The sequence below is a fragment of the Leifsonia sp. Leaf264 genome (genome assembly GCF_001422325.1).
Classification (GTDB): Bacteria; Actinomycetota; Actinomycetes; order Actinomycetales; family Microbacteriaceae; genus Orlajensenia.
The window spans coordinates 1-115,343 of sequence record NZ_LMMR01000007.1; the positions used below are offsets into that span (position 1 = coordinate 1).

Genomic DNA, 115,343 nt, shown 5'->3' on the forward strand with positions numbered 1-115,343 from the left:
ACCAGCGTCCCCGACCCACCCTCGACTACCGCACACCAGCCCAAGCACTCAACACACTCCTGAACCCGCAAGTTGCAACGACCACTTGACAGCGCCCCACATCACCTGGCGCAGACCCCCGCGAAATGGCGCACGGCGATCACCGCGCCGTAGCGCGGGTGAGTAGCGTGGGGTGATGGCCTTGACGCTCGACGAGCTCTACCGCGACCTGCACGCCCACCCCGAACTCTCGTTCGCGGAGCACCGCACGGCGGCGGTCGTGGCGCAACGGCTGCACGACGCCGGCCTCGAGGTGATCACGGGCATAGCCCAGACCGGCGTCGTCGGGGTGCTCGCCAACGGCGAGGGGCCGGTCGTGATGCTGCGCGCCGACATGGACGCGTTGCCCGTGCTGGAGGACACCGGCCTGCCGTATGCCTCCGTCGCCAGGGGCGTCGACCCCGACGGAGCCGACGTGCCGGTGATGCACGCCTGCGGCCACGACGTGCACACGACATGCCTGGTCGGCGCCGTGGAGGAGCTCGTCGCCACCCGCTCGACGTGGACGGGCACCCTCGTCGCCGTGTTCCAGCCGGCCGAGGAGCGCGAGGGCGGTGCCCAGGCGATGATCGCCGACGGCCTGTTCGACCGCATCCCGCAGCCCGACGTCGTGCTCGGCCAGCACGTGAACCCCATCCCGGCCGGAACCGTCGGCGTGCATCCCGGCACCTTCATGGCTGCCGTCAACACCCTGCACGTCAGGATGTTCGGCCGCGGCGGCCACGGTTCGCGTCCGCAGAAGACGGTCGACCCCGTGGTCATGGCCGCGGCGACGGTCATGAGGCTGCAGACCGTCGTCGCGCGCGAGGTCGCGCCCTTCGAGGCTGCAGTGGTCACTGTCGGCACGCTGCACGCCGGGCTGAAGAACAACATCATCCCCTCCGAGGCGACGATGGGTCTCAGCATCCGGAGCTTCGACACGGCAGTCGGCGACCGCCTCGATGCCTCGGTGCGCCGCGTCATCCGGGCCGAGGCCGAGGCATCGGGCGCTCCTCGCGAGCCCGAGTTCACCAGCGGCGAGGTCTACCCGGTCACGGTGAACGACCCAGAGGCCTCCCAGCGGGTGACGGATGCGCTGAGCCGGCGCTTCGGAGCCGATCGCGTGATCGACCCCGGCGTGCTGATGGGCAGCGAGGACGTCGGCATGCTCGCGACGGCCGCCGGCGTTCCGCTGGTCTACTGGCTGCTCGGCTGCGTGGATCCCGAGGTCTACGCGGCGGCAGCCGCCGCCGACCGTCTCGACGTCGACATCCCGTCGAACCACTCGGCGCAGTTCGCGCCGGTGATCGAGCCCACTCTCACGATGGGCGTCGAGGCGCTGGTGGCCGCGGCGCTGGGGTGGTTTCCCTCGGCTGGGTGAGCAGGCTCAGCGCACGGCGCCAGTCACCATCCACGTCGTCCCGCGTGCCCGCAACCCCAGGGTCACGGCCCGTGCCCCGAGGTATCCGAGGGCGAACGACGCCATGAGAAGGGCCAGTCCCAGAGCATCGTGCGGCGCCCAGGCACCCACGGCCAGCACGAGCGGCACGTAGACGACGAGGTTCAGGATGCCGGTCAGTGCGAGGTACTTTGCGTCGCCGGCGCCGATCAGCACGCCGTCGAGCACGAACACGTAGCCGCCGAGAGGCACCGAGATGCCGAGCACGATGAGAGTGGGCGGCAGGATCGCGATCACCTCGGAGGCGTTGGTGAAGATCGGGGCGACCATGCCCGACACCGCTACGAGCACCAGGCCGAGAAGCGCCCCGCCGCCGACGCCCCACTGCAGGCAGCGCGCGAGCACGGCCTGCACCATCGGCACGTCGCCTCCGCCGAGCGCCTTGCCGATCAGCGCCTGCGCCGCGATGGCCAGGGCGTCGAGGGCGAAGGCGAGGGTCGAGTACAACGTCATCGCGATCTGGAAGCCGGCGAGCTCCGAGGTGCCCAGTCCCGTCGCCACGACCACCGAGAGCAGCATCGCCGCGCGCAGGCTGACGGTGCGCAGGAACAGCCAGCCGCCCGAGGTGATGCCCCCGAGCACGCCGGCGCGGTGCGGCATCCGTCGGGCTCCGACTCGTGACGCGTGCCTGCCGACCACCACCAGGTAGACGCCGACCATCGCCCACTGCGCTATCACCGTGCCGATCGCCGAACCGGCGATGCCGAGCCCGAGGCCGTAGATGAGTACGAAGTTGAGCACGATGTTCGCCGCGAACCCGATGCCGGCGACGACGAGGGGGGTCCGGGTGTCCTGCAGGCCGCGCAGCAGGCCTGTCGCTGCGAAGACCAGGAGCATGGCCGGAAGGCCGAGCATCGAGATCGTGAGGTAGACGGATGCCTCTGCTGTGACATCCGGTGCGGCACCGAAGGCGCCGGCCAGGGTCGGCGCCGCGAACCAGCCGGCCACGGCGAGCACGACGCCGAGGCCGAGGGCTATCCACAGGCCGTCGATCCCGGCTTCCACCGCCCCGCGCTCATCGCCGGCGCCGAGGCGTCGACCGACCGCGGGGGTGGTCGCGTAGGCGAGGAACACCATCAACCCGATGATGGTCTGCAGCACCGTGCTCGCGATGCCCAGGCCGGCGAGAGACACCTCGCCCAGGTGGCCCACCATGGCGGAGTCGGCGAGCAGGAACAGTGGCTCGGCGATGAGCGCACCGAGTGCGGGAACGGCGAGCCGCAGGATCTCCCGGTCGACGGGACGGCTGGTGAAGATGCTCATCGTCATCGAGTCTGGCAGGGCCGCGCTGCCTCGGGTCGGACGCTCGACGGCCGAGGCCGTGAGCAATCCGTTAGGAAGATTCACAAAATTGTGAAATGAGCGTAGCGTGACGCACATGAACACAGTTGTCGACATCTCCGGCCTCCGCAAGACCTTCGGCCGTGTCACCGCCCTCGACGGCCTCGACCTCAGCGTCGCCGCCGGCGAGGTGCATGGCTTCCTGGGCCCCAACGGCGCCGGCAAGTCCACCACTATCCGCATCCTGCTCGGGCTCATGCGCTCCACGGCGGGCACGGTCACGGTCTTCGGCCTCGATCCCTGGACGGATGCCGTGGCCCTGCATCGCCGGATCGCCTACGTTCCGGGTGACGTCAGCCTGTGGCCCGGGCTCAGCGGCGGCGAGGCCATCGACCTCATCACCCGGCTGCGCGGGGGCGAGAACGACAGGAAGCTCTATGCGGAGCGCCGCGCCCACCTCTGCGAGGTCTTCCAGTTCGACCCGACCAAGAAGGGCCGCACCTACTCCAAGGGCAACCGGCAGAAGGTCGCGCTCATCGCGGCGCTCGCCACCCCGGCCGATCTCTACATCTTCGACGAGCCGACATCGGGGCTGGATCCGCTGATGGAGGCTGTGTTCCGCGACGAGGTCGCTGCGGCTCTCGGCGAGGGAGCGACAGTGCTGCTCTCGAGCCATATCCTGAGCGAGGTCGAGCACCTGTGCGATCGGGTGAGCATCATCCGCGCCGGCCGCACCGTCGAGACGGGCACCCTCGCCGAACTCCGCCACCTCACCCGCACCGAGGTGTCGTTCGCGAGCGTCAACCCCGACGGCACGGCGCTGGATGCCGCCGAACTCGACGGCATCCCCGGCGCCCACGACCTGGTCGTCGACGGCGCCAGGGTGAAGTTCACCGCGGACTCCGATGCCATCGCCCCGGTCCTCGAGGCGTTGGCGGCTCGTCGGGTCGGCGGCCTCACCATCAATCCGCCGAGCCTCGAAGAGCTGTTCCTGCGGCACTATCACGACGACATCGCGACGGATGCCCAGACTCCGGCATCCGGAGCGGATGCCGGAGCACGACGATGAGCGGGCTCGGCGCGCTCCTGCGCCAGCGCTTCCGCCGCGATCGCATCCAGCTGCTCGTCTGGGTGCTGGGCTTCGCTGCTCTCGCCTCAGTCGGACACTCGGCGGTCGAGCAGAGCTACGGCACGGCCACGGACCGCGCCGGCGTGATCGCCCTGCTCGAGCAGACGCCGAGCGTGCTGATCCTGCGCGGCACCCCGCAGGGCACGCAGACCGACGCCTTCCAGTTCATGCTGCTGTTCGCGTTCCTCGGCGTGATGATCGGCCTCATGGCGACCTTCCTGGCGGTGCGGCACACCCGCGGCGATGAGGAACAGGGCCGCGCCGAACTTGTCGAGTCGACTCCGGCCGGACGCATCACCCCTCTCGTCGCCACGGTGATCGAGGGCGTGATCGCCGTCGCGGTGATCGCAGTGGTGAACACCGGCGGCTTCCTGCTCTACGGAGCCGATGCCGGCGGGGCCGTGCCCGCAGGACTCGCCCTCGCCTCCGTCGGACTCTGCTTCCTCGGCATCGGGTTGCTGGCAGCCCAGGTGATGCGCACCTCGCGAGGTGCCAACGGCGTGGCCGCGGCCCTGGTCGCCGCCGCCTACATGGTCCGCGGCATCGGCGACGCGACGGGGACCGTCGATGCCGATGACCCCCTGAGCATGACCGCCGGCTGGATCAGCTGGCTCTCGCCCATCGGCTGGGGCCAGCGCACCAGTCCGTTCTCCGATCCGGCGTGGTGGCCCGTCCTCCTCGGCGTCCTCCTCGGCGCCGTGGCCGTCGTCGGGGCTATCGCCCTGCGGTCCAGTCGCGACATCGACTCGAGCATCATCCCCGAGCGCGCCGGTCGGGCGCATGCCCGTGCCTCGCTGTCGGGTCCGATCGCGCTGGTGTGGCGGGAGCTGCGCAATCCCACGATCGGCTGGCTGGTGGCTGGGGCGCTGTTCGGCCTGCTCGTCGGCAGCCTCAGCGAGACCCTCACCGCCAGTGCCCCCGCCGACGTCAAGCAGAACCTGGGTGACACCGTCGGCAGCATCGCCGGGCCGAACGCTCACGGCGACCTCGTCGACCTGTTCATCGTCGCGATGTTCTCGATGATCGGCGCCATCGCGGCGGTCTGCGCCGTCCAGTCGGTGGCGCGAGCCCGGCAGGACGAGGCCAACGGCACGGCCGAGATCGTGCTGTCCACGGCGGTGTCCCGCATCCGCTGGTTCCTCGGTTACCTGGTGATCGCCGTCGTCTCGACCCTGCTCGTGATGGCCGTCGCCGTGCTCGGGGCCATCGCCGGGGCTGCAGGTGCCGGTGCGCCGTCGGGAACCATCGACACGATCACCTCGGCCGCCGTCGCGCAGTTGCCCGCCGTGTTCCTGCTGCTCGCCGTCGTCGCGCTGGTGTTCGCGCTCGTGCCCAGGCTCACGATCGGCCTCGGCTGGACCGTGCTGCTGCTGGCGATCTTCGTCGGACAGTTCGGCGGTCTCTTCGGCCTGCCCGACTGGGCTCGCGACATCTCGCCCTTCAGCCACACGCCGATCGTGACGGAGGCGGATGTCGACTGGGCCCCGGCCTGGCTGATGCTCGGCATCGCCGTCGTCGTGGCCGCTGCATCCGTTCTGCTCGTCCGTCGCCGCGATGTCGCGCTCGGCGGCTGAAAACCGAGCGCGGGACGGACTCGCGGACGGCGCGACCGCTGGCCCCCTGAAAGGATGACTGCATGGCACGTGACGACAAGGGAGTGAACGACTTCGTCGAGCAGACGGCCGCCGCGATGACGGCGGCCGGGTTCCCGCGCATGCCGGCGCGCGTGCTGATGGCCCTCATGGTCGCCGAGGGCCCCGGGCTCACGGCGCAGGAACTCGGCGAACGGCTCGGTGCCAGCGCTGCCGCCATTTCGGGCGCCGTCCGCTACCTGCAGACGGTGCGGATGATCCGTCGGGTGTCGCAGCCGGGTTCGCGTCGCGACCTCTACGAGCTGCCGGAGGACTCCTGGTACACGGCCTCCATCGGCAAGAACGTGCTCTACGACCTCATCGAGCAACTGGCGGCCAAGGCCGTCGTCTCCATCGACGATCCGGCATCCGCCGCCTCCCAGCGGGTGCAGGAGATGAGCGACTTCTTCGTCTTCATCCAGCGACGCCTGCCCGAGGTGCTCGAGGAGTGGGAGGAGCAGCGGGGGCGCTGACGACAGGCGCCGGTCGCCGGTCGCCGAGTACGCAGGTTGTGCGGGTGGCTTGCGCCCACACCGCAGTTCTCGTGGGTGCGGGTGGGATCGCACCCGCAGACACGTCGTTCTCGGCGCTCGATTCAGGTCTACGAGAGCTGCTTGACCATCTCCAGCTCGAGCTTCGCCGGGTCGAGGTTGTACGGCGCTGTGACGTCGGTGCGCTCGAAGCCCCGGCTCTCGTAGGCCGCGATGGCGCGGGCGTTGTCCTCGTGCACGTGCAGGGCCAGGGTGTCGCCGTGGCTGCGCGCCCAGTCCTCGATGCCGGCGAGCAGGGCGTCGGTGACGCCGGCTTCCCTCCCGCGCACATCGGGCGCGACGTAGACGCCGACCAGTAGAGGCCCCGTGGCGGGGCGACCGCCGTTGGCGGTGCCAGCGGCAGCGTCGGGACCTTCCTCCTCGGCATCCGGCAGGTAACCGGCCATCGCGCCGATCCAGCGCCCGCTCTCGTCGATCGCGACCAGCGAGGTGCCGCGGTCGGTGAGTCCGCGGGCGCCGCGCATCCGCCACTCCGACTCCGGCTGGTCGAGCGCGTGCTGCCGTGTCTCGGCGTACGCGATCGGGGTGTCGGCGAGCATCTCCAGGCGGAGGGCACGCACCTGCTCCCAGTCGTCTTCGACGGTCGGACGGATGCTGAAGGCCACGCTCATTCCGCCGACACTACCGGCGCGGGCGCGCCGCCGTCGCCAGCGGCCAGGGGCCAGCGACCAGCGGCCAGCGGGACTACGGCAGGTCGACGATCCGCTTGCCGAGCGGGGCGATCGAGATCGGCACCATCTTGATCTCGGCGAGGGCGAGGGGGATGCCGATGATCGTGATCGCCAGGGCGACAGCCGACACGACGTGAGCGATCGCGAGCCACAGTCCGGCGACGATGAACCAGATGACATTGCCGATGAAGGAGAACACGCCCGACGTCGGTGTCGACACGACGGTGCGGCCGAAGGGCCAGAGCGCATAGACAGCGATGCGGAACGAGGCGATGCCGAACGGGATCGTGACGATCAGGATGCAGCAGATGATGCCGGCGGCGACGTAGCCGAGGAACAGCCAGAACCCCGAGAGCACGAGCCAGATGATGTTCAGCAGCAGTCGCATGGGGCCATTCAAGCAGCCGGATGCTGGGTGTTGGCCCGGGCGCGGCCAATAGGCTGAGCGGCATGACCGATGCTCTCAGCTCTGGAATCGACCGCGACGAACTCGATGCACTCATCCGCCCGCAGGACGACCTGTTCCGGCACGTCAACGGCAAGTGGATCGACCGCACCGAGATCCCCGCGGACAAGGCCCGCTACGGTTCCTTCTACCTCCTGCACGAGGAGGCCGAGAAGGCCGTGCGCGACATCATCGTGGAGTCGGCGGATGCCGGCGCCGACGCCTCCGTCGAGGAGCGCAAGGTCGGCGACCTCTACGCCAGCTTCATGGACGAGGCGCGCATCGAGGAGTTGGGCGCAGCGCCCATCGCCGAGCAGCTCGCGCTCGCCGCGTCGGTGCACTCCATCCCCGACCTGCTGAGCGCGCTCGGCTCGCTCGAGCGCGCCGGCACCAGCGGCTTCGCCCAGCTCTTCGTCGACAACGACCCGGGCAACCCCGAGCGGTACCTCGTCTTCCTCGAGCAGGGCGGCATCGGCCTGCCCGACGAGAGCTACTTCCGCGAGGAGAAGTTCGCCGAGATCCGCGAGAAGTACCGCGCACACCTCGCCCGCATGTTCGGCCTCGCCGGCCTCGACGACGTCGACGGTCGTGCCGCCAGGGTGTTCGAGCTCGAGACTGCGATCGCCGCCCAGCACTGGGACAACGTCGCCTCCCGTGACAGCGAGAAGACCTACAACCTGACGACGTGGTCGGATGCCGCAGCGGCCGTGGCCGCGGCATCCGGTGCCGATGCCGACATCTGGCTCGACGCCCTCGGCGCCCCTGAAGGAGCCTTCGCGGAACTCGTCGTGCGGCAGCCCACCTTCCTGGCCGGGCTGGGAGAGCTGCTCGACGAGAACCACATCGATGCCTGGCGCGACTGGCTGGCATGGCAGGTCATCCGCTCGAACTCCGCCTACCTGTCGAACGCCTTCGTCGAGGCGAACTTCGACTTCTACGGCCGCACGCTCACGGGCACCCCGTCGATGCGCGACAGGTGGAAGCGTGGAGTCTCGCTCGTAGAGGGTGCCATGGGCGAGGCCGTCGGACGCATCTACGTCGAGCGCCACTTCCCGGCGGAGTCGAAGACCGCGATGGACGTGCTGGTCGCCAACCTCGTCGAGGCCTACCGCCAGTCGATCACGGGCCTCGAGTGGATGAGCGCCGAGACCCGCGAACGCGCCCTCGACAAGCTCGACAAGTTCACCCCGAAGATCGGGTTCCCGGTGAAGTGGCGCGACTACTCGGCCCTCGACATCCGCCCCGGCGACCTGGTGGCCAATGTGCGCGCCACCAGCGAGTTCGAGTTCAACCGCGAGCTCGGCAAGATCGGCAAGCCGCTCGACCGTGACGAGTGGTTCATGACGCCGCAGACCATCAACGCGTACTACAACCCCGGCTTCAACGAGATCGTCTTCCCCGCCGCCATCCTGCAGTTCCCGTTCTTCGCACCCGATCGGGATGCCGCAGCCAACTACGGCGCGATCGGCGCCGTCATCGGCCACGAGATCGGACACGGCTTCGACGACCAGGGCTCGAAGTACGACGGCGACGGTCGCCTCACCGACTGGTGGACCGAGGCCGACCGCGCCGCCTTCGAGGAGCGCACCTCGTCGCTCATCGCCCAGTACGACGCCCTCGCCCCGGCGCAGGTTCCCGACCACCACGTGAGCGGTGCCCTCACCATCGGTGAGAACATCGGCGACCTCGGCGGCCTCGCCATCGCCTGGAAGGCCTACCTGATCTCGCTGGCCGGCGAGGAGTCTCCGGTGATCGACGGCCTCACGGGGGCGCAGCGCTTCTTCCTCTCCTGGGCTCAGGCCTGGCAGCTCAAGGCGCGCGACGAGGAGGTCATCCGTCTCATCGCGATCGATCCGCACTCGCCGAACGAGTTCCGTTGCAACCAGATCGTGCGCAACATCGACGAGTTCTACACGGCCTTCGGTGTGCAGCCGACGGATGCCCTGTGGCTGGACGAGGAGGACCGCGTCACCATCTGGTGATCCTCGCGCCTCGGCCGCTTCGAGAACAGGCCGGATCGTGGCAGCGGATCCGGCCTGTTCTCCGGGCGGTGAACCTCAGGTATCAGGCGCGTTCCACGACACGCAACCTCCGATTAACCTTCGAATGTGGATAACCCTGTGGAGACTGTGCATAGAACATGACTTCGTCCGGCGCGTGCTGCGATGCGCACCCCGGTCGAGCGAGCTATGCTGCCGTGAGCCCCTTTCGCGTCACACCGGGAGCGCCCTGCGCCCGCACTCCCGACCGACGTCAGAGCCCCACCGGAGGAACCCCCGTTGACGATCCCCGCCATGGAGTCCGAGCGTCGCGCCCGGCACACCTCGCAGCGGGCTGGTCGACACATCGGCGGTGACGCCGACGACAACTTCTCGCGCGGATTCAGCGCCCTGGGCTCCCTCGCGGTGAGCGGTGTGCAGGTCTCGGCGAGGGCGACCGACCTGGCCAGCGGCCGGGTGCTGTTCTCGGTCGACGACCACGTCGTCATGCCGACGGCGAGCATCGGCAAGGTGCTTCTCCTGGTGGAGGTCGCAGCGCGCCTGGCCGACCCCGCCTTCAACGGCTACGCCATCCTCGATCGCGAGACCGCGGACTTCGTCGGCGACTCCGGCATCTGGCAGCACCTGCAGGCGCCGGCTCTTCCGATCGCCGACCTTGCAGCCCTCGTCGGCGCCACCAGCGACAATCTCGCCACCAACGTGCTCATCCGCACGGTCGGACTCGAGGCCGTGCGGGCACGCACCGAGGCCCTCGGACTCAAGCGCACGGCCCTGCTCGACCTCGTGCGCGACCACCGCGGACCCGATGACGCACCGCAGCTGAGCATCGGCGCTGCGAGCGAGCTCACCTGGCTGTTCGCATCGCTCGCCCGCGGGGAGATCGTGTCGAAGGAGGTGTCGCAGCGCGTCATCGGCTGGCTCTCGCTCAACGCCGACCTCTCCCTCGTCGCGAGCGCCTTCGGCCTCGACCCGTTGGCCCACCGCGGCGCCGATCACGGCATCCTGCTGGTCAACAAGACCGGTGCCGATGGCGGGGTGCGCGCCGAGGTCGGAGTGCTGCGCGGCCCGCGCACCGCCGTCACCTACGCGGTGTCGATGTACTTCGCCGACACCAATCTGCAGACGCGCCTCGCCGTGCTCGACGGCATGCGCCAGGTCGGGCTCGACCTGCTGGAGTACGTGCACTGATCGCGACAGTCTCCGAGGTCGCCGACTGGATCGACGCCGCCCTGCAACTCGAGGCGTCGCCGTATCGGGCAGCGGCCGAGCGCGAACGCGTCGGCGGAGCTCTCGACTTCTACGGGGCATCCGTCGGCATCGTGCGTGGCACCGTGCGCGACGCCGGACGCCGCTACCCGGGGCTGGGCCACGACGACGTCACGGCGCTGGCCTCAGTGCTGTGGCGGCCGCCGGTCTTCGAGCGGCGGCTCGCGGCGGTGGTGCTGCTGCAGTCGCACGCACCCGAGCTCATCGGCACAGACCTCACCCGCATCGAAGGATTCGTGCGGGAGGGACGGATGCCGCAGCTCGTCGACCTGCTCGCCGTCGACGTGGTCGGCCCCATGCTGCGCGCCCTCGACCGGCGGGGTCGGGCGCGCGCCGAACTCGTGCTCGACCGCTGGGCGCGCGATCCGGACGAGTGGCTGCGACGAGCCGCGGTGCTGGCGCCGCTGCGCGAGCTGAAGGATCGCGATCGGGGCGCTGCAGACCTCGACCTCGACCGGATAGCGGACCGCATCAGCTCGGCCATCCGCCCCTCCGCCGAGGCTGTCGACGCCGTCGTGCTGGAGGCTGTCGACCGCGTGCGGGCGGCGCTGGGCTAGCCGTCGGCGGTCTCGGCGGCCCTGCAGGAGCCGGGAGGACGCGGCTCGATGGGCATCCGACCCCGCCCCAGGCGGAGGTCTAGCGTTGACTCGGAGCGGGGCATGTCCCTGCGCCGATCGGACGGAGGGTGACGATGGCGTCAGCAGGCGAGGGTTTCGGCAGGCGAGTGCAGTCCGCCATCTATCGGTCGGGCATCAGCGGTACGAGACCGGCGGTACCGACCACCCCCGAGGCACTCGAGCTCGCCGCCGAGAAGACCCTGGGCCGGGAGGCGTTCGCGTACCTGGCCGGCGGGGCCGGATCCGAGACGACGGTGGCGGCGAACCGCGCGGCCTTCGGGAACTGGCGGATCTACCCGCGGGTTCTGCGCGACGTGGGCGAACGGGACCTCTCGATCGAGCTGCTCGGGAAGCGCAGGGCGACACCGTTCCTGCTGGCACCGCTCGGTGTCATGGAGTTGGCGCATCCCGATGCCGACGTCGCCGTGGGCAGGGCTGCAGCCGCGCTCGACGTGCCCTACCTGCTCTCGAACCAGGCCTCACGGCCCATGGAGGAGGTGGCGGTGGCCATGGACGCGGTGGCACCTGGGCGTTCGCGCTGGTTCCAGCTGTACTGGAGCGCCTCCGACGAGCTGAACGCCTCCCTCGTGCGGCGGGCCGAGGAGAGCGGATGCGAGGCGATCGTCGTGACGCTCGACACTCACCTGCTCGGCTGGCGCACGCGCGACCTCGACCTCGCCTACCTCCCGTTCACGCGTGGGCAGGGCATCGCGCAGTACACCAGCGATCCGGTGTTCGCCGGCCTGGTACGCGACCGGGTGAAGAAGGCCAGCCGGGGAACCTGGGCGGAGCAGAGCATCCGGGTCACGCCGAAGGCCGTCGCCACGGCGATCCGCATGGCCCGCAACGGATCGAACACCCAGGTGTTCGCCGGCGGCGTGGCCGGCGCCATCCGTTCCCCGCTGCCGCGGGCCGCCGTCGAGACGTTCCTCGACGTGTTCGCAGACCCGACCCTGGAATGGGACGCTCTGGCGAAGCTGCGCGAGTGGACGAGCCTTCCCATCGTGCTCAAGGGAATCCTGCATCCGGATGACGCAGCCCGAGCCCTCGATCACGGCGTCGACGGGATCATGGTCTCGAACCACGGCGGTCGCCAGCTCGACGGGGCCGTCGCGTCGCTCGACGCGCTCCCCGCCGTGGTCGATCGCGTGGCGGGCCGGGTGCCGGTCATCCTCGACGGCGGCATCCGCGGCGGGGCCGATGCCTTCATCGCCCTGGCCCTCGGCGCCACCGCCGTCGGGATCGGTCGGCCGTACGCCTACGGCCTCGCCGTGGCGGGCGCCCGAGGGGTGAGCGAGGTGCTCCGCAACCACATCGCCGAGTTCGACATCACGATGGGACTGGCTGGTCACACCGCCGTGGCGCAGATCGGACGGGATTCGCTTGTCCCGTCGGCGTGACGGCCGTCTCGCGCATCACCCCGCGAGGGTGCGCACCAGCGCCACGGCCTCCTGCGGCGAGACGTTGGGCACGTAGGCCCGGCCGATGGCGAGGCCGATCGCCGGAAGCGCCAGCGGGTCGGGATAGGTCATCGAGATGGTCTCGTAGCGCGGGTTGAACTTCGACTTGAACCGGAACAGCGTCGAGAAGCCGTAGGCCGGCTCGAGGGTGCGGGCGAGCAGTTCGAGCAGGCGGGTCATCGCCGTCGGTTCCGGCGGCAGTTCGCCGGCCGCCACGGGCTTGGTCGCCAACGGGGCTCCCGACAGGCTCAGCAGCGTGGCCCCGTCCTCCTTCATGTGCAGCGCGGCCGAGGCGATCAGGAACTCCATCGTGCCGTTCATGCTGCCGTCGGCCCGGCGCATGAAGTCGAGGGTCCAACCGATCGGCACGCCGTCCCTGTAGCTCGGCATCCAGCTCGTCACGGCCTGCACGCGTTCCTCGGTGTCGACGGCGAGCATGAGCTTCACGTCGCGGTCGCGCAACTCCTCGACTCCGCCGAGGGTGAAGCCCATCTCGGGCAGGCTCTTCTCCGAGACCCAGGCCTCCGAGATGGCGTTGATCTGGCTGCTGAAGGCGAACGGCAGCTCGTCCCACGAGGTCCAGACGGCGGTCATGCCCTCCTTCACGCCGCGGTTGAGTGCCTGTCGTACCTTCTGCCACGGCTTGCCCGCGAGCTCGAACCGTGATGGATCGAGGATGGTCTCCTCGCCGACGGGCATGCTCTGCCACCCGCGCGCCTCGAAGATCGGCATGACCCGCGGATGCACCGAGTAGAAGACCGGCGTCCATCCGTTCTCGTCGCAGAAGGCCGTGAAGCCGTCGATCGTCTTCTCGTCGTGCTCCGGCAGGCTGATCGGGTCGGCCAGGGTGATGGCGACATCGTTGATCACGCGATAGGCGACAGCCCCGTCGCCCTCCGGTGTGAACCAGTACGTGTTCCCGGGCCACGTCGCCATGAAGCTCAGGCTGCCACCGCTCCCGCTGTGCAGCAGGCCGCGCAGCTTCGCATGGTCCGTGGCCGCGTTCCGCTTCTCGGTATCCCGCATCAGCAGGATGCATCCGCCGATGAAGACGATCCAGAACAGCACCCCCACCCACTGGTAGGGGATGTATGCGATGTCGTCGCGCGGAACGACGACGGGGTCCACGCTCGCCACGAACTGCGTCGGCAGGAACCGCTTGACAGTGTCGACCATGAGATCTGGAACGGATGCCGCCGGCTGATAGCTCGCCAGCCCCACCAGCCCGAGCACGAAGTACACGGTGCCGAGCACGACGAGGGCGAGCAGGGTCCAGAGCGTGAACTTCACGTAGGCCGCATCCGTCGCCCGCACTGTGAACAGGTGCCGTGAACGCCACAGCACCACGAGGATCCCGACCGGCAGCAGCAGCGCCGCGGCGGCCCACACCACGAGCTCGCCGAAGTCCCAGCCGGCGAATCCGGCGGCCTCGGCCTCCTGCAGGCTCGTGACGATGTCGAAGGAGAAGTAGGCCATGAGCACCAGCACGACGTTCACGGCTATGGCCAGCCAGAGGGCGAAGCGGCGACCGCGACGCAGGCCCCATGCGGCGACCAGGAGCAGGGCGAGCGGGATGAAGGTGAGCAGGAACGGACCGGGCCCGCTGGCGCTCGCATCGATGAAGGCGTTCCTGCAGGCCTCGGTGATGTCGGTCGTCGTGGCTGCCTTCGAAGCGCAGTCGGCGAGCTTCGCGCTGTCGACCGGAGCGCGCTGGTCGAACAGCAGCGCGAGCAGGGTGAACGGCGTGAGGCCATTCGGGTTCACCAGGCCGACGACGGGGCCGATGGCCGTGACGGCCACCACGGTGGCGATGAGGGTGCGCGCCTCGGCCTTGGAACTGCGGCGCGCGCGCAGGGTGGAGGCGTCCCGCGTGAACAGCGCGCCGAGGAACAGTCCGAGCACCGCGGCGTTCAGGCGGTAGACGTTCGAGGAGTCGCCGTCGTAGAGCACGAACACGAGGATGAAGGCGAAGCTGACGACACGGATGCGGCGACGCCAGAACACCCCGGCGTACGCGCTCGCCGTGAGCAGGGCGCCCGTGATGCCGGTGAGCGGATCGAGCGTGAGGTCGAGCGAGGTTCCGAGCGCCCACCATTCACCCGCCAGGCTCCCGGCCCACTGCAGCAGCACCCCGATGCTCACGCCGAGGGCACCGGTGACCAGGAACGCGACCACGACGCGACGGCTGCCCATCAATCGTTCCGAGACGCCGAGCAGCGTCAGTGACGCGATCACGCCGGCGACGAGCTGGAACGGGTCCCACGGGATGAACAGCGCTGTCACGGGCGTCCACCAGTGGCCCTGGTCGATGGTGGTCGAGACTCCGGCCGCCCACGCGTCGAGCGTGGCCTTCGACGGATGCCCCGAGATGGTGCCTGCGACTATCGCCGTGATGAGCAACAGCACTGCGAAGGCGATGCTCACGGGGACGCGCGTGAAGTAGCGTCGCGCCAGCCTGCCGGCAGCGGGGAGGCGCCCGAACGCCGTGGAGGTGCCGTCGGGTGCGGCATCCGCGGGTCTCGTGTCATGCATGGGAGGTCATCCTTTCGCGGCGGCCAAGCCGAGTCTGGGGGCCAGGAGGGCGAAGCCGGCGGTCAGTCCGCCCGCGAGTCCGCTACGCCCGTGGTCGGCGTTCGGGATGCTGATGAAGGTGGTGTCCATTCCGGCGGCGGATGCTGCGCGCGCGAGCTTCTTCGCATCCGGCACGTATCCGGGGTCGTCGGCTCCCACGGCGAAGATCGCCGTCGTGTCGGGGTAGTCGCCCTCGCCCATGACCGTCGTGACCTTGACGGCGTCGTACGCGGCCTGGTCGCCGTCGAACACCTCGTCGAGGACGGCGCGCCTGTCGCTCTCGCCGGCGAACTCCTCCGGGGAGACGGCGAGGATGCTGCCGAAGGTCTCGGGGTACTTCGAGCCCAGGTAGGTCGCGCACTGGCCGCCGTTGGAGTAGCCGGCGACGACCCAGTCGGTGCGGTCGCGCAGCACCCCGAGGGTGTCGCGCACCCAGGGCACCACGTCGTCCATGATGTAGCTCTCGGCCTGCCCGCGGCTGGTGTCGAGGCAGAGCGGGTCGGCGAGCGGCGCCCCCAACTGGTCGATGACGACGGCGATCGGTGCGAGCCCGTCGTGCCGCGCGGCGAAGTCGTCGAGCACCGAGGCGATGATGGCGGCATCGGGGCTCCCGGGCTGGCCCATCATCATGATGACGACGGGCAGGCGCGGCGCGTTCTCGACGAGCGCGGCCGGCGGGTAGTACACCTCGGCCCCGCGGGCGTCGAACCCCGAGGCCGAGTTCGGGATGGGCGGGTCGATGACGCCGTAGCGACCGTGCGTCGGCAGATCGGCTGGCGGCGTCCAGGTCGCGACGACGGGCTCGACGGGGTCGGGGGCTGCGGCATCCGTCGGCGGGATGACGGCGATCGGCGGCGTCGTGTTCACGTAGAGGAAGGCGCCGACGGTCGTCGTGATGCCGTAGGCGGCGTTGATGACGAGGCCCGTCGTCAGGATGAACAGCGGGATGGCGACGATGCCCACGACGCGGCGCCACAGGGGTGGGCGCGCGATGGTCACCACCGCCAGGGCGATGCCTCCGAAGCATGCGGGCACCCACACCCTGGTGGCGGCGTTCACGGGTCCGCCGAAGGCGTCCAGCACGTCGACGGCGAGCCAGACCACGAGCAGCCCGAGGAGCACTCCGATCAGCACGGCGGATGCCGCGACGACGACCCACCGGCCCGTCGGCCGACGCATCAGCATCACCACGAACGCCGCAGCCGACAGCAGGCACGGCACCCAGAACGCCGCGCCGTTCACGATGTCGACGTCGAGCAGCCAGTCCACGCGACCCACCTTCGCGAGAGGAGACACGGCCGGGGCGGCCGCGCTCTCTCACTGTATGGGCGTCGTTCCGGGGCGGACAACCTCCAGCAGGCGAGGCGACGGGCACGCCGACCCGAGGCATCCGTCGTGACGAAACTACGCTGGGACGAGTCGCTCACGAGTCACGGACCAGCCGCCGACGAGTTGCAGGGGGGAGGCACCGGATGCCGCAACGACGAACACCGTCGCTCCTGTGGGCTATCGCGGGGTGCGTGCTCAGCCTGCTGCTGGGCTGCGTTGTCGTGCGCCTCGGCCTCGATGCCGTCGACACCCGCCCCTACTCCGCGTCGTCGGAGGTCCTGTACCTCGTGGTCGCCGTGGCAGCACTCGTCGTCTGGCTGGGTGGTTCGGCGGCGACGATCCTGCTGTGGCGTCGACGTCGCCTCCGCCCGTAGAGCGCACGCGCGAGTACGGCTCAGGATGACTCCCTAAACTGGAGGAACCGCACTGGCGGGCCTTCGCCCCGTGATCGCGCGGTTCCCGCTCGCCCCCTCGCCCCATTGGAGCCACCATGGCCGCACCCAGCCGTCTCGACGCCGTCATCGCCCTCGCCCGCCACCGCGGGTTCGTCTTCCAGGCCGGCGAGATCTACGGAGGGTCACGATCCGCGTGGGACTACGGGCCCCTCGGCACCGAGCTCAAGGAGAACATCAAGAAGCAGTGGTGGCGCTACATGGTGCAGAGCCGCGACGACGTCGTCGGCCTCGATTCCAGCGTCATCCTGCCGAAGCAGGTGTGGGAGGCCTCCGGCCACGTCGAGGTCTTCAGCGACCCGCTCGTCGAGTGCCAGCACTGCCACAAGCGCTTCCGGGCCGATCACCTCGAGGAGGAGTACGAGGAGAAGAAGGGCCGCGCCCCCGAGAACGGCCTCGACGACATCGCCTGCCCGAACTGCGGCAACCGCCACACCTGGACCGAGCCGCGCGCCTTCTCCGGGCTCCTCAAGACCTACCTCGGCCCGGTCGACGACGAGTCCGGCCTGCACTACCTGCGCCCCGAGACGGCACAGGGCATCTTCGTGAACTTCGCCAACGTGCTGCAGGCGTCGCGTCAGAAGCCGCCGTTCGGCATCGGCCAGATCGGCAAGAGCTTCCGCAACGAGATCACGCCCGGAAACTTCATCTTCCGCACCCGCGAGTTCGAGCAGATGGAGATGGAGTTCTTCGTCGAGCCCGGCACCGACGAGCAGTGGCAGGAGTACTGGATGGAGCAGCGCATGAGCTGGTACACCGGTCTCGGAATCGACCCCGCGAACCTGCGCTTCTACGAGCACCCCAAGGAGAAGCTGAGCCACTACTCCAAGCGCACGGTCGACATCGAGTACCGCTTCGGCTTCACCGGCAGCGAGTTCGGCGAGCTCGAGGGCATCGCGAATCGCACCGACTTCGACCTGCGCACCCACTCGGAGGCCTCCGGCAAGGACCTCTCGTTCTTCGACCAGACCAAGAACGAGCGCTGGATCCCCTACGTGATCGAGCCTGCGGCCGGCCTCACCCGTTCGCTGATGGCCTTCCTCGTCGACGCGTACCACGAGGAGGAGGTGCCGAACGCGAAGGGCGGCGTCGACAAGCGCACCGTGCTGAAGCTCGACCCGCGCCTCGCCCCGGTGAAGGCCGCCATCCTGCCGCTGTCCCGTAACGAGGCGCTGTCGCCGATGGCCCGCTCGCTCGCGGCCGAGCTGCGCCAGAGCTGGAACGTCGACTTCGACGACGCCGGCGCCATCGGACGCCGCTACCGCCGCCAGGACGAGATCGGCACCCCGTTCTGCGTCACGGTCGACTTCGACTCGCTCGAGGACCAGGCCGTCACTGTGCGCGACCGCGACACCATGCAGCAGGAGCGAGTGCCGCTCGCCGGGCTGCACGCCTTCCTCGCCGAGCGACTCAAGGGCGCGTAGCGCGTCACGCGTCGCGGGCGTCGCTCGCCGGGTTCCGGCCCGGCGGGCAGTCGCGCCGGCGGGGTGGCAGCATCCGGCGCGCGCCAGTTCGCCAGTAGTGGTCGCTGCCCGTTCGTTCGCTCGCCACCTGTGGCCACGTCGGGCCCGCGGATGCGGCCACAACCGGCGAGCAGGTCAGCAGGAGGCGGCCACAACCGGCGAGCCACCGCCGCCGCAGTCGCCGCCCGGTCAGCGCGCGTCGAACTCCGACCGCAGGATGCCGTAGAACGCCGAGTCCGACCAAGCGCCCTTGTCGTAGAAGGTCTCGCGCGTCGTGCCCTCGTGGCGCATGCCGAGGCGCGTGCACAGCGCAGCCGACGCCGTGTTCACGGGATCGAGCTGGGCGTGCACCCTGTGGGCGTCGAGCTGCTCGAAGGCGAGGGCGAGCACGGCCGCCGACGCCTCGGTGGCGTACCCGCGGCCCGCGAAGTCGGGGTGGAACACCCAGCCGATCTCGACGTCGGCGTTGTCGGCATCCGAGAGCCTCAGCATGACGTCGCCGATCACCCTGTCTCCGCCGTCGCCGAACAGCGACGGCTCCCCGGGCAGCACGCAGGCGAAGAACACGGCGTCGGAGTCGGCCGCGAGCGTGCGCATGCCGGCGCGCTTGCGGGTGTGCTCCGCGCCCTCCTGGGCCGTGCGACGCGGCCACGGGATGAAGCGCAGCACCTCGTCGAGGCGCTGGTACTCGTAGACGTCGGCGACGTCGTTCTCCGAGAGCGGGCGCAGCACCAGGCGCTCTGTGACGATCGGAGCCGCGTCATATGCGTCGACGCTGAATGGCAGCCGCAGCGTCGGAGCTGGGGAGGGCTCGCCCATCAAGAAGCCGAGAGGCCGAGCTCGTCGTCGTCGGCTGCGGCGACGGATGCCGCGCCAGTCGCAGGAACGACCCCGAAGATCGCCTCGACGCCGTCGATCCAGGTGCGCTGGTCGCCCCGTGCCACGTACTCGCGCGAGCGCACCATCGGGGTGTGCAGCAGTACGCCGGCGAGGTGGCGGAGGGCCTGCTCCGTCGCCGCGGAGTCGTCGCCCCTGGCGTGCGCTCGGGCGATCTCGTCGTCGACGATTCCGAGAACGTGGGCGCGCAGCGCGACGACGGCCGGGGCGAGGTTGATCTCCTCGCTCACAGCTCCGAACTTGCGCGCCGCCTTGCCCACGATGGCGCGAGCCTCGTCGGTGGCCGTCAACTCGTCGAGCGGCGCGTGCAGGCGGATCGTCTCGAGGTCGAGCAGGGAGACGCCGTCGATGTCGGCGACGTCGGGATCGATGTTGCGCGGCAGCCCGAGGTCGATCACGAGCTGGCGGACGGATGCCTCCACCGGGCGGCCGAGCAGCTCGACGGCAGCGCGGCCGGTCCGCAGCTCGGTCGCCGTCAGCACGTGCGCCTCGACCGCCGAGCAGGCGACGATGATGTCGGCGGATGCTGCCGCTGCGGCGTAGTCGGCCACGGAGACGGCCTCGATGTCGTGATTGACCGCGAACTTGTGGCCGCGGCCCGACGGGGAGTACACGCGCACGTTCGTGACGCCGCGCTCGCGCAGGTTGGCCAGTGATGCCCCGGCGTAGCGCCCGGTGCCGATGAGGAGCACCTCCTGGGTCGACCAGTCGGCGATGCGGCTCTCGGCGAGATCGAGGGCGAGACGCACGAGCGATCGCCCGGCCGAGCCGATGCCGGTGCGGTTCTTGATGCCGCGCGAGGTCTGCGATGCGCGCTGGAACAGGCGCTCGAGCTCGGGCGTCGTCGTTCCCACAGTGCGTGCGCGCTCCAGGGAGCGGCGAACCTGGCCGGCGATCTCGCCCTCTCCGACGACGACGGACTCGAGTCCGGCCGAGACGGCGAACAGGTGCTCGGCGACGCCGTTGCCGTGCACGAGGTCGAGGGTCTCGCGGAGGGTCTCGGAGCTCACGCCGCTCTCATCCGCCACGGCGTCGAGGGTGGCGCTCACGGCGGCGAGCGGAGAGGAGCCCTCAGGCTCGTCGAGGTCGAGGTAGGCCTCGAAGCGGTTGCAGGTCGCGACGACGACGGCACCGCCGAGGGAGTCGTGGGAGCCGACGATGCGGCGTCCGAGTTGTTCTGCGTCGACGCTCAATCGCTCGAGCAGGTCGAAGCTCGAGTTCTTGTGACTCGCGGAGAGACAGATGAGCACGGGTTCGATTGTAATCGCTCGCAGAGGCGCTTCCTGCGAGGGCTCCCACTGAGCGCCGAAGGCCGATCGGGCAGAGTTCCACGTCACGCGGAAGGGGACATGCGTGCGCATGCATCGCGTGCCTAGGATGACCCCAAGCAGCTCGGCTTGTACGGGTCTGCCCACCGACGGAACGACGCGCCTCCGGTGCACATCGCTCGGATCGGTGCATCGCTACCGTCTCCGTTGCAACCCGCGTAGGGGCGGCGCGCACGACGGGGTCGCGCACACAGCGCGGCCCCGTTCGGCGCGCGCGTCTCTCAGAGCAGCCGCAGGACGGCATCCGCGAAGGCGTCCGGTGCCTCCTGCGGCACGTTGTGGCCGATCCCCGGCAGCAGGATGCGGTCGAAGGCGCCGCTGAAGTGTGCGGCGTCGACCCTGGAGTCGTCACCGCCCGCGATGCCGTCGGCGCCGCTGTCGAGCGCGAGCGTCGGCACGGTGACCTGCGGCATCCGTGCGATCCGGCCCTCGATGTCGTCGTAGCGCGGATCGCCGACGGCCAGGCCGGAGCGGTGCCTGTACGAATGCACCACGACATCGACGAAGTCCGGATTCGCGAAGCTCGCCGCGCTCGCTGGGAAGGCGTCGGATGCCGCCGCCCAGGTCGGCGACCACAGCTCCCAGAGCCGCAGGCAGAACTCCTCCCGGTGGTGCTCGAGGCCGCTGCGGCCCCAGTCGGAGTGCAGGAAGAACTTGTACCAGTAGCTCGGCTCGAACTCGTGCGGACCGGCCTCGGCCCCCATCTCCAGGTTCTGCACGTTGTATCCGCCGACGGTGACCAGGCCGGCGACCCGCTCCGGGTGGAGGGCCGCCACGATGCACGCGGCCCGCCCGCCCCAGTCGTAGCCGGCCACCACGGCCCGCTCGATCCCGAGGGCATCGAGGAGCTCGAGCAGGTCTGACGCCAGAGCTCCCTGCTGCCCGGAGCGCGGCGTCTCGGCGAAGCGGAAACGGGTCGCGCCGTAGCCCCGCAGGAACGGCACGATGACCCGTGCGCCGGCTGCGGCGAGCCGTGGGACGACGCCGTCATAGGCGCGCACGTCGTAGGGGAAGCCGTGCAGCAGCACGACGGCCACGCCGTGCGGATCGCCCGACTCCTCGTACGCGATCTCGAGCACCGGGGTGGACGCCGTCGCTGTGTTCATGGTCCCAGCTTCGTCGCCGCTGCCATGGGAGACAATGGGGCACGTGAGTCTTCCGTCGCAGCACCCCCTGTCCAGTGGCCGCACGTCCGAGTCCCGACTGGTGCGTGCCTATCAGGGCGTACGACAGGACGTGCCTCCGGTCTGGTTCATGCGCCAGGCCGGTCGTTCCCTGCCCGAATACCGCGAGCTGCGCGTGGGAACGAAGATGCTCGACGCCTGCCTCGATCCGGCCCTCGCGAGCGAGATCACGCTCCAGCCCGTTCGCCGCCACAAGGTCGACGCCGGAATCTTCTTCAGTGACATCGTCGTGCCGCTGAAGCTGGTGGGCGTCGACGTCGAGATCGTGCCGGGCCGCGGACCCGTCATGGGTGATGCCGTGCGCACCTCGGCGCAGGTCGCAGCGCTCACGTCGATCGATCCCGCTTCCCTCGATGCCGTCATCGCGCCTATCTCCAAGGCAGTGCGCCTGACCGTCGCGGGCCTCTCCACCCTCGGCGACGGCAACAGCTCCATCCCGTTGATCGGCTTCGCCGGTGCCCCGTTCACCCTCGCCGCCTACCTCGTCGAGGGTGGTCCGTCGAAGGACCACCTCGCAGCACGCACCCTCATGCACGCCGACCCTGCCGCCTGGGCCGCGCTGATGGACTGGACGGCGGATGTCACCGGCCGGTTCCTGCGCGCCCAGGTGCTCGCCGGTGCCAGCGCCGCCCAGCTGTTCGACTCCTGGGCCGGGGCGCTGTCGCTCGCCGACTACGAGAAGCACGTGGCTCCGGCATCCGCTCGGGCACTGCAGCACGTGCACGGGCTGAGCTACACGGTTCGTCCGCACGATGAGGGCGCCGACCCGTCGGTCGAGCGCCGCACCGTGCCCATCGTGCACTTCGGTGTCGGCACCGGCGAACTCCTGGCCGCTATGCGCGATGTCGGGGCCGACGTCGTGGGGGTCGACTACAGGGTGCCGCTCGACGAGGCCAACCGACGGCTGGGCGGGTCGGTTCCGCTCCAGGGCAACATCGACCCCGCGCTGCTCTACGCGCCATGGCCGGTGCTCGAGGCTCACGTGCGCGACGTCGTGCGTCGCGGAGCCGACGCACCCGCCCACGTGGTGAACCTCGGACACGGAGTCTCGCCGGACACCGACCCCGCCGTGCTCACCCGCGTCGTCGAGCTCGTGCACTCGCTGGGCTCATGACCGACGAGACCACGGATGCAGCGGCGACGGATGCAGCGCCCTACGACGTGATCGTCATCGGCGGCGGCGTCGCCGGCCTCGTCGCCGCCCGCGAGGCCGTGCACGTCGGCCTGCGCACCCTCGTGCTCGAGGCTGAGTCCGCCCCGGGCGGTTGCGTGCGAGCGCTGGACGTCGGCGGCCTCACCGTCGACGTCGGCGCCGAGAGCTTCGCGACGCGTGGAGGAGCTGTGACGGCACTCCTGGCCGAGCTCGGCGTCGACGACAGGATCGTCGGTGCGAACCCGGCCGGGTCGTGGCTGCACCTGCCGGCGCTGAAGGGCGAGGGCTCCGTCACCGTGCGGTCACCGAAGACCTCCCTGCTCGGCATCCCGGCGTCGCCGCTCGCCGAGGACGTGCGCGCGGTCATCGGCACCGCCGGAGCCTGGCGCGCCTACCTCGACCGCATCCGTCCCATCCTCACCATCGGCCAGGCCCAGAGGCTCGGCCCCCTCGTGCGCCAGCGCATGGGACGCAAGGTGCTTGAACGCCTGGTCTCCCCGCTGTCGACCGGCGTGTACTCCGTCGACGCCGACGACCTCGACGTCGCCCTCGTCGCCCCGGGCCTGAACGCCGCCATGACGCGGGCGGGCTCGCTCTCCGGCGGCGTCGCCGAGCTGCGGCTCTCCGCACCGGCCGGCGCGGCCGTGCAGGGGATCCGCGGTGGGATGTCGCAGCTCGTCTCGGCTCTGGTCGCCGACATCACCCACTTCGACGGCGGGATCCGCTCGGGAACACGCGTCACCGGTCTGCGGCCGATCGACGGCGACGGGGCCTCGGGCTGGTCCGTGACGGCGGCCGGCCCCGAGGGAAGCGAGCAGACGGTGCGCGCCCGCCGCGTGGTCGTCGCCGCTCCGGCCGGCGTGGCCGTTGGGCTCTTGGCCGGCGCCCGCGACGAATGGACGGCGCTCGCCGATCTCGACTGGCCGCCGGCGGCTGCGGTCGAGATCGTGACCCTCGTGCTCGACGCGCCTCTCCTCGACGAGGCGCCGCGGGGCACCGGCGTGCTCGTTGCCTCCGGTACTCCCGGTGTCACGGCGAAGGCGCTCACCCACGCCTCGGCGAAGTGGGCGTGGCTGGCCGAGCGGGCCCGCGCCGCCGCTGCCGGGCGCAACGTCGTGCGGTTGTCCTACGGCCGGGTCGGGGAGCAGCTTCCGACGGCTGGACTGGACGACGAAGCCGTCGAGACGCTGGCGCTCGCGGATGCATCCGCCATCCTCGGGATTCCGCTCACCGCCCAGCACCTCGTCGCATCGGCACGCGTGGTCTGGACCGACGCCGTCTCCCACGCCGCGATCGGGCAGCGCGCCCGGGTGCAGAAGGTGCGGGAGGCACTCGAGGCGGACCCCACCATCGCCGTCGTCGGCTCGTGGGTGGCCGGCACCGGTCTGGCTTCGGTGATCCCGGATGCCCGGGAGGCCGCGCAGCGCCTCAGGCGCGGCGCGCTGCATACCGAACGCGGAATATGAGCCGAGAGCGAACGGGCATCGCCCGTCGCCCAATGTTGTCAATCCCCTCGTCAGTGCCGCGAGACGCCGATACGCTGGATCAATCGCCATCGATCGGGATTGAGGTACGGCATGCGGGGCAAACTCCTCTTCGTGACGGGAATCGCCGTCGGCTACGTGCTCGGCGCACGTGCGGGCCGTCAGCGCTACGAACAGATCAAGTCCGCCGCGGAGAGCGTGTGGAACACGCCGGTCGTGCAGAGCGGTGTCGACACGGCGAAGGACTTCGCCCTCGCCCGCGTCGGTGACGTCTCCGACTCGGTGCTCGACGGCATCAAGAAGCTGATCGCAGCGGCCACCAACTCCAAGCCGGCGCCGACGCGCTCCTACGCGGCACCGACCCGGCCGGGTGCAGGCAGCACCGCGGGGTCAGCCTCGTCTGTTCCCAGCACCGAGTCGTACACGGTGGCCGAACCCGTCGACGTTCCGTCGACGAAGCCCGCCGCCAAGCCCGCCGCAGGTACCTCCGGTGCGGCGTCGAGTGCGGCGTCCCGGAAGAAGAAGCCCAGCTCGTCCGAATCCGAATAGAGGTGATGCGCCGTGCCTGAGACCAAACTCAGAAAGCAGTCGTTGTTCCAGCTCGTCGGTGAGCTCCCCACGCTCATCCGCGACCTGCTCCAGGCCGAGATCGCATCGTTCAAGGCCGAACTCGTGGCCAGGGGTAAGAGCGTCGGTGTTGCGGCCGGGCTGTTCATCGTCGCCCTCTTCTTCCTGTTCTGGCTGTTCGCCGTGCTCATCGAGGCCGCTGTCTTCGCGTTCGCGTTGATCGTCCCGGCGTGGGCGGCGGCGTTGATCGTCGGCGGCATCCTGCTGGTGATCATCGCCATCCTGGTGTTCGCCGGCATCGCGAGCTACAAGCGCGCGACGAAGGAGCCCGAGGCGTCGATCAAGGAGCACATCCAGACCGACGTCGATGTTGTGAAGGGGGTTGGACCGTATGACAACCACTGATGTGAGCAGGAGCCTGCTGGAGCCTCGACCGCTCTCGGAGCTGTCGCGCCCCGAGCTCAGGGTCGAGGTGACCCGGGCCCGCAACGAACTCGCCTCGACGCTGAACGCGATCGAGGATCGACTGAACGTCCCCCGGAAGGTGCGTGAGCGCACCGACCGCTGGGGCCGCGAGCTACGACGCCTGCGCGCCGAGAACCCGGTGGCGCTCGCTGGAGTGGCTGTCGGAGTCGCCGTCGTCATCGGGGGAGCCGTCTGGGGGATCGTCACACTCGTGACCCGTGACTGACCCCGTTCGCGCAGCGGGCCGTCTCGCTTTGGAAAGAACCGCAAAGCGAGAGAGACTGGGGGCATGACTTCCCTCGCTGCCGGTGAGGCAGCTGACGCCGTGCCCGAAACGACTTCCTCGGAGGTGTCCGGCATCCCTGAGGCCACACCCTCGGGATACACGCTCTTCGCCGTGTTCCGGCGCGACCCCGCCAATCCCGACGACTTCGACGGACACGACGTTCCCAAGGTCGTCGCCGAGCTCGACGACGTGGTGCGCCTCCTCGAGACCGAGGGGGTGACGATCCGCGGCTTCTACGACGTCTCCGGCCTGCGTGCTGATGCCGACCTCATGATCTGGACCCACGCCGACGACGCCGAGACCCTCCAGTGGGCCCACCGCGAACTGCGTCGCGTGCGACTGCTCAAGTCGTTGCTGCCGACCTGGAACGCCATGGGCGTGCACCGTGACGCCGAGTTCAACAAGTCGCACGTTCCCGGATTCCTGCGCGGAGTCGAGCCGAAGGGCTGGATGACCGTGTACCCCTTCGTGCGCAGCTTCGAGTGGTACCTGCTGCCCGACGCCGAGCGTGGACTCATGCTGGCCGAGCACGGCCGCAAGGGGGCCGGCTTCCGCGGCGTCGTCGCGAACACCGTCTCCTCGTTCGCGTTGGGCGACTACGAGTGGCTCCTGCCCATGGAGGCCGACGAGCTCACCGACCTCGTCGACATGATGCGCGATCTGCGGGCGACGGATGCGCGTCGCCACGTGCGCGAGGAGGTCCCGTTCTACACGGGCCGCCGCATCAGCACCGCCGAGCTCGTGGAGGTGCTGCAGTAATGGCCGCCCGCAACCTCGGCAACACCACGGCCCACAAGCCGGCGCCGGCGACCAGCGCGCCCTGCGCTGCCGGTGCCCGCGTACCCGGCGCCACCCCGGCGGCGCAGCAGGGTGCCGAACACGTCGAGACGCCCGTCGCCTACGACGGCATCCTGCTCAGCGGCTTCGGCGGACCCGAGGGCCAGGACGAGGTCATCCCGTTCCTCCGCAACGTGACCAGCGGTCGCGGCATCCCCGATGAGCGGCTCGAGGAGGTGGCCCACCACTACCGTCACTACGACGGCGTGAGCCCCATCAACGAGCAGAACCGACAGCTCAAGGCCGCCCTCGAGGCCGAGATCGCCCGCCGCGGCCTCGACCTGCCGGTCTACTGGGGCAACCGCAACTGGGAGCCCTACATGAACGACGCCCTCACGGAGGCGTCGGAGGCCGGGGCGAGCAAGCTCATCGCGATCGCCACGAGCGCCTACAGCTCGTACTCCAGCTGCCGGCAGTACCGCGAGGACTACGCTGACGCGCTCGAGGACACCGGCCTCGGCGACAGCCTCCAGATCGACAAGGTGCGCCAGTTCTTCGACCACCCCGGCTTCGTCACGCCGTTCATCGAGGGCGTCCGTGATGCCGTCGCCGAGCTGACGGCATCCGGGATCGCCGAATCCGAGATCGAGGTGCTGTTCGCCACGCACTCGATCCCGACGACGGATGCGCTCCGCTCGGGCCCGGCCGTGCTCGACGCCTCATCGGCCACGGGTACCGACCCCGAGGCCGACCGCGGCTTCGGCGGCGGGGGAGCCTACGCCGCGCAGCACGAGGCCGTCGCCGAGGTCGTCATGCGCGAGGCGACCACCTCGCCCATCAGCTGGCAGCTCGTCTACCAGTCGAGGAGCGGCCCGCCCACCCAGCCGTGGCTGGAGCCCGACATCAACGACGCCATCGCGCTGCTGCCGGAACGCGGCGTCAAGGCCGTGGTGATAGTGCCGCTCGGTTTCATGAGCGATCACATGGAGGTGCTCTGGGACCTCGACAACGAGGCACTCGAGTCAGCCGACGCGCACGGCCTGCAGGCTGTGCGCGTCGCGACGCCGGGAACGCATCCGTCGTTCGTCGCCGGTCTCGTCGACCTGGTGCTCGAGCGCATCGAGGGAACCCCGACCGCCGACCGCCCCGCCCTTACCGAGCTCGGCCCCTGGTACGACGTCTGCCGACCCGGTTGCTGCGAGAACGTGAGGCTCGGCTTCAGGCCGGCCCTCGGCGGGATCGCACCGTGAGCGCCGGCTCAGCCGCCGGCGCGGCGTCGGGTGCCGCATCCGTGATCCGGGTGGGAACCCGTGGCAGCGCACTGGCGCTGGCGCAGACCAAGGCCGTCGCCGCGAAGATCGCTGCGGCATCGGGCTCGACCGTCGAGATCGTCACCATCACGACCCACGGCGACACGTCGACGGACTCACTCGCCGCGCTCGGTGGCACCGGCGTCTTCGCCTCGGCCCTGCGCGAGGCCCTGCTGGCCGACGAGTGCGACCTCATCGTGCACTCCCTGAAGGACCTCCCGACAGCTCCGCACCCCGGCCTGCGCATCGGCGCGGTGCCCAAGCGCGCCGATGCCCGCGATGCCCTGTGCGCGCGCGACGGCCTCACCCTCGAGACCCTGCCCGAGGGTGCCCGCGTCGGCACCGGCTCGCCCCGACGCGTCGCTCAGCTGCGTGCAGCGCGTCCCGACCTCGTGGTCGTCGACATCCGCGGCAACGTCGACACCCGTCTCGGCCGGGTGGCGGATGGCGACCTCGATGCCGTGATCCTGGCGGCGGCCGGACTCGGCCGCCTCGGCCGACTCGACGCCGTGACCGAGCTGCTCGACATCAACGACTGGCCGACGGCTCCAGGCCAGGGCGCTCTCGCCGTCGAGGTACGAGACGGCCGGCTGGAACGCCACCTCGAGTCCGGCCTCCGATCGGTCGAGCACACGACCACCCGGGCGTCGGTCTCGGCGGAGCGTCTCGTGCTCGCCGGACTCGAGGCCGGGTGCTCCGCTCCGATCGCGGCATCAGCCATCGTCGACAGCGACATGCTGTTCCTCACGGCCACGGTGTACAGCCCCGATGGCACCGCGAAGATCACAAGTTCGCATGCAGCCACCCCCGACAGCCACTCTTCTGCACATCTGGCCGAGTCAGCGGATGATGTGGCAGGTAGAGTCGTCGCAGAACTTCTCGGCAACGGTGCCGCCGAACTCGCTCCGCTCCAGGGCACGAAGGGCACCTAAGTGATCGATCGACAGGCCAAGGCTCCGCGCCCGCTCGACGGCTGGCGCGTCCTCGTTCCTCGTGGTGGGCCGTGGGGTGACAGCGTCGCCGCCAATCTGAGGGCGAAGGGCGCCGCCCCGGTCATCGCCCCGCTCATCAACTTCGCACCGACCGACGACGCCGAGACGCTGGCGACGGCACTGGCCGACCTCGCGGCCGGCGCGTTCGACTGGGTCACCGTCACGAGCGCCACGACGGTGGACGTGCTGTCGTCGCATCGCGCCGTGATCCCCGCCGAGACCCGCGTCGCCGCTGTCGGCGAGACCACGGCCGCGGCCCTCACGGCAGCCGGCTACCGCGTCGACATCGTTCCTCACGAGGACAATTCCGCCCGGGGCCTGCTCGAGGAGTGGACCCAGGCCACGGCCGGAGCCTTCCCCCTCACCGTGCTGACTCTCCGGTCCGAGATCGCCAAGCCCCTGCTCAGCGAGGGCCTGCGCCGCATCGGGCACGACGTGCGCTCGGTCGTCGCCTACCGCACCATCGGCGTTCCGGTCTCCGAGCAGGTGACCGCCGACGTGGCATCGGGTCGGATCAACGCCGTGCTCATCACCAGTGGAAGCGTCGCCGAGCAGGTCCAGCTGCAGCTCGGCCCGCTCCCGCAGGGCACCCTCGTGGTCGCCATCGGCCCGCAGACGGCTCGGGATGCTCGCGCCTACGGCCTCGACGTCGACGCAGTCGCCGACGAGCGCACGGCGGAATCGCTCATCGAGGCTCTCGTACGCCAGGCGGCTTCGCTGGTCTGAGGCATCCCGCTCGCTGAGGCCCGGACGCAGTCCGCGGGCGAAGTGGATGCCGGGCCGGCGCTTCGGGCGGTCGCCTCGCTCGGCCCTCAGCGAGCGTACGGTTCGACGTAGGCTTGACCGGTGAGCGAATCCTTCCTTCCGCGCGTGCGCCCGCGCCGGCTGCGGGCGACCCCCGCGCTGCGCCGCGCCGTCTCCGAGACCCGTCTGCATCCGTCGGAGCTCGTGCTTCCGATCTTCGTGCGTGAAGGCGATGACCCCGTCGCCATCGCCTCGATGCCGGGCGTCGTGCAGCACACCCTCGACAGCGTGCGCGCCGCCGTGAACGAGGCCGCGGCCGCCGGTGTCGGCGGCGTCATGCTCTTCGGTGTTCCCGAGGTGCGCGACGCCATGGGCTCGGGCGCCACCGATCCCGACGGCATCCTGAACCTCGCCACCCGCGTCGTGGCCGACGAGGTGGGCGACGCCCTCGTGGTGCAGACCGACCTCTGCCTCGACGAGTTCACCGACCACGGACACTGCGGCGTGCTGGATGCCCTCGGGCGCGTCGACAACGACGCCACGCTCGAGCGCTACAGCGAGATGGCTCTCGTGCAGGCTGCATCCGGATCCGCGCTCCTCGGCCTCTCGGGCATGATGGACGGCCAGGTCGCCGCGGTGCGAGCCGCCCTCGACGAGTCGGGCTTCATCGACACGGCGATCCTCGCCTACTCGGCCAAGTACGCCTCCGCCTACTACGGCCCGTTCCGCGAGGCCGTCGCTTCGACCCTGCAGGGTGACCGCCGCAGCTACCAGCTCGACCCCGGCAACCGCCGCGAGGGCCTGCGCGAGGCGATGATCGACATCGACGAGGGCGCCGACATCGTCATGGTGAAGCCGGCGGGCAGCTACCTCGACGTGCTCTCCGACGTGGCCGCGGCATCCGATGTTCCCGTCTGGGCCTACCAGGTGTCGGGCGAGTACGCCATGATCGAGGCCGCGGCGGCGAACGGGTGGATCGACCGGCAGCGGGCCGTGCACGAGAGCGTGATCGGCATCCGTCGTGCCGGGGCCGACACCGTACTGACCTACTGGGCGACGGAACTCGCCGGCTGGCTGAACGACGGAGTGGTGGCATGACGCGCAACGACGACCTCTTCGCGCGCGCCCAGGCCGCCATCCCCGGCGGCGTGAACTCTCCCGTGCGCGCCTTCCGGTCCGTGGGCGGTTCGCCGCTGTTCCTCACCTCGGCTCGCGGTGCGTACGTGACGGATGCCGATGGCCGGGAGTACGTGGACCTGGTGGCCAGCTGGGGCCCGGCCATCCTCGGGCACGCGCAACCGCAGGTGGTCGCCGCCGTGCAGGAGGCCGCTGCCCGCGGCCTCGGCTTCGGCGCCGCGACGCCGTCGGAGACCGAACTCGCCGAGCTCATCGAGGAGCGCGTCGCGCCGGTGGAGAAGGTGCGCCTGCTCTCGACGGGCACCGAGGCGACGATGACAGCCATCCGCCTGGCCCGCGGTTTCACCGGCCGGGACCTGCTGGTGAAGTTCGCCGGGCTCTACCACGGCCATTCCGACGGGCTGCTCGCCGAGGCCGGTTCCGGCGTCGCCACCCTCGCCCTGCCCGGCTCGGCCGGCGTGACGGCCGCCACGGCAGCGCAGACCCTCGTACTGCCGTACAACGACCTCGACGCCGTGCGGGCGGTCTTCGCGGAGCACGGCGATCGCATCGCCGCGATCATCACCGAGGCCGCGGCAGCCAACATGGGCGTCGTCGCTCCGGATGCCGGCTTCAACGCGGCTCTCGTCGACATAGCCCACGCCCACGGCGCCCTCGTCATCCTCGACGAGGTGCTGACGGGCTTCAGGGTCGGCCGCGCCGGCTACTGGGGGCTCGAGAACGCCGGAGTCGCCGGTCACCCGGCGTACGCCCCCGACCTGTTCACCTTCGGAAAGGTGGTCGGCGGCGGGCTCCCCGTGGCGGCCCTCGGCGGCCGCGCCGACGTGATGGACCACCTCGCACCGCTCGGCCCGGTCTACCAGGCCGGCACGCTCTCCGGGAACCCTGTCGCCGTCGCCGCCGGCCTGACCACGCTCCGTCTCGCTGATGACGCCGTCTACGCTCACCTCGATGCCACGGCGCTGACCGTCTCCACCGCGGTGTCTGACGCGCTGACGGATGCCGGAGTCGCCCATGCCGTGCAGCGGGCCGGCAACCTGTTCAGCTTCGTCTTCGGCGAGAACGTCGTCGGCGGGGTGCGGAATTACGACGAGGTGCGCGCCCAGGAGGCCTGGCGCTACCCCGCCTTCTTCCACGCGATGCAGGACGGCGGCGTCTCGCTTCCGCCGTCGGTGTTCGAGGCCTGGTTCGTGACGGCCGCCCACGACGATGCCGCCATCGCGCGCATCGTCGAGGCGCTGCCGGCGGCGGCGCGGGCAGCAGCGGAGGCGACCCCGTAGCTTTCGATGCGGTATCGGATCATTCGTTTGTGAAGTGTCCACAGCACCAATCGCGCACACTTTTGCCAGACTGGAAGCATGGCGTCATTGCGAGTGCATCAGGACCGGCTGGAGATCCATCTCACGTCGGCCGAGAAGGTGCTCTCCCTGCGCCGGGACGACATCATCGTCCCCCGCGAGGACATCCGCTCCGTCACCATCACCGATGACCCGTGGATCTGGATCCGCGGCATCCGTGCCCCCGGCGCCTTCGTGCCGTTGACCCTCGCCGTCGGCACCTGGAAGTTCCACGGGGGCAAGGACTTCATCGTGGTGAAGAACAAGCGGCCCTCCGTGATCATCGACATCGACGGCGGCGAGTTCTCGCGTGTCGTCGTCAGCACCAACCACGCCGTGGAATTGATCGGCTCGCTGAAGATCAGCGAATCGGACGCTGTGTCGGACTGAGTCAGTATCGTTGGGTATCGGCTCAGTCGATCCCGTGCACACGATGATGCGCGGGCAGTCACGGATGCGAGGAAATCATGACCGGTTTCAGCGAGATGCCCGGACAGGATCCCCTGTCGGCCGGGTACAACCCTGAACACCTGGAGGGCTTCGAGGCCGACCCGCTCCCGCCTCTTCATGGCGCGGACGATCCCGGCCGCACTCTCGGCATCATCGGACTCGTGCTCGCGATCTTCTTCAACATCATCGGCCTGATCGTGAGCATCGTCGCCTACAACAAGTCGAGGAAGGCCGGGTACAGCAACGGATTCGCCGTCGCCGGCATCATCGTCGGTGCCGTGCTGCTGATCCTCGCCGGTGTGCTCACCCTGCTGCTGTTGGGCACGGGGCTGGCGCTGTTCGGCACCGTCTCGAACTGAGCGCCGCCTGAGCAGCAGGCCGCGACTCAGCCGGCGATGCTCGTCGGCACGCCGAGGTAGCGACCGTACTCCTCGACGGCCCGATCGATCCCTGGACGAACGGATGCCGGCAGCGGCGTGACCGGTCGCAGCTCCACCTCCGCCGATCGGCGGGCGATGCTGTGCTTCCACGTGGCGGCGATACGGCCATCGAGCAGCGCGGAGTGCAGCAGGGGGTCGGGTGTGCCGGGGGCGCTGAAGTCGGGGTGCTGGATGATCCCGCGCGTCTCCGAGTACGACATCACGTACTCGTCGTAGCCGTGCAGCAGGTCGATGCGCGGTGACGCCGGCACGTCGGATGTCGCGGCATCCGTCGGCGGCATCCAGCACTCGACCCCGTCGACCTCGACCTGTACGAGGGAGTCAGGAGCGCGCTCCAGCGTGATCTCGAGGCCCCGTCGGCAGTCTGCCTGGGTCAGTCCGCTCCAGGCGCCCATGTCCTTCACCGACGCCGGTCCCCGGGTGCTGAAGTACCGGGCGGCGAGGGTGGCGAGGGCGTTCTCATGGTCGTAGGAGGACGCCCCGTCGACGAAGGTGGGAGGCACGCGCTCGTCGAAGGCCGCATAGCTGCGCTGCTTGCCGATCGTGACCCCGCTGATGATGACGCGTTGCAGCTCGGCGAACATCAGCGCGTAGACGAAGCCGTTGTTGTCGAGCTCGATCCCGCTGGCGCCGAGTGACGCGCGCAGTTCGGCCCTGGTGCTGTGCCGGCCGTCGGCGACCGTCGCCGCGAAGGCGTCGGTCACGCGCACCAGGGTCGCAGCGTCGAGTCCGGCACGCTCGAAGTAGATGCGACTGATCGCCAGCACCCGAGGCGCCGTGAGGGTCAGCATCCAGCGGGCATCGCCGGGCGCCAGGAAGTGCCAGGTGGGCCTCATCACGTGGGTGCGCAGGATGCCGCCGAGGTCGTAGGCGACGCCCATGTCGGCGGCGTTCGGCCGATCGGCGGGGGTGATGCGCTGCGCGATCGACCACAGCGCGTAGGGGAACTCCTGGGCCTGCATCGCCACGAGACCGCTGACGACCTGTTCGGGCGTGACGGGCCGCGGATCCCAGAGGCCGAGCCGACGCATCCGCAGGCGGATCGCCTCATCGGCCGTGATGGTGTCGGCCATGGCTCAGGCCGTCGGTCCGCCGCCGATGGCGACAACCGTGCGACCGCGCGTGCGGCCGGCGAGGATGTCGTCGGCCGCGGCGAACACCTCGGCGAGCCCGATCTCGTCCGTCATCGCGTCGAGCCTGGCGAGGTCGAGGTCGGAGGCCAGGCGCGACCAGGCCTGCTCGCGCAGGGCGAGCGGTGCGTCGACGGAGTTGATTCCCACGAGGCTGACGGCACGCAGGATGAAGGGCATCACCGTCGTGGGCAGCTCCGCGGATGCCGCCAGTCCACACGAGGCGACGACACCGCCGTACTCCACCTGGGCCAGCACGTTCGCCAGCGGGATGCCGCCGACGGAGTCGATCGCGGCCGCCCAGCGCTGCGACTGGAGGGGCTTGCCGGCCTCGGCGAGCTCAGTGCGGTCGATCAGCTCGGCGGCGCCGAGGGAGCGCAGGTAGTCGCCGTTGTCGGCCGAACGCCCCGTGACTGCCGCCACGGTGTACCCGGCCCGCGCCAGCAGTGTGATGGCGACGGATCCGACACCGCCGGATGCCCCTGTCACCAGGACAGTGCCGCGGTCGGGCCCGATTCCGTGACGCTCGAGTGCGAGCACCGAGAGCATGGCCGTGAAGCCGGCCGTGCCGATCGCAGCGGCCTGCCGGTCGGTCAACGCCTCGGGCACGCGCACGAGCGAGCCTCCGGGGACCAGCGCCTTCTCCGCGTAACCGCCATGCCTGGTCTCGCTGAGGCCGCCGCCGTTGAGGAGCACCCTGTCGCCGGGCTTCCAGCGCGCATCGGCGCTCTCGGCGACGGTTCCGACGACGTCGATGCCGGCGACGATGGGGTAGCTGCGTGTCACGCCGGGGCGGCCGGAGACGGCGAGTCCGTCCTTGAAGTTCAGGCTCGAGTAGCTGACGTCCAGCAGCACGGCGTCGGCCGGATCGGGTGCTGACGGCCCTGTGCGCAGCTCGTCGACGTCGAGCTCGCGGAGGGTCGATACGAGGCGCGGGCGGTCGGCGGCATCCGTCTCCCGATCGACGACGATGGCTCGGACAGGATCAACGCTGCTCATGTTCGCAGCCTACCGAGCGGCACCGGCAGATGAGATGTCACGCGAGCCCATGGGTGGCCGGTGGTCGCGTCAGGTGACGTCGCGCCGCCAGCTCGTGAAGTAGCCGCCGAAGGTGAGGATGGCCGCATAGCCGAGCAGCACGATGGCACCCTGCCACCACTCCAGCGGATCCGTGGCTGCGCCACCGCTGAGCGAGTAGAAGCTCACGCCGACGACGGCGTCGCTGGCGGCGCCAGGCAGGAAGCGGGCGATGCTCGCGGTGACGTCGATGAAGCTCGCGGCGAGGCGCAGCAGCGGCTCCACGAACTGGGTGAAGGCGAGCACGATGACGATGGCGGCGACCTGGCTCGTCACGAGGGTGCCGAGGCCGACGCCGATGGCCGCCCACAGCGCCATCGCCAGGATGCCGCGGCCGGCAAGCGCCCAGGTGTCGCTGTCGCCGAGGTTCGTGGCGATGTCGAAACCGGTGAACACGCCTGCTCCGGCGGCGAGCGTGGTGATCCAGGCGATGAGGCCGAAGACGGCGCCGACGATCACCGCGACCTTCACCTTGGCGAGCAGCACCAGGCCGCGTCGCGGGGTGGCGAGGAACGTGGGGGTCAGCGTCTCGTGACGGAACTCGCCCGTGGTTGCGAGGGCGCCGAGAAGCACCGGGAAGACGTAGCCGACGGTAGTGGCGAAGCCGTAGACGAGGGGCTGCAGCTGGTCACCCGTCGGTAGGCCGCGCGCACCGGATCCGCCGGCCTGGTCGGGGTTCTGGCTGATCCAGCCGAACAGGGCCGCGAGTCCGCCGGCGGTCGCCCCGACGTACACGACCATGACGATGGCGAGGATCCACCAGATGCGGGTGGTGAGGATCTTGAGGAACTCCGAGCCGATGGAGCGGAACAGGGCGGTCATCGCTCGTCCTCCCCGCTCTCCCCGGCATGGCGGGGTTCCGTCTCGGGCGGGGTCTCCGGCAGGCCGTCGGAGACCGGGCCGTCCGTCGCCTCCGGAGCCTCGTGACGACCGCCGCCGCCGTTCTCGTCGGCAGGGTCGTCGAGGGCGACGGATGCCGCGGGCTCGGGTTCTGCAGCAGGGGCGGCCTGCGGGTCGCCGGCGTTCTCCGACGTCGCGTCGGGGGCGGCATCCGGGGTTGCATCAGTCGTCTCGGTGGAACCGCCGACGACCTCTCCGCCGTCGACGAGGGTGAGGAACGACTCCTCCAGGCCGGCCTTCTGGCGCTGCAGCATCGAGATCTCGACGCCGTTGGCGAAGGCGAGGTGGCCGATGCGGCCGGGGTCGCCCTCGGCCACGAGGAGCCCGGTGCGTCCGGTGCTGAACTCGAAGCCCGCGTCGCGGAGAACCTCGGCCAGGCGGGCGCGGTCGGGGGAGTCGACGACGACATGCGGGGCCACCTCGGTGTCGAGGGTGGCGAGGGTGCCGCGGTGCACGAGGCGGCCCTTGGCGATGATGACGACCTCGTCGACGCTCTGCTGCACCTCGCTGAGGAGGTGGGAGCTGACGAGCACGGTGCGTCCCTCGGCGGCGAGTTCCCTCAGGAACAGGCGGATCCACTTGATGCCCTCGGGGTCCAGGCCGTTGATCGGCTCGTCGAGCACGAGCACGCCAGGGTCGCCGAGCAGCGTGTAGGCGAGTCCGAGGCGCTGGCGCATGCCCAACGAGTAGCCGCCGACCCGACGACCGGCGTACTCGGCCAGTCCGACCCGGCGCAGCACCTCGTCGACCCGGCTGGTGGGGAGTCCGGCGGCGGCCGCGTAGACGCGGAGGTGGTTGTGGGCGGTGCGTCCGGGGTGGAAGCTCGCTGCCTCGAGAGCCGCACCGACGGTGGTGAGCGGATTGGCGAGCTCGCGGTACGGGGTGCCGCCGAAGGTCGCCGTGCCGGAGGTGGGGCGCACGAGGCCGAGCAGCATCCGGAGGCTCGTGGTCTTCCCGGCGCCGTTCGGGCCGAGGAATCCGGTGACACGACCGGGCTCGACGGTGAAGGAGAGATCGGCGACAGCCGTGACCGCGCCGAAGCGCTTGGTCACGCCGGAGAACTCGATGGGCACACCCGTGGGCATTGCGGGCCTTTCGTCGACTGCAGGTTCAGCGTATCGGCGTGGGCGCGTATTTTCCCCGCCCACGCCGCGAAAGGCCCGCAAACAGCCGGATGAACCCGAGCGTTCCTCAGTTGAGTTGGCGCAGGTCCGTCGGAAGGACCCCGCCGGCGTAGAGCGACCTCGCGAGGTCCTGCAGGTCGCCGAGCACGGCGCGCTGCGTGTACGGGCCGTAGGAGATGCGGGCGACACCGAGCTCCGCCAGGCGTGCCGGCAGCGGCAGCTTCGGCAGGCCGATGACGCTCAGCCGGCGCTCGCCGAGGCCGGCGACGAGCTGCTGCACGACGTCCTCGTCGAAGTTCCCCGGCACGAAGACGCAGGTGGCGCCCTCGGCGAGGTACGCCCGACCGCGCTCGATGGCGTCGGCGATGTTCTCCTCGAGCGGGCGGTGACCGCCACGCAGGAAGGCGTCGGTGCGCGCGTTCAGCGCGAACTGCACGCCGGCGTTCTCGCCGGCCTTCACCGCGGCGGCGACGGCGGCAGCGGCATCCGCCAGTGGCTTCAGCTCGTCTTCGAGGTTCGCCCCGACCACGCCTAGGTCGATGGCACGGCGGATGGTCTCGCCAGCGTCGCCGTAGCCGGCCTCGAGATCGGCCGTGACGGGCACGTCGACGGATGCCGCGATGCGGCCGACCATGTCGAGCATGAGGTCGCGCGGGATGACCTCGCCGTCGGGGTACCCGAAGGTCGCGGCGATCGAGTGGCTGGCCGTCGCGATGGCTCGGGTCTCGGGGAGGGCGGCGACGGCGCGGGCGCTCACGACGTCCCAGACGTTGACGACCGAGAGCAGCTCGGGGGCGTCGTGCAGGCGGCGGAGTTCAGTGGCTTTCGAGGCTGTGTTCGAGGTCATGGCTCCAGCGTATGGCGGGCCACCGGAACACTCCGGCGGGGATCGGACACGACCGGCTCCGCTCGCTGAGGACAGAGCGCAGCGACCGTCCGAAGCGCCTCCTGGCGCGCTTCGACCGCCGACTTCGTCGGGGCCTCAGCGAGCTGGAGAGGCGGCCGGCTCCTTCAGCCCGACAGCGGGAAGGATGACGCCGTCGATGAGCGCGATGAGGAAGTCGCGGTCGACGGGCTTGCGCTCGATGAGCACGCGGTACGACGCCATCGACGGGCTGAGCAGGGCGAGGGTCTCGACGTCGCAGTCGGCCGAGATCTCCCCGCGCTCGATCGCCCGCTGCAGGAAGAGCCTGTTGACGGCGACCCGCGGCTCGACGATCGCCGCGCTCACGGCATCCGCGAGGCCGGGATCACGGGAGAGCATGGAGACCAGCCCCGCCATGATCTGCAGCTTCTTCTCGGCGTCCTCGATGGACCGCGGCTTGATCAGTGCGACCAGGTCGCCGCGCAGGGTTCCGGTGTCGGGCAGGTGGGCCTCGTCGAGGTCGTTGCGCTTCATGCACGCCACGGCGTCGACGACGAGTTCGGCCTTCGACGACCATCGGCGGTACACGGTGGCCTTGCCGGCCTTCGCCCGGGCCGCCACCATGTCGATCGTCATGCCGTCGTAGCCGGTCTCGGCGAGAACGTCGAGGGCGGCGTCGAGGATCTCGGGGTCGCGGGTGTGGTCGCGCTTGCGGCCGAGTTTCGTCGGGGCTGCGGGCAGGTCGAGCTGCGTCATTGCGGCTGGTCTCCCTCTCGTCGTGGTCGGTTCCCGCCGGTCGGCGTCGGCTCGCCGAGGCCGCGGATGGCTGCCATGTTACCCGCTTGTAAATTCAGGAACCGTTAAGATCCGAAACTCCACAGTACCGCATATAGTGGCTCCCATGTCTTCGAATTCCCCCGCTCCCTCGACCGCCTCGGCGGCCGCTCCAGGTGTCGCATCCGGCGCTCCTGATGCATCGTCCCGCCGCTGGTGGACCCTCTCGGTCGTCGCACTGGCCCAGCTCATGGTCGTGCTCGACTCGACCGTCGTGAACATCGCCCTCCCGGCCGCCCAGGCCGACCTCGGCTTCTCCGACGCCGACCGCCAGTGGGTCATCACCGCGTACTCGCTCGCCTTCGGCAGCCTGCTGCTGCTCGGCGGCCGACTCTCCGACCTGATGGGCCGCAAGCGCACCTTCATCATCGGCCTCATCGGTTTCGCCGTCGCCTCCGCGCTCGGTGGCGCTGCAGACACCTTCGGCCTGCTCGTCGGCGCCCGGGCCCTGCAAGGTGCCTTCGGCGCACTGCTTGCTCCCACGGCACTCGCCGTGCTCACCACGACCTTCACCATCCCGAAGGAGCGCGCCAGGGCCTTCGGCGTGTTCGGGGCCATCGCCGGTGCCGGTGGCGCTGTCGGCCTCCTGCTCGGCGGCTTCCTCACCGAGAACTTCAACTGGCGCTGGAACCTCTACATCAACGTCTTCATCGCGATCATCGCGATCGTCGGCGCCCTGTTCTTCGTCGTCAACGCGAAGCGCGTCGGCCCTCGTCCGAAGCTCGACGTTCCCGGCACGATCCTGGTGTCGGCCGCCCTGTTCTCTCTCGTCTACGGCTTCTCCAACGCCGAGTCCGACGGCTGGGACTCGCCGCTCACCTGGGGCTATCTGGCGGCATCCGCGATCCTGCTGGTCGTCTTCGTGCTCTGGCAGATGCGGGCGAAGCACCCGCTGCTCCCGCTGTCGATCGTGCTCGACCGCAACCGTGGCGCGGCGTACAGCTCGGTGCTCATCGCCGGCGCCGGGATGTTCGGCATCTTCCTGTTCGTGACGTACTACCTGCAGGCCTCGTTGGGGTACTCGCCCATCCAGACGGGCCTGGCCTTCCTGCCGATGATCGCGATGCTCGTGCTGGCGGCGCAGCTGTCGACCAACATCTTCGTGCCCCGCTTCGGTCCGAAGATCATGGTGCCGTTCGGCATGACCCTCGGCGCCGTCGGCATGGTCTACCTCACGCATCTCGGCCTCGACAGCACGTACGCCGCCGACGTGCTGCCGCCGCTGCTCATCCTCGGCTTCGCGATGGGCTCGATCATGCCCGCCTCGATGCAGACGGCGACGCTCGGCGTCGACCGCGAGTTCGCCGGCGTCGCCTCGGCGATGGTGAACACCAGCCAGCAGGTCGGCGGGTCGATCGGCACAGCTCTGCTCAACACCCTGGCCGCGACGGCTGCAGCCGACTACATCGCGAACCACCTGCCGACGACGGCCGCCGTCGCCGCCGAGGCGGCCGTGCAGAGCTACGCCGTGGCGTACTGGTGGGGCGCAGGCTTCTTCGCCTTCGGTGCCGTGCTCTCCGCCCTGCTGTTCAAGCGCCGCGCGCACTCCGCGCTGTCGTCGAACCACGTTCCGGCGGCCACGTCGGATGCGGAGCCCGTGCTCGCGCACTAGGTGCGTCCCGCTCGCTCGAGTCCTGCGCCAGTTGGCCGCGCGATCACCCCACGCCCGCCTCCTCTCGCCACGTGTGGCCGCACCGCCCAGCGGTATGCGGCCACAGGTGGCGAGCCGGCGTTCGTCAGGCGGCCACACGTGGCGAGCGGAGTGCGCACAAGTGGCGAGCAGGCGCCTCGGGCCTGGAAGGTCGTCGGGCCGCCAGCGGAGGTGGGGGTGTGCGCTCGCGTCAGGCCAGGTGTGCGCTCACGTCGGGCCTGCGGTGGTGCGCCGTACGTCAGGCCAGCAGCTCGCCCAGGGCCTCGAGCAGGCGGTCGATCTCGTCCTCGGTCGTGTACGGGGCCAGGCCGATCCGCAGCCCGCCCGCATCCTCCAGGCCCAGCAGCCGGCTGGCCTCGAGCGCGTAGAAGTTGCTGGCCGGCGCGAGGATGCCGCGTTCGTCCAGTGCCCGGTAGAGGGCGGATGCCGCCCGCTCGCCCGTCGGGTCGTCGGCCGTGACCAGCACCGTCGGCGTGCGGTGCCGTGCTCGCGACCACACCGTGACAGGCAGGGTGGCCAGACCGGCCTCGAGACGCTCGAGCAGCGCAGACTCGTGTTCCTCGAGTGCGACGAAGGACGTGGCCAGTCGCTCGCGCCGGGTGCCGGACGCGTCGGAGTCGAGGGCGGCGAGCACGTCGATCGCCTCCGTGACCCCGGCCATGATCTCGTAGGGCAGCGTTCCGAACTCGAATCGCTCGGGCACGGCATCCGTCGACGGCAGCAGCTTGTCGGGGTGCAGGGTCTCCAGCAGCTCGGGGCTCGCCGCCAGGACGCCGCAGTGCGGGCCGAGGAACTTGTACGGCGAGCACATGACGAGATCGGCACCCATGGCCTCGAGGTCGACGAGCCCATGCGCTGCGAAGTGCACGGCGTCGACGTAGAGCAGGGCGCCCACCTCGTGCACCCGCTCGGCGATCGCCGGGATGTCGGGCATCGTGCCGATGAGGTTCGAGGCCGCGGTCACGGCGACCAGGCGTGTGCGCGGGGTGAGCTGGGCGGCGACGGCATCCGTCGACAACTCGCCGGTCCGCACGTCGAAGTCGACCCAGCGCACTGTAGCCCCGGCACGCTCGGCGGCCTGCACCCACGGGCGCACGTTCGAGTCGTGGTCGAGGCGGGTCACCACGACCTCGTCGCCCGGCCCCCAGGCTCGGGCGAGGGTGCGGGTGAAGTCGTAGCAGAGGGCTGTCGCGCTGCGTCCGTAGACGATGCCACGCGGATCGGCCCCGAGCAGGTCGGCGCAGGCCTGCCTGAAGGCGAGCACCACGGCGTCGGCGGTGCGCTCCGAGGCGCCGACGGAGCCGCGGTTCGACAGCGGGCCGGTGAGGGTTCTCGCGATGGCATCGCCGACGGATGCCGGAGTCTGCGTTCCGCCGGGTCCCTCGAAGTGCGCCACCCCGTCGGCGAGGGCGGGGAAGAGCGAACGGATGCGGTCGACGTCGTAGGCCATGCGATTCAGCCTAGGGTTCGCCAGGCCATGAGCGCCGGATGAGGGTCGGACGTGCGCCGGACGACAGCGCCGGCCGGAGCGCAGGGAATAGCATGACGCCATGTCGAGCGAGATCGTGGTCGAGCCGCGGAACGCCGGGCGCCGTCGATTCTCGGTGAGCTCACTCCTCGACGGCTTCTTCTTCGTCTTCGCAGCGCTCGCGGCCGTCTGGCTGGCGACCATAGTCTTCGGCGAGGGCTTCCAGTGGCGCTGGTCGTCGTTGCTGTACTTCATCGTGTTCTGGGCGCTGCTGGCCTACCTCGTGCTCCCGCGGCTGCACCGCATCCTCACCACCATCTACGTACCCGACTACTTCATCGGCCGGGCGCGCACGAGCGACGGACTCCTCGGCGACCCGGTCAACCTCGCGCTCCTCGGCACCGACGAGGAGGTGCACGCTGCGATGGCGGCGGCGGGCTGGATCCGCGCCGACGACGTGACCGCCGGCTCGAGCCTGCGCATAGTGGCGTCGACGGTCACCCGTCGCTCGTACGACGAGGCCCCGGTGAGTCCGCTCTTCCTGTTCGGTCGCCAGCAGGACTTCGCCTACCAGCAGGAGGTGGCCGGCAATCCGGCCAAGCGCCATCACGTGAGGTTCTGGCGGTGCCCCGACGACTGGCTGCTGCCGGGCGGCCGCCGGGTCGAGTGGCTCGCCGCCGGCACCTTCGACCGCGCCGTGGGGCTCTCGCTGTTCACCCTGCAGGTCACCCACAAGATCGACGCCGACACCGACATCGAGCGCGACCACATCATCGCCACCATCCGCGGGGCGGTGCCCGACGCCGGCCTCGACGTCATCAGGGACTTCTCGACGGGCTACCACTCGCGGAACGGCGGCGGCGACTCCATCACGACCGACGGTGACATGCCGATCGTCGACCTGCGCTCGGACGCCGAGAGAACGGATGCAGCGAGTCCTCGTGCCGTGACCCGGGATGCCGCGACGCCCGACGCCTCGGCATCAGGGGCACCAGCATCGTCTGCCTCGGCCTCGGCCTCCGCGTCCGGGTCCGCCTCCGTCTCGGCTTCCTCCGCCGCAGCGCTCGCCCGGCCCGGCGACAAGCGCTCGGCATTCGAGAGCTCGTTCGACCTCGCCCGGCCCGTGACCACCTCGGCCGGTGCCAGACGTCCGTCGACCATCACCATGGGCGTGGTGCTCATCGTGCTGCGGGTCATCGGCGGCTCGGCCTGGCTGCTGCAGCTGGCCACGGAGTGGGACAGCATCGTGAACGACGTGCGCGTCGACGTGGAAGGCGTCGATCCGAGCGACGTTCCCGGCCTGGAGCAGGTCGCGCTCTGGGTCATCGTCGGGATCGGCATCCTGGTGTTCATCGTCGAGCTCAGCGTCGTGATCCTGATCTACCGCGGGGTGAACTGGGCGCGCATGCTCGTGCTCGTCATCGCCACCTTCGGCATCATCGTGGCCGCCGTCGACGTCGCGGCCGGGGGAGAGGGGATCACGCTCCGCACGACGCTCATCACCCTGTCGCTCGACATCCTCATCCTCCTGGCGCTGTCGAGTCGTTCGGCGCGGGCCTACTCGCGGCGGGCCGGCGGGCGCTGAGCCCGGCGCTGGTCGACCAACTGGTCGACCAACTGGTCGCTGAGCTGTCGTCAGCGCGTCGGTCAGTGGGAAGCAGCGGCAGCCGCGTGCGCCTCGCAGTACACCGGTGCTGCCGCCGCGCACTCATCGCAGACGACGAGCTGCTCGCGGCACGACAGGTCGGTGCAGTTCTGCATCCGTTTCGTCGCTGTTCCATCGACGACGCAGTGACCGATCACGGCGGCGTGGTCGCTGAAGTCGACGGATCCGCGCTTGTCGAAGACGTAGAGCGACCCCTCCCAGAGGCCGTCGTCGCCGCGGGCCTCGCCGTACCGCACGATGCCGCCGTCGAGTTGGTAGACCTCGCCGAAGCCGCGGCTCACCATGAGGCTCGAGAGCACCTCGCAGCGGATGCCGCCGGTGCAGTACGTGACGACGGGGCGCCCCTTGAGGTCGTCGTACTTGCCGCTGTCGAGTTCGGCGACGAAGTCGTGGGTGGTCGAGACATCCGGAACCACCGCATTCGCGAAGTGGCCGATCGCTGCCTCGAAGGCGTTGCGCCCGTCGAAGAAGACGACATCGTCGCCGCGCTCGGCGACCAGCGCGTCGAGCGCATCGGGATCGAGGTGGGTGCCTCCGCCCACGACCCCGTGCTCGTCGACCCGGAGCTCGCCGGGGGCTCCGAACGACACCAGTTCGTCGCGCACCTTCACGCTGAGCTTCGGGAAGTCGATGCTCAGGCCGTCGTCGTCGAGCCCGCGGCCCTCGCTCCACTTCACGTCGAGGTGCTTGAAGGCGAGATAGTCGCGGGTCTTGCGCAGGTAGCGCTTGACGGCCGTGATCTCCCCGCCGATCGTGCCGTTGATGCCGTCCTTCGAGAGGATGATGCGGCCGCGGAGGCCCAGCAGTTCGGCCAGGTCACGCTGCCAGAGGCGCACGGCGTCGGGGTCGGCCAAGGGCGTGAACGCGTAGAAGAGCAGGATCTTGGCGGTGGCCATCAGTCCATTCTGCCGCGTCGCGCGCGCCGGGCCTGTGCGTTCGGTGCACGACGGGTGTGCGTTCGGCGCACTGGCGGTGCAAGGCCTTGCGCGGGTGACCGACGCGGTGGTTGCGTAGCGAGTGCGGCATCCGGTCGTGCATGGGTTCGGCCGGAGTCACTCACGCCGCGTCGAAGGAGACCGATGTTGGACTACGACCCGTACGCCGAACTCGCGAAGCTGCGCGACTTCCCGCCCCTCACCCTGACGAGCGACGATCTCGAGCCGGGGGCCGCGCTCGCCACGGCCCAGTGGGACGAGGGGATGGGCGGTTCCGACATCTCTCCGCAGCTCTCGTGGACTGGAGCGCCGCCCGAGACCCAGAGCTACGCCGTGTCGATCTTCGATCCGGATGCTCCCACGGGGTCCGGCTTCTGGCACTGGGCGGTCTACGACGTGCCGGCCTCGGTCACCTCGCTCGCGACCGGAGCGGGAACCCCCGGCAGCGGCTCACTGCCTGCCGGCGCAGTCACCCTGCCGAACGAGAAGCGGCTGACCTCCTACAGCGGCGCCGCGCCGCCTCCGGGAACGGGAACCCACCGCTACTTCATCGTCGTGACGGCCCTCGACGTGCCGCACCTCGACATCCCCGAGGGAGCGACGCCCGCCATCCTCGGCTTCAACGCGCACTTCCACGGCATCGCCCGCGGCATCCTGGTGGGAACGGCGTCCAGCGACTGAGGTCGGCTGGCCGCTGAGTCCGCGCTTGCCAGCTCTGGCGCGGACCGCGCCCGACTAGTGCTTGTTCCCGCTCAGGGCCAGCACTCCGCCGAGGCCGATCATCATGACGCCGCCGGTGGCCGAGAGAGTCGAGATGCGCTTCGGCGAGCGTGCGAACCAGTCCCGTGCCGTGCCGGCAGCCAGCGCCCACACGCTGTCGCAGCACAGGGCGAGCACCACGAAGACGGCACCGAGCTCGGCCATCTGCAGCGGGACCATGCCGATCGAGTAGTCGACGAACTGCGGGAGCACGGCGACGAAGAAGGCGATCGTCTTGGGGTTGGTCACGCCGACGACGAAGCCCTCGCCGAGCAGTCGCCAGGGCGAACGCGGCGCGACGTCGCCGGTGGCCGCCGCCGCGGCATCGTGCCGGTGCCGGATCGCCTGAATGCCGAGGTAGACCAGGTAGGCGGCGCCGAGCAGCTTCACGGCAGTGAAGACGGCGACCGACTGTGCGACGAGTGCCCCGACACCGAGCGCGACGGCAGCGACGAGGGGCAGCATCCCGAGCGCGTTACCGACGACGCTGAGCAGGCCACCGAGCCGGCCGAGGGCCAGCGACCGGCCGATCACGAACAGCACGCTCGGCCCCGGGATCACGATGAGCACCACTGATGCCAGCACGAAGGCGAGCAGATGCGGGGCTGGGACCATCCGTCGATCGTATCCCCGCGCGGCTCGCCCGTCCGCCGGCGCTGCCGTCCGTCCGTCCGCCGGTCCGCCGACGCTGCCGCCGTGTGAAGGCACACCTGCCGCCGTGTGAAGGCCTACCCTCCGCCGTATGAAGGCGAACCTGCCACCGTGTGAAGGCGAACCTGCCGCCGTGTGAAGGCACGCGCCGGCCGACTCCCGCTTTCCCGCGGAACGGAGCGCGACTGTGCCTTCACATGGAGGCACAGTGCCTTCACATGGAGGGACGACGCCTTCACACGCCGGGACGACTCCTTCACATGGAGGGATGCCGCCCGCCCGGCGGGACGATGCCGTCACACGGATGGGTGCTCTAGCGTGGCATCCGTGACCGACACGACGAGCCCTGCGACGGATGCAGCACCCACAGCCGAGCCCGAGGTCCTCGCCTCGGTCACCGACGGGGTCGGCCGCATCACGCTCAACCGGCCGCGCGCGCTCAACGCCCTGAGCTACGCGATGATCGGGCTGATCACCCACCACCTCGAGGCCTGGCGCGACGACTCCGAGGTCGCCCTCGTCGTGCTCGACGGCGCAGGCGACCGTGGTTTCTGCGCCGGCGGCGACATCAGGGCGCTCTGGGAGAACGCGAGCGCTGGCAGCAATGCCGATTCCCGTACCTTCTTCCGCGAGGAGTACAGGCTGAACGCCATCATCGCCCGCTATCCGAAGCCCGTGGTCGCCATCATGGACGGCATCACGATGGGCGGCGGCATCGGCCTCGGCGGCCACGCCTCCATCCGCATCGTCACCGAACGCTCCAGGCTCGCGATGCCCGAGACCCGCATCGGCTTCAGCCCCGACGTCGGCGGCACCTGGCTGCTCGGTCGCGCCCCCGGCGAGCTCGGCACCCACCTCGGCCTGAACGCGGCCACCATGACCCCGGCCGACGCCATCGCCGCCGGATTCGCCGACTACCTGGTGCCGAGTGCCGCCCTGCCGCACCTGGTGCAGGCGCTGCAGGAGCGCGCCGACCCCGGCTCGCCGCCCGAGATCGTGCTGCTCTTCGACGAGACGCCGGGGCCCAGCGAGCTCGAGGCTCGGCGGGAGTGGATCGACGCCTGCTACTCGGCATCGACCGTCGCCGAGATCATCGACCGCCTGCGCGCACGACCGGAGTCCGAAGCGGCCCGGGCTGCGGACGAGCTCGAGGCGCTCTCGCCGACAGGGCTGACCGCCACTCTCGCCGGCATCCGTTCGGCGCGTGCCGCGTCGAGCCTCGAGCAGGCTCTCGAGGGTGAATACCGCACAGTGGCCTGGCTCATCGATCAGCCAGATCTGCGCGAGGGCATCCGCGCCCAGGTGGTCGACAAGGACCGCACTCCGCGCTGGAGTCCGGCCACGCTTGCCGAGATCGACACGGATGCAGTCCTCGCGGCCATCGCTCAGGAGCCGCCCGAGCCGCTCTGGGCGTGAGCGGAGCCGGCCCCAAGACGCACTGATCCTGCGTCGCGCGGGGTGCCGCATCCTCCTGTGCTGAGATATCCTCAGTTCTGACGACGCGACCTGAACCCGTCGTCTGACCGGGAGTCGACCATGCCCCTCCGTCCCGTCTCCGCCCTGCTGGCCGCGATCGCCAGCATCGCACTCGCGCTTGGCGCTGTCGCACCGGCTCAGGCCGTCGACGACGCCTCCATCGCCGGCCACGTCTCCGACGCCGCGACAGCGGGGCCGCTCGCCGGTGCCATCGTCGAGCTCTACCCCTTCGCCCGGCCGCCGTACGATGCCGCAGCCGAGACCCTCGTCGCGACGACCACCACCGACGCGACAGGTGCCTACGCCTTCGCGGGACTCACCCGCAGTGCGATGTACCAGCTGAAGTTCACCAGGGCGAGCGACCCGTCCGACGTCGAGTGGTACCGAAACGCCGGAGACAGGCCGTCGGCCGGATTCGCCTACGCGAACGACGGCACCGACTTCGACGCGACCCTCGGCGATGCCGTGACGTTCCAGTGGGTGGCGACGGGGCGTCCGTCGATCCTCGGTGACCCGACGGTGGGATCCACCCTCACGGTCGACCCCGGCACGTGGGTGCCGACGCCCGACAGGCTGAGCTACCAGTGGACGAGGGACGGCGGGCCCATCTCCGGGGCGACGGACCCGAGCTACACGCCCTCGGAAGACGACTTCGGTGCGGTCTTCGCGGTGGAGGTCACCGGCCACAAGGCCGCCTACCCGGACACGAAGACACGGAGCGCCCGGGTGCAGATCGTCAGTTTCGACGGCTTCCTGCAGGCGATCGACGCGGATGCCGACTCCACGATCACCGGCCGGTTCGACAGCCGTGCCGCCCTCGTCGGCGATCGCCCACTGCACGGCTTCCCCACGGAGGGCGACAGCTACCTGGTGCTCTCGAGCGGAGCCGCGCGCGACGTCTACATCGAGCTGCCGCCGGGGAGCTCGACCGCCGTCTCCACCTGGCTCGACAACGGCCCCATCCGCTACGGCGGCGACCTGACGACCCTCACCATCGGCGTGCAGCCGCCGACCGGGGCGTCCTGCCTCGCCATCGACTTCGCGTTCGGCACCAAGGAGGCCCCGAACACGTACACCCGCGACATCATGTTGGTCGAGTCACCGGTCTCCGACGTGACCTTCGCCGAGGATGACACCTCCTTCGCGACGGCGCCGAACAACACGGCCGTCGACAGCCACGGGCAGCTGCTGAGCCCGGACAGCCTCGATCTCGTCGCCACGCAGGGCGAGGGCATCGACCGCTGGACTCCCGTGCTCACGGCGAAGGTGCCGCTCACGGCCGGGGTGACGGATGTGATCCTCAGCGTTCAGGACGTCGCCGACCAGGCAGCCGACTCCGTCGCCCTCTTCGACAACCTGCGCTACATCGACGATCCGGTCTGCGAGAGCGGTGAGCAGCCGCCCATCGAGTTCGTGACCTACGCCGGCCGTCCGCACGTGGGCGGCGAGCGAGTGGCCGGTGCAACCCTGATCGTCAGTACCGGCGGCTGGGAGCCGGCTCCGGTCGACCTCGACATCCAGTGGCTCCGGAACGGCGTGCCGATCCCCGGTGAGACCACCGATCGATTCACGCTCACCCCTGCCGACGTCGGTACCCGTCTCGCCGCGCGCGTCACGGGCTCGAAGGCCGGCTACGGACCGAGAACCGTGACCAGCGAATCGACCGGTCCCATCGGCGACGGCAAGCCGTACGGATCCGTGCCGACGATCGCCGGTCGGCCGAACGTCGACGCCGTGCTGAAGGGCTACACGCACACCTGGTACCCGGAGGTAGCGACCTTCAGCTACGCCTGGCTGCGTGACGGCAAGCCGATCCCGGGCGCGACGGCCATCACCTACTCGCCGAAGCCGGCGGACCTCGGACACCGCATCGCCTTCCGGGTCACGGCCTCGAACGCGGGCTTCGCCGTGAGCCAGACCAGCAAGCCGAGCGCGAAGATCGGCCTCGCGACGTTCACGGACAGCGGCGCCAAGCCACGCGTCGTCAGTTCGTCGTCCTCGTTCGCAGTCGGCTCGGTGCTCACTCTCGCGTCGCCACCGTGGACACCGACGCCGAGCGCCTACCTCTATCAATGGCGTCGAGACGGCAGCGCGATCGCAGGAGCCAACGGGCGCAGCTATCGACTGACGGATGCCGACGTCGGCGCCCGGGTCACCTGCGAGTTGGTCGGCTTGAGCGCCGGGTACCTCCCCGCGCGCACAGTGAGTGCGCCGACCGGCCCTGTCATGAGGCGATGACGGGAGAGGATGCTTCAGGTGCGGCATCCGTCAACCCCCCGACTGAAACCGCTCCCGGATGTCGCCGCCGCGGCATGTCGGATACCGTGGGACCGTGAAGACCCATGAACTACGAGTGCACCGCAGTGACGAGAACCTGACCAAAGACGGTCAGCTCGCCTGGCAGCTGGCTGGAGTCGCCGTCGACTCCGTCGCCGTGTCGGACGAGGTCACCGAGATGGTGATCAACCGCGTGATCGACAACGCCGCCGTCGCGGCAGCCTCCCTCACCCGCGCCCCGGTGACGAGTGCGCGCAGTCAGGCCCTGACGCATCCGGTGTCCGTCGGAGGTCAGGGATCCACCGTGTTCGGCGTCGACGCCGGACGCCGCACGTCGCCGGAATGGGCCGCCTGGGCCAACGGCGTCGCCGTGCGCGAGCTCGACTACCACGACACCTTCCTCGCCGCCGAGTACTCGCACCCCGGCGACAACATCCCGCCGATCGTCGCCGTCGCCCAGCACCTCGCGACGGCGCGCGGCCTGACCGGAGCCGATGTCGTGCGCGGCATCGCCACGGGCTACGAGCTGCAGATCGACCTGGCCAAGGCCATCAGCCTGCACCAGTTCAAGATCGACCACGTCGCCCACCTCGGGCCATCCGCCGCCGCCGGCATCGGCACCCTGCTCGGGCTCGACCAGGAGACGATCTACCAGGCCATCGGGCAGGCGCTGCACACGACGACGGCCACGCGCCAGTCGCGCAAGGGCGAGATCTCCACGTGGAAGGCGCACGCCCCGGCCTTCGCCGGCAAGATGGCGGTCGAGGCCGTCGACCGTGCCATGCGCGGCGAGACCAGCCCCTCGCCCATCTACGAGGGCGAGGACGGCGTGATCGCCTGGCTGCTCGGGGGAACTGACGCCCGCTACTCGGTCGAGATCCCGGAGGCGGGCGAGGCCAAGCGTGCCATCCTCGACAGCTACACCAAGGAGCACTCGGCCGAGTACCAGGCCCAGGCCTGGATCGACTTGGCGCGCAGGCTCCACAACGAGTACCCCCTGCTGCTCGACGACGTCGATGGCATCGAGCGCATCGTCATCCACACCTCGCACCACACGCACTACGTGATCGGCTCGGGTGCGAACGACCCGCAGAAATACGACCCGTCGGCGTCGCGCGAGACCCTCGACCACTCGATCCCGTACATCTTCGCCGTCGCCCTCCAGGACGGCTCGTGGCATCACGTCGACTCCTACGCTCCGGCGCGGGCGAACAGGCCGGACACCGTCGCGCTCTGGAACAAGATCACCACGGTCGAGGACGAGGAGTGGACGCGTCGCTACCACTCGCTCGACATGGACGAGAAGGCGTTCGGCGGCCGCGTCGAGATCGTTCTCGCCGACGGCAACACGATCACCGACGAGATCGCCGTGGCGGATGCGCATCCGCTGGGTGCTCGTCCCTTCGGCCGTGCGGAGTACGTGAACAAGTTCCGCACCCTCGCCGACTTCGTGCTCGAGGAGGCCGAGATCGAGCGGTTCCTCGCGCTCGTCGAGCGCTTGCCCGAGCTCACCTCGGAGGAGCTGGTCGGCCTCACGATCACGGCAGCTCCGGGCGTGCTCGCGTCGGTGGAGAGCCCGCAGGGGCTGTTCTAGAGCCCAACCGTGCGGTCCAACCCGTCGAGTTGCCCACTTCCGCCGGTCGAGGGCGTCCTCCACTAGCGGAAGTGGGCACCTCGGCGCTCGGATGAGGGGGCACCCTCGGCGCCGGATGGCTCGCGACGAGTTCCGGCGCACCCCGATTAGGCTGAATCCATGCTCTACGCCCAGAAGACTCCGGCCCAGAAGCGCGCCGATTTCCGTGCCGCCCTCGCCTCCGGCGAACTGCTCCGCCTCCCGGGTGCGTTCAACCCGCTCTCGGCCCGGCTCATCGAGCAGAAGGGCTTCGAGGGCGTCTACATCTCCGGCGCGGTGCTGTCGGCCGACCTGGGGCTGCCCGACATCGGTCTCACCACCCTCACCGAGGTCGCCGGGCGCTCCAAGCAGATCGCCCGCATGACGGAGCTCCCGGCCATCGTCGACGCCGACACCGGCTTCGGCGAGCCCATGAACGTGGCCCGCACCGTGCAGGAGATGGAGGATGCCGGCGTCGCCGGACTCCACATCGAGGACCAGGTGAACCCCAAGCGCTGCGGCCACCTCGATGGCAAGCAGGTCGTCGACGAGCACACGGCCCTGCAGCGCATCCGTGCAGCAGTCGATGCGCGCCGTGACCCGAACTTCCTGATCATGGCTCGCACCGACATCCGTGCCGTCGACGGACTGCAGGCGGCGATCGATCGCGCGAAGGCTCTCGTGGATGCCGGGGCCGACGCGATCTTCCCCGAGGCGATGGCGAACCTCGCCGAGTTCGAGGCCATCCGCGCCGCCGTCGACGTGTCCCTGCTCGCGAACATGACCGAGTTCGGCAAGAGCGAGCTGTTCACGACGCAGCAGCTCGCCGACGTGGGCATGAACATCGTCATCTGGCCGGTCTCGCTGCTGCGCCTCGCCATGGGTGCCGCGATGGCCGGACTCGATGAGCTGACGGATGCCGGCAACCTCACCGGCAAGCTCGCCGACATGCAGCACCGCTCGGAGCTGTACGAGCTCATCGACTACGAGGGCTACAACCACTTCGACAGCAGCATCTTCAACTTCCGCGTCGCCCGCTGACCGGCTGCGCACCACGCTCCTACCGCTGGCGAGTTGCCAGTTCTACGGGGTCGCGGCATCCGTCGACCCCTTCAAGTTGGCAACTCGACTCTCATCCGGTCCAGCCGCGTCGGCGGAGAATTGTGCGCAGGCGCTCCAGCATGGCATCGGGCGGATTGAGATCGTCGTCGGTGACCTCGGTCACGTGAAGCCCGACAGCCTCCAACTCGGCTTCTCGGGTGCGGTCGCGGCGCCACTGCTTCCTGTCGGTACGGTGATGGTCGCCGTGGTACTCGAGTACCTCACCGAACTCGCGGATGAGCAGGTCCACCCGCGCGATGAACCTGCCGTTCTCGTCGAAGATCTCTACGTTGGCCTCCGGCGCGGGCAGGCCGCCGATGATGACCACCACCCGGAGCTCGGATTCCTTCGGCGACTCGGAGCGTTCATCGAGGAGAGCGACCGCCCGCCGAAGGAGCCCGTGACCGCGACCGCTCGGATACGCGGCGACAGCAGCTTCGAGCTGCGCGCGAGTGACCACCATATGTCGACGGCGGATGAGGAAGTCGCCAGCGGCCACGAGTTCGGGCAGGCTCAGGTCGTTTGCGAGGTCGCACCACGTTCTGGCAGGGCTCGTCACGCGCACTCCATACGCCATCACGATTTCCGTGTCCTCGATCTTCAGCCGGCGTCCGCGGACACCCGCTCGCCGGATCGCGCGCTCAGGGGCCGGAACGGCCACGTTGAGCGTGGCGCGGGGATGCATCAGGCGCGGCGGGAGCGGAATTCCGTGAAGCTCTGCCGCCGTGGGGCCGCAGATGAAGCCGTGTCGTGGTGCGACGAGCAGCACAGCGAGGCAGGTCGCCTGCAGCGTCTTCGGGTGGTCGGCCGGTACACGGACGCCGCGGTGCGGGGCAGCCAAGTCCTTGCCAGCCAGCCTGCCTGACGACACTCCGCCCGCCACGGCCAGTCTGCTGGTGAACGCCTTGCCCGTCAGATACTCGGGAAGGGGTTGTCGTGCCGTCATCCCGCGATTCTGACGCGATGGAGCGGCCGTAAGCCCCGGCGCGTGAGATCGGTGGGCTCCGGATGCCAACTTCACGGGGTGGAGGACGCGGCCGACCCCCGGAACTTGGCAACTCGCGTGCGGGAAGTAGTCTGAGAGGCCACGCGAGCGACGAAGGGGACGCCATGAGCGAAGCGCCGGAGATCTACAAGGGACTGGCGGGCGTACCCGTCGACTACACCGCGATCTCGCGGGTGAACCCCGACACCAACACGCTGCTCTATCGCGGCTACCCGGTGCAGGATCTCGCGGCGCAGCGCTCCTTCGAAGAGGTCGCCTGGCTGCTCTGGTACGGGGAGCTGCCGACGCACGAGCAGCTCGATGCCTTCGTCGAGACCGAGCGCAGCGAGCGCGCGCTGGCGCCCAATGTGCGGCGCTCGATCGACGACCTGCCGGTGACGGCGCATCCGATGGACGTCGTGCGAACCGCCGTCAGCGTGATCGGGGCGAATGATCCGGATGCCGAGGACAACAGCGTCGAGCAGAACCTGCGCAAGTCGAAGCTGCTTTTCGCGCAGCTGCCGGCCATCGTCGCGTACGACCAGCGCCGCCGCCAGGGGCTGCCGCTCGTGGAGCCGCGGGACGACCTCGACTACTCGCGCAACTTCCTCTGGATGACGTTCGGGGAGGAAGCGCCCGAAGACGTCGTCACGGCGTTCCGCGTGAGCATGGTGCTCTACGCCGAGCACTCCTTCAACGCCTCCACGTTCACCGCCCGCGTCGTCGCCTCCACGCTGTCCGACCTGTACTCCGCGGTCGTCGCGGCGATCGGCGCCCTGAAGGGCCCGCTCCACGGCGGCGCCAATGAGGCCGTCATGCGCACCTTCGGCGAGATCGGCACGCCGGACAACGTCGACGCGTGGCTCGATGACGCCCTCGCCCGCAAGGCGAAGATCATGGGCTTCGGTCACCGGGTGTACAAGAACGACGACTCGCGGGTGCCCACCATGCGCGCCTCGATGGTGAGGATGCTGGAGCACTTCGATCGCCCCGACCTGCTCGAGATGTACGAGAAGCTCGAGGCCGGCATGGGCGAGAAGAAGAACATCAAGCCGAACCTCGATTACCCGGCCGGCCCGACCTATCACGTGATGGGCTTCGAGACCGAGACCTTCACGCCCCTGTTCGTGGCCAGTCGCATCACGGGGTGGACTGCCCACGTGATGGAGCAGCTGGCCTCGAACGCGCTGATCCGGCCGCTCGCCGTCTACAACGGCGTCGATCAGCGGGAGTTGCCGCAGGCCTGATCTCCTCCGCCTTGTACCCTCTCGTGTGCCGCGTCCCCCTAAGTGGGGACATGGGGGATGAGGAAACTTCGACACTGCACTATCCCCCTGCCTGAGGGCGGGAGTACTGTGGCGGCCAACCGGCCCGCGACTACCCGATAGCGGACCGAATCGCAGGTCCGGGACACCCGAGATCGCAGTCCTCGTCTGTGCGCAGCCAGCACCAATGGAGGTGCCTTGTGTCGATACGCGCTCTACTTCGCCATGCCCGGATTCGCCTGGAGCGTTCTGAGACGGATGCCCCCTCTCCGCGTTCAGGCGGGGTGGGTCGCGCACATCGCACGCTCGCCGCTGTCGCCATCGCCGCGGTCGCAGTCGTCGTCGGTGTCACCTTGGTGCCGACTGCAGCCTGGGCGGCCGAGGACGACTCGATCGAGGGCACGGTTCGGTATCTGGGTGATTCGCAGCCGATCGCGGGGGCGTTGGTGGAGTTCTTCGATGCGGCTGGTGATGGTCTGACGCCGGTGGCTGATGGCACGTATGTGGTGTCGGGGTTGCCGTTCGGTTCGTACAAGATCCGGTATTCGGCTGAGCCGACGTTGTACATGCCGCAGTGGTACTACCAGCGGGCGTCGTTCGCGGAGGCGCAGGGGATCGATCTGGTCGATGGCAGTCATCCGACGGGTATCGATGTGTATCTGACGGATGCGACGGACTCGATCGAGGGCACGGTTCGGTATCTGGGTGATTCGCAGCCGATCGCGGGGGCGTTGGTGGAGTTCTTCGATGCGGCTGGTGATGGTCTGACGCCGGTCTGGGTGATTCGCAGCCGATCGCGGGGGCGTTGGTGGAGTTCTTCGATGCGGCTGGTGATGGTCTGACGCCGGTGACGTCGGTGGTGTCSGCKGCTGATGGCACGTACCGCGTCGAGGCGTTGCCCTACGGCGACTACAAGATCCGTGTCAGCACCGGGTCGACGCACGAACCGCAGTGGTACTACCAGCGCGCGACATTCGCGACCGCCGACGCGATCTTCATCGCCGATGGCTCGCATCCCAGCGGCATCGACGTCTACCTCACAGACCCCATCGACCACGTCGACCCCGAACTGCGAGGCACCATCACGGACGGCGAAGTCTGGGCTCCCTTGGCAGGCGCGACCATCCGGGTCTACGCAGCGGACGGCGACGGGACGACGGCCCTGGCCACGACGACGACGGATGCCGCAGGCCAGTACACAGTCGAGGGGCTCGACCCCGCTGTCTACAAGGTCTCGGCGTCGGCGCCGGGCAAGCTGACGCAGTGGTACTACGGAGCGACGACGTTCGCCGACGCCTATGAGATCGATGCCTCCGGCGGGGGCGTCTTCGACTACCTCGACGTCACCCTGTACGGCACTACGACCAGCGTGAGCGGCACAGTCCGCGATGCCGCATCCGGCGACGGGATGCCCGGGGTCACGGTCGACCTCTACTACGCGGATCCGGCAAGCGATGATCCGGTCTTCACGACGACGACGGGAGCCGATGGCGGCTACGTGTTCGCCGACCTACCCGAGGCCGACTACCAGGTGCACTTCAGTGCCGGACCCGATGCCGAGGACTCCGAGTGGTGGGCGGGGCAGGAGCAGCGAGCGAACGCCTACTGGCTGACCATCTACTCGACCAGCCATTACACGGATATCGACGCCTACCTGGGCGACTCCGTCGGCCCGCAGTGGATCTACGGCCCCATCCCCGAGATCACGGGAACCCCGGCGCCGGGTTCGCTCCTCTCCGCGGTCGTCGGCCCCTGGGATCCGACGCCCACCTCCTTCAGCTACCAGTGGTCGCGCAACGGCGTCGAGATCATCGGTGCCACCACCGCGAGCTACGTGGTGCTGGCCACGGATCGCGGTGCCGAGATCACCGTGGCTGTCACGGCGCACAAGGCGGGCTACCCGGCGGAGACGCGTTGGAGCGCGCCGAGCGCCATCCCGGCGTTCAGCACGAGCGACCTGGCCGCCGCGATGGACGCCGACGGCACCATGGCGCTCGGCATCGAGGCCGACGGCCGCGGTTACACGGTGGGAACCACGCCCATCGCGGGCTTCCCGCGTCACGGCGGCAGCTACGGCGTGATCTCCACCGGTGACGCGGCCGACGCCATGGCCGCTCACGACCCCGAGTACGGACTCTCGAGCACGCTCACGGATGGCCCCCGTGGCGCATCCGGCAACGACCTGACGCGTCTCACCCTCACCCTGTCGCCGCCGGCCGGTGCCTCCTGCCTCGCCGTCGACTTCGCGTTCGCGTCGGAGGAGTACCCGCAGTTCGTCGGCACCTCCTTCAATGACGTCTTCACGGTAGAGGCGCCGACGACCGACATCACCGTGGCCGGCGATGTCGTCACAGCCCCCAACAACTACGCCGTCGACACCGGGGGCCGAATCATCTCCGTCAACTCCGTCGTCGGCTTCGCACCGATCGCCGGCAACGGCATCAACGGCTGGACCGCCGGCCTCACCGCCAAGACGCCGCTCATCACGGTGGGCGGCGTGACGAAGGCGATCATTTCGCTGCAGGACCTGGGTGACAACGCCCTCGACTCCATCGTGCTGCTCGACAACCTGCGCTACCTCGGTGCATCGGACTGCGCAGGCGGCGGCGCGACGCCCATCGACCCGATCGTCGGCCCGACGCCCACGATCACGGGAACCGCATCCACCTGCACAGTATTGACGGCGGATGCCGGCAGCTGGTCGCCCGCCCCCGTCACCCTGGGCTACCAGTGGAAGGTCGGCGGCGTCGCCGTCGTCGGTGCCACCGGCTCGACCTTCGCAGTGCCGACGGATGCCGCGGGCTCGACAGTCACGGTCGCGGTGACCGGTACCAAACCGGGATACCTCCCGGTCACGAAGACGAGTGCGCCCACGGCGTCCGTTACGCAGTGCCAGCTCACCGGGCCGGTTCCGACAGTCACCGGCACCCCGACCGTGGGCAGCACGTTGACCGCGACGCCGGGATCGTGGGCTCCGGCCCCTGTCGGTCTCGCCTACCAATGGTTCAGGAACAGCGTCGCGATCACGGGAGCGACCTCGTCGAGCTACGTCCTCGTGGCAGCGGATGCCGGAACCTCGGTGAGCGTCACGGTCACCGGCTCCAAGACCGGCTACACCGATCTCGTGCGCACCTCGGCGGCCGTCGCCGTGACGTCGCCGTTGACGCTCGCCCCGACCCCGACCCCGACGATCAGCGGCACGGCCGTCGTCGACGGCGTGCTGACCGCAACGCCCGGCACCTGGGGGCCGGCTCCGGTCGCCCTCGCGTACCAGTGGCTCCGCGGCGGCTCTCCGATCGCCGGCGCCACCACGGTCAGCTACACGGCGACACCCGCTGATGCCGGCACAGTCCTGACCGTCGCCGTCACCGGATCGAAGACCGGCTATCCGAGCGCCACGCGCACCAGCGCAGGGACGGCGGTGGTCGCACTCGGTGCGCTCACCACGGGAGCTCCGACACTGACGGGTGCCGCCACAGCATGCGGCGTGCTCACGGTGACGCCCGGCACCTGGACGCCGGCTCCGGTGGCTCTGAGCTATCGATGGTTCGTCGGCGCGGTGGAGCAGGTAGGTGCGACGTCCGCGACGTTCGCCGTGCCGGTGAGCGCGGTGGGGTCGAGTGTCACCGCATCCGTCACCGGAACCAAGAACGGCTACGCGGTCGCCTCAGTTGCGACAGCACCGTCGCCTGCGGTGGCCCTCTGCGCGTTGACGGCTCAGACCCCGACCATCACGGGCACCCCGGCCATCGGATCGACGTTGGCGTTCTCGATGACGGCGTGGGCGCCGGCACCCATCACTCAGACCGTGCAGTGGAAGCGTGACGGCATCGCCATCGCCGGAGCCACGGGCGCGACCTACGCCGTGGTCGTGGCTGACGCAGGCACAGCCATCACGGTGACCGTCAACGGAAGCAAGCTGGGTTACGCCGATGCCGCCCGCACCTCGGCGGCAGTCACCGTTCCCGTGCAGGTTCTGTCACCGACACCGAACCCGACGATCAGCGGCACGGCCGTCGTCGATGGCGTGCTGACGGCAACGCCCGGCACCTGGGGGCCGGCTCCGGTCGCCCTCGCGTACCAGTGGCTCCGCGGCGGCTCTCCGATCGCCGGCGCGACCGCGGTCAGCTACACGGTGACGCCCGCTGATGTCGGCACTGTGCTGGCAGTCTCGGTCACCGGTTCGAAAGCCGGTTACCCCGATGTCACGCGCCCCAGCGCTGGGACGGCCGTCGTTGTCATGGCGTCGCTCGTCGGCGTGACGCCCGTGCTGTCGGGCGCCGCCACGGCGTGTGGCGTCCTCACGGTCCTCCCCGGTGCGTGGACTCCGGCTCCCGTCGCCCTGAGCTACCGCTGGTACGTCGGCGGCAACGAGCAACCGGGAGCCACGGGTCCCACCTTCGCCGTGCCGGTGAGCGCGGTGGGGTCGACCATCACGGCATCCGTCACCGGAACGAAGCCCGGCTACGTCGTCGCCTCTCTGACGACCACAGCCTCCGCAACGGTCACCCTGTGCGCCCTCGCGCCGCAGACCCCGACCATCACCGGTACTCCCGCTGTCGGATCGACCCTCGGCTACTCCATGGCGGACTGGGGTCCGGCACCGGTCACGAAGACCGTGCAGTGGAAGCGTGACGGAGCCGCGATCGCCGGAGCCACGGGCGCGACCTACACCGTCGTGGCGGCGGATGCCGGCCACACCCTCACGGTGACCGTCAGTGGTAGCAAGGTCGGCTACGCCACGGAGCCACGCACGTCGACCCCCGTCACCGTTCCCGCTCAGCTGCTGCTCGCTCCCACACCGACGCCGACCATCACCGGCACGGCGCAGGTGGGCAGGACTCTCACCGCGGTGGCCGGCACCTGGGGTCCGGCACCCGTCACGCTCACGTACCAGTGGCTGCGGAACGGCGTCGCGATCGTGGGTGCGACGGGAGCGACGCTGACCCTGCTCCCGGCGCACCTCGGCGGAACGATCACCGTGGCCGTCACCGGCAGTAAGGCGGGCTACCCGAGCGTGACGCGCACCAGTCCGGCGACGGCATCCGTCATCGCAGGTGCGCTCACCGCGCCGACCCCGACGATCACCGGCACACCGCAGGTGGGCAAGGTACTCACCGCGGTGGCGGGAACCTGGGGTCCCCCACCCGTCGCGCTCAGCTACCAATGGCTGCGGAACGGCGTTGCCATCACCGGCGCCACGGCGGTCAGCTACACGCCCACAGTCGCCGACATCGGCGCGAAGATCAGCGTGCGGGTGACCGGCACGAAGTCGGGCTACGGCACGGTGAGCCGCACCAGCGCACAGACCGTGGCCGTCGTGGCCGGAGTGCTCACGGCTCCGACCCCGACGATCTCGGGCAGCGTCTTCGTGGGATCGACCCTCACCGCCAACCCCGGAACCTGGGCTCCTGCTCCCGTGGCGTTGACGTACCAGTGGCGGGCGAACGGCGTGGCGATCAGTGGCGCGACAGGCAAGACCTTCGTCATCACGACCGCGCAGGTGGGAAAGACCATCACGGTCACCGTCACCGGTAAGAAGTCGGGCTACACGACAGCCAGTCGCACCAGTGCCGCCACGGCCAAGGTTCCGACGCCCCTGCTGTCGCCGGCTCCGACACCCACCATCTCGGGAACCGCGAGGTACGGAAGCACCCTCACGGCGATACCCGGCACCTGGGGGCCCACGCCGGTGACGCTCAAGTATCAGTGGCTGCGCAACAACGCCGTCATCAGCGGAGCGACATCAGTCACCTACGTCATCCCGAGCGGTGACATCGGCGCCAAGCTGTCAGTCCGCGTCGTCGGCAGCAAGACCGGCTACCCCTCGCTCACCCGCACGAGTGCCCCGACCGCGGCGGTCGTGCCGAAGCCGTTCACCACGGCACCCGTGCCCACGATCTCGGGAACCCTGCGGGTGGCCAACACCCTCACCGCGAACCCGGGTACGTGGTCTCCGGCTGCGACCGACTTCGACTACCAGTGGTATCGCAGCGGCACGGCCATTCCCGGGGCCACAGGCAAGACCTGGCTGCTGAACGGCGCGGATGCAGGCGACAAGATCACCGTGAAGGTCACGGCGAAGCGCAGCCTCTACGCCACGACGTCACGCACGAGTGCCGCGACCGCTGCCATCCTGCCGGGCCTCATGACGGCGACCCCGACCCCGTGGATCACGGGAACCGCCAAGGTCGGCCAGACGCTGAGCGTCCACACCGGTCAGTGGGAACCGACTCCGGTGCCGGTGGTGTTCACCTGGCGGAGGAATGGTGTGGCGATCGCCGGCGCGAGCGGCGGCTCCGATCACTGGACCTACAAGCTGGTCAAGGCCGACGTCGGTGCGACGATCACCTGCACTGTCGTCAGCACGAAGACGGGCTACGTCTCGGTGACGAAGACGACGGCGAAGACGGCGGTGGTGAAGCCCTGACGCGTCGGTAGCGCACGGACGGCAGGGCTGGATGCTCGTGGCGCGGCCCTGCGCATCCCCGCGCATCCGACCGCTCTGCATCCCGACGAGAAGAGCGGTAATCGCCCCCGAACGAGGGTGTTTCATCCGGATGCCGCGGGAGTACCGTGATGGCCAACCGGGCCGCGACATCCGATAGCGATCCGAATGCAGCCGCTGGCGACCCGAGAGTCTCGAGCACTCCGTCGGCGGCTGCACACAGCGCCGATGGAGGTGCCCTGTGTCCGTGACCCCCTCGCGCGCCCAGCGTGGAGCCAAAGGACCTCGGCGGTCTGGCTTCAAGATCATCGTCTTCGCAGTCATTGCGGCTGTGCTTGGAGTGGGAGCTGTCCCGCTCGCCGCGCAGGCTGCCGACGACACATCGATTTCGGGTGAAGTCGTGATGGCATACGCCGACGTCGGGGAGTTTCTCGTTGCCGCCCGTGTCTCGATCTTCGACGCGTCCGGCGACGGCCAGACACCGGTGGCGACAGTCGTCACGGCCCAGGACGGGACGTACCTCTTCGCCGGGATGGCGCCGGGGGCGTATCGGGTACGGGTCTCACCGGAACCCGAGTTCCTAACGCAGTGGTACCCGGAGAAGGACAGCTTCGCCGCAGCTGGAAACGTGGTCGTCGATGCGGGCGGTCAGGTGACGAATATCTCGTTCCACGTGGGCGAATCGGGTGTAACACACAGATCCATTTACGGTCATGTCTACGACGGAATGATGGTCTACGACCATGAGGACGGCCCAGCCGTGAGTGCTCTCGCAGGGGCGACCGTCGAGGTGTTCGACGCTGCCGGAGACGGCACCACCCCGTTCGCGGTCGTGAAGACGGATGCCTACGGCCAGTACTACGTCAATAACCTCGGAACGCGCACGATCCGAGTGAAGGCCAGTGCGCCGGGCCGCGTGTCGCTCTGGAACTCGAATCGACTCAGCTTCGACACAGTGTCGGACACCGATCGGTGGTCAGGCGACTTCCATCTTTACGACAGTGCGAACGGCATCGCCGGGGTGGTGTACGGCGCCCCGGCCAGGGTGGAGCTCTTCGACGCGGCATCCGCGACATCCCCTCCCGTGGCCACGACCAATACAGTCAACGCCGCCTTCGAGTTCCGGGACATCGCGCCTGGCAGATACACGATGCACATCGTCAACGGCACGAACCCGACGGACGACGAGTGGTACACAGGCAAGCGCACACGGGAGACTGCGAACGTTCTGGTGATCGAGGCCACCACGCACTACCGCGAGATGGAATTCATGATCAACCGGCCGATCGCGGGCCCGAAGCCCACGATCAGCGGAACCGTTTCGGCCTGCACCACTCTCACCGCAGAGTCCCCTTCCTGGTTCCCCGCGCCCGTGACGCTGTCGTACCAATGGATCGTCGGTGGCGCAGCCGTCACCGGCGCGACGGAGAGGACCTTCGCCGTCCCGGCCGACTCCGTCGGCAAGACCGTTGCCGTCAGAGTGACGGGATCCAAGTCGGGCTTCGACTCACTGTCGCAGACGAGCAACGCGACGGCGCCAGTCATCGCGTGCATGCTGGGCAGCTCGAAGCCGGTCATCACCGGTCCAGCCCACATCGGCAGCACAGTGACGGCGGACGCCGGCGCCTGGTCGCCGTATCCCCTCACCCTCGCCTACAGGTGGCTGCGCAACGGCACCGTCGTCCCGGGTGCAACCGAGGAGACATACGTGCTCGCCGCCGAAGACGCCGGCAACTCCGTCACCGTCGAGGTGACCGGATCCCGCCCGGGCTACGCCGATGTTCTGCGCACCTCGGACCCGTTCGCCGTCGACCGCCGACTCGATGCGACGCCGACACCGACGATCGCCGGTATCGCGCGCTACGGCAGCACGCTCACGGCATCGCCGGGGGTCTGGGGACCTATTCCCGTCACGGTGGCGTACCAATGGCTGCGGAACGGCACGGCGATACCCGGCGCGACGTCGGCCGGCTACGTCATCGCTGCGGGTGACATCGGGGCGAGGATCTCCGTTCGTGTGAAGGGATCGAAGTCGGGCTATACGCCGGAGACGCGGTTGAGTGTGCAGACCTCCGCCGTCGGCCCGAGGCTGTTCACGACCGCGCCGACTCCGCGGATCACGGGAACTGTGCGTGTCGCCGCCACCCTCGCGGCAACGGTGGGAGCATGGGCGCCCGCCCCGACCACTCTCACCTACCAGTGGTACCGCAACGGCACGGCGATTTCCGGTGCTACCGGCGCTGTCCTGAAGCTCGGCGCGGCCGACGTCGGCAAGCGGATGACGGTGAGAGTCACCGCAGCGCGGACGGGTTTCGCCACGACCGCTCGCATGAGCACCCAGACGACTCCTGTGGCGCAGGGACGCCTGACGGCTACACCGACTCCGACGATCACAGGCACTACGCGGGTCGGCCGGGTCCTGACGGTGCACGCGGGCACGTGGAAGCCAGCGCCCGTCGGCTTGTCGTACACGTGGCGTCGCAACGGCGTCGCCATCGCCGGAGCCACGGGGACCGCCACGACCACCTACACGCTCGTGAAGGCCGACGTCGGCGCGACGATCACCTGCACTGTCGTCAGCACGAAGACGGGCTACGTCTCGGTGACGAAGACGACGGCGAAGACGGCGGTGGTGAGGCCCTGACCGCCGAGCGGATGCTGTGGGATGCGTGCAACGCAGCCTGCGGCATCCGTTCCCCGTACTGTCGGCACTGCACAGCCGGTGTGACCCCGGTTGAAGACGGCGCTAGCGTCGCTGCATGCACATGTTCTTCCGCACGCTCCTGCACTTCTGGCTGTCGCGCTTCGGCAAGCGCCTCGGGCACTACGACGTGGCGCGTACGAACTTCATCACGCTGCCGACGGACCTCGACATCCTCAAGCACATGAACAACGGCGTGTACCTGTCGATCATGGACGTGGCGCGCTTCGACATGCTCAAGCGCACGGGTGCGTGGAAGATCCTGCAGGACAAGGGCTGGTATCCGGTCGTCGTCTCCGAGACGATCAGCTTCCGCAAGTCGCTCACGCTCTGGCAGCGCTTCACCATCGAGTCCCGCGTGCTCGGCTTCGACGACAAGGCCGTCTTCGTCGAACAGCGCTTCGTGCGACCGGATGCCGCCGGCAAGCCCGAGGTCTACGCCAAGGGCTACATCCGCGGGCGCTTCCTCCGCCGCACGGGTGGCGTCGTGCCCGTGGAGGAGCTCATCGAGGCCCTCGGCCACGTTCCGGATGCCGTGGTGGTGCCGGAGCGCCTGATCGAGTGGGGTGCCGGCGTCGCCCTGCCCCCGACCCGCGCCGAGGCGCCCTCGGAGTGGATCGACGCCTGACGGTAACTCGCGGGCCGCGAGGCGCGAGGCCGGCGCTGGCTGCGCTCAGGCTCGCGGGCGCAGCCCGTCGACGACGAGATCGAGGAGGCGATCCGCCCGATCAGGAGTCGTGTCCGCTGCTGTCGAGAGGAAGACGCCGAGCAGGAGCGCCGTGACATCGTCGGGCTCGATGCCGGGGCGCAGGGCGCCGACCCGCTCACCGGCGGCGATGAAGGTGGCCAGCACCGCCGTGATCCGCTCGCGTGTCGTCGGGGTCACGAGACGACCCGACGACCACCCTGCGCGCAGGGTGTCGATGATGCCGCGTTTGCGTGCGGCGAACTCCGCGTATCGCGACATCCAGACGCGGAGGGCGACGTCTGGTTCGAACTGGTCGAGCAACCCCGAGGCACTGCCCACCAGGTCGTCGAGCTCCGCCGCGTAGACGGCCTCGACCAGGGCCTCGCGCGTGGGGAAATGGCGATAGAGCGTTCCGATTCCCACGCCGGCCTCCCGAGCGATGCTCTCGAGTGGCACTGAGTCGTCAGTCGTGGTGAACGCACGTCGAGCGACGGCCACCAGCCGTTCCCGGTTCCGGAGTGCGTCAGCCCGCGCTGGACGTTCGGTGCCGTGGCCCCGTTCCGCCCGCGCGTCGCTGGATGTCTGTTCGCTGGGAATCAAAGCGGAGGTTCCTCCGTTACTGCTATCGTGAAGTAGCGGAGGTTCCTCCGCTTGGTCATCATCTCATGGAGGCAGGACGACATGGCAGCGGATCCCACCGTCGGCAGGCACGTGAACGGTACCCGGAGGCCGGGCGGATCCGCCACCCTGGCCGGCAGGTCGGTCGCGCGCATCGGCTACGGCGCGATGCAGCTGGAGCGCCTTCGCGGAGACAGGGAGGCCGCCGTCGCCGTCGTACGACGCGCGATCGATGCAGGCGTCGACCACATCGACACGGCGCAGTTCTACGGCGACGGATTCGTCAACGGCGTCATCCGCGATGCCATCCGCCCGGGCGACGACGTGCTGATCGCGAGCAAGGTGGGCGCCGAGCCGAGCGCCGGGCGCATCCCGTTGCGCGCGGCCCAGCGCCCGGAACAGCTGCGAGATGGAGTCGAGCAGAATCTGCGCAGCCTCCACCTCGACCAGATCCCGTTGGTGAACCTGCGACGGCTGGATTCCGGGCCGGGCCTGCGTGCATCCGGAGACCAGGTCGTCGACATCGATGACCAGCTCGAGGTCATGACCGCCATGCGCGACGAGGGACTGATCGGCGCCATCGGCGTCAGCAGCGTCGAGATGGACGGGCTGCGCCGGGCCATCCCCGCCGGAATCGCCTGCGTGCAGAACGCCTACAGTCTCGTGGCCCGCGGCGATGAGGACATGCTGGAGCTGTGCGTCGCCGAGGGCATCTCCTGGGTGCCGTACTTCCCGTTGGGCAGCGCCTTTCCGGGCCTGCCGAAGGTCACCGATGAGGAGGCCGTCCTCGCGGCGGCGGATGCGCTCGGACGCACCCCGTCGCAGATCGGCCTGGCCTGGCTCCTCCAGCACGCACCCAACGTGCTGCTGATCCCCGGGACGGCAGACATCGCGCACCTCGAGGCCAACCTCGCCGTCGGGGAGATCGTGCTCGATGCAGCGACTGTCGCCGCCCTCGACTCCGTGCCCACTCGGGCCCCGCAGACACCATTGGGCTGAACACCGACCCCCGCCCGCACCGGGTAGAGCGCAGACGCAGACACGAGGAGAATCCGATGAGCCTGAACAGAGAAGAACAACGCCGCACGAGCTCGGAGCTGGCGGCCAACCTCGAGTTGTCCGGCCTCACCACCGAGCAGGTCGCCACAGACCTCGGCTTCACGCTCGAGCGCCTCGGGGAGACCCTCGACGTCGATGGCCCAGGCGACCCCGTCGACGTCTGGCAGCTACGGGACTACTTGGTGCAGGCTGTGACGGATGCGGGCCGTGAGCCCGTCGCGTTCACGGTGTTGACCGAATCGTCGCGCGCCCTGGCCCGCACCTGGTTCCGGCTGCGCACAGCGCCCCGGCATGCCTTCAGCTAGAGGAGCTGGGACCGAGAGCTAGGAGCGGGCCTTCCGAGGCACCACGACCTCCTTGATGATCAGCAGGATGCCGGCTGCCACCGGGATGGCCACGAGGGCGCCCGGGAGTCCGGCGAGGGTGCCGCCGGCGAGGGCTGCGATCAACACGATGGATCCCGGCACCTGCACGGCCTTGCTCATCACCTTCGGGGTGAGGATGTAGGCCTCGACCTGCATGTAGATCAGCATGGCGACCAGCACGACCACGGCCGACAGCGGCGAGACGAACAGGGCGAGCACCGACATGACGGCCGTCGTGAGCACTGTTCCGATGAGCGGGATGAGGGTGATGAAGAACGCCGCCGTCGCTATGACGAGGGCGAACGGCACCTGGGCGATCAGCAGGATGATGAAGCTGAATACGGCGTTGCAGAAGGCGAGCACCACCATGCCGCTGAGGTAGCGGCCGACGTTCTGCATGATGCGCTCGGCGTAGTCGACGACGCTGTCCCGATGCGACGCGGCCACCAGCGAGTAGACCGCGCGCTTCGAGAAGTCGAGGGTCGCCGTGAAGTAGATGGTGAGGATGAAGATGAAGATGCCGCTCGAGATTCCGCTCGCCAGCGCGATGCCGAATGAGAGCGCTCCGCCGCCGACGGTGGTCCAGAACTTCGGGTCGGCGATGAGGCCCGTGATCCACGAGTAGACGGTGCTGAGCACTCCGCCGGAACCGTTCGAGGCGTCGATGAACCACTGCTGCGACTGCAGATCGGCCAGCATCTGCGGTGCATCCTTGGCGAACTGAACGGCCTGTCCGATCACCAGCGGCAGCACCAGCCAGAGCAGGCCGACGATCACGACCACGAACAGGATGATCACGGTGACGATGGCGGCACCGCGGGGCATGCCGTGCTTCTGGAACCACCGCACGAGGGGATCCAGGCCGAGGGTGACGAAGACGGCAGCGAACACGGAGAAGATCACGCTCGAGATGCTCGACGCCGCCCAAGCGAGCGCGAGCGCCACCAGTACGCCCAGCGTGGCGACGAACGCCCATTGGAAGGGCTTGTTCGCGATGAGGCTCGTCGACGGCCTGTCGGCCTTCTCGCGCCGGATTCTCTGAAGATTGCTCACGGCGCAAGCATAGTGAGCGCGTCGCCTGCGGCGGCTCAGGTCGTCGGCACGGCCAGGTCGCGGTAGTACTCGGAATGCGCCGGGTAGTAGTGCTCCCACTGGGGCAGCGGAGTGCCGTTGCGCGCAGCGATCAGCCGGTCGAGGTAGTAGTCCCAGCCGGGCCCCATCGTCGCCGCATCGCTGGAGGAATGCATCCGTTGTCCGAGGGTGAGCGTCGTCATGCCGCCGGCCTCGTGCAGGTGGCAGAAGACGTGCCACTTGTCGTCGCCGGTGCCGACCTCGGCGAGGAAGCGATGTGGAGGGTCGCACTCGCGGATGGTCGCGTACTCCCACTCCGCGTCAGGCTCCGCCGACATCAGGAACCGGACGGCCCCGGTGGACGGCGTGCCCGTGTAGGTGCCGATCCACTTCTGCATGAACGTGGGGTTGGTGAGGCTGTACCAGACGTCTTCGATGGGCGCCGTGAAGAGCCTGTCGACCAGCAGGTAGAGGCCGTCGGGACGGTGGGCATAGCGCCCTGTTGGTCGCACTGACATCTGAACCTCCGTGGCGTCGTCGCCGGCGTTTTCAGCGTACGCCGGATGCCGCCGGGCGGGTAGGGGGAGCGGCGCGTCAGCGCCGAGAATGCCCTCGATGACGTGCTCCGGGCGGCGGATGCGGCGGTGCCATAGAGTGTGCGCATGAGCAGCAAGTCAAAGACCCCAGCGGCCACCGGCAACCACCAGTCAGGAAGCGGCGTCTTCCTCGAGGACGACCGTTCCTCGGCCTGGGCATGGTTGGCCGGCCTGATCACTCTCGTCTTCGTGGCCGTGCCGATCTCGGCGACTCTCGCCTTCGCGACGAACCCCCGCTCGCAGCAGCTCTTCGCCGGGCGCCTCTCCGACGCCACCACGTTCGGCTACCAGTCGTTCTGGTGGATCATCACGTTGCTGCTGGTGTCGCTGCCGTTCCTGGTGGGATTCGGCATCTCGAAGCTCTCCAGCCGCACCCTCGCCGTCGTCGCGTCAGTCGTCGCCGTCCTGGTGATCCTCGCGATCGTGCTCGGTCAGCTCTTCATCTTCTAGCGCACGGCCGGGAGCCCGACGCGCGATCGATGCGCCTCGGGCCCAGCGAGCGGTTGTGTCAGCCGGCGTCGCCCAGGAACGCGTCGACCTGCGCCGTGATCTCGTCGCGCACCTCGTCCGACGTCGCCGTGGCCTCGCCGTCGCCCGGCTGCACGCCGTAGTCGCCGAAGCTCGCGTGGTTCGCACCGGCGATCTCGACGAACGTCGCGTCGGCGGGGAGCATGGGGGCCGCATCCGCGATTTTCGCGGGAGTGGAGAGGCCGTCGTTCTGGCCGCCGAGGCTGAGTACGGCCAGCGAGGTCTGCGACAGGTCGTTCGCGCAGTAGCTGCCGAACAGGATGATGCCGGACACATCGGGGTCGTCGGCGAGCATGCAGGCGCGCACGCCGCCCAGGGAGTGGCCGCCGACGTACCAGGTCGACACATCGGGGGCGTCGGCCGTGAACGTGGAGAGCGGGCGGGTGTCGAAGAACGCCAAGTTGAGCGTCGGCTTGGTGATGACGACGGTGGTGCCATCGGCCACGATGCCCGAGAGCTTGTTCATGTAGGCGTACGGATCCACCTTGGCCCCGGGGATGAAGACGAGACCGTCTCCCGTCGCGTCGCCCGTCGGCGTCATCACGATGGAGTGGTCGGTCGACGTGATGCTCACGCCCTCGTCCGTCCACGCGTCGATGGCAGCGGGTCGCACTCCCTGCATGACGATCTGCGTGTAGACGAGGAAGACCACGACGAGAAGAAGCAGCACTCCGACGATCCAGCCGATGACGACACGGATGCGGTGCCCGCGACCGCGCTCGCCGCGCACGGCCGGGGTCCCGGGGGCAGGAGCGGTGGTTTCAGTCGCGGTCATCGTAGGCCTCCCGGCTCGCGAGGATGTCGTCGTGGTGGTCGGCTGCCCAGGTCACCAGACCGAGTACCGGTTCGATGAGCGTACGGCCGAGATCCGTGGCCTCGTACTCGACGCGCGGCGGGATCTCGGGGTAGCTGGTGCGCGAGACCAGGCCGTCGCGTTCGAGGGCGCGCAGAGTGTGGGTCAGCATCCGGTGCGAGATGCCGGCGATGTTGCGCTGCAGCACGGTGAAGCGCTGCGGCCCGTCCTGCAGGCTCCCGACGATGAGCAGGCTCCACTTGTCGCCCACGCGGGAGAGCACGTCGCGGATCATGTCGCTGCCGTCGTGGCCGGCGCTGCACGGACCCCTGTCTTCGAGAACGGCGGATGCGGCCGATGATGCGGCCATGGCGAGCTCCATTTCTTACAGCGCTGTACGTGACGCACGATGAAGTGCGGGACGGGCGTGGGGTATAAAAGTCATCGCCAGTGCGTTACTTACCGATTGTAACCATTGCTTGCAGCAGGCGCTGCCCCACCGACTGAAAGTTGAAACACCCATGATCGTCGCCCTCTGGATCGTCACCGGTCTGCTCGCCATCCTGTTCGTCGCCGCCGGCGCCATGAAGACGGTGCGTTCCCGCGCCGCGCTGCAGCCGCAGATGGCCTACGTCGAGGACTTCAGCGACGGCCAGGTGAAGACCATCGGCATCCTCGAGGTGCTCGGCGGAATCGGCCTCGTGCTCCCCATGGCCCTCGGCATCCTGCCCTGGCTCACACCGCTGGCTGCGTTCGCGTTGTTCATCACCATGGTCGCCGCGTTCTTCGTGCACCTGCGCCGCGGCGAAGGCCGCCAGACGGCACCCGTGTGGGTGCTCGGCGGGCTGTCGCTGATCGTGGGCATCGGCTGGGTCGTGGTGCTCGCGAGCTGACGCCCGGCCGCTGGGCCCGCGGGCTGAGGCCGGCCGCTCGCCGGCGGGCTATTCGACCAGCTCCTCCTCCAGCACGGCCATCGACGCGTTGTGGCCACCGATGCCGCTGACGGCCCCGCCCCGCCGGGCGCCTGATCCGCAGATCAGGATCCTCGGGTGGGCGGTCGCCACGCCCCAGCGCTCGGCGGCGGTGTCGCGCGGCTCGTCGTCCTCGAGGAACGGCCACGACAACGGCCCGTGGAAGATGTTGCCGCCCGGCATGTTCACGGCGCGCTCGATGTCGAGCGTCGTCTTGGTCTCGATGCACGGCAGGCCCGCCGCATCCGTCATGATCACGTTCTCGATGGGCTCGGCGAGCACCGAGTTCAGCGAGGCGAGCACGGCGTCCTGCAGGCGCGCGCGCAGCTCGTCGTTGTTCTCGGGGGTCGCGAGCCTGTGCGGAACATGCAGCCCGAACACCGTGAGGGTCTGGGCTCCGGATGCGGCGAGCTCGGGCGACAGGATCGACGGGTCGCTCAGCGAGTGGCAGTAGATCTCGCACGGCAGCGGTTGCGGGATGCCGCCGCCTGCGGCGGCCTCGTACGCGTCAGTCAGCTGCGTGCGCAGCTCGTTGATGTGGAAGGTGCCGCCGAAGGCCGCCTCGGGGGAGACGCCAGCATCCCGCAGCCGCGGCAGTCGGGTGAGCAGCAGGTTGACCTTCACCTGCGCACCCTCGGGGACGGGCAGGTCGCCGGCCGACTCCCCGAGCAGGCGCTGCAGCACCACCGGAGCCACGTTCGCGAGCACGCGCCCGCCGCGCACCTCATGGTCTGCGCCACCGCGCGAGTAGCCGACGCGGCCATCGGGCGTGACGGCAGTCACCTCGGCGCCGGTCACGATGCGCGCACCGGCCGCCCGTGCCGCACGCTCGAGCTCGCCGCTGACGGCGCCCATGCCGCCGACGGGCACGTCCCAGTCACCGGTGCCGTTGCCGATCACGTGGTAGAGGAAGCAGCGGTTGGCATCGAGCGATGGGTCGTCGAGCGCCGTGAAGGTGCCGATCAGGCCGTCCGTCGCGACGACTCCGCGCACCAGGTCGTCGTCGAACCTGGCGGTGATCGCCTCGTCCAGCGGGCGCTCGAAGACCTGCTCCCACACGGTGTCGTCGATGAGGCGCCGCGCCTCGGAGCGCGTCGGCAGCGGCTCGAGCACTGTCGGGAACAGCGCACGCGCCACCGCGGCAGTGTCGCCGTAGAACTCGTCCCACGCCTCGGCGTCGGCCTCCGCTCCGATGGCCGCGAACGACGCGCGGGTGGCCGCGGCATCGGCGTTGTCGACGAGGAGTCCGCGGTCCGGATGCCGCGGGTCCGGCGTGTACGAGGAGAAGCGGCGGCGCACCAGGCTGATGTCGAGGCCGAGCTCCTCGATGATGCGTGCCGGCAGCAGGCTCACGAGGTAGGAGTAGCGCGACAGGCGTGCGTCGACACCGGAGAAGGCCTGCGCCGAGATGGCTGCTCCGCCCACGTGGTCGTCGCGCTCGAGCACGAGCACGCTCCGCCCCGCCTGGGCGAGGTACGCGGCGGCCACCAGGCCGTTGTGGCCGCCCCCGACGATGACGATGTCCTGGGCGGCGGCAGGGGCAGCGCTGGCTGCGGCGTCGGAGCTCATGGGTCGACCCTACGACGATCGGCGAGATGCTCGGTATGACGAACAATTACTTACGGGTCAGTAAGTGCCTCTGCTACATTGACGACGTCGTCCCCCATTCGGGTGGGGACGACGTTCCACGAGATCCGGCACAGCGCAGTCGCCAGAGTCGTTCGGCGCATGGGCCCTGTTCGAAGGAGAACGTCCCCGTGAGAGTCCCATCCACCCCGGCCGCGATGTCGGCTGCGATGCCGGCCGCGCCACCGCAGCAGCCATCGGCGACGCGTCGAGCGCGTCCCCTGCGCGCGCTCGGCATCGGCGTGAGCGTCTTCGCCCTCGTCGCCGGCGGTGCCGTCGTCGCGGCACCGGCCTACGCCGACCCGGCGCACCCCGACTTCGGGCCCAACGTCACGATCTTCGACCCCAGCACCCCGGTGGACGAGATCAATGCCACGCTCGCATCCTTCGCGAACGAGGCCGAGTTCAGCACCAACCGGCACGCGGCCTTCTTCAAACCGGGCACCTACGGCAGCGCTGCCGGCGAGAACGACCCGTCAACGGCCACGGGCATCGTGAATGCCGAGGTCGGCTACTACACGTCCATCGCCGGACTCGGAGCGTCGCCGGAGGACGTCACGATCAACGGCGCCCTGCACGTCGAGCCTGTGCGCGCCTGCGAGCCGAACCCCTGGGACTGCCAGTCGCCCGGATCCCTCACGCGCTTCTGGCGCTCGCTCTCGAACATGAGCATCAACCCCATCCAGCGTCCGCTCGGCGTCGATGCCGAGCGTCCCTTCCCGAGCGGCGTGACCGATCCGCACCAGATGCGCTGGGCGGTCTCGCAGGCCGCACCGCTGCGCCGCATGAACATCGAAGGGTCCCTCACCCTGTTCGGCCGCGTCGGCGAGTACGCGAGCGGCGGCTACATGGCCAACTCCGCCGTGTCGGGAACAGTGGTCAACGGATCGCAGCAGCAGTGGTTCACGCGTGACAGCAGCGTCGGCACCTGGGATGGCGGCGTCTGGAACGTCACCTCGGTCGGCGTCGAGGGTGCCCACGCCGGAACCCCGGCCGGCTCGGGCGACGCCGCCACTCCGCTCTTCACGACTGTCGCCGAGACGCCGGTCACCCGCGAGTCGCCGTTCCTCTACCTCGACGGCGACGAGTACAAGGTCTTCGTGCCGAAGGCGAAGACGAACAGCTCCGGTGTGGACTGGTCGACGGATGCGGCATCCGGCGACGCGATCTCCATCGACGACTTCTACATCGTCAAGGTCGGCGACACCGCGGCTCAGATCAATGCCGCGCTCGCAGCGGGCAAGAACCTCCTGGTGACCCCCGGCGTGTACGAACTCGACGAGGCGATCTCGGTGACCCGACCGGACACCGTGGTGCTCGGCCTGGGCCTCGCCACCCTCGTGCCGACGAACGGCAACGCGGCGATCGACATCGGCGACGTGACCGGCGTGAAGGTCGCCGGCCTCACCATCGACGCGGGTGCCGTCAACTCGCCGGTTCTCGTCAAGGTCGGACCGACCGGAGCGAGCGCGAGCGATCCCGCTGATCCCACGACGCTCAGCGACGTGTTCGTGCGCGTGGGCGGAGCCCATGTCGGACGTGCGACGACCAGCATCGAGGTGAACAGCGACGACGTGCTGCTCGATCACATCTGGGCGTGGCGCGCCGATCACGGCGACGGCGTCGCCTGGGACTCGAACACCGGCGACCACGGAGTGGTCGTCAACGGCGACGACGTCACGGCCCTCGGCCTGTTCGTCGAGCACTATCAGAAGGCCCAGACCGTGTGGAACGGCAATGGCGGAACCACGCTCTTCTACCAGAGCGAGCTTCCGTACGACCCGCCGAGCCAGTCCGCCTGGTCCGACGGTGACCGCCTCGGCTACGCCTCGTACCAGGTGGCGCCGGGCGTGACCTCGCACTCGGCATCCGGACTCGGCATCTACTCGTTCTTCAACCAGAACGTCGACATCCGTGCCGAGAGCGGAATCCAGGCGCCGAAGTCTGCGGGGGTGCAGTTCACCAACATGGTGAGCGTCTTCCTCAACGGCTCCGGTGGCATCAACCACATCATCAACGACGCCGGCCTGCCCGCCGTCGGCAGCTTCGCCTCACCCGGCCTGCTGAGCTACCCGCCAGCAGACACGCAGGCGCCGACGGTGGCGCTGACTGCGGCCCCGGCCACGCCCGACGGCTCGAACGGCTGGTACCGCAGCGCGGTCTCGCTGACTGTCACGGGAAGCGACGACTTCACGCCGCTCACCCTCGAGGCCAACGTCGACGGCGCCGGCTGGACCGCCGTCAGCGGCCCGATCGCGCTTGCCGACGGCACGCACTCGGTGCAGGCGCGGGCGACTGACGGCTCGGGCAACGTGTCGGATGTCGCCACCTGGAGCGGCAAGGTCGACACGACGGCTCCGACCGCGACCGTGGCGTTCGACGCCACGTCGCGGAAGGCATCCGTCACCGCCGCCGACGGCTCCGGATCGGGCGTCACGGGCATCGAGTACAGGCTCGGGAGCGGTGCGTGGCAGGCCTACACCGCTCCGGTGGCCGTGGGCGATGCCGCCACGACCTTCGGGTATCGGGCGACGGATGCCGCAGGCAACAGGTCGGCCGATGGCTCGCTGTCGGTGCCGGCCAAGGTCGCCGGCAAGGTGCCGCTCGCCGTCGCGGCGGCGTCGCTGTGCATCAACGGGAAGGTGTCTGTCGCCGTCTACGCCCTCAACGTGGGCAAGGCCAAGGCCGACATCAGGCTCACCACCCAGTGGGGCGATGCGAAGTACACCGGCATCGGGTTCGGCAAGGCCGTGTACAAGCTGTTCCCGACCGGCGCGAAGTCGGTGGCCAAGGGCACCGCGACCGTCGCCGGCTACACCTACGTGAACGGAGCGGGCTCGCACTCCACGTATACGCCCGGCTACGCCGCGTTGAACTGCGGACGCCGCTAGGCGGCATCCGTTAGCACGCAGTGCCGCCCACCGGCGTTCGGGTCCGGTGGGCGGTGCTGTGTGCGGCGACCTGAACGTGGTCTCGATACGCGTGCTCGCTGCGCTCGCTCGCTACTCGACCAGCGGTACTCACGCTGATCGAGTAGCGCCCGACGACGTCGGACGCGTATCGAGATCACGCTCATCGTGAGGGAGTCGCCACCAGCGCCACAGCCTGCGCCAGCGCCTCGCGGCACACCGCGACGGCCTGGCGATCGGCGCTCGAACGCCTCGCGGCGGTGAAGATCGTACGGTGCGGGTCGCCGGGCAGGTCCAGCATCCGTACCGTCGGCGCCTCACCCGCCCACACCAGGTCGGGCAGCAGCCCCACGGCGTTGCCGGAGCGGATCAACCTGATGTGGGCCATCAGGTCCGCCGTCTCGAAGCGCACGTCGGGCTCGAACCCGGCCGCCCGGCAGAGCTGCATCGCCCACTCCCGCGACGCCGTGCCGGCCGGCTCCATCACCCACGGACGCCCCTCGGTGAGACGGCGCAGTCCGGTGGCATCCGTGCTCCCGTCGACGACGGCATCCACGCCGCCCAGTCCCAGCCTGATCGCGTCGCCGCCGAGAACGACCCTGTCGAGGTCGGGGCGATGAGCGCGGGTGTGGCCCGGGTACTGCTCGGCGATCACCAGGTCGAAGTCACGCGCCGAGACCTCGAACAGCCCGGCCTCCGGCTCGCGTTCGGTCACCTCGACCCTGAGCTCCGGGTAGCCATCGCGGAGGATCGTGAGCGCCGCCGGCAGGATGGCGTGAGCCGCCGACTGGAACACCGCCAAGCGCACGGTGCCTCGCACCTCGGTGAGCGAGGCCGCCACCTCGTCCTCGGCGCGCTCGAGGATGTCGAGCACCTCCCCGGCCCGCGCCACCAGCAGCTCGGCCTGCGGTGTGAGGATGACCCGGCGACCGGCCTTCTCGAGCAGCGGTACGCCGGCCTCGGCCTCCAGCAGCGAGAGCTGCTGCGACACCGACGAGGGGGAGTAGGCGAGTGCCTCGGCCACGGCGGCAAGCGTTCCGCGCAGCTTCACCTCGCGCAGCAGGCGCAGGCGTCTGACGTCCAGCATCCGTCACCTCCTCATTCATCAGTCAAGCTAACCGATATTGATGGGAAACAGTCGCTTTACCCGAACGAACGGATGCCTGACACTGTGCTGAGAGAACCCCGTCCGGTGGGGGCCCGCGCGAGAAAGAACTAGTGTCATGACCATGTCGAGCACGCCCGTCGAGTCCCAGGCCGACCTCGCGAACGAGACCATCGCGCTGGTGCGCCGCTGGCTCGCGCAGAGCGCCGAGATCCCCGCCGACCCATCGGGCGAGCGCCTCGCCGGCGTGCTGAAAGACCCGAACGGGCTCGACTTCACCGTCGGCTTCGTCGACGGCGTCATGCGCCCCGAAGACCTCATGGTCGCCGGCCACAACCTGGCGAAGGTCGCCCCGAAGGCTCCGGGCTTCCTGCCGTCGTACATGCGCGGTGCCATCGGCCTGGGCGGCGCTCTCGGCCCCGTCGTGCCCTGGGTGGTCATTCCCGCTGCACGTCGGGTGCTGCGCCAGATGGTCGGCCACCTCGTCGTCGACGCCACTCCCGACAAGCTCGGCCCCGCCATCGAGCACCTGCGTTCCACGGGCAACAGGCTCAACCTCAACCTGCTCGGCGAGGCCGTGCTGGGCGAGAGGGAGGCCGACCGACGCCTGGCCGGAACCCGGGAGCTCCTCGCCCGTGACGACGTCGACTACGTGTCGATCAAGGTGTCGAGCGTCGTGAGTCAGCTCTCCATGTGGTCGTTCGACGAGGCCGTCGAGCGCGTGGTCGAGCGGCTGACCCCGCTCTACGAGCTCGCCGCGTCGGCGAAGACCACCAAGTTCATCAACCTCGACATGGAGGAGTACCGCGACCTCGATCTCACGATCGCCGTGTTCGAGCGCATCCTCGACCAGCCCCAGTTGAAGAATCTCGAGGCCGGGATCGTGCTGCAGGCCTACCTGCCCGACGCCCTGGGCGCCCTGCAGGGCCTGACCGCCTGGGCGCAGGGTCGCCGTGCCGAGGGTGGAGCGCCCATCAAGGTGCGCATAGTCAAGGGCGCCAACCTCGCCATGGAGCACGTCGACGCCGCCATCCACGACTGGCCCCTCGCCACCTACGACTCCAAGCAGCACAGCGACACCAACTACAAGCGGGTGCTCAACTGGGCGTTCACCCCCGAGAACACTGACGCCGTGAAGATCGGCGTGGCCGGGCACAACCTCTTCGACGTCGCCTACGCCCACCTGCTCGCGAAGCAGCGTGGCGTGAGTGCCGCCGTCGACTTCGAGATGCTGTTGGGCATGGCCACGAACCAGGCCGAGGCCGTGCGTCGCGACGTCGGGCAGCTGCTGCTCTACACGCCCGTGGTGAACCCCGCCGAGTTCGACGTGGCCATCGCGTACCTCATCCGTCGCCTCGAGGAGAACGCCAGCACCGAGAACTTCATGTCGGCGGTGTTCGAGCTCACGACCTCCGACGCGCTGCTGAAGCGCGAGACCGACCGCTTCCTCGCGTCGCTGGCCGACCTCGACGACATCGTGCCCGGCCCGAACCGCACGCAGGACCGCTCGCGGGCCACCGAGCTCGCGCCGCTGCCCGTGACGCCGACGGCGACGCCCCCCGCCGAGCAGACCGACCCGACCCTCACCGGCGCGCTCCTCGGCATCACGCGTGGATCGAGTGGCGCCGATTCGACCCCCGGCCACTCCGCGGCATCGGGACGCTTCCACAACGAGCCCGACACCGACCCGGCCCTGCCCGCGAACCGCGCCTGGGGTCGTCGCATCCTCGCCAAGGTCGCCGCCTCGACGCTCGGGTCCGACACCATCGCGGCTTCGCAGGTGACGGATGCCGCCACCCTCGACGCCCTCATCGCCTCGGTTTCCGCGGCCGGTCGGGCCTGGGGACAGCGCACCGGAGCCGAGCGCGCGGCCATCCTGCATCGCGCAGGACTGGCGCTCGCCGCCAACCGCGACCGGCTCATCGAGGTCGCCGCATCCGAGACCGGCAAGACCATCGCCGAGGCCGATCCCGAGATCAGCGAGGCGATCGACTTCGCCCACTACTACGCCGAGCGGGCCATCGAGCTCGACCGGGTGCAGGGCGCCCTGTTCGTGCCGGCGCAGCTCACCGTGGTGACGCCGCCGTGGAACTTCCCCGTGGCCATCCCGGCCGGCGGCGTCCTCGCCGCTCTCGCGGCAGGCTCCGGAGTCATCATCAAGCCCGCGAAGCAGGCGCAGCGTACCGGCGCGGTCATGGTGGAGGCACTGTGGGAGGCCGGCGTTCCCCGCGACGTGCTCGCGCTCGTCGACCTCGCCGAGCAGGACTTCGGGCAGCAGTTGGTGGCGCATCCGTCGGTCGACAGGGTCATCCTCACCGGCGCCTACGAGACGGCCAAGCTGTTCAGGTCGTTCCGCCCCGACCTGCCGCTGCTGGCCGAGACCAGCGGCAAGAACGCCGTGATCGTCACGCCGTCCGCCGACCTCGACCTGGCGGCATCCGACGTGATCAAGAGCGCCTTCGGGCACGCCGGCCAGAAATGCTCGGCTGCCTCGCTCGTCATCCTCGTCGGCTCGGTGGCCAAGTCGGAGCGGTTCCGCAACCAGCTCGTCGACGCCGCGACCTCGATGCGCGTCGGCTACCCTGAGGACCCCACCACGCAGATGGGCCCGATCATCGAGCCCGCGAGCGGCAAGCTGCTGAACGCCCTCACCGAGCTGGGCATCGGCGAGGAGTGGCTGGTCGAGCCGAAGCAGCTCGACGACACCGGGCGGCTGTGGTCTCCCGGCATCCGTACCGGCGTCGCCCCGGGCTCTTACTTCCACCTCACCGAGTTCTTCGGGCCCGTGCTCGGCGTCATGCACGCACGCAACCTCGAGGAGGCCATCCGCTTCCAGAACGCGGTGGACTACGGCCTCACCGCTGGCCTGCACTCCCTCGACTCCGACGAGCTCGCCCTCTGGGTCGACACGGTCGAAGCCGGCAACCTCTACATCAACCGCGGCACGACGGGGGCGATCGTTCAGCGCCAGCCGTTCGGCGGCTGGAAGCGGTCATCGGTGGGCGCCGGAACCAAGGCCGGCGGACCCAACTACCTGTTCGGACTCGGCACCTGGAAGACGGATGCCGGCAACAGGTCGAAGACGCTGCACCTGCGCGGACTCGAGGACCGCATCACCGACATCATCGAGGCGTCGCAGGCATCGCTCGGCTACGAGGAGTTCGACCAGCTGCGCCGGGCCGCCCTGTCCGACGCCATCGCCTGGCGTGAGGAGTTCGGCGTCGTGCGCGACGTGTCGCAGCTCAAGCTGGAGCGGAACGTGTTCCGCTACCTCCCGGTGCCCGTCGCCGTGCGCGTGGCCGACGACGCCCCGCTCGTCGACGCGCTGCGGGTCATCATCGCGGCGACGCTGTCGAAGTCGGAGTACACGGTGTCGCTGCCGACGGCACTGCCGGCATCGGTCCAGCAACTGCTCGATCTCCGCGACATCCCGGTGACTGTCGAGACTGATGCCGCCTGGCTGGCCGGACTCGCCTCGCCGACCGCGCCGCTGCGCGACGAGCAGGGGCCGAAGCGCCTGCGGCTGGTCGCGACGGACGGCTCGCGGGAGGCGCTCGCGACGGCCGTCGCCGGTGCTCTCGACGGCACACCGGATGTCGCCGTGTATGCCCACGAGGTGACGCAGTCCGGCCGTGTCGAGGTGCTGCCGTTCCTGCACGAGCAGGCGATCTCGATCACGGCGCATCGCTTCGGCAACCCGAGCACGCTGAGCGACGGGGTGATCTAGAGCTTCGCTCGCGCATCTCTCGCTCGCTGAGGGCCGAGCGAAGCGACCACCCGAAGCGCTCCTTTATGCGCGTCGGCCGCGGACTTCGTCCGGGCCTCGGCGAGCGGGAGCTAGCTCCGCCCGCGGTTCTGCCGCCGCACAGTGCGTGGAGCGCGCCCGCCGATGAACGACTGGGCGGCGTCGACGGCGAATCCCTGTTCGAGCGCTTCGCGACCGATCAGCATCCGGAATCCCATGGAGTCCCGATTGGTGAGGGTGACCTCGGCCGTCAGGGTCTTGCCGAGCAGCACGATCTCGAGCAGCACCACGATGCGCTCCTCGCTGTGGCCCGATGAGCTGCGCACGGAGCGCCGGTCGAGCACCGGGCACTCGACCGTGACGGCGTCCTCGTCGCTGCCCTGCCACGGCTGCACGCCGAAGCGCACGAAGGATTCACCGTCGCGCTCGAACTCCTCCATGTCGAAGGCGTGCAACGAGCTCGTGCGGGCGCCGGTGTCGAGCTTCGCCTTGATCCATGGCACCTCGATCGCCGGCAGTGCAACCCACTCGCGCCACCCGGCGATGGTGCTTGAATGGACAGGTTCGCTCACCCGTCCATCTTGTCAGGGGCACCCGTTGAAACTCGCGATCCTCTCGCGCGCCCCGCAGGCGTATTCCACCCAGAGACTCCGCGCAGCAGCGCTGCAGCGCGGTCATCAGGTGAAGGTACTCAACACCCTGCGCTTCGCGATCGACCTCTCGGGCTCCGAGCCCGACCTGCAGTACCGCGGCCGCCGGCTGTCGGACTACGACGCCATCCTGCCGCGCATCGGCAGCTCGATCACGTACTTCGGCACCGCCGTGGTGCGCCAGTTCGAGCAGATGGACGTCTACACCCCCAATACGGCCAACGGCATCACCAACGCCCGCGACAAGCTGCGGGCGAGCCAGATCCTGTCGCGCCACAACATCGGCATGCCGGCGACGGCATTCGTGCGCAACCGCGCCGATGTGCGACCGGCCATCGAACAGGTGGGCGGTGCGCCGGTCGTGATCAAGCTGCTCGAGGGGACCCAAGGCATCGGCGTGATCCTGGCACCGCAGGTCAAGGTGGCCGAGGCCATCATCGAGACGCTGCACTCCACGAAGCAGAACGTGCTGATCCAGCGCTTCGTCGCCGAGAGCCGCGGCAAGGACGTGCGGGCGCTCGTGGTGGGAGACCGGGTCGTGGCGGCGATGCGTCGCACGGCCAACGGAGACGAGTTCCGCTCCAACGTGCACCGCGGCGGCAGCGTCGAGGCCATCGAGCTCTCCCCGGAGTACGAGCAGGTCGCCGTGCGCTCGGCCCAGATCATGGGACTCAAGGTGGCCGGCGTCGACATGCTCGAGGGCAACGACGGCCCCCTGGTCATGGAGGTCAACTCCTCGCCCGGCCTGCAGGGCATCGAGACGGCCACCAACCTCGATGTGGCCGGCGCGATCATCGACTACATGGCCAACCAGGTCGCCTTCCCCGAGATCGACGTGCGGCAACGGCTCACGGTCTCGCGCGGCTACGGGGTCGCCGAGCTCCTCGTGCACGCCGGCGCCGACCTCGTCGGCACGACCATCGCCGAGTCGGGCCTGGCCGAGCGCGACATCAGCGTGCTCACGTTGCACCGCGGCACCACCGTCGTGCCGAACCCCCGCGGCAAGGTCGAGCTGGAGGCCGGCGACCGCCTGCTCTGCTTCGGCAAGCTCGAGGAGATGCGCTCGATGATCCCGGAGCGCCGCAAGCGCCGTGCGCGGGTGCGCAAGCTGCCGAAGGAACCGCTGCCCACGCCGCCGGTCGAGTAGCGGAGATCAGGTGGTGCGCAGCGCCGCCGTCACCAGTGCCAGCGCCTCGTCGGCGTCGACGCCCAGTTCCCGCACCCGTGCCGCGTACGCCGCAGCAGCGGTCTGCGCGTGCTGTCGGGTCACGTCTCCGGATGCCGACACCAGCGTTCCCGCTCGCCCGTGCGTCTCGATCACGGCGTCGGCCTCGAGCGCCTTATAGGCCTTCGCGACGGTGTTGACCGCCAGCCCCAGCTGCTCGGCGAGGGCGCGGACCGTCGGCATCCGTTCTCCGGCGACCAGGTCTCCCGAACGCACGGCCGCGATCACCTGCGTGCGGATCTGCTCGTACGGCGGCGTCGCCGACGCGGCGTCGATGGCGAGCGCGATCATCGGCATCCCGCCGTGTGAAGGCATCCGGCGCCCCGAGTGAAGGCGTCGCGGCGGAGAGGCCCGGAATCCCGCGCCATCGCCGTCGCGGATGCCTTCACACGGTGGAGGGGCACTGCTCAGTCCTCGTGGGCGCGCTGCACCAGACGGGTGAGCACGATGGCGCTGCGGGTGTGATCGACGTTGGCGGCCAGCCGCACCTTCTCGAGGGCGGCCTCGAGGCTGGCGATGTCGCGGGAGCGCATCTGCACGATGGCGTCTGCGCTGCCGGTCACGGTGCCGGCGTACACGACCTCGGGCACCGCCGAGAGGATGCGCTGCAGTTCGTCGGGCGAGACCGTGCCGCGGCAGAACACCTCGACCCAGGCCTCGGTGGTGGTGCCGTCGACGGCCGGGTCGACGTTGATGGTGAAGCCGCGGATGACGCCGTCGGCCACGAGGCGGTCGACGCGACGCTTGACGGCGGATGCCGAGAGCCCGACCACCGATCCGATGTCGCCGTAGCCCGCTCGGGCGTTCTGGCGCAGCTCGTCGAGAATTCGGCGGTCGATGTTGTCCATCCGAGAAGTCTAAGCGCGATCCTTGCGTCGTGTCGCGTGCGTACGCATGCATGCTGCGCTCAAAGCCGAGAACTTCGAGATAGCTGCGTGTGACACTGGAGGTGGCGTCTGGTGTCCACCGCGGTGGATGCCGGCTCTTCCGAGCGACCTGGTCCGCCACTCCTGCAGACGTTCTACCCAGAGGAGATGGCCATGACAGACATCGTCGACGACACGATCACCCAGCCCGCCGGCATCCGCCCCATCCGCACGGCCACCACGCGTTCGGTGCTGATGTGCCGTCCCGACTTCTTCACGGTGGTCTACCGCATCAATCCGTGGATGGATCCGGCGCTGCCCACCGACACGAGCCTCGCGGTGCAGCAGTGGTCCGTGCTGCACCAGACCTACCTCGACCTCGGCTTCGACGTGCACCTCATCGATCCGATCCCGGGGCTGCCCGACATGGTCTACGCGGCCAATGGCGGCATGGTCATCGACGGCATCGCCTACGGTGCGAGCTTCACGCATCCGGAGCGCCAGCCCGAGGGGCCGGCCTACATGGACTGGTTCGGCGAGAACGGACTCGACGTGCGCGTGCCCGAGCAGATCAACGAGGGCGAGGGCGACTTCCTGCTGGTCGGCGACACCATCCTCGCCGGCACCGGATTTCGCAGCGACTCGCTCAGCCACGGAGAGCTCGCCGCCGTCTACGGCCGCGAGGTCGTGACCCTGAGGCTCGTCAACCCGAGCTTCTACCACCTCGACACGGCGCTCGCGGTGCTCGACTCCACGGCGGGTCAGGAGCACATCGCCTACCTGCCGAGCGCCTTCGACGAGCCGAGCCTCGCCATCCTGCGATCGCGGTATCCGGATGCCGTCATCGTGACGGAGACGGATGCCGCCGTGCTCGGCCTCAACTCCTTCAGCGACGGCCGCAACGTCGTGATCGCGTCGCGTGCCGTCGACTTCGAGCGACAGCTGCGCGAACACGGCTACAACCCCATCGGCGTCGACCTCTCCGAGCTTCTCCTGGGCGGAGGCGGCGTCAAGTGCTGCACCCTGGAGCTACGACGATGACCACGACCGAGAACCGCCACTCATCCAACGACGCAGCTGCCGGTGTCCTCCCCAATGACGCAGTCGAGGGTTCTTCGTCCGATTCCGCAGGCACGGGGTTCTCCTCCGAGGCCTCGGGCTTCGGTGGGCATCCTTGGGCGGAGACTTCGGAGGAGAACCCCGTGCCGACATCTACGAGCGCTAGAACCTCGACTCTCATCGCCGAGGAGGAGGCCCACGCCGCCCACAACTACCACCCGCTCCCCGTCGTGGTGGCGTCGGGCGAGGGAGCTTGGGTGACCGATGTCGACGGCAAGCGCTACCTCGACTGCCTCGCCGCCTACTCGGCCGTGAACTTCGGGCACTCCAACCCGGTGCTGCTCGACGCCGCCCGCGCCCAGCTCGGCCGCATCACCCTCACCAGCCGCGCCTTCCACAACGACCAGCTCGGCCCGTTCGTCACCGAACTCGCTGCGCTCGCCGGCAAGGACATGGTGCTGCCGATGAACACCGGCGCCGAGGCCGTCGAGTCCGGCATCAAGGTCGCTCGGGCCTGGGGCTACAGGGTCAAGGGAGTCGCTCCGGAGCTGGCCAACATCATCGTGATGGCGGGAAACTTCCACGGCCGCACGACCACGATCATCTCGTTCAGCGACGACGCCGATGCCCGCGACGACTTCGGTCCGTACACGCCCGGATTCCGCATCGTCCCCTACGGAGACGCAGCGGCGATCGAGGCCGCGATCGACGAGAACACCGTGGCCGTGCTGATCGAGCCCATCCAGGGCGAGGCCGGCATCGTGGTTCCGCCGGCCGGCTTCCTGCCCGCTGTGCGTGAGCTCACGACCCGGCGGAACGTGCTGTTCATCGCCGACGAGATCCAGTCCGGCCTCGGCCGCACCGGCGCCACTTTCGCCTGCGACCTCGTGGGTGTCGTGCCCGACCTGTACCTGCTCGGCAAGGCCCTCGGCGGCGGTATCGTGCCGGTCTCCGCCGTCGTGGGCGACGCCGACGTGCTGGGCGTGCTCGCGCCGGGGCAGCACGGTTCGACCTTCGGGGGGAACCCTCTCGCGGCCGCCGTCGGCCTGGCCGTCGTGCGGATGCTGGCCACAGGGGAGATGCAGGAGCGCGCCAGGCTCCTCGGCGCCCACCTGCACGCGGGGGTGTCCTCGCTGATCGGCTCGGGCGTCGTCGCAGTGCGCGGTGCCGGGCTCTGGGCCGGGATCGACATCGACCCCGAGCTCGCGACGGGTCGCGCCGTCTGCGAAGCGCTCATGGAACGGGGCGTGCTCGCGAAGGACACCCACGGCTCCACCATCCGGCTCGCCCCGCCCATCGTCGTCACGGAGGATGACCTCGACTGGGCGGTCGAGCAGTTGGCGGCGGTACTGACGGAGTTCGCCGCCGCACCGGTCGGATAGGCCGCGAGCGGGGCGGCGAGTCGGCCGCCCCTGTTCGGGTGGCATCCGCAGTGCCAGACTGGACCGATGAGCAGCGACATCGACTCACCGGCCGTCGACGAGGAACCCGTCGATCCGAAGCGCGACACGGGCTTCTTCGGGCAGCCCCGGCCTCTCGCCACAGTCTTCGGCGTCGAGATGTGGGAGCGCTTCAGCTTCTACGGCATGCAGGGCATCCTGCTCATCTACCTCTACTACTCGGCGGCCGAGGGTGGCCTGGGGCTTCCGCAGGCCACGGCTGCCGGCATCGTCGGTGCCTACGGTGGTGCCGTCTACCTGTCGACCATCCTCGGCGCCTGGATCGCCGACAGGCTGCTCGGTTCGGAGCGGGTGCTGTTCATCAGTGCCGTCGTCATCATGCTGGGCCACATCGGGTTGGCCCTGCTCCCCGGGTTCGCCGGCGTCATCGTCGGCCTCATCCTGGTCGCCGTCGGGTCGGGCGGTCTCAAGGCCAACGCCACCAGCGTCGTCGGAACGCTCTACAAGCCGGAGGACCCGCGTCGGGACGCCGGCTTCTCGTTGTTCTACCTCGGCATCAACCTGGGCGCCTTCTTCGGGCCCATCCTCACCGGCCTCCTGCAGTCGACGCTCGGCTTCCACTGGGGCTTCGCCCTGGCCGCCGTCGGCATGGCGATAGGCCTCACGCAGTACGCGTTCGGGCGCAAGAACCTGCCGGCGGCCTCCCACCGCATCGCCAACCCGCTGCCGGCGAATCGCCGCCCGTTGGTGATTGTCATCGGCGTCGCCGCGGTTCTGCTGATCCTGGTGTGCGTCTTCACCGGCCTCATCACCGCGACGAACCTCGTGACGATCGTGATCGCCCTCACCGTCGTGGCGGCCGTCGCCTACTTCATCGTCATCCTGACGAGCAGCCGCATCGATCCGACCGAGCGTTCACGCGTCTTCGCCTTCATCCCCCTGTTCATCGCCAGCGTGGCCTTCTGGTCGCTGTACCAGCAGCAGTTCACGGTGCTCACCATCTACTCCGACGAGAAGCTGAACCGCAGCCTGTTCGGCTGGGAGATGCCGGTGTCGTGGGTGCAGTCGATCAACCCGATCTTCATCATCATCCTCTCGGGCGTGTTCGCGGCCATCTGGACGAAGCTCGGTACCCGTCAGCCGTCGACGCCGGTGAAGTTCGCCCTCGGCACGATGATCATGGGGGCCGCGTTCCTGCTGTTCCTGCCGTTCGCCGGCGGCGGCCCGAACTCGACGCCGCTGCTGGCGATCGTGCTGATCCTGCTGGTCTTCACCGTGGCGGAGCTCTTCATCTCGCCGGTCGGACTGTCCGTCGCGACGAAGCTGGCTCCCCGCGCCTTCACCACCCAGATGGTGGCGTTGTTCTTCCTGTCCGTCGCGCTCGGTTCCGCCATCTCCGGGCAGCTCGCCTCGCTGTACGACATCCACAACGAGGTGCCGTACTTCGGCGTGCTCGGCGGTATCGCGATCGTGCTCGGCGCGATCCTGCTCCTCTTCGCCAAGCCCGTGCTCGCGCTCATGAAGGGCATTCGCTGAGCTGGGGACGGGCGCATCGCCGGAACTCGTCCGATGGTGCGCCCGTCCCGTCCGGCGGCTCAGGCGGGTAGGAGGGCTTTCACCGAGTCGAAGGCATGCTCGTCATCTCTCGTGCCGGCGTCGAAGACCCGCGCCACCTCTGTGCCCGCGACGAACCGCGGCCACCCGGGGTCACCGTCACGGATGAAGGCGACGGCTCCGCCGTGCACGGCATCCGCGAGCGACTGCGGAGGGTTCTCCCCGGCGATCGCACCCACGCGGTCGGCCGCGAGGCAGTCGAAGAAGAACGGCACGTCGACGCAGTGCACCGACGAGCCGAAGGTCGGCGACTTCCAGGAGAAGCGGTACGTCCAGGTGGGCGCTGCACCGCGGGCGGCGATCACGCGCAGGATGGCCGTGCGGAACATCCTGTCGGTGATGTAGCGGCCCAGTTTGTTGGCAGTGCCCTTCACGGACCTGTTGGCGGCGAGGTACTCGCGGCGTGCAGCACCCTTCAGACCCATCTTTCCGAGCAGGAGGGACGGCGGGATGAAGCGCAGCTTCCCCTCGGCCTCCTTGAGGATCATCGTGAACTCGTCGTCGGTGGCGCCCAGGACCAGCGGCTTGTCGGAGCCGACGCCGAGGGCCAGCGCGTCGAGGACGCCGTGCGGGACGAGCTGGCCGTCGATGACCGGCGCCCACGGGAGGCCCTCCTCGATGAACACCGTCATCATGTCCATGGGGTTGCCGCCCTGGGGAGGCTCGGCGAGCTTCTTCTGCAGATCGAGGATGCCCTCCTCGGACACGCTCGACCATCCTGCCCGCGTCGGCTCGACGCCGGCGAGTTCGGCCAGGTGGCGCCCGGTCTTCTCCGAGCGCTCGAGCGACACATCGGCGATCGGACCGGAGATGGAGTAGACGCCGCTGAACAGGCCCTGGGCGGCAGGCAGGCCGAGCAGGGCCAGCACGGCGGCACCGCCGGCCGACTGCCCGGAGATGGTCACCCGCGATGCGTCGCCTCCGAAGGCGGCGATGTTCTGCTGCACCCACTCGAGCGCCAGCAGCCAGTCCAGCACGGCGCGGTTGTTCGGCGCGTCGGAGATCCATCCGAAACCGTCGAAGCCCAGACGATATGAGATCGACACCGTGACGACGCCGTCGCGATTGAACGCGGCTCCGTCGTACCAGGGGCTCGCGGGGGAGCCGGCCGTGTAACCGCCGCCGTGGATGTAGACCAGCACCGGAAGCGCCTCGCCCGAGCCTGGAGCCGGCGTGAAGACGTTGACGTTCAGCGTCGACGCCCCCGGAACCGACGGCTCGGGGATGAGGGTGATCTCGGCGAGAGTCTCGCGCTGCGGCGTCGGGCCGTGCTCGAGGGCGTCGCGCACGCCCGTCCAGGCTCGATGGGGGACCGGCGCGGCGAACCGCAGCTCTCCGACGGGCGGCTCGGCGAAGGGGATGCCGAGGAAGGCCGCGGAGCTGCCCGCCGCGCCGGCGACACCCCTCCAGCGGCCGCGCACGCGGCCCGCAGTCGTCTCGACCTCGACGAGGTCTGCTCGGGGCTGGGCGGTGGTGTCTGTCACAGCGGTGTCTGTCACGGTGGTGCTCTCCTTGCAGCTAGCGGACGCTCTTGATGGGGATGAGGGCGACGGCGGCGAGGATGACGCTCACCATGCCGAAGATGAACAGGGCCGGGTATCCGCCGAGCGACCCGATGAGCAGGCCTGCGATGGCCGGGCTCATCGCCTGCGGGATGTTGGTGGCGACGTTCAGGATGCCGAGATCCTTGCCGGCAGCGACGCCGCCCCCGGGCAGCACCTCGGTCATGAGGGCCGTGTCGCTGGCCATGTAGAGGCCGAAGCCGAAGCCGTTGATGGCTGCCATGACGAGCATGCCCGTGACGCTCGGCATCAGCAGCGGCATGAGCAGGCCGATGACCATGAAGACCGTCGCTGCATAGATGAAGACCTTGCGACGACCGATGCGGTCGCTCCAGGCGCCGGCGATCACGACGGCGACGACTGTGGTGACCATCCCGGCGAGGCTGAGCGGCACCATGGTGCCGTTGGCCTCGCCCACGGGCAGGCCGATGTAGTCCGTGAGGATGTAGAGCTGGAAGGCGAACACCACGAAGTACCCGAGGATGAACAGGAAGCGCGCCGCGAAGGCCCAGGCGAAGTCGGGGTTCGTGCGCGGGTCGATCCAGAACCCGGAGAGGAATGCCCGCCAGCTGAACGGCGGGTGAACGGCGTCCTTGCTCGAGTAGTCCCGGTTGACCAGAACGTAGACAAGGGTGACGACCAGCACCGCGACGCCGAACACCGTGTAGCCGAGACCGACATTGCTCGCCAGGGTGGCCGCCACGATGACGCCGGCAGTGCCGCCGACCATGGTGCCGATGCCGACCATGGCGGATGCCACTCCTCGTCGCTCGCGCGGGAAGCGGTCGGGCACTATCGCCGTCATCGGCCCCTGCAGGGCGTTGAGGGACACCTGGATGACGACCCAGAAGACCGCGATCCACAGGATGGAGGTGAGGCTGCCGAGTCCGACCAGGAAGATCGCTCCGACGGCGGCGCCGATGATCATCCACGGAGCACGCCGCCCGAGCTTCGACCGGGTGCGGTCACTGAACGCACCGACGATCGGCTGCGCGAACAGCGTGAAGATGAACGACGTCGTCGTCACGATCGCGAGGTTCGAGACCTTGTTGTCGGGGTCGATGGCCAGCACCTGGTTGGGAAGCAGCATGGCGACGAGGCCGGAGTAGGTCGCGAACAGCACCAGCGACGTGATGGCCAGCGACGGCAGCAGGGCGCGGTTCGGGGGAGGGCTGGTGGGGACGGCGCCGGTTCGCGGTGCTGTGGCCGAGATCGATCCGGTGACGGATGCCGCGGCGCTGCCGTCCGTGGTGGCGGGCGCGCTCGCCGTCGCTGCTGCTGCGAGTCCGTCCGGCACGGATCCCGACTCTGGAATGTGGGTTGACACGATTCTCCTCATTGAGCTCGATGCATCCGCCATCGAAAACCGAATGGCGCTTGGCATCGAGTATGAGGCACGAGTGCTGTTAATTCAAACGTTGAATTAAACGCAGGACCGAAGCGGGTCGGCCAGCACCCTGTCGCGAGCGGCCCAGAGGGCTCCGAGCAGCGCGACATCGTTTCCGAGGCGCCCCGCGAGCACCGGAGTATCGGGGTAGAACGGGCTGCCGACGACGAAGGGGCGATTCGCGTGCAGGGCGCGGTCGATGGAGGGGGTCAGCGCGGCCCAGTATCCGCCGATGATGACGACATCGGGGTCGAGGGTCATCGTGAGCACCTGCAGTGCTCGTCCGATCCAGTCGACGGCGCCGTCCCACGCGCTGCAAGCCGCTGCATCGCCGGCGGAGATCCGCGCCACGAACTCGTCGAGGGCGGCGGTCAGCCCGTCGGTGCCGAGGCGCTCCCCGAGTCCCGCCGCAGCCAGGACGACGTCGGGCCCGGCCACGGTGACGAGGCAGCCGGTCTGGCCGCACTCGCAGAGCGCCCCGCCGGGCACGAGCGGCAGATGGCCGAGTGCTCCGCCCACTCCCGCCCGGCCAGCGGCGACCCGGCCGTCGACGATCACGGCACCACCGATGCCCGAATTGCTCTTGATGTACACGGCATCGCGGATGCCGGAGAGGAGCGACAGTTCGGCCAGGGCCGCGACGTTCACGTCAGCCTCCAACCGGATGTCGGCCGGCAGGTGGGCGATGCGGGTGCGGAGCGCAGCCACGACGTCGACCTCGCCCCAGCCGAGGTCGGTGTCGGCGATGACCCGTGCCGGATCGCCGCCGACGGGGGCGAAGACGACGACGCTGAGGTCGGCGACCCGTCGCCCGGCGGCCTCAGCCGCGGCGAGGCCGCGCGCGAGCACGTCGGCCCCGACGTCGAGCACGGCATCGGCATCACCCATGGGACGGCCGTGGTGGACGACGTGGCGGAACAGCTCGTCGCCGGCGACGCTCGAGACGAGCACGGTCGCCGTGTCGGCGTCGATCTGCAGCACGGCCAGGGCCACGCCGTCAGCGGCGAGCTCGAGCCTGGTCAGGGGGCGGCCGCGGCCACCGACCAGCGGCTCGGACTCGCGCAGCACCCCGGCATCGGTCAGCGCCGCAGTCAGAGCTGTGACGGATCCCCGGGTCAGCCCCGTGGAATCGGCGATCTCGCTGCGGGCGCTCGGCCCGCCGCGCACGATCGTCTCGAGCACGAGCGCGAGGTTGTGCCGGCGTACGTCACCGCTGACGAGGCTCGGCGTGCTCTCGCCGCCCACGGCTGTCACGGCCGGCGGACGATCAGCTGCCAGAGGTGCTCGATGTTCGCGGCCATGTCGATGGTCGGATCGAGCATCCACTGCGTCTGCAGGCCGTCGGCGACGGCGAGGATGATGTTGGACAACAGCTCGGCGTCCACATCCGGGGCGATCTCTCCTGCAGCCTGCTGAGCGCGGATCGCTGCAGAGAACAGTTCACGGAAGCTCTCGTAGCGCTGCACGAAGAAGTCGTGGGCCGGATGCGCCGGGTCACCCGCCTCCGTCGAGATCTGGGCGTAGAGCTGCACCAGCCCCGGCACCTCCGTGTTGTGCCGCACGACCTTGATCAATCCGTCGATCGGGTCGATGGCGTCGAGCTGATCCCCCAGCTCGATCTCGAAGTGGGCGGCGTCGACCTCGTCGCGCTTGCGGAGGATCTCTTGGAACAGCTCCTCCTTGGAGCTGAAGTAGTGCAGGAGCCCGGCCTGGCTGAGGCCGACCTCGTCGGCCAGCTCCCGCACCGAGGTGCGCCTGTAGCCGTTGCGGGCGATCACGTCGAGCGCGCTCGCCAGGATCTCGTCGCGTTTCGCAACGCCTTTCGCGTACTGCCCCCGTGCTGCCATGCCTCGATGCTAAACCGAGTGCCGCTTGTAATTGAAAACCGAGCGTTGTAAGGTTTTGCCGTCGCGTCACAGCAGAGGCGACCTCGAAAGGACTCGAACATGACAATGGCGTCAGATACAGCACTGACCGTCGCACCCGACGGCACCGATGACCCCCGCCCACTCGTGAGGGGGTCTCTCACGCGCCTCCTCACCTGGATCGTCCCGGCGAACGTGTCGATCTTCCTGCTCTGGGGCGCGATCCCCGGTGTCCTCCTGCCCCTGCAGATCGCCGGCATCGACGAGTCGAACAAGATCGCCAACCTCACCGTGATCGCCACGCTCGGCGCCTTCTGCGCCATGCTCGCCCAGCCCATCGCCGGCACCATCTCCGACCGCACGCGCTCGCGCTTCGGCCGCCGTGCCCCGTGGATGATCGCCGGGGTGCTCATCGGCGGCCTCGCCCTGATCGGCATGGCACTGGCGAACTCTCTCGTGCAGATCGCCATCGGCTGGATCATCGTGCAGATCGCCTACAACTTCGCGCAGGGCCCGCTCTCCGCCATCCTCCCCGACAGGGTTCCCCGCGCCGCGCGCGGAACCTTCTCGGCGTTGTCGGGCCTCGGCCTCATGCTCGGCGCCATCGGCGGCCAGGTCGTCGGTGCCATGTTCGCCGAGAACATCGGCGCGGGCTATGTGCTGTTCGCCGGTATCGCACTCGTGGTGATCACGTTGTTCGTCGTGTTCAACCCCGACCACTCGAGCGCCGGTGTCACGAAGCAGCCGTTCAGCCTCGGCGACTTCCTCCGCACCTTCTGGGTCAACCCCATCGCGCATCCCGACTTCTTCTGGGCATTCACCGGACGCCTGCTGCTCTACACGGGCTACTTCGCCGTCACCGGATTCCAGCTCTACATCCTGCAGGACTTCATCGGCCTGGGGGACGGCGCGGTTCCGATGATCCCGCTGTTCGGGCTGGTGAGCCTCGGCGCCATCCTGCTCTCGACGCTGGTGTCGGGTCCGCTGTCCGACCGCATCGGCCGCCGCAAGGTCTTCGTCTTCGCCTCGTCGATCCTCGTGGGCGCAGCGCTCATCGTTCCGATGGTCTCGCCCACTGTCGGCGGTTGGTTCCTCTTCACGATCCTCTCCGGCCTCGGCTTCGGCGCCTTCCAGGCCGTCGACACAGCACTGATGAGCGAGGTGCTGCCGTCGAAGGACTCGTTCGCCAAGGACCTCGGCGTCGTCAACATCGCCGCGACCCTGCCGCAGACCCTCGCGCCAGCCGTCGCCGGAGCCATCGTCCTGGCCTTCGGCGGTTACATCGCCCTGTTCCCTGTCGGGATCGCCCTGTCGATCCTCGGCGCCTTCGCCGTCTGGTTCATCAAGGCCGTGCGCTGATGGCCGGGACGACGGATGCCCTCCGCAGCGCGCCCCCGGCCGCGACGACGGGACGCCAGAACGGCGGGCGCCCGCGGGGCATGCTCATCGCCGGTGTCGCGACCCTGGCCGTGTTCGCCCTGTTCGCCATCCACGTCGCGGTCGACCCGGAGCATCCGTTCACCCAGGGCCTCGATGACGCCTGGCGACGACTCGTCGGCAGTGACTACGGGCCGGAGACCGGCGCCTTCCCGATGTTCTTCCAGTTCCTCGGAGAAGGACCGGGCGCACTCCTGCTGCTCATAGTGATCCCGGCGCTGCTGTTCATCGTGCGCCGCTGGCGATCGGCCCTGTTCTTCATCAGCGCCAACGCCGCCACCATCCTGGTCTCGCAGCTCACCAAGAACCTCGTGCACCGGCCGCGCCCGGCCATCGACGTGGAGAACGGGCTGTTCGGCCCGCTGTTCTCGGTCGACCACGGATCGTTCCCGTCCGGGCACTCCGTCACGGCCGGTTTCGTCATCGTCGGCGTCGCCGCCCTGTTCCCGGCCGGCAAGCGCCTGGCCTGGTGGATCATCGCAGCCGTCATCGGCGGCGGCATGATCTGGCAGCGCACCATGATCAACGCCCACTGGCTCTCCGACACCGCCTTCGGTCTCGCAGCCGGTGCCGCGACCACGCTCATCGTCTGGTGGGCGTTCTACCTTCTTCTGAAGAAGGACTACGGAAAGCCGCTGTTCGGGCGGAAGATCGAAACGGATGCCGCACAGGCATCCGCACTGGGAGGAAACGCATGACCGACACGACCATCACCGCCGACGCCCCGACGGGCGGCGCGGACTCAGCGGCATCCGTCGACGAGACCCTCGCGGCCCTCACCCTCGAGGAGAAGGCGTCGCTCACCAGCGGCGAGGACTTCTGGACGACGAAGTCGGCACCCGGCGTGCCGTCGATCATGCTGACCGACGGTCCGCACGGCGTGCGCAAGCAGCGGGCCAACGGCGATCACCTCGGCATCACCGACAGCGTTCCGGCCACCTGCTTCCCACCGGCAGTCGCACTCGGCTCCAGCTGGGACGTCACCCTGCTCGAGCGCGTCGGCATCGCCCTCGGCGAGGAGTCGCTCGCCGAGAACGTGGGAGTGCTGCTCGGCCCGGGTATCAACATCAAGCGCTCCCCGCTCGGCGGCCGCAACTTCGAGTACCTCTCCGAGGACCCGATCGCCTCGGGCGTGCTCGGCTCCGCCCTCGTCCGCGGCCTGCAGAGCCAGGGCGTCGGCGCATCGCTCAAGCACTTCGCCGCCAACAACCAAGAGGCCGACCGCATGCGCGTTTCGGCCGACATCGACGAGCGCCCGCTCCGCGAGATCTACCTGCGCGGCTTCCAGCGCGTGGTCGAGGACGAGCAGCCGTGGACCGTCATGTGCTCGTACAACAGGCTCAACGGCGTCTACACCTCGGAGAACCCCTGGCTGCTGAACACGGTGCTGCGCGACGAGTGGGGCTTCACCGGCCTCGTCGTCTCCGACTGGGGTGCTGTCAACGACCGCGTCGCCGGCGTCGAGGCCGGCCTCGACCTCGAGATGCCGTCGAGCAGCGGACGCACCGACGCCCAGCTCGTCGCCGCCGTGCGCTCGGGTGCTCTCGCCGAGTCCGTGCTCGACACTGCTGCACGCCGTGCCATCGAACTGGCGTTCAAGGCCGTCGCCGGCGCTCGTGACGACGCCTCCTACGACGTCGACGCCCACCACGCCCTCGCCCGAGAGGCCGCCGGCGCGTCGATCGTGCTGCTGAAGAACGACGGCGACCTGCTGCCGCTGGCGACGGATGCCTCCATCGCCGTGATCGGCGAGCTCGCCCGCGCTCCCCGGTACCAGGGCGCCGGATCGTCCCTCATCAATCCGACGAAGCTCGACAACGCTCTCGACGAGATCCGCGTGCTCGCGGCGTCGGATGCCGTCACCTTCGCGGCCGGATACGCCGCCGACGGAGTCGACGACGGAGCCCTGCTGGCCGAGGCCGTCGCCGTCGCGTCTGCGGCATCCGTCGCCGTCGTGTTCCTCGGTGTGCCGGCCGAGCAGGAGTCGGAGGGCTTCGACCGCGAGCACATCGAGCTTCCGGCCGAGCAGCTCGCGCTGCTCGACGCTGTGATCGAGGCCAACGCGAACACCGTCGTCGTGCTCTCGAACGGTGGCGTCGTGCGTCTCTCGGGCTTCGCGGACCGCGTGTCGGCGATCGTCGAGGGCTGGCTCCTGGGCCAGGCCGGCGGTGGAGCCGTCGCCGACGTGCTCTACGGCGAGGTCAACCCCTCGGGTCGACTGCAGGAGACCATTCCGGTGCGCCTGCAGGACACCGCCGCCTTCCTCGACTTCCCGGGCGAGCACGGACACGTGCGCTACGGCGAGGGCCTCTACGTCGGCTACCGCTGGTTCGACGCCCGCGAGATCGCGGTGTCGTTCCCGTTCGGCCACGGCCTCTCGTACACGACGTTCGACTACTCCGACGCCTCGGTGTCGGCGGATGCCGACGGCCTGGTGGTGCGCCTGACCGTCACGAACAGCGGCCCGCGTGACGGCGCCGACATCGTGCAGGTCTACACCTCGCTTCCGGGGTCGGCCGTGGTGCGGGCTCCGCGCGAGCTCAAGGGATTCGCGAAGGTGTCGTTGGCCGCCGGCGAGAGCCGCGTCGTCGAGGTGCCTGTGCGCCGTGCCGACCTCGCCTACTTCGACACCCGCGTCGACCAGTGGGTCGTCGAGGGCGGGACGTACACCGTTGAGATCGGGGCGTCGAGCCGCGACATCCGTGCCACCTCGACCGTCGAGGTCGAGGGCGACGCCGTGCGGGTCACGCTCGACCTGAACTCGTCGATCGGCGAGCTGATGGCGCACCCCGTCGCGTCGCAGTTCATCATGCAGGCGATGGCGTCGCAGGGCGACGGCTTCACCTCGGCGCTCATGGACGACCCCGGGATGTTCAAGATGATGGAGTCGTTCCCGATCGGCCGCCTGGCCGGCTTCCCGGGCATGGGCATCGATCGCGAGCAGATCGAGCAGCTGATCGCGGCGGCGAACGCGGCCTAGCCGTTGACACGGACGCGTATCGAGATCACCTCCGGGCGGTTTCGATACGCGTCCTCGCTGCGCTCGGGTGCTACTCGACCAGCGGTGGGTTGGAGTAGAAAAGTCCCATGACCTCCGACGCCGACCTGGACTTCTACCGGGCCCACAGCGCGTTCTCCGATCCGGGGCGAGCGGATGCCGCCCTGACCGGAGCGCCGACCACGATCGCCGGCATCCGTGCGCTCGTCTCACGTCTGGTGTTCCACTATCGGGCGTCGGGGGATCCGACGCGGCTCGGATTCGCCCCGGAACGCCTGCACGAGATCGACCTGCGCTACGCCGACGACATGCTCGCGCGGCTCGCCGAGCTCGATACGGCGCTGCTCGACCCCGGGCGTGCGTCGACGGATCGCATCCTCGGCTGCTGCCGCGACTACACCGTGCTGTTCGTCTCCCTCGCCCGCCGCCTCGGCATCCCGGCCCGCGCGAGGGTGGGCTTCTCGAACTACTTCATCGAGGGCTGGAACCTCGACCACGTGGTCGCCGAGGTGTGGGACTCGGAGCAGCAGCGCTGGCGCCTCGTCGACTCGCAGTTCAGCGACGGCGACATCGAGGTGCCGTTCTCCTTCGACGACGTGCCGCGCGATCGCTTCATCACCGGCACCGACGCCTGGCGGGGCTGCCGCTCGGGCGAGCTCGACCCCGAGAGGTTCGTCGTGTTCCCCGACCTGATGGTCCCTGACCTGCGCTCGTGGCCGTACCTGCTGCACAACCTGGTCTTCGACCTCGCCGGCCTCAACAAGCAGGAGATGATCCTGTGGGAGATCTGGGGCGTGCTCGAGAGCCTCGAGGCTGCGGATGCCGCCCTCGCCGCCGAGCTCGACGTGATCGCCGCGCGCCTGGCCGATCCGGCCGTGACGCAGGCCGAGCTCGCAGCGCTCTACGACGACGACCGGTTCCGGGTGCCCGCCGAGGTCACCAACTTCTCGCCCCTGGATGGCGGCAAGCGGCCGGTTCGGCTGCGTACTTCCGTCCCTTCCGCTGATTGAGTGGTGCCCGACGCAGTCGGACACGTATCGAAATCACGTCAACCCTCGCGCGATCTCGGTGGGTCTCGATATGCCTGCTCGCTCCGCTCGCGGGCTACTCGACCAGCGGAAGGGGGCCGAGCCGCTACTTCTTGACCGGCGCCTTCCGGACGGCCGCCGACTTCGGAGCCGTGCTCGCCCGCGGCGTGCGCACCACTGTGGGCTTCGCAGATGCCGCAGCCTCCGCGGCATCCGTCACTCCGCGGGCAATCGGCGTGAGCCTGGCGAGCTGCGTGACGTGTTGCGGACCGAGTTCATCGAGCGACGCCACCTCGAGCAGCTTCATGGTGCGCACGATCTCGGTGCGCAGGATCTCGATGGTCTTGTCGACGCCGCGGCGTCCACCGGCCATGAGGCCGTAGAGGTAGGCGCGCCCGACGAGCGTGAACCTGGCGCCGAGGGCGATCGACGCGACGATGTCGGCGCCGGACATGATCCCGGTGTCGAGGTGCACCTCGAGATCGGAGCCGACCTCGCGGGCGACATCCGGCAGCAGGTGGAACGGGATGGGGGCGCGGTCGAGCTGGCGTCCGCCGTGGTTCGAGAGCACGATGCCGTCGACTCCGCGGTCGGCGAGCAGCTTCGCATCGGCGACGGTCTGCACGCCCTTGACCACGATCTTCCCGGGCCAGATGCCACGGATGATGTCGAGGTCGTCGAAGGAGATCGTGGGGTCCATGGCCGAGTCGAGCAGCTCGCCGACGGTGCCGCCGGTCGACGACAGCGAGGCGAACTCGAGCTTCGGCGTCGTCAGGAAGTTGATCCACCAGGCGGGCCTGGGCAGAGCGTTGATCACCGTGCCCGGAGTGAGCTGCGGCGGGATCGAGAAGCCGTTGCGCTTGTCGCGGTGGCGGGCACCCGCGACAGGGGTATCGACGGTGAAGAACAAGGTGTCGAAGCCTGCGGATGCTGCACGACGGGCGAGCTCATAGGAGATCTCGCGGTCGCGCATCACGTAGAGCTGGAACCAGTTGCGACCGACGGGGTTGGCCTTCTTCACATCCTCGATCGAGGTCGTGCCGAGGGTCGAGAGGGTGAACGGGATGCCGGCCGCCCCGGCGGCCCCGGCTCCGGCCACCTCGCCCTCGGTCTGCATCATGCGCGTGAATCCCGTGGGCGCGATGCCGAAGGGCAGCGCGCTCGGCCCGCCCAGCACCTCGCGGGTGGTGTCGACGACGGGGACGTTGCGCAGGATCGACGGGTGGAACTCGATGTCCTGGAATGCCTGCCGCGCGCGCTTCAGCGAGATCTCCCCCTCGGCCGAACCCTCGGTGTAGTCGAACGGAGCCTTCGGCGTGCGCCGCTGGGCGATGGCCCGCAGGTCGGCGATGGTGAGCGCCTTCTCCAGTCGGCGGTCGGTGGCGTTGAACGTCGGCTTCTTGAACTTCATCAGCTCGGCGAGCTCGGCCGGTTTCGGGATCTGGCGCTGGACCATGGGGTTCCTCACTGTTCCGGGGTGCGACGGGACAGGGCGATGTGCCCGGTTCCGCTGGGGGCTGCGACGACGGCGGTCGTCTCGGGGGTTGAACGGTCCTCGGTGACGAGGGCGGTCTGGGCGTAGTAGCCGGTGATGTGGGCGTGTACCCGCGACCTGGCGACGAGGGCGTCGCCGGTGTCGATGGCCGCGATGATGCCGCGGTGCTCCTCGCGCAGGCGAACCGCCGTCGCCTCCCAGTCGTCGATGGCGGCGAGTCCGGCCTGCACGTAGCCCTCGATCGACGAACGCAGGCCGGTCATCATCGCCGTCACGACATCGTTGCCGGATGCGGCGGCCAGCGACACGTGGAAGGCGGCGTCGAGCGCCAGGAACTCCTGCGGGGTGAGGTCGGGGGAGTCCATCGCGTCGAGGAGACGCCGGGGCTCGTCGAGCGCCGGGCTCGCGGCATCCGCGACCTCGGCCACGACTGCGGCCTCGAGCACGAGTCGGGTCTTCACGACGTCGGTCACTCGGAACCCCTGGGCCGCGACCTGCAGCCGGAGCAGGGCGCTCATCGCACCGTGCGGCGTGGCGACGATGATGGCGCCGGCGCTCGGTCCCGATCCGGTCTGGGTTCGGATGAGGCCCATGGCCTCGAGCACGCGTACGGCCTCGCGCACGCTCGATCGACCGACGCCCAGCTCGGCAGCGAGGGTGCGCTCGGGCGGAAGATGATCGCCGGGGGAGAGGGTGCCGTCGAGAAGCTGCGCCTCGACGTGCGCGAGCACGCTCTGCCAGGCACGGAGGTCGTCGGGCGCGGCGGGGCCGACCAGTACATCCGTCGTGCTCATCGCGACACCGCCTCCCTGTGGTCAGACCACAGTAGCGTTGTGGTCTGACCACATGCAAGCCCGTGCCAGGGCCATGCTCGAGGCCTGCTCGTCGGATCCCACGCGTCGAGGCCAGTCGAATCGCGTGGCCGACAGCCCGTTCCCGTCGGGCCCGAACTGCGACAGAGTGGACGTATGACGGACTACGCGGATCCCCGACGTTCCTCGGAACGACTCAGCGATGCGGAACGCGACCTCGCCGTTCGGCAGCTCGCGTCTGCACGAGACGAGGGACGCCTGCGCACCGACGAGTTCGACCAACGCGCATCCAGTGCCCGCCTGGCTGTGACCCGCGGCGATCTGGCGCCGCTCTTCTCCGACCTGCCGGTGCCGACGGGATCCGTCGGCGCGGAGTACGCGGCGTCGGCGTCAGCGTCGGCACTGCCACCGGATTCCTTCGATCGGGCGCGCTCCGCCCCGTCAGTGCGTGCCCTGGGCGGCCGTGTCGGCGCCACGATCATGGCGTGCATCCCGTTCGTCGCGCTCGCGCTGTTCTTCATCACGGGGTTCTCCGGCGGCTGGGCCTGGGCCTGGCTCTGGTTCCTCCTCGTGCCGCTCGGCGGGATCATCATCTACGGTCCCGGGGCGGATCACCGCCGTCGCGACCAGCGCTGAGTCGGAACCCGGCCCACCGCCGATCAGCGCGCGGCTACGCAGCAGCCCGGCTGGCTCCAGCCGCGTCGAGCACCTCGAGGAACGCCTTCATCCAGGTGCCGTTGTCTGGCCAGGCCCGCGCCGTGACGAGGTTGCCGTCGACGACGCCGCCGCCGTTCTCGAACACTCCGCCGCCCAGCTCCACGTCGATGGCGAGTTCCGGATAGGCAGACGAGGTGCGGCCTGCGAGCACGCCGGCCGCCGCGAGCAGCAGCGGACCGTGGCAGGTCGCCGCAACGGGGGCATCCGCCGCGAAGAACTCGCGCACTATGCGCTTGGCCTCCTCGTTGTTGCGGATGTACTCCGGGGCGCGTCCGCCGGGGACGACGACGGCCACGTAGTCGCCGGCCACGACGTCGGCGAAGGCGATGTCCGCATCCCAGGTGTGCCCGGGCTTCTCCGTGTAGGTGTCGAATCCGTCGACGAAGTCGTGCACCACGAACTGCAGCTTGCGCTTCTCGGGAGCTGCGATGTGCACCTCGTAGCCGGCCTCCTGCAACCGGTGGTAGGGATAGAAGACCTCGAGGGTCTCCGCGGCGTCTCCGGTGAGGATGACGATCTTCGGCATTGCGTACCTCCGTGCATTGGCGGGTGAGCTCGCACTGGCGGGTGAGTCTGGCGAGTGGTTCGGCACCAGCCTGAGCGGGTCGTCGGGCTCCCGCGACAGGCATTCGCACAGTGTGCGAAACGGATGCCGCATTCACGCGCCGGCGGCCCTGTGCGCCGGCCAGATCCCCTGTGCGCGTCGTCGAGCGCGGCATACACTCGTCGCATGACTCTGCAGAGCGGCAGAACCGAGGCCGACGCGACGGTGCTGAACGGCATCCAGTCGGCCGCGCGCGTGCTGCGCATCCTCGAGGTGATCGGAGCATCGCCGACGGGCCTCACCGCCGCCGAGATCGCCGAGGAACTCGGCCTGAACCAGTCGACGGCCTACAGGCTGCTCGCGACGCTGCACCGCCTCGATTACGTCGGACGCCAGCCCGGCGAGTATCGCTACATCCTCGGCCGCGCCGTCGACGAGCTCGGGCGGGCGCTCCAGGACCAGCTCGTCGTCGACCCGCCGGTGCGGGCCGCTCTGCGTGCGGTCCACGACGCTGCGCGAGCACCGGCGTATCTCACGGTGTTCCGTGGTGACGACATCGCCGTCGCCCACATCGAGGACTCGGTGGAGCATCCGCAGATCACGCAGTTGCATGTCGGGTTCTCGGAGGCCTCGCACGTCACGGCGTTCGGCAAGCTCATGCTGGCCTCGAAGGACGACGCGCAGCTCACCCGTTTCCTCGCCCGGAACGGTGCCCGAGCACTCACGACGGACAGCGTGACGGATGCCGAAAAGCTCCGCGAACAGTTGGACGAGGTGCGCGCCCAACAGATCGCCGTGGAGATCGAGGAGTACATGCCGAAACTCGCATGCATCGCTGCACCGGTGCGCGCGACGTCGGGTCGCACTATCGGGGCGGTGTCGGTCTCGGTGTCGGCGAAGGACTTCAGTGCCCGTGCGTACGACCTCGAACGCGCCGTGCGGCGCGGCGCGTGGATGGTGTCGAGCGGGATCCGCTGAGGGCTGCCCGTCAGGCGGCGAGTTGCGGCGGCAGCATCGGGGCGTATCCCCGTAGCGGCATGATGCAGTAGATCGGTCCGGTGTCGGCGGCCCGTTCATGAGATTCGCGCACCACATGCAGGTGGCCGGTCGGCTGGTCGGCGTCGAGGCGAAGCACGACGTCGTCGTTGTCGGGCTCGTTGGGATCGTAGATCCAGAGCGCGGTCTTCGCTCCCTTCTGTTCATAGGCGTAGGCCATCACCTGGTGGTTCTTCCCGATGTCGAGGTCGATGCTGCGGATGAGCCCGATCGGCGAGAGTCGGCCGGCGTCGATGTCGGACCGCACGGCCGGGATGGTGTCGTCGAAGGTGACGCGTCGCCTGCCGCGAGTGATGGCGCCGGGCACGCCCTCGTCGTCGTCGGGGTACTGCGGGGCCGAGTAGCTCAGCCAGCGGTGGCCGTCGCCGCTCAGGTCGAGGCTGTCCAGCATCCGTTCCCTGACGAACAGGAAGAGTGGATCGTCGGATGCCGCCGGTGGGGTCCGTCGCCCTGGCACGGCCCGCCCCGCCGTGAAGTAGTCGAGCACGGTGAAGACCATGCCGCCGCAGAGCCCGGCGTCGGCGCGAGTGAGCGGCATCCAGTCGGGGTCGCGGCGGGCGATCTGGAGCATGGCGCCGAGCCCGGCCGGCATGGCGTCGATGAGGTCGTTCATGATCTTCCCGACGCTCATGACCGGCAGCTCGTGCGACCAGGCGTTCGGGAAGTGCAGGCCGTTGCGGGAGGGGGCGAAGTCGGGCACGGCGTGACGCACGGACTCCAGCACGCGCACGACGGCGCGCTCGTTCTTCCGGGTGACGGAGGCGTCGAAGCCCTGCGGTGCCTCCACGGTCATGTCGTCGCTGCGATCGCGATCGAGCACTCCGGCCTTCCAGGTCAGGCCGAGGTGCCGGGCCGTCGCCGTGCCGATCGTGTAGACGAGGTGACCCGTGCCGCCGAGCAGGCCGGTTTCCAGCGTGATCGTCGCGCTGGCTCCGGGTCTGATCGACTCCGGCGGAGGCGCCGACCAGTCGCCCTTCTGCGAGGCGAGCTCGAGGGTGATGGTGGTCTCGTTCCGGATCTCGACGGTGGTGCGCGCCATGACTGGCTCCTTCGCGTCGCGACGCAGGGTGGTGCGCCTCGGGTATCGACGCGACCAGTCTGCTCCGATGCATCCGTCGGCGACAGGGTGGAGTTCCCGACGTTCGAGTCCTCCCATCGCCGGGCCGCGATGAAACCGTCGCGGCAGTCTCAGCGCGGGTCGTAGCGCTTCGGCGGGAAGGCGGCGGCTACCAGGCTGCGCAGGGACTCGAGGGAGCCCGCGGCGAAGCCCTGCAGCCGAGCCTGCACGAGGATGTTGCCGATGGCCGTCGCCTCCACAGGACCGGCGAGCACCGGCAGCCCGACGCGGTTCGCCGTGAGCTGGCAGAGCAGCTCGTTCTGCGAGCCGCCGCCGACGATGTGGACAGTCTCGATCGTGCGTCCGGTGAGGGCCGCCGCCGTGCGCACGGCACGCGCGAAGGCGTCGGCGAGGCTCTCGATGATGCTGCGGACGAACTCCACCGGAGTGACCGGAACGGCGAGGTCGTGCTCGCGGCAGTAGTCGGCGATGCGCGCCGGCATGTCGCCCGGCTTCAGGAACCGAGGGTCGTCGGCGTCGAAGACGGCGACCGGGGCGGCGAGGGATGCCGCAGCCGCGAGCAGCTTGGGCAGGTCGATCCTCTGGCCATCGGCCTCCCAGCTGCGCACGGACTCGCTGAGCAGCCAGAGCCCCATGACGTTGTGGAGGAAACGGATGCGGCCGTCGACACCGCCCTCGTTGGTGAAGTTCGCGTCGCGGGCGGCATCCGTCAGCACGGGCTCCTCGAGTTCGACGCCGACGAGCCCCCAGGTGCCGCAGGAGATGTAGGCGCTCGTCGCCGCGTCCATGGGAACGGCCACGACGGCCGACGCCGTGTCGTGGGAACCGACGGCCACGACGTCGGCGCTGCCGCCGAGCTGCTTCGCCACTTCCGGCGTCAGTGGTCCGACCCGGGTGCCCGGGTCGACGAGAGACGGCAGCAGTGCAGGAGGCAGGCCGAGCTGGCCGAGCAGCGCCGTGTCCCACTCGCCGGTCACGACGTCGAGCAGGCCCGTCGTCGAGGCGTTGGTGCGTTCGGCTATGAGCTCGCCGGTGAGCCAGTAGGTGAGCAGGTCGGGCACGAGCAGCATGCTGTCGGCGCGGGAGAGGCATCCGATGCCGCTCTCGGGACCGCGCTCGGCCATGAGCTGGTAGACGGTGTTGAACGGCAGGAACTGCAGGCCGTTGCGCCGGTACAGCTCGGCGAACGGGACTATGGCGTGGGTCGCCTTCACGCCGGCTGCCGTGCGGCTGTCGCGATAGTGGAACGGCTCGCTCAGCATGCGGCCCTCGTGAAGGAGCGCGTAGTCGACAGCCCACGAGTCGATGCCGATGCTCGCCAGCTTCGGCTCCCGTCGGAATGCCGTGGTGAGACCGCCGAGAGCGCTGCGGTACAGCTCGCCGATGTTCCAGTGCAGGCCGTCGGGGGTCGTGACGGGGGTGTTCGGGAACCTGGCGAGCTGCTGCATCCGCAGCTCGTTGGGTCCGACGTCTCCGAGGATGACGCGGCCGCTCGTCGCACCGAGGTCGACGGCCGCGACCGTGCCGCTGCCGCTCATCGCCCGACTCCCGCCGTGTGAAGGCAATCCGCCCGCCGTGTGAAGGCACTCGCCGCCCGACCCCTGTGAATCCGGGAGTCGGGCCGCCGCGGTGCCTTCACACGGCGGCAGCCGAGGGCCGGGCGCTGGCGAGGCATCAGCGGAGGAAGGCGGCGGCGACGCCGGCGTCGACGGGGATGTGCAGTCCGGTGGTGTGCGAGAGGTCGCTCGAGCACAGCACGAACACGGCGTTCGCGACGTTCTCGGGCAGCACCTCGCGCTTCAGCAGGGTGCGCTGGGCGTAGTAGGCGCCGAGCTCCTCCTCGGGCACACCGTAGACGGCGGCCCGCTTGGCGCCCCAGCCGCCGGCGAAGATGCCGGAGCCGCGGACGACGCCGTCGGGGTTGATGCCGTTGACCTTCACGCCGTGCTCGCCGAGCTCGGCCGCGAGCAGGCGCACCTGATGGGCCTGGTCGGCTTTGGTCGCCGAGTAGGCGATGTTGTTCGGCCCGGCGAACACCGAGTTCTTCGAGGAGATGTAGATGATGTCGCCGCCGAGCTTCTGCTCGATCAGCACCCTCGCCGCGGCGCGCGACACGAGGAAGGAGCCCTTGGCCATCACGTTGTGCTGCAGGTCCCAGTCGGCGACGGTGGTCTCCAGCAGCGACTTCGACAGCGACAGGCCGGCGTTGTTCACGACGATGTCGAGGCCGCCGAAGGCGAGCAGGGCGGCGTCGATGGATGCCTGCACCTGGGCTTCGTCGACGACGTTGGCCTGCACGCCGACGGCGACATCCGTGGACCCGATCTCGGCGGCAGCAGCCCGGGCTTTCTCGAGGTCGAGGTCGGCGATGACGACGCAGGCTCCTTCGGCGGCGAGGCGGGTGGCGATGGCCTTTCCGATGCCGGATGCCGCCCCGGTGACCAGGGCGATGCGGGTGGCGAGCGGCTTGGGCTTGGGCATCCGCGCCAGCTTGGCCTCTTCGAGGGCCCAGTACTCGATGCGGAACTTCTCCTCGTCCGAGATCGGCGCGTAGGTGGAGAGCGCCTCGGCGCCGCGCATGACGTTGATGGCGTTGCGGTAGAACTCACCGGCCACGCGGGCGGTCTGCTTGTTCGCACCGTAGCTGAACATGCCGACGCCGGGGATGAGCACGATGGCCGGGTCGGCACCGCGCATGGCGGGCGACTCGGGGGTCGCGTAGGCGTCGTAATAGGCGGCGTAGTCGGCGCGGTAGGCCTCGTGCAGCTCGTGCAGGCGGGCGATCGAGTCCTCGATCGATGCGTCGGCCGGCAGGTCGAGCACCAGGGGCTTGACCTTGGTGCGCAGGAAGTGGTCGGGGCAGCTCGTGCCGAGGGCCGCGAGGCGCGGGTGCTCGGATGCCGCCAGGAAGTCGAGCACCTCGGGGGCGTCGGAGAAGTGGCCCACCTGGGGGCGGTCGGTCGAGACCAGGCCGCGGATGGTGGCGGCCAGCGCGGCAGCCTTCGCAGTGCGCTCGGAGGCGTCGAGGGCTTCGTAACCGGTCAAGACGGTTCCGAAGGGTTCCGCCTTGCCGTTGGCCTCGATGTACGCCTCAGCTTTGGCGATGATCTGCAGCGAGTTCGCCTCGGACTCCTCGGACGTGTCGCCCCACGCGGTGATGCCGTGCCCGCCGAGGATGCAGCCGATGGCCTGCGGGTTCGCGTCCTTGATCGCCGCGATGTCCAGGCCCAGCTGGAACCCGGGGCGCCGCCACGGCACCCACACCACGCTCTGGCCGAAGATCTTCCCGGTTAGCTCCTCCCCGTCGGCCGCCGTCGCGATCGCGATGCCGGAGTCCGGGTGCAGGTGGTCCACGTGCGCGGCGTCCACGAGGCCGTGCATGGCCGTGTCGATCGACGGCGCGGCCCCGCCCTTGCCGTGCAGGGCGTAGTCGAACGCCGCCACCATCTCGTCCTCCCGGTCCAGGCCGGGGTAGACGTCGACGAGGGCGCGCATCCGGTCCAGGCGCAGCACGGCCAGACCCGACTCGGTGAGAGTGCCGAGGTCACCGCCGGAGCCCTTCACCCAGAGCAGCTCGACCGGCTCACCCGTGACGGGGTCGACGTCGGTGCCCTTGGCGGAGGTGTTGCCCCCGGCGTAGTTCGTGTTCTTCGGGTCCGAGCCCAGGCGATTGGAGCGCGCGATCAGCGCGGCAGCGGTCTCGTTCGTCATGGTCGCTTCTTCTCTTTCGGTTTCCGCGAGTCGCCCGTTCTGGTCGCATCCGGCCGCCGGAGCGGAGGGTGTGGCGACGAGAGTGGGCGACTCGGTGGGGTGTGTGGGTCAGGCGCCCCAGCTGAGTTGGGTTCCGCCGGCGCGGTCTTGGGCGATCTGCTGCTGGTAGCCGGATGCTGCGTAGGCGGCCATCGGGTCGCCGGCAAGTCCGCGGCTCTCACGCCAGTCGGCGAGGTCGGGGCGCACATCCGTGTAGAACGCGTCCATCAGGATGCCGTTCGCGCCGAGCACGTCGTGCGCCTCCTGCGCCGCGGTCAGGGCGGCGCTGTCGACGAGCAGCGCCCGTGCGGTCATCTCCTGCACGTTCAGCACGGAGCGGATCTGGCCGGGGATCTTGTCCTCGACGTTGTGGCACTGGTCGAGCATGAACGCCACCGGCGAGTCGGGTCCGTAACCGCCGCCGCGCACGACCTCGTAGAGGATGCGGAACAGTTGGAACGGGTCCGCGGCACCCACGATGAGGTCGTCATCGGCGTAGAAGCGCGAGTTGAAGTCGAACGAGCCCAGCTTGCCGAGGCGCAGCAACTGCATGACGATGAACTCGATGTTGGTACCCGGTGCGTGGTGGCCGGTGTCCAGGCACACCATCGCCTTCTCGCCGAGGGTCGCGACCTGGGCGTAACTGGTACCCCAGTCGGGAACATCGGTGTGGTAGAAAGCGGGCTCGAAGAACTTGTACTCCAGCACCAGGCGGTGCTCGTCGCCGAGCCTGTCGTAGATCTGGCGCAGCGAGTCGTTCAACCGGTCCTGACGGCCGCGCAGGTCACCCTGGCCGGGATAGTTGGTGCCGTCGGCGAGCCAGATCTTCAGATCCTGCGACCCGGTCGCGTGCATGATGTCGATGCAGTCGAAGTGGTGGTCGATGGCCTTCTGCCGGATGCCGGCATCAACGTGGGTGAGGGAACCGAACTTGTAGTCGTTGTCCTGGAACGTGTTCGAGTTCACCGTTCCCAGGGCCACGCCCTGATCCTCGGCGAACGCCCGCAACGCCGAGTAGTCGTCGACCTTGTCCCACGGGATGTGCAAAGCCACCTTCGGGGCCAACGCCGTGAACCGGTTCACCGTCGCCGCGTCAGCGATCTTCTCCTCGGGCGTGCGCGGGGTGCCCGGCGTGGTGAACACCTTGAACCGGGTGCCGGAGTTGCCGAACGCCCACGACGGCAGTTCGATCGCCTGCTGCTCGAGCAGGGCGAGGGTGTCAGAGGAGAGGCTCACGAGGGATTCCTTTCGGACGAGCTGCCAGCGTCGGAGGCGGAGGCTGCGGAGGCTGCGGGTGGTGCGGGGGTGCTGGCTGGATCGGCGACGGATGCCGCGGAGAGCTGGGCCTCGAGGTTGAAGATCTCGAGAAGTCGGGGTGCTGCCTGATCGGGGCGGCCGTCGAGCTGAACGAAGAACTCGGCCATGGCCGCCTCCCAGGCGGCCGTGCGGGGATCGGACTCGAGGGCGGACTGCGCGGCGGCGTCGTCATCGGTCTCGTAGTAGCCGATGAGCAGGCCGTCCTGGCGCAGGAAGAGGGAGTAGTTGCGGCGGCCGGCATCGGCGATGGCCTGCAGCATCTCGGGCCAGACGGCGGCGTGACGCTGCCTGTACTCGTCGATCCGGTTCGGCTGCACCTGCAGCTGGAAGCAGACGCGGGACGGTGCCGCTGATCCTGTAGTACTCATCGTCGGCTCCGTTCGAGATGGGGAGGGAAGGGGGAGGGAGGGGATGCCGCACCCGGGAGCGCGGCATCCCCGTGGCGACTAGAAGTCGAAGTCGCCGATGTTGTCCTTGTTGAACTTGTAGGGCTCACCGAGGAGGACGGTGCCGTCGGCGCCGACCTTGAAGTCACCGAGGTCGCCGGCGGTGAAGCTGTCGCCTTCCTTGCCGGTGATGTCGCCCTCGATGAGGGCCTTGGCCGCGAAGGCGGCGAGGTAGCCGAGGTCGGCCGGGTTCCACAGTGCGAACTCGGTGACAGTGCCGTCCTCGACGAAGTCGCGCATCTGGTTCGGCGTACCGAGACCGGTCAGTGCGACCTTGCCCTTGTAGTCAGACGTCGAGAGGTAGCGCGCAGCAGCCGCGATGCCGACGGTCGTGGGCGAGATGATGCCCTTGAGGTCGGGGTAGGTCTGCAGCAGGGCAGCGGTCTTGTCGAACGACGTCTGGTCGTCGTCGTCGCCGTAGACCGTGTCGACCAGCTTGATGTTCGGGTGGTCGGAGGCGAGGAGCGTCTTCATCGTCTCGATCCACGCGTTCTGGTTCGTCGCGTTGGCACTCGCCGACAGGATGGCGACCTCGCCGCTGTCGCCGATCTGGTCGGCGATCATGTCGACCTGGACCTTCGCGATGCCGTCGGCCGTGGCCTGGTTGATGAAGATGTCGCGGCACTCGGGGTTGGTGTCGGAGTCGAAGGTGACGACCTTGATGCCGGCGTCGCGAGCCTCATTGAGGGCGTCGCAGATGGCCTTCGGGTCGTTCGCCGAGACGACGATGCCGCCGACGCCCTGCTGGGTCAGCGTGTTGATGTAGCTGACCTGTGCGTCGGGCGAGGCTTCGGCCGGGCCGACCTCGGCGTAGGTTCCGCCGAACTCCTTGATGGCCTTCTCGCCGCCCTTGTCGGAGGTGTCGAAGTAGGCGTTGCCGAGGTTCTTGGGCAGGAACGTGATGGCCAGGTTGGCATCGCCGCCTCCGCTTCCCTCTGAGGAGTCTCCTCCGGAGCCGCCGCTCGAGCAGCCTGTGGCGACGAGGGCGACGGTCACGGCGAGGGCCGCGATCGCACCGATGCGCGTGCGCTTGGTGTGGAATGACATCTTTGTGCTTCCTTTCGGTTGTGGGCAGTGCGGTGAAGCGAAATCGGATGTGCTCGGCTACGACGTGGCTGTGCGCGGCGGAGACTTCCGGTTCCCTCCTGGCTTCTGGCGTTTCTTCTGCAGCCAGGTCAGGAAGCTGGAGTACACCACCGAGAGCACGAGGAGCACTCCGGTGATGATGTTGATGACGTCGGAGGTGACGTTGGCGAGGCGCAGGGCACTCGCGAGCACCCCGATGAGGAGGACGCCGGCGATCACGCCGTGCAGCGCACCGCGGCCACCGAAGATGCTCACGCCGCCGAGCAGCACGGCTGCGATCACCTGCAGTTCCAGGCCCGTGGCGTTGTCGCCGCGGGCACTGCCGAATCGGAGTGTGTAGTACAGGCCGGCGAAGGCCGAGACGGCACCCGACAGCACGAACAGGATGAGCTTGGTGCGGTTCACGTGAACGCCCGAGAACGTCGCGGCCTCCGAGCTCTGGCCGATGGCGAAGATGCCGCGTCCGAAGGGGGTGAAGTGCAGCAGCACAGCGAAGATCACGGCCAGCACCAGGAACGGGATGACGATGGCCGGAACTCCGGTGTCGCCGAGCTTCGACTTGGCCAGGTCGGTCCAGAACTCCGGGAAGTCCGTCACGGCCGTGGTGCCGAGCAGGCCGACGGCGAGACCGCGGTAGAGCGCGAGGGTTCCGATCGTGACGGCGAGCGACGGCAGCCCCACCACTGTGATGAGGAATCCGTTCAGCGCTCCGCCGAGGGCGCCGACGATGATCGCCACGAGGGCTGCGAGCTCGATCGGCATCCCGCCCTGCGTCAGCGTTCCGAGCAGCACGCTCGACAGGCCGACGATGCTGGCGACCGAGAGGTCGATCTCGCCGGTGATGATGATGAGCGTCATCGGCAGTGCGATGAGAAGGATCGGCGCCACGTCGAGCAGCAGGTACGTCATCGTGATGGGGCTGCCGAAGTTGCGCACCACCCCCGACGACACGACGATCACCAGGATGAGCGCACCGATGACTGCCGCCTCGCGGCTCACGAGGATGCGGCGCCAGAGCGGATGCCCGTAGTTGCGGTAGGTGCGGGGGGCCGAGGTGGCGGCCGGCGATGCCGGCGCTGTGTCGAGGCTGGTCATTCGGATTCCTCCCTCGCTTCCAGGAGCTTGCGTGATTGTCGGAGGGAGAGCAGGCGGTCGAGCACGATCGCGCCGATGATGAGCACGCCGACCACGGCCCGCTGCCAGAAGTCCTGCACGCCGAGGATCGGCAGGGCGCGGTTGATCGTGAGCAGCAGCACCGCACCGATGGCAGCGCCCCAGACCGATCCCGAACCGCCGAAGATGGCGACGCCGCCGATCACCGCGGCTCCCACGGCGTCGAGTTCGAAGCCGACGCCGGCCTGCGAGTTGACGGTGCCGTAGCGGGCGGCGTACAGGACGCCGGCGAGCCCGGCGAGTGCTCCGGATGTGATGAACGCGGTGAGGATGCGGCGGGTCACGCGCAGACCGTAGAGCTCTGCGGCATCCGGGTCCGATCCGATCGCGTAGAACTCGCGACCGCCGCGGATGTTCTTCATGTACCAGGCGGCGACGATGAGCACCACGAGGGCGATGATCGTCAGGATCGGGATGGTGAGGATGGAGTTGGTGCCCAGGGCGAGGAACGCCTTGGGGAAGTCGGAGGCGTTGATGCGATCGCTGCCGGTCCAGAGCACGTTGATGCCCCGATAGGCGTACAGCGTTCCGAGGGTGATCACCAGAGCCGGAACCCGAGCGAAGGCGACCAGCGCTCCGTTGATGAGGCCGAGCAGTCCGCCGAAGATGATGCAGAGCAGGAACACCACCACGATCGGCACGCCGGGCAGGTCGATGAACAGGCGACCGCTGAGGTAGGCGGACAGGCCGAGCACCGAGCCGACGGAGAGGTCGACGCTGCGGGTGATGATGACGATGGCCTGGCCGACAGCCACCAGCACGAGGATCGACGGCGTGAGCAGCAGGTCGCGCCAGCCGTCGGGGCTGAACAGGAAGTTCGGGTTCTTGGCCGTCGTGACGATGATGACGAGCGCGAGGGCGAGGAAGATGCCGAACTCGCGGGCCTTGAGAAGGGTACCGGCGCTGGCGACGACGCGGTTGGGCTTCTTCGCCGCGGGGGTGGGGGTGACGGTGGTCACGAGAGCTGCTCCGATGCGTGGGTGGCTGCGAACATGACGGACTCGCTGGTGGCATCAGCGCGGTCGATCTCGGCGGTGATGCGTCCTTCGCGCATGACCAGGACGCGGTCGGCCATGCCGAGCACCTCGGGCAGCTCCGACGAGATCATGAGGATGGCGAGCCCGCGGCCCGCGAGCTCGGAGAGCAGGCGGTGCACCTCCGCCTTCGTTCCGACGTCGATGCCACGGGTGGGCTCGTCGATGATGAGCACGCGCGGGTCGGTGGCGAGCCACTTGCCGAGCACCACCTTCTGCTGGTTTCCACCGCTCAGGGTGCCGGCGAGGGTGTCGAGCGCGCTGGTCTTCACCTCGAGGCGGCTCGCCCAGATCTGCGCCGCCGCGTTCTCCATGCCCGCTGTCAGGATGCCGGCCTTCGCCAGCTGGCGACGGATGGCCATGGTGATGTTCCCCGAGACCGCCGAGTCGAGGAAGAGTCCCTGCTTGCGTCGGTCTTCGGGTACGAGCGCGAGGCCGAGGCGCATGGCGGCCGTCGGATTGTGCTTCGGGATGGAGACCCCGCCGATGCTGGTGCTGCCGCTGTCGTAGGAGTCGACGCCGAAGACGGCCCGGGCCACCTCGCTGCGTCCGGCCCCGACGAGGCCGGCGAGGCCGACGATCTCGCCAGAACGGACCGTGAAGCTGATGTCGCTGAAGACACCGGCCGAGCTGAGTCCGTCGACGACGAGTACGGGATCGCCGATGGTGGCGACCTCCTTCGGGAACAGGTCGCCGACGTCGCGGCCGACCATGCGCCGCACGATCTCGTCGACGCTGGTCTCGGCGATGGCATCGGTCGAGATGTACTCGCCGTCGCGCATGACCGTGACGACGTCGCAGAGTGCGAAGACCTCGTCGAAGCGGTGGGAGATGAACAGCAGTGCACGACCCTCGTCGCGCAGGCTCCGTGCAACGGCGAACAGGCGGTCGACCTCGACGCCGGAGAGGGCTGCCGTCGGCTCGTCCATGACGAGAACGCTGGCGTCGAGAGAGATGGCCTTCGCGATCTCGATGATCTGCTGGTCCGCGATCGAGAGGCCCTCTGCGGGGCGGTCGGGATCGATGCGCACTCCCAGTCGCTTGAACAGCGCGACGACCTCGGTGCGCATGGCCTTCCGGTCGATGCGGCCGAAGCGACCGGTGGGCTGGCGTCCCATGAAGACGTTCTCGGTGACGGACAGGTCGGGGAAGAGCGTGGGCTCCTGGTAGATGACGGCGATCCCGGATGCCTTCGACTGCGCGGTCGAGGAGAAGTCGACGGTCTCGCCGTCGAGCTCGAAGTCGCCGGTGTCTCGCTGGTAGAGGCCGGCGATGATCTTCACCAGTGTCGACTTGCCTGCGCCGTTCTCGCCGACGAGGGCGTGGATCGAATTGCGCTTCAGCGTGAGGGAGGCCGAGCGGAGGGCGACAACGGCGCCGAAGGCCTTCCCGACGTCGCGGAGCACGAGGGCATCGGTGGGCGTCTGATCTCGCGACACCATCGGCATCATCTCCTCGTCGAGTTGAACCGTTTCAATACGGCACAGCAGAACAATAGGACGATCCCAGTGTCGTGGTCAAGTCGGCGCACAATCGCGCCGATGAATCGTTACAGTTGCGGGTACGGGTCGACTCGCAGACGAGCGTCGGCGAGAGGCGTGCCCGACGGATGCGGGGGAGACCATGTCAGCGAGTGTGCGCGACGTCGCGTCTGCGGCATCCGTCTCCGTCGGCACTGTGTCGAACGTGCTCAACCATCCCGACAAGGTCGCCCCCGAGACCGTGGCCAGGGTGCAGGCGGCGATCGAGAAGCTCGGCTTCGTGCGCAACGACGCCGCCAGGCAGTTGCGGGCCGGCAAGAGCCGCAGCATCGGCATGGTGGTGCTCGACGTCGGAAACCCGTTCTTCACCGACGTCGCCAGGGGAGCCGAGGATCGCGCGGCCGAAGACGGCTTCACGCTCCTGCTCGGCAACAGCGACGAGAAACTGACGCGCGAGGGTTCCTACCTCGACCTGTTCGAGGAGCAACGCGTGCACGGCATCCTCATCACGCCGGTCGGCGAGGACCTGTCCAGGCTCGGACGGGTGCGCGCGAACGGAACGCCGACGGTCCTCGTGGACCGCGAAGCCGACCGCGCCGAGTTCTCCTCGGTCTCGGTCGACGACGTGGCCGGCGGCTACCTGGCCGTGCGGCACCTCATCGAGAACGGTCGCCGCCGGATCGCCTTCGTGGGCGGCCCGCACGGCATCCGCCAGGTGACCGACCGCTTGGTCGGAGCACGACAGGCCGTGGCGGAGACGCCCGGGGTGCAGTTGGAGCTCATCGACACCGACTCGCTCTCGGTGTTGCAGGGTCGCGCTGCGGGCGAGGCCATCAGCGCCCGTCCGCCGGAGTATCGCCCGGAAGGCGTGTTCGCGGCGAACGACCTCCTCGCGATGGGCGTGCTCCAGGCGTTGCACATGCTCGGCGACATCCGCATCCCCGGCGACATCGCTCTCATCGGCTACGACGACATCGCCTTCGCCGAGGCGGCCGTGGTTCCGCTGTCGTCGATCCGTCAGCCGGCGGCGCTCATCGGCTACACGGCCGTCGACCTCATGCTGCGCGAGGCTGCGGCCGGTGCCGGGTTCGAGCGCGAGCACGTGGTGTTCCAGCCCGAACTCGTGGTGCGGCAGTCGACGGGCGGCTGACGCGCGTCCGGTGACGCTCATCCCCTGACGCCGCCGCAGCGTGCGCGGGTCAGCCCGTGCGCGGCAGCGGCCCCGTGCGCGTGTGCGTGTGCGTGTGCTGGGCAGCGTGCGGGTCGCGAGGGGGCAGCTTCGGCAGCGGGATCGGCGAGGTGAGCGCCAACTCGTCGGAGAAGTCCTCGGGCACCGGATGCCGCGACGCCGCGGGGGCGGCATCCGTCGCCGGAGCCCCTGGCAGCGTGACCCTGTCGCCGACGGCGATAGCATCGGCAGCTTCGGCCGAGGCGACGGCGAAACGCCAACGCGTCTGCGGAACCCGCACCAGCCGCACGCCGCGGGAGAAGAACATCCAGCATGCTCCGATGACGAATCCGGTGGTGGCCGCGATGGCGGCGACCCCGAGCCCCCAGCGTGGCCCGAACGCGTCGGCCACCCAGCCGATGATCGGCGCCCCGATGAGGGTGCCGCCCATGAGCAGTGCCATGTAGAGGGCGAGAACACGGCCGCGCAGCTCTCCCGGCACCGTGGTCTGCACGTAGCCGTTGGCCGTCGTGAGCAGGGTGACGGTGCCGAAGCCGATGAAGATGAGCGACACCGCGAAGCTGGCGTACGTGGGCATCAGGGACGCGGTCAGGGCGGCGAGCCCGAAGAATCCCGTCGCCGCGATGACGACGCGCAGGCGTGCCTTGGATCGCCGAGCCGAGAGCAGTGCGGCCGTCAACGATCCGATGGCGAGGATCGATGACAGCAGGCCGTACTCGCCGGCGCCCTCACCGAACTCCACGGCCATGGTCGAGGCGAAGATGGGGAAGTTCATGCCGAAGGCGCTCACCAGGAACACGATCACGAACACGACCTTGAGGTCCGGACGCGTCGCGACATACCTGAAGCCCTGCACGAACTGGCCTCGGGCGCGCTTGATCTTCGGGTGCAGTCGCAGCTCGTGGCGACGCAGCATCGCGAGGGCCGCGAGCATCGCGATGAAGGTGAAGGCGTTCACGATGAACACCCATCCCGATCCGATCACGACGATGAGCAGGCCGGCGACGGCAGGCCCGATCAGACGCGCCGTGTTGAAGGATGCGGCATTGAGGGCCACGGCGTTCGAGGTGTTCTGGCCCGAGACCAGGTCGCTCACGAAGCTCTGGCGTGCCGGCGCATCGAAGGCATTGGTGATGCCGAGGGCGAGCGCGAAGGCGTAGAGGTGCCAGAGTTCGGCGTGG

The 115,343-nt window shown here is 69.4% G+C and carries 97 protein-coding genes (1 of these 97 running past the window's edge); 52 read left to right on the plus strand and 45 right to left on the minus strand.

Annotation, left to right across the window (positions count from 1 at the left end; translation table 11 throughout):
- Window positions 1–175: 175 nt before the first annotated feature.
- The gene (locus ASF30_RS15860) at window positions 176–1,399 is read left to right on the plus strand and encodes an amidohydrolase (RefSeq protein ID WP_055908882.1); all 1,224 of its coding nucleotides are present in this window, start codon (window positions 176–178) and stop codon (window positions 1,397–1,399) included.
- 6 nt (window positions 1,400–1,405) lie between these two features.
- Here the strand turns inward: ASF30_RS15860 and ASF30_RS15865 are convergent, their stop codons facing one another.
- Window positions 1,406–2,746, minus strand: coding sequence for an MATE family efflux transporter (locus ASF30_RS15865; RefSeq protein WP_055910346.1), 1,341 nt, complete (start codon window positions 2,744–2,746; stop codon window positions 1,406–1,408).
- A 109-nt stretch (window positions 2,747–2,855) separates the two neighbouring features.
- Between ASF30_RS15865 and ASF30_RS15870 the strand changes: the two genes are divergently transcribed.
- The 3 genes from ASF30_RS15870 (at window position 2,856) to ASF30_RS15880 (ending at window position 5,991) form a co-directional block, all read left to right on the plus strand.
- Window positions 2,856–3,827: an ABC transporter ATP-binding protein gene (locus tag ASF30_RS15870; protein ID WP_055908885.1), complete on the plus strand. Its 972-nt coding sequence runs from the start codon at window positions 2,856–2,858 to the stop codon at window positions 3,825–3,827.
- On the plus strand, window positions 3,824–5,461 hold the full coding sequence (locus tag ASF30_RS15875; protein ID WP_055908888.1) for an ABC transporter permease: 1,638 nt from the start codon (window positions 3,824–3,826) through the stop codon (window positions 5,459–5,461). Before ASF30_RS15870 ends, ASF30_RS15875 begins: the two co-directional genes overlap by 4 nt.
- A 62-nt stretch (window positions 5,462–5,523) precedes the next feature.
- Window positions 5,524–5,991, plus strand: a complete 468-nt coding sequence (locus ASF30_RS15880; protein WP_055908891.1) for a GbsR/MarR family transcriptional regulator — start codon at window positions 5,524–5,526, stop codon at window positions 5,989–5,991.
- Between the two features lie 128 nt (window positions 5,992–6,119).
- Here ASF30_RS15880 and ASF30_RS15885 read toward each other — a convergent pair whose 3' ends face one another.
- Together ASF30_RS15885 and ASF30_RS15890 are read right to left on the minus strand one after the other, a co-directional pair.
- The gene (locus ASF30_RS15885; protein ID WP_055908894.1) at window positions 6,120–6,680 is read right to left on the minus strand and encodes a GNAT family N-acetyltransferase; all 561 of its coding nucleotides are present in this window, start codon (window positions 6,678–6,680) and stop codon (window positions 6,120–6,122) included.
- Between the two features lie 73 nt (window positions 6,681–6,753).
- Window positions 6,754–7,128, minus strand: a complete 375-nt coding sequence (locus ASF30_RS15890) for a YccF domain-containing protein (RefSeq protein WP_055908897.1) — start codon at window positions 7,126–7,128, stop codon at window positions 6,754–6,756.
- A gap of 62 nt (window positions 7,129–7,190) precedes the next feature.
- On the opposite strand from ASF30_RS15890, the gene ASF30_RS15895 reads away from it, so the two are divergent.
- From ASF30_RS15895 to ASF30_RS15910, 4 genes are all read left to right on the plus strand, one after another.
- A complete protein-coding gene (locus ASF30_RS15895) occupies window positions 7,191–9,167 on the plus strand; it encodes a M13 family metallopeptidase (protein WP_055908900.1) in 1,977 nt (658 codons plus the stop codon).
- Window positions 9,168–9,464: 297 nt separating this feature from the next.
- On the plus strand, window positions 9,465–10,373 hold the full coding sequence (locus ASF30_RS15900) for a serine hydrolase (protein WP_082467945.1): 909 nt from the start codon (window positions 9,465–9,467) through the stop codon (window positions 10,371–10,373).
- Between the two features lie 41 nt (window positions 10,374–10,414).
- Window positions 10,415–11,008 carry a DNA alkylation repair protein gene (locus ASF30_RS15905; RefSeq protein WP_235480394.1) on the plus strand — a complete coding sequence of 198 codons (594 nt, stop codon included), beginning with the start codon at window positions 10,415–10,417 and terminating at the stop codon, window positions 11,006–11,008.
- A 134-nt stretch (window positions 11,009–11,142) separates the two neighbouring features.
- The gene (locus ASF30_RS15910) at window positions 11,143–12,468 is read left to right on the plus strand and encodes an alpha-hydroxy-acid oxidizing protein (protein WP_055908909.1); all 1,326 of its coding nucleotides are present in this window, start codon (window positions 11,143–11,145) and stop codon (window positions 12,466–12,468) included.
- Between the two features lie 15 nt (window positions 12,469–12,483).
- On the opposite strand, the gene ASF30_RS15915 is transcribed toward ASF30_RS15910, so the two are convergent.
- The gene (locus tag ASF30_RS15915; protein WP_055908912.1) at window positions 12,484–15,060 is read right to left on the minus strand and encodes a bifunctional lysylphosphatidylglycerol flippase/synthetase MprF; all 2,577 of its coding nucleotides are present in this window, start codon (window positions 15,058–15,060) and stop codon (window positions 12,484–12,486) included.
- Window positions 15,061–15,066: 6 nt separating this feature from the next.
- Entirely contained in the window at window positions 15,067–16,368 is a 1,302-nt protein-coding gene (locus ASF30_RS15920) for an alpha/beta hydrolase (RefSeq protein ID WP_055908915.1), read from the minus strand.
- Window positions 16,369–16,571: 203 nt separating this feature from the next.
- Here ASF30_RS15920 and ASF30_RS15925 point away from each other — a divergent pair, with 203 nt between their 5' ends.
- Window positions 16,572–16,802 (plus strand): hypothetical protein, encoded by a 231-nt coding sequence (locus ASF30_RS15925; protein WP_157497469.1) that lies wholly within the window; start codon window positions 16,572–16,574, stop codon window positions 16,800–16,802.
- A gap of 116 nt (window positions 16,803–16,918) precedes the next feature.
- Window positions 16,919–18,304 carry a glycine--tRNA ligase gene (locus ASF30_RS15930; protein ID WP_055908920.1) on the plus strand — a complete coding sequence of 462 codons (1,386 nt, stop codon included), beginning with the start codon at window positions 16,919–16,921 and terminating at the stop codon, window positions 18,302–18,304.
- Between the two features lie 228 nt (window positions 18,305–18,532).
- Here ASF30_RS15930 and ASF30_RS15935 read toward each other — a convergent pair whose 3' ends face one another.
- From ASF30_RS15935 to ASF30_RS15945, 3 genes are all read right to left on the minus strand, one after another.
- Entirely contained in the window at window positions 18,533–19,162 is a 630-nt protein-coding gene (locus ASF30_RS15935; protein ID WP_055908923.1) for a GNAT family N-acetyltransferase, read from the minus strand.
- Window positions 19,162–20,490: a glutamyl-tRNA reductase gene (locus tag ASF30_RS15940; RefSeq protein WP_055908926.1), complete on the minus strand. Its 1,329-nt coding sequence runs from the start codon at window positions 20,488–20,490 to the stop codon at window positions 19,162–19,164. The genes ASF30_RS15935 and ASF30_RS15940 overlap by 1 nt, the downstream gene beginning before the upstream one ends.
- 299 nt (window positions 20,491–20,789) lie before the next feature.
- Window positions 20,790–21,674: an alpha/beta fold hydrolase gene (locus tag ASF30_RS15945; RefSeq protein ID WP_055908929.1), complete on the minus strand. Its 885-nt coding sequence runs from the start codon at window positions 21,672–21,674 to the stop codon at window positions 20,790–20,792.
- Between the two features lie 34 nt (window positions 21,675–21,708).
- On the opposite strand from ASF30_RS15945, the gene hemE reads away from it, so the two are divergent.
- The 13 genes from hemE (at window position 21,709) to ASF30_RS16010 (ending at window position 32,813) form a co-directional block, all read left to right on the plus strand.
- Window positions 21,709–22,866 carry a uroporphyrinogen decarboxylase gene (gene hemE / locus ASF30_RS15950; RefSeq protein WP_055908932.1) on the plus strand — a complete coding sequence of 386 codons (1,158 nt, stop codon included), beginning with the start codon at window positions 21,709–21,711 and terminating at the stop codon, window positions 22,864–22,866.
- Window positions 22,863–24,371, plus strand: a complete 1,509-nt coding sequence (hemG, locus tag ASF30_RS15955) for a protoporphyrinogen oxidase (protein WP_055908935.1) — start codon at window positions 22,863–22,865, stop codon at window positions 24,369–24,371. Before hemE ends, hemG begins: the two co-directional genes overlap by 4 nt.
- A 111-nt stretch (window positions 24,372–24,482) precedes the next feature.
- Window positions 24,483–24,938, plus strand: coding sequence for a YtxH domain-containing protein (locus ASF30_RS22830; RefSeq protein ID WP_121003578.1), 456 nt, complete (start codon window positions 24,483–24,485; stop codon window positions 24,936–24,938).
- 12 nt (window positions 24,939–24,950) lie between these two features.
- Window positions 24,951–25,361 (plus strand): phage holin family protein, encoded by a 411-nt coding sequence (locus tag ASF30_RS15965; protein WP_055908938.1) that lies wholly within the window; start codon window positions 24,951–24,953, stop codon window positions 25,359–25,361.
- Window positions 25,348–25,647: a DUF3618 domain-containing protein gene (locus tag ASF30_RS15970; RefSeq protein WP_082467947.1), complete on the plus strand. Its 300-nt coding sequence runs from the start codon at window positions 25,348–25,350 to the stop codon at window positions 25,645–25,647. Before ASF30_RS15965 ends, ASF30_RS15970 begins: the two co-directional genes overlap by 14 nt.
- A gap of 63 nt (window positions 25,648–25,710) precedes the next feature.
- A complete protein-coding gene (hemQ, locus tag ASF30_RS15975) occupies window positions 25,711–26,466 on the plus strand; it encodes a hydrogen peroxide-dependent heme synthase (RefSeq protein ID WP_055908941.1) in 756 nt (251 codons plus the stop codon).
- Window positions 26,466–27,734: a ferrochelatase gene (locus ASF30_RS15980; protein ID WP_055908944.1), complete on the plus strand. Its 1,269-nt coding sequence runs from the start codon at window positions 26,466–26,468 to the stop codon at window positions 27,732–27,734. Before hemQ ends, ASF30_RS15980 begins: the two co-directional genes overlap by 1 nt.
- Complete coding sequence (gene hemC, locus ASF30_RS15985) at window positions 27,731–28,726, plus strand: hydroxymethylbilane synthase (protein WP_055908948.1); 996 nt, start codon at window positions 27,731–27,733, stop codon at window positions 28,724–28,726. The genes ASF30_RS15980 and hemC overlap by 4 nt, the downstream gene beginning before the upstream one ends.
- Entirely contained in the window at window positions 28,727–29,512 is a 786-nt protein-coding gene (locus ASF30_RS15990; RefSeq protein WP_442914974.1) for a uroporphyrinogen-III synthase, read from the plus strand.
- A gap of 120 nt (window positions 29,513–29,632) precedes the next feature.
- On the plus strand, window positions 29,633–30,628 hold the full coding sequence (gene hemB, locus ASF30_RS15995) for a porphobilinogen synthase (RefSeq protein WP_200918468.1): 996 nt from the start codon (window positions 29,633–29,635) through the stop codon (window positions 30,626–30,628).
- A complete protein-coding gene (gene hemL, locus ASF30_RS16000) occupies window positions 30,625–31,947 on the plus strand; it encodes a glutamate-1-semialdehyde 2,1-aminomutase (RefSeq protein ID WP_055908951.1) in 1,323 nt (440 codons plus the stop codon). The genes hemB and hemL overlap by 4 nt, the downstream gene beginning before the upstream one ends.
- A gap of 78 nt (window positions 31,948–32,025) precedes the next feature.
- A complete protein-coding gene (locus tag ASF30_RS16005) occupies window positions 32,026–32,394 on the plus strand; it encodes a hypothetical protein (protein WP_055908953.1) in 369 nt (122 codons plus the stop codon).
- A gap of 77 nt (window positions 32,395–32,471) precedes the next feature.
- Entirely contained in the window at window positions 32,472–32,813 is a 342-nt protein-coding gene (locus tag ASF30_RS16010) for a DUF4190 domain-containing protein (protein ID WP_055908956.1), read from the plus strand.
- Between the two features lie 26 nt (window positions 32,814–32,839).
- Here the strand turns inward: ASF30_RS16010 and ASF30_RS16015 are convergent, their stop codons facing one another.
- The 6 genes from ASF30_RS16015 to ASF30_RS16040 form a co-directional block, all read right to left on the minus strand.
- Complete coding sequence (locus tag ASF30_RS16015) at window positions 32,840–33,967, minus strand: winged helix DNA-binding domain-containing protein (RefSeq protein ID WP_055908963.1); 1,128 nt, start codon at window positions 33,965–33,967, stop codon at window positions 32,840–32,842.
- A 3-nt stretch (window positions 33,968–33,970) separates the two neighbouring features.
- Window positions 33,971–35,023: an MDR family oxidoreductase gene (locus ASF30_RS16020; RefSeq protein WP_055908966.1), complete on the minus strand. Its 1,053-nt coding sequence runs from the start codon at window positions 35,021–35,023 to the stop codon at window positions 33,971–33,973.
- Window positions 35,024–35,092: 69 nt separating this feature from the next.
- Window positions 35,093–35,923, minus strand: coding sequence for an ABC transporter permease (locus tag ASF30_RS16025; RefSeq protein WP_055908967.1), 831 nt, complete (start codon window positions 35,921–35,923; stop codon window positions 35,093–35,095).
- Window positions 35,920–37,086 carry an ABC transporter ATP-binding protein gene (locus tag ASF30_RS16030; protein WP_082467949.1) on the minus strand — a complete coding sequence of 389 codons (1,167 nt, stop codon included), beginning with the start codon at window positions 37,084–37,086 and terminating at the stop codon, window positions 35,920–35,922. The genes ASF30_RS16025 and ASF30_RS16030 overlap by 4 nt, the downstream gene beginning before the upstream one ends.
- 106 nt (window positions 37,087–37,192) lie before the next feature.
- The gene (locus tag ASF30_RS16035) at window positions 37,193–37,972 is read right to left on the minus strand and encodes an isocitrate lyase/PEP mutase family protein (protein WP_055908969.1); all 780 of its coding nucleotides are present in this window, start codon (window positions 37,970–37,972) and stop codon (window positions 37,193–37,195) included.
- Window positions 37,973–38,107: 135 nt separating this feature from the next.
- Window positions 38,108–38,746 (minus strand): TetR/AcrR family transcriptional regulator, encoded by a 639-nt coding sequence (locus ASF30_RS16040; RefSeq protein WP_055908972.1) that lies wholly within the window; start codon window positions 38,744–38,746, stop codon window positions 38,108–38,110.
- A 145-nt stretch (window positions 38,747–38,891) separates the two neighbouring features.
- Between ASF30_RS16040 and ASF30_RS16045 the strand changes: the two genes are divergently transcribed.
- Window positions 38,892–40,436, plus strand: coding sequence for an MFS transporter (locus ASF30_RS16045; protein WP_055908974.1), 1,545 nt, complete (start codon window positions 38,892–38,894; stop codon window positions 40,434–40,436).
- Window positions 40,437–40,713: 277 nt separating this feature from the next.
- Here ASF30_RS16045 and ASF30_RS16050 read toward each other — a convergent pair whose 3' ends face one another.
- A complete protein-coding gene (locus tag ASF30_RS16050) occupies window positions 40,714–41,925 on the minus strand; it encodes a cysteine desulfurase-like protein (protein WP_055908978.1) in 1,212 nt (403 codons plus the stop codon).
- Window positions 41,926–42,025: 100 nt separating this feature from the next.
- Between ASF30_RS16050 and ASF30_RS23220 the strand changes: the two genes are divergently transcribed.
- Window positions 42,026–43,528 carry an LssY C-terminal domain-containing protein gene (locus tag ASF30_RS23220; RefSeq protein ID WP_082467951.1) on the plus strand — a complete coding sequence of 501 codons (1,503 nt, stop codon included), beginning with the start codon at window positions 42,026–42,028 and terminating at the stop codon, window positions 43,526–43,528.
- Window positions 43,529–43,590: 62 nt separating this feature from the next.
- On the opposite strand, the gene trhO is transcribed toward ASF30_RS23220, so the two are convergent.
- Window positions 43,591–44,505: an oxygen-dependent tRNA uridine(34) hydroxylase TrhO gene (gene trhO / locus ASF30_RS16060; protein WP_055908981.1), complete on the minus strand. Its 915-nt coding sequence runs from the start codon at window positions 44,503–44,505 to the stop codon at window positions 43,591–43,593.
- 183 nt (window positions 44,506–44,688) lie between these two features.
- Here trhO and ASF30_RS16065 point away from each other — a divergent pair, with 183 nt between their 5' ends.
- Window positions 44,689–45,225, plus strand: a complete 537-nt coding sequence (locus ASF30_RS16065) for a YbhB/YbcL family Raf kinase inhibitor-like protein (protein WP_055908982.1) — start codon at window positions 44,689–44,691, stop codon at window positions 45,223–45,225.
- 54 nt (window positions 45,226–45,279) lie between these two features.
- On the opposite strand, the gene ASF30_RS16070 is transcribed toward ASF30_RS16065, so the two are convergent.
- Window positions 45,280–45,918, minus strand: coding sequence for a LysE family translocator (locus ASF30_RS16070; RefSeq protein WP_055908985.1), 639 nt, complete (start codon window positions 45,916–45,918; stop codon window positions 45,280–45,282).
- A 363-nt stretch (window positions 45,919–46,281) separates the two neighbouring features.
- On the opposite strand from ASF30_RS16070, the gene ASF30_RS16075 reads away from it, so the two are divergent.
- The 4 genes from ASF30_RS16075 to prpB all read left to right on the plus strand — a co-directional run bounded on the left by ASF30_RS16075 (window position 46,282) and on the right by prpB (window position 52,360).
- Window positions 46,282–47,370, plus strand: a complete 1,089-nt coding sequence (locus ASF30_RS16075; RefSeq protein WP_082468083.1) for an enoyl-CoA hydratase/isomerase family protein — start codon at window positions 46,282–46,284, stop codon at window positions 47,368–47,370.
- A gap of 120 nt (window positions 47,371–47,490) precedes the next feature.
- The gene (locus ASF30_RS16080; protein ID WP_055908988.1) at window positions 47,491–49,668 is read left to right on the plus strand and encodes a hypothetical protein; all 2,178 of its coding nucleotides are present in this window, start codon (window positions 47,491–47,493) and stop codon (window positions 49,666–49,668) included.
- 58 nt (window positions 49,669–49,726) lie between these two features.
- Entirely contained in the window at window positions 49,727–51,301 is a 1,575-nt protein-coding gene (locus ASF30_RS16085) for an MmgE/PrpD family protein (RefSeq protein WP_055908991.1), read from the plus strand.
- 159 nt (window positions 51,302–51,460) lie between these two features.
- Complete coding sequence (prpB, locus tag ASF30_RS16090) at window positions 51,461–52,360, plus strand: methylisocitrate lyase (protein WP_055908994.1); 900 nt, start codon at window positions 51,461–51,463, stop codon at window positions 52,358–52,360.
- Window positions 52,361–52,451: 91 nt separating this feature from the next.
- Here the strand turns inward: prpB and ASF30_RS16095 are convergent, their stop codons facing one another.
- Window positions 52,452–53,366: a hypothetical protein gene (locus tag ASF30_RS16095; RefSeq protein ID WP_055908996.1), complete on the minus strand. Its 915-nt coding sequence runs from the start codon at window positions 53,364–53,366 to the stop codon at window positions 52,452–52,454.
- A 164-nt stretch (window positions 53,367–53,530) separates the two neighbouring features.
- On the opposite strand from ASF30_RS16095, the gene ASF30_RS16100 reads away from it, so the two are divergent.
- From ASF30_RS16100 to ASF30_RS16120, 5 genes are all read left to right on the plus strand, one after another.
- Complete coding sequence (locus ASF30_RS16100) at window positions 53,531–54,652, plus strand: bifunctional 2-methylcitrate synthase/citrate synthase (protein WP_055908998.1); 1,122 nt, start codon at window positions 53,531–53,533, stop codon at window positions 54,650–54,652.
- Between the two features lie 218 nt (window positions 54,653–54,870).
- On the plus strand, window positions 54,871–55,512 hold the full coding sequence (locus ASF30_RS16105; RefSeq protein ID WP_157497471.1) for an MSCRAMM family protein: 642 nt from the start codon (window positions 54,871–54,873) through the stop codon (window positions 55,510–55,512).
- Window positions 55,479–61,100: a carboxypeptidase regulatory-like domain-containing protein gene (locus ASF30_RS16110; RefSeq protein WP_055909001.1), complete on the plus strand. Its 5,622-nt coding sequence runs from the start codon at window positions 55,479–55,481 to the stop codon at window positions 61,098–61,100. The genes ASF30_RS16105 and ASF30_RS16110 overlap by 34 nt, the downstream gene beginning before the upstream one ends.
- A 421-nt stretch (window positions 61,101–61,521) precedes the next feature.
- A complete protein-coding gene (locus ASF30_RS16115) occupies window positions 61,522–63,762 on the plus strand; it encodes an MSCRAMM family protein (protein WP_157497473.1) in 2,241 nt (746 codons plus the stop codon).
- Between the two features lie 115 nt (window positions 63,763–63,877).
- Window positions 63,878–64,447: an acyl-CoA thioesterase gene (locus tag ASF30_RS16120; RefSeq protein ID WP_055909008.1), complete on the plus strand. Its 570-nt coding sequence runs from the start codon at window positions 63,878–63,880 to the stop codon at window positions 64,445–64,447.
- Window positions 64,448–64,492: 45 nt separating this feature from the next.
- On the opposite strand, the gene ASF30_RS16125 is transcribed toward ASF30_RS16120, so the two are convergent.
- Entirely contained in the window at window positions 64,493–65,005 is a 513-nt protein-coding gene (locus ASF30_RS16125) for a TetR/AcrR family transcriptional regulator (protein ID WP_327063143.1), read from the minus strand.
- Window positions 65,006–65,188: 183 nt separating this feature from the next.
- Between ASF30_RS16125 and ASF30_RS16130 the strand changes: the two genes are divergently transcribed.
- Together ASF30_RS16130 and ASF30_RS16135 are read left to right on the plus strand one after the other, a co-directional pair.
- A complete protein-coding gene (locus ASF30_RS16130) occupies window positions 65,189–66,124 on the plus strand; it encodes an aldo/keto reductase (RefSeq protein ID WP_055910360.1) in 936 nt (311 codons plus the stop codon).
- 56 nt (window positions 66,125–66,180) lie between these two features.
- Entirely contained in the window at window positions 66,181–66,489 is a 309-nt protein-coding gene (locus tag ASF30_RS16135; RefSeq protein WP_055909014.1) for a DUF2316 family protein, read from the plus strand.
- Window positions 66,490–66,507: 18 nt separating this feature from the next.
- Here ASF30_RS16135 and ASF30_RS16140 read toward each other — a convergent pair whose 3' ends face one another.
- Window positions 66,508–67,602, minus strand: coding sequence for an AI-2E family transporter (locus tag ASF30_RS16140; RefSeq protein ID WP_055909017.1), 1,095 nt, complete (start codon window positions 67,600–67,602; stop codon window positions 66,508–66,510).
- Between the two features lie 35 nt (window positions 67,603–67,637).
- Window positions 67,638–68,138: an SRPBCC domain-containing protein gene (locus ASF30_RS16145; RefSeq protein WP_055909018.1), complete on the minus strand. Its 501-nt coding sequence runs from the start codon at window positions 68,136–68,138 to the stop codon at window positions 67,638–67,640.
- Window positions 68,139–68,282: 144 nt separating this feature from the next.
- On the opposite strand from ASF30_RS16145, the gene ASF30_RS16150 reads away from it, so the two are divergent.
- A complete protein-coding gene (locus tag ASF30_RS16150) occupies window positions 68,283–68,666 on the plus strand; it encodes a hypothetical protein (RefSeq protein WP_055909020.1) in 384 nt (127 codons plus the stop codon).
- Between the two features lie 58 nt (window positions 68,667–68,724).
- Here the strand turns inward: ASF30_RS16150 and ASF30_RS16155 are convergent, their stop codons facing one another.
- Both ASF30_RS16155 and ASF30_RS16160 read right to left on the minus strand, forming a co-directional pair.
- Window positions 68,725–69,519, minus strand: a complete 795-nt coding sequence (locus tag ASF30_RS16155; RefSeq protein ID WP_055909022.1) for an alpha/beta hydrolase — start codon at window positions 69,517–69,519, stop codon at window positions 68,725–68,727.
- Window positions 69,506–69,907: a winged helix-turn-helix transcriptional regulator gene (locus tag ASF30_RS16160; protein ID WP_055909024.1), complete on the minus strand. Its 402-nt coding sequence runs from the start codon at window positions 69,905–69,907 to the stop codon at window positions 69,506–69,508. Before ASF30_RS16160 ends, ASF30_RS16155 begins: the two co-directional genes overlap by 14 nt.
- Before the next feature lie 151 nt (window positions 69,908–70,058).
- Between ASF30_RS16160 and ASF30_RS16165 the strand changes: the two genes are divergently transcribed.
- On the plus strand, window positions 70,059–70,430 hold the full coding sequence (locus tag ASF30_RS16165; protein WP_055909027.1) for a DoxX family protein: 372 nt from the start codon (window positions 70,059–70,061) through the stop codon (window positions 70,428–70,430).
- A 48-nt stretch (window positions 70,431–70,478) separates the two neighbouring features.
- Here the strand turns inward: ASF30_RS16165 and ASF30_RS16170 are convergent, their stop codons facing one another.
- Window positions 70,479–72,077 (minus strand): phytoene desaturase family protein, encoded by a 1,599-nt coding sequence (locus ASF30_RS16170; RefSeq protein ID WP_055909031.1) that lies wholly within the window; start codon window positions 72,075–72,077, stop codon window positions 70,479–70,481.
- A 188-nt stretch (window positions 72,078–72,265) separates the two neighbouring features.
- Here ASF30_RS16170 and ASF30_RS16175 point away from each other — a divergent pair, with 188 nt between their 5' ends.
- The gene (locus tag ASF30_RS16175) at window positions 72,266–75,025 is read left to right on the plus strand and encodes an OmpL47-type beta-barrel domain-containing protein (RefSeq protein WP_200918469.1); all 2,760 of its coding nucleotides are present in this window, start codon (window positions 72,266–72,268) and stop codon (window positions 75,023–75,025) included.
- A 181-nt stretch (window positions 75,026–75,206) separates the two neighbouring features.
- On the opposite strand, the gene ASF30_RS16180 is transcribed toward ASF30_RS16175, so the two are convergent.
- Window positions 75,207–76,130: a LysR substrate-binding domain-containing protein gene (locus tag ASF30_RS16180; RefSeq protein ID WP_055909033.1), complete on the minus strand. Its 924-nt coding sequence runs from the start codon at window positions 76,128–76,130 to the stop codon at window positions 75,207–75,209.
- A gap of 136 nt (window positions 76,131–76,266) precedes the next feature.
- On the opposite strand from ASF30_RS16180, the gene ASF30_RS16185 reads away from it, so the two are divergent.
- On the plus strand, window positions 76,267–79,875 hold the full coding sequence (locus ASF30_RS16185; protein WP_055909036.1) for a proline dehydrogenase family protein: 3,609 nt from the start codon (window positions 76,267–76,269) through the stop codon (window positions 79,873–79,875).
- A 110-nt stretch (window positions 79,876–79,985) separates the two neighbouring features.
- Here ASF30_RS16185 and ASF30_RS16190 read toward each other — a convergent pair whose 3' ends face one another.
- On the minus strand, window positions 79,986–80,465 hold the full coding sequence (locus tag ASF30_RS16190) for an ATP-dependent zinc protease family protein (protein ID WP_055909037.1): 480 nt from the start codon (window positions 80,463–80,465) through the stop codon (window positions 79,986–79,988).
- A 25-nt stretch (window positions 80,466–80,490) separates the two neighbouring features.
- On the opposite strand from ASF30_RS16190, the gene rimK reads away from it, so the two are divergent.
- On the plus strand, window positions 80,491–81,690 hold the full coding sequence (gene rimK / locus ASF30_RS16195; RefSeq protein ID WP_055909040.1) for a 30S ribosomal protein S6--L-glutamate ligase: 1,200 nt from the start codon (window positions 80,491–80,493) through the stop codon (window positions 81,688–81,690).
- A 6-nt stretch (window positions 81,691–81,696) separates the two neighbouring features.
- On the opposite strand, the gene ASF30_RS16200 is transcribed toward rimK, so the two are convergent.
- Both ASF30_RS16200 and ASF30_RS16205 read right to left on the minus strand, forming a co-directional pair.
- Window positions 81,697–82,065, minus strand: a complete 369-nt coding sequence (locus tag ASF30_RS16200; RefSeq protein WP_055909043.1) for a GntR family transcriptional regulator — start codon at window positions 82,063–82,065, stop codon at window positions 81,697–81,699.
- Window positions 82,066–82,175: 110 nt separating this feature from the next.
- Complete coding sequence (locus ASF30_RS16205) at window positions 82,176–82,616, minus strand: Lrp/AsnC family transcriptional regulator (RefSeq protein WP_055909046.1); 441 nt, start codon at window positions 82,614–82,616, stop codon at window positions 82,176–82,178.
- A gap of 192 nt (window positions 82,617–82,808) precedes the next feature.
- On the opposite strand from ASF30_RS16205, the gene ddaH reads away from it, so the two are divergent.
- The 3 genes from ddaH to ASF30_RS16220 all read left to right on the plus strand — a co-directional run bounded on the left by ddaH (window position 82,809) and on the right by ASF30_RS16220 (window position 86,629).
- Window positions 82,809–83,675 (plus strand): dimethylargininase, encoded by an 867-nt coding sequence (ddaH, locus tag ASF30_RS16210; protein ID WP_055909049.1) that lies wholly within the window; start codon window positions 82,809–82,811, stop codon window positions 83,673–83,675.
- A complete protein-coding gene (gene rocD / locus ASF30_RS16215) occupies window positions 83,672–85,075 on the plus strand; it encodes an ornithine--oxo-acid transaminase (RefSeq protein WP_235480370.1) in 1,404 nt (467 codons plus the stop codon). Before ddaH ends, rocD begins: the two co-directional genes overlap by 4 nt.
- 66 nt (window positions 85,076–85,141) lie before the next feature.
- On the plus strand, window positions 85,142–86,629 hold the full coding sequence (locus ASF30_RS16220) for a peptide MFS transporter (protein ID WP_055909050.1): 1,488 nt from the start codon (window positions 85,142–85,144) through the stop codon (window positions 86,627–86,629).
- Between the two features lie 59 nt (window positions 86,630–86,688).
- Here the strand turns inward: ASF30_RS16220 and ASF30_RS16225 are convergent, their stop codons facing one another.
- From ASF30_RS16225 to ASF30_RS16240, 4 genes are all read right to left on the minus strand, one after another.
- Window positions 86,689–88,206, minus strand: a complete 1,518-nt coding sequence (locus tag ASF30_RS16225; protein ID WP_235480371.1) for a carboxylesterase/lipase family protein — start codon at window positions 88,204–88,206, stop codon at window positions 86,689–86,691.
- A 19-nt stretch (window positions 88,207–88,225) separates the two neighbouring features.
- Entirely contained in the window at window positions 88,226–89,596 is a 1,371-nt protein-coding gene (locus tag ASF30_RS16230) for an MFS transporter (protein WP_055909053.1), read from the minus strand.
- A 96-nt stretch (window positions 89,597–89,692) separates the two neighbouring features.
- Window positions 89,693–90,910: an ROK family transcriptional regulator gene (locus ASF30_RS16235; protein WP_055909055.1), complete on the minus strand. Its 1,218-nt coding sequence runs from the start codon at window positions 90,908–90,910 to the stop codon at window positions 89,693–89,695.
- Complete coding sequence (locus ASF30_RS16240; RefSeq protein WP_055909058.1) at window positions 90,907–91,503, minus strand: TetR/AcrR family transcriptional regulator; 597 nt, start codon at window positions 91,501–91,503, stop codon at window positions 90,907–90,909. Before ASF30_RS16240 ends, ASF30_RS16235 begins: the two co-directional genes overlap by 4 nt.
- A 99-nt stretch (window positions 91,504–91,602) precedes the next feature.
- On the opposite strand from ASF30_RS16240, the gene ASF30_RS16245 reads away from it, so the two are divergent.
- The 4 genes from ASF30_RS16245 to ASF30_RS16260 all read left to right on the plus strand — a co-directional run bounded on the left by ASF30_RS16245 (window position 91,603) and on the right by ASF30_RS16260 (window position 96,966).
- A complete protein-coding gene (locus tag ASF30_RS16245) occupies window positions 91,603–92,880 on the plus strand; it encodes an MFS transporter (RefSeq protein WP_082467960.1) in 1,278 nt (425 codons plus the stop codon).
- A complete protein-coding gene (locus ASF30_RS16250; RefSeq protein WP_055909062.1) occupies window positions 92,880–93,656 on the plus strand; it encodes a phosphatase PAP2 family protein in 777 nt (258 codons plus the stop codon). The genes ASF30_RS16245 and ASF30_RS16250 overlap by 1 nt, the downstream gene beginning before the upstream one ends.
- Window positions 93,653–95,938 (plus strand): glycoside hydrolase family 3 C-terminal domain-containing protein, encoded by a 2,286-nt coding sequence (locus ASF30_RS16255; RefSeq protein WP_055909063.1) that lies wholly within the window; start codon window positions 93,653–93,655, stop codon window positions 95,936–95,938. The genes ASF30_RS16250 and ASF30_RS16255 overlap by 4 nt, the downstream gene beginning before the upstream one ends.
- Before the next feature lie 107 nt (window positions 95,939–96,045).
- Window positions 96,046–96,966, plus strand: coding sequence for a transglutaminase-like domain-containing protein (locus tag ASF30_RS16260; protein WP_082467961.1), 921 nt, complete (start codon window positions 96,046–96,048; stop codon window positions 96,964–96,966).
- A gap of 124 nt (window positions 96,967–97,090) precedes the next feature.
- Here ASF30_RS16260 and ASF30_RS16265 read toward each other — a convergent pair whose 3' ends face one another.
- Both ASF30_RS16265 and ASF30_RS16270 read right to left on the minus strand, forming a co-directional pair.
- The gene (locus ASF30_RS16265) at window positions 97,091–98,440 is read right to left on the minus strand and encodes an alpha-hydroxy acid oxidase (RefSeq protein ID WP_055909065.1); all 1,350 of its coding nucleotides are present in this window, start codon (window positions 98,438–98,440) and stop codon (window positions 97,091–97,093) included.
- An 8-nt stretch (window positions 98,441–98,448) separates the two neighbouring features.
- Window positions 98,449–99,273, minus strand: a complete 825-nt coding sequence (locus ASF30_RS16270) for a FadR/GntR family transcriptional regulator (RefSeq protein ID WP_055909067.1) — start codon at window positions 99,271–99,273, stop codon at window positions 98,449–98,451.
- A gap of 174 nt (window positions 99,274–99,447) precedes the next feature.
- Between ASF30_RS16270 and ASF30_RS16275 the strand changes: the two genes are divergently transcribed.
- Entirely contained in the window at window positions 99,448–99,927 is a 480-nt protein-coding gene (locus tag ASF30_RS16275; RefSeq protein WP_055909070.1) for a DUF1707 SHOCT-like domain-containing protein, read from the plus strand.
- A 34-nt stretch (window positions 99,928–99,961) separates the two neighbouring features.
- Here ASF30_RS16275 and ASF30_RS16280 read toward each other — a convergent pair whose 3' ends face one another.
- On the minus strand, window positions 99,962–100,534 hold the full coding sequence (locus ASF30_RS16280) for a DJ-1/PfpI family protein (RefSeq protein ID WP_055909072.1): 573 nt from the start codon (window positions 100,532–100,534) through the stop codon (window positions 99,962–99,964).
- 204 nt (window positions 100,535–100,738) lie between these two features.
- On the opposite strand from ASF30_RS16280, the gene ASF30_RS16285 reads away from it, so the two are divergent.
- Complete coding sequence (locus tag ASF30_RS16285) at window positions 100,739–101,530, plus strand: IclR family transcriptional regulator (protein WP_055909074.1); 792 nt, start codon at window positions 100,739–100,741, stop codon at window positions 101,528–101,530.
- Between the two features lie 10 nt (window positions 101,531–101,540).
- On the opposite strand, the gene ASF30_RS16290 is transcribed toward ASF30_RS16285, so the two are convergent.
- From ASF30_RS16290 to ASF30_RS16330, 9 genes are all read right to left on the minus strand, one after another.
- Window positions 101,541–102,647 carry a hypothetical protein gene (locus ASF30_RS16290; protein WP_157497475.1) on the minus strand — a complete coding sequence of 369 codons (1,107 nt, stop codon included), beginning with the start codon at window positions 102,645–102,647 and terminating at the stop codon, window positions 101,541–101,543.
- 149 nt (window positions 102,648–102,796) lie between these two features.
- Window positions 102,797–104,224, minus strand: a complete 1,428-nt coding sequence (locus ASF30_RS16295; protein ID WP_055909079.1) for a rhamnulokinase — start codon at window positions 104,222–104,224, stop codon at window positions 102,797–102,799.
- Between the two features lie 136 nt (window positions 104,225–104,360).
- A complete protein-coding gene (locus ASF30_RS16300; RefSeq protein WP_055909083.1) occupies window positions 104,361–106,397 on the minus strand; it encodes a bifunctional rhamnulose-1-phosphate aldolase/short-chain dehydrogenase in 2,037 nt (678 codons plus the stop codon).
- Window positions 106,398–106,505: 108 nt separating this feature from the next.
- Window positions 106,506–107,672, minus strand: a complete 1,167-nt coding sequence (gene rhaI, locus ASF30_RS16305; RefSeq protein ID WP_055909086.1) for an L-rhamnose isomerase — start codon at window positions 107,670–107,672, stop codon at window positions 106,506–106,508.
- On the minus strand, window positions 107,669–108,121 hold the full coding sequence (locus ASF30_RS16310) for an L-rhamnose mutarotase (protein ID WP_082467963.1): 453 nt from the start codon (window positions 108,119–108,121) through the stop codon (window positions 107,669–107,671). Before ASF30_RS16310 ends, rhaI begins: the two co-directional genes overlap by 4 nt.
- 78 nt (window positions 108,122–108,199) lie before the next feature.
- Complete coding sequence (rhaS, locus tag ASF30_RS16315) at window positions 108,200–109,246, minus strand: rhamnose ABC transporter substrate-binding protein (RefSeq protein ID WP_055909089.1); 1,047 nt, start codon at window positions 109,244–109,246, stop codon at window positions 108,200–108,202.
- Window positions 109,247–109,303: 57 nt separating this feature from the next.
- The gene (locus ASF30_RS16320) at window positions 109,304–110,380 is read right to left on the minus strand and encodes an ABC transporter permease (protein WP_055909093.1); all 1,077 of its coding nucleotides are present in this window, start codon (window positions 110,378–110,380) and stop codon (window positions 109,304–109,306) included.
- Window positions 110,377–111,417, minus strand: coding sequence for an ABC transporter permease (locus ASF30_RS16325; RefSeq protein WP_055909096.1), 1,041 nt, complete (start codon window positions 111,415–111,417; stop codon window positions 110,377–110,379). Before ASF30_RS16325 ends, ASF30_RS16320 begins: the two co-directional genes overlap by 4 nt.
- Entirely contained in the window at window positions 111,414–112,934 is a 1,521-nt protein-coding gene (locus tag ASF30_RS16330; protein ID WP_121004016.1) for a sugar ABC transporter ATP-binding protein, read from the minus strand. The genes ASF30_RS16325 and ASF30_RS16330 overlap by 4 nt, the downstream gene beginning before the upstream one ends.
- Before the next feature lie 181 nt (window positions 112,935–113,115).
- Here ASF30_RS16330 and ASF30_RS16335 point away from each other — a divergent pair, with 181 nt between their 5' ends.
- On the plus strand, window positions 113,116–114,123 hold the full coding sequence (locus tag ASF30_RS16335) for a LacI family DNA-binding transcriptional regulator (protein WP_055909099.1): 1,008 nt from the start codon (window positions 113,116–113,118) through the stop codon (window positions 114,121–114,123).
- 49 nt (window positions 114,124–114,172) lie between these two features.
- On the opposite strand, the gene ASF30_RS16340 is transcribed toward ASF30_RS16335, so the two are convergent.
- Window positions 114,173–115,343: the 3' portion of an MFS transporter gene (locus tag ASF30_RS16340; protein WP_082467964.1), read on the minus strand. 296 nt of this gene lie beyond the right edge of the window; 1,171 of the gene's 1,467 nt are visible here — the last part of the coding sequence; its start codon lies off the right edge, out of view; its stop codon occupies window positions 114,173–114,175.

Excerpts from the sequence above, each read along its gene's own strand:
- ASF30_RS16015 (WP_055908963.1), bottom strand. The coding sequence starts at position 33,967 with ATGGCCGACACCATCACGGCCGATGAGGCGATCCGCCTGCGGATGCGT.
- ASF30_RS16150 (WP_055909020.1), top strand. The coding sequence starts at position 68,283 with ATGAGCAGCAAGTCAAAGACCCCAGCGGCCACCGGCAACCACCAGTCA.
- hemQ (WP_055908941.1), top strand. The coding sequence starts at position 25,711 with ATGACTTCCCTCGCTGCCGGTGAGGCAGCTGACGCCGTGCCCGAAACG.
- ASF30_RS16010 (WP_055908956.1), top strand. The coding sequence starts at position 32,472 with ATGACCGGTTTCAGCGAGATGCCCGGACAGGATCCCCTGTCGGCCGGG.
- ASF30_RS16180 (WP_055909033.1), bottom strand. The coding sequence starts at position 76,130 with ATGCTGGACGTCAGACGCCTGCGCCTGCTGCGCGAGGTGAAGCTGCGC.
- trhO (WP_055908981.1), bottom strand. The coding sequence starts at position 44,505 with ATGGCCACCGCCAAGATCCTGCTCTTCTACGCGTTCACGCCCTTGGCC.
- ASF30_RS16085 (WP_055908991.1), top strand. The coding sequence starts at position 49,727 with ATGTCGCCGCCGCGGCATGTCGGATACCGTGGGACCGTGAAGACCCAT.
- ASF30_RS16280 (WP_055909072.1), bottom strand. The coding sequence starts at position 100,534 with ATGCCGAAGATCGTCATCCTCACCGGAGACGCCGCGGAGACCCTCGAG.
- ASF30_RS16170 (WP_055909031.1), bottom strand. The coding sequence starts at position 72,077 with ATGAGCTCCGACGCCGCAGCCAGCGCTGCCCCTGCCGCCGCCCAGGAC.
- ASF30_RS16045 (WP_055908974.1), top strand. The coding sequence starts at position 38,892 with ATGTCTTCGAATTCCCCCGCTCCCTCGACCGCCTCGGCGGCCGCTCCA.
- hemL (WP_055908951.1), top strand. The coding sequence starts at position 30,625 with ATGACGCGCAACGACGACCTCTTCGCGCGCGCCCAGGCCGCCATCCCC.
- hemG (WP_055908935.1), top strand. The coding sequence starts at position 22,863 with ATGACCGACGAGACCACGGATGCAGCGGCGACGGATGCAGCGCCCTAC.
- ASF30_RS16200 (WP_055909043.1), bottom strand. The coding sequence starts at position 82,065 with ATGCCGATGATCGCGCTCGCCATCGACGCCGCGTCGGCGACGCCGCCG.
- ASF30_RS16120 (WP_055909008.1), top strand. The coding sequence starts at position 63,878 with ATGCACATGTTCTTCCGCACGCTCCTGCACTTCTGGCTGTCGCGCTTC.
- ASF30_RS16300 (WP_055909083.1), bottom strand. The coding sequence starts at position 106,397 with ATGACGAACGAGACCGCTGCCGCGCTGATCGCGCGCTCCAATCGCCTG.
- ASF30_RS16115 (WP_157497473.1), top strand. The coding sequence starts at position 61,522 with ATGGCATACGCCGACGTCGGGGAGTTTCTCGTTGCCGCCCGTGTCTCG.
- ASF30_RS16320 (WP_055909093.1), bottom strand. The coding sequence starts at position 110,380 with ATGACCAGCCTCGACACAGCGCCGGCATCGCCGGCCGCCACCTCGGCC.
- ASF30_RS16310 (WP_082467963.1), bottom strand. The coding sequence starts at position 108,121 with ATGAGTACTACAGGATCAGCGGCACCGTCCCGCGTCTGCTTCCAGCTG.
- ASF30_RS23220 (WP_082467951.1), top strand. The coding sequence starts at position 42,026 with ATGTCGAGCGAGATCGTGGTCGAGCCGCGGAACGCCGGGCGCCGTCGA.
- ASF30_RS16160 (WP_055909024.1), bottom strand. The coding sequence starts at position 69,907 with ATGGCCGCATCATCGGCCGCATCCGCCGTTCTCGAAGACAGGGGTCCG.
- ASF30_RS16130 (WP_055910360.1), top strand. The coding sequence starts at position 65,189 with ATGGCAGCGGATCCCACCGTCGGCAGGCACGTGAACGGTACCCGGAGG.
- prpB (WP_055908994.1), top strand. The coding sequence starts at position 51,461 with ATGCTCTACGCCCAGAAGACTCCGGCCCAGAAGCGCGCCGATTTCCGT.
- ASF30_RS16095 (WP_055908996.1), bottom strand. The coding sequence starts at position 53,366 with ATGACGGCACGACAACCCCTTCCCGAGTATCTGACGGGCAAGGCGTTC.
- ASF30_RS16145 (WP_055909018.1), bottom strand. The coding sequence starts at position 68,138 with ATGTCAGTGCGACCAACAGGGCGCTATGCCCACCGTCCCGACGGCCTC.
- ASF30_RS16290 (WP_157497475.1), bottom strand. The coding sequence starts at position 102,647 with ATGGCGCGCACCACCGTCGAGATCCGGAACGAGACCACCATCACCCTC.
- ASF30_RS16065 (WP_055908982.1), top strand. The coding sequence starts at position 44,689 with ATGTTGGACTACGACCCGTACGCCGAACTCGCGAAGCTGCGCGACTTC.
- ASF30_RS15930 (WP_055908920.1), top strand. The coding sequence starts at position 16,919 with ATGGCCGCACCCAGCCGTCTCGACGCCGTCATCGCCCTCGCCCGCCAC.
- ASF30_RS15890 (WP_055908897.1), bottom strand. The coding sequence starts at position 7,128 with ATGCGACTGCTGCTGAACATCATCTGGCTCGTGCTCTCGGGGTTCTGG.
- ASF30_RS16330 (WP_121004016.1), bottom strand. The coding sequence starts at position 112,934 with ATGGTGTCGCGAGATCAGACGCCCACCGATGCCCTCGTGCTCCGCGAC.
- ASF30_RS16100 (WP_055908998.1), top strand. The coding sequence starts at position 53,531 with ATGAGCGAAGCGCCGGAGATCTACAAGGGACTGGCGGGCGTACCCGTC.
- ASF30_RS16220 (WP_055909050.1), top strand. The coding sequence starts at position 85,142 with ATGAGCAGCGACATCGACTCACCGGCCGTCGACGAGGAACCCGTCGAT.
- ASF30_RS16135 (WP_055909014.1), top strand. The coding sequence starts at position 66,181 with ATGAGCCTGAACAGAGAAGAACAACGCCGCACGAGCTCGGAGCTGGCG.
- ASF30_RS16250 (WP_055909062.1), top strand. The coding sequence starts at position 92,880 with ATGGCCGGGACGACGGATGCCCTCCGCAGCGCGCCCCCGGCCGCGACG.
- ASF30_RS16005 (WP_055908953.1), top strand. The coding sequence starts at position 32,026 with ATGGCGTCATTGCGAGTGCATCAGGACCGGCTGGAGATCCATCTCACG.
- ASF30_RS16240 (WP_055909058.1), bottom strand. The coding sequence starts at position 91,503 with ATGGCAGCACGGGGGCAGTACGCGAAAGGCGTTGCGAAACGCGACGAG.
- ASF30_RS15895 (WP_055908900.1), top strand. The coding sequence starts at position 7,191 with ATGACCGATGCTCTCAGCTCTGGAATCGACCGCGACGAACTCGATGCA.
- ASF30_RS16265 (WP_055909065.1), bottom strand. The coding sequence starts at position 98,440 with ATGGTCCAGCGCCAGATCCCGAAACCGGCCGAGCTCGCCGAGCTGATG.
- ASF30_RS16285 (WP_055909074.1), top strand. The coding sequence starts at position 100,739 with ATGACTCTGCAGAGCGGCAGAACCGAGGCCGACGCGACGGTGCTGAAC.
- ASF30_RS15870 (WP_055908885.1), top strand. The coding sequence starts at position 2,856 with ATGAACACAGTTGTCGACATCTCCGGCCTCCGCAAGACCTTCGGCCGT.
- ASF30_RS16295 (WP_055909079.1), bottom strand. The coding sequence starts at position 104,224 with ATGAGCGGCAGCGGCACGGTCGCGGCCGTCGACCTCGGTGCGACGAGC.
- ASF30_RS16185 (WP_055909036.1), top strand. The coding sequence starts at position 76,267 with ATGACCATGTCGAGCACGCCCGTCGAGTCCCAGGCCGACCTCGCGAAC.
- ASF30_RS15925 (WP_157497469.1), top strand. The coding sequence starts at position 16,572 with ATGCCGCAACGACGAACACCGTCGCTCCTGTGGGCTATCGCGGGGTGC.
- ASF30_RS16205 (WP_055909046.1), bottom strand. The coding sequence starts at position 82,616 with ATGGACAACATCGACCGCCGAATTCTCGACGAGCTGCGCCAGAACGCC.
- ASF30_RS16255 (WP_055909063.1), top strand. The coding sequence starts at position 93,653 with ATGACCGACACGACCATCACCGCCGACGCCCCGACGGGCGGCGCGGAC.
- rhaS (WP_055909089.1), bottom strand. The coding sequence starts at position 109,246 with ATGTCATTCCACACCAAGCGCACGCGCATCGGTGCGATCGCGGCCCTC.
- ASF30_RS16050 (WP_055908978.1), bottom strand. The coding sequence starts at position 41,925 with ATGGCCTACGACGTCGACCGCATCCGTTCGCTCTTCCCCGCCCTCGCC.
- ASF30_RS16155 (WP_055909022.1), bottom strand. The coding sequence starts at position 69,519 with ATGACCGCGACTGAAACCACCGCTCCTGCCCCCGGGACCCCGGCCGTG.
- ASF30_RS16275 (WP_055909070.1), top strand. The coding sequence starts at position 99,448 with ATGACGGACTACGCGGATCCCCGACGTTCCTCGGAACGACTCAGCGAT.
- ASF30_RS16070 (WP_055908985.1), bottom strand. The coding sequence starts at position 45,918 with ATGGTCCCAGCCCCGCATCTGCTCGCCTTCGTGCTGGCATCAGTGGTG.
- ASF30_RS22830 (WP_121003578.1), top strand. The coding sequence starts at position 24,483 with ATGCGGGGCAAACTCCTCTTCGTGACGGGAATCGCCGTCGGCTACGTG.
- ASF30_RS16020 (WP_055908966.1), bottom strand. The coding sequence starts at position 35,023 with ATGAGCAGCGTTGATCCTGTCCGAGCCATCGTCGTCGATCGGGAGACG.
- ASF30_RS16025 (WP_055908967.1), bottom strand. The coding sequence starts at position 35,923 with ATGACCGCCCTGTTCCGCTCCATCGGCTCGGAGTTCCTCAAGATCCTC.
- ASF30_RS16165 (WP_055909027.1), top strand. The coding sequence starts at position 70,059 with ATGATCGTCGCCCTCTGGATCGTCACCGGTCTGCTCGCCATCCTGTTC.
- ASF30_RS15970 (WP_082467947.1), top strand. The coding sequence starts at position 25,348 with ATGACAACCACTGATGTGAGCAGGAGCCTGCTGGAGCCTCGACCGCTC.
- ASF30_RS16040 (WP_055908972.1), bottom strand. The coding sequence starts at position 38,746 with ATGACGCAGCTCGACCTGCCCGCAGCCCCGACGAAACTCGGCCGCAAG.
- ASF30_RS16270 (WP_055909067.1), bottom strand. The coding sequence starts at position 99,273 with ATGAGCACGACGGATGTACTGGTCGGCCCCGCCGCGCCCGACGACCTC.
- ASF30_RS16030 (WP_082467949.1), bottom strand. The coding sequence starts at position 37,086 with ATGCCCACGGGTGTGCCCATCGAGTTCTCCGGCGTGACCAAGCGCTTC.
- ASF30_RS16260 (WP_082467961.1), top strand. The coding sequence starts at position 96,046 with ATGACCTCCGACGCCGACCTGGACTTCTACCGGGCCCACAGCGCGTTC.
- ASF30_RS15875 (WP_055908888.1), top strand. The coding sequence starts at position 3,824 with ATGAGCGGGCTCGGCGCGCTCCTGCGCCAGCGCTTCCGCCGCGATCGC.
- ASF30_RS16080 (WP_055908988.1), top strand. The coding sequence starts at position 47,491 with ATGCCCCTCCGTCCCGTCTCCGCCCTGCTGGCCGCGATCGCCAGCATC.
- ASF30_RS15915 (WP_055908912.1), bottom strand. The coding sequence starts at position 15,060 with ATGCATGACACGAGACCCGCGGATGCCGCACCCGACGGCACCTCCACG.
- ddaH (WP_055909049.1), top strand. The coding sequence starts at position 82,809 with ATGACAGACATCGTCGACGACACGATCACCCAGCCCGCCGGCATCCGC.
- ASF30_RS16035 (WP_055908969.1), bottom strand. The coding sequence starts at position 37,972 with ATGACCTCGAACACAGCCTCGAAAGCCACTGAACTCCGCCGCCTGCAC.
- ASF30_RS15880 (WP_055908891.1), top strand. The coding sequence starts at position 5,524 with ATGGCACGTGACGACAAGGGAGTGAACGACTTCGTCGAGCAGACGGCC.
- ASF30_RS15935 (WP_055908923.1), bottom strand. The coding sequence starts at position 19,162 with ATGGGCGAGCCCTCCCCAGCTCCGACGCTGCGGCTGCCATTCAGCGTC.
- hemE (WP_055908932.1), top strand. The coding sequence starts at position 21,709 with ATGGGGCACGTGAGTCTTCCGTCGCAGCACCCCCTGTCCAGTGGCCGC.
- ASF30_RS15885 (WP_055908894.1), bottom strand. The coding sequence starts at position 6,680 with ATGAGCGTGGCCTTCAGCATCCGTCCGACCGTCGAAGACGACTGGGAG.
- ASF30_RS15910 (WP_055908909.1), top strand. The coding sequence starts at position 11,143 with ATGGCGTCAGCAGGCGAGGGTTTCGGCAGGCGAGTGCAGTCCGCCATC.
- ASF30_RS15980 (WP_055908944.1), top strand. The coding sequence starts at position 26,466 with ATGGCCGCCCGCAACCTCGGCAACACCACGGCCCACAAGCCGGCGCCG.
- ASF30_RS16335 (WP_055909099.1), top strand. The coding sequence starts at position 113,116 with ATGTCAGCGAGTGTGCGCGACGTCGCGTCTGCGGCATCCGTCTCCGTC.
- ASF30_RS15945 (WP_055908929.1), bottom strand. The coding sequence starts at position 21,674 with ATGAACACAGCGACGGCGTCCACCCCGGTGCTCGAGATCGCGTACGAG.
- rocD (WP_235480370.1), top strand. The coding sequence starts at position 83,672 with ATGACCACGACCGAGAACCGCCACTCATCCAACGACGCAGCTGCCGGT.
- ASF30_RS15865 (WP_055910346.1), bottom strand. The coding sequence starts at position 2,746 with ATGACGATGAGCATCTTCACCAGCCGTCCCGTCGACCGGGAGATCCTG.
- ASF30_RS15860 (WP_055908882.1), top strand. The coding sequence starts at position 176 with ATGGCCTTGACGCTCGACGAGCTCTACCGCGACCTGCACGCCCACCCC.
- ASF30_RS16245 (WP_082467960.1), top strand. The coding sequence starts at position 91,603 with ATGACAATGGCGTCAGATACAGCACTGACCGTCGCACCCGACGGCACC.